General features: G+C 71.2%; 104 protein-coding genes and 3 pseudogenes (2 of these 107 cut by a window edge). 66 read left to right on the forward strand and 41 right to left on the reverse strand.

Annotated elements, in window-relative coordinates; all coding sequences use genetic code 11:
* The 20 genes and pseudogenes from ABZ321_RS21695 to ABZ321_RS21790 form a co-directional block, all read left to right on the forward strand.
* Positions 1-343, forward strand: the end of a protein-coding gene (locus ABZ321_RS21695; RefSeq protein ID WP_344513946.1) for an ABC transporter substrate-binding protein. It extends 875 nt beyond the left edge of the window; 343 of the gene's 1,218 nt are visible here — the last part of the coding sequence; its start codon lies beyond the left edge, outside the window; its stop codon occupies positions 341-343.
* Positions 340-1,095, forward strand: coding sequence for an SDR family oxidoreductase (locus ABZ321_RS21700; protein WP_354893803.1), 756 nt, complete (start codon positions 340-342; stop codon positions 1,093-1,095). The genes ABZ321_RS21695 and ABZ321_RS21700 overlap by 4 nt, the downstream gene beginning before the upstream one ends.
* Positions 1,096-1,127: 32 nt before the next feature.
* A complete protein-coding gene (locus ABZ321_RS21705) occupies positions 1,128-1,544 on the forward strand; it encodes a VOC family protein (RefSeq protein WP_344513942.1) in 417 nt (138 codons plus the stop codon).
* Between the two features lie 7 nt (positions 1,545-1,551).
* On the forward strand, positions 1,552-2,424 hold the full coding sequence (locus ABZ321_RS21710) for a branched-chain amino acid ABC transporter permease (RefSeq protein WP_344513940.1): 873 nt from the start codon (positions 1,552-1,554) through the stop codon (positions 2,422-2,424).
* Positions 2,421-3,398, forward strand: coding sequence for a branched-chain amino acid ABC transporter permease (locus ABZ321_RS21715; protein WP_190252746.1), 978 nt, complete (start codon positions 2,421-2,423; stop codon positions 3,396-3,398). The genes ABZ321_RS21710 and ABZ321_RS21715 overlap by 4 nt, the downstream gene beginning before the upstream one ends.
* Positions 3,388-4,167 carry an ATP-binding cassette domain-containing protein gene (locus ABZ321_RS21720; protein WP_354893808.1) on the forward strand — a complete coding sequence of 260 codons (780 nt, stop codon included), beginning with the start codon at positions 3,388-3,390 and terminating at the stop codon, positions 4,165-4,167. Before ABZ321_RS21715 ends, ABZ321_RS21720 begins: the two co-directional genes overlap by 11 nt.
* The gene (locus ABZ321_RS21725) at positions 4,164-4,880 is read left to right on the forward strand and encodes an ATP-binding cassette domain-containing protein (protein WP_354893811.1); all 717 of its coding nucleotides are present in this window, start codon (positions 4,164-4,166) and stop codon (positions 4,878-4,880) included. The genes ABZ321_RS21720 and ABZ321_RS21725 overlap by 4 nt, the downstream gene beginning before the upstream one ends.
* 33 nt (positions 4,881-4,913) lie before the next feature.
* A pseudogene (locus ABZ321_RS21730) lies at positions 4,914-5,648 on the forward strand (NAD(P)-dependent oxidoreductase); the annotation flags it as partial.
* The gene (locus ABZ321_RS21735) at positions 5,637-6,842 is read left to right on the forward strand and encodes a thiolase family protein (protein WP_344514004.1); all 1,206 of its coding nucleotides are present in this window, start codon (positions 5,637-5,639) and stop codon (positions 6,840-6,842) included. The pseudogene ABZ321_RS21730 and the gene ABZ321_RS21735, both read left to right, overlap by 12 nt.
* Positions 6,839-8,065, forward strand: a complete 1,227-nt coding sequence (locus ABZ321_RS21740; protein WP_344513932.1) for an acyl-CoA dehydrogenase family protein — start codon at positions 6,839-6,841, stop codon at positions 8,063-8,065. Before ABZ321_RS21735 ends, ABZ321_RS21740 begins: the two co-directional genes overlap by 4 nt.
* Positions 8,066-8,082: 17 nt before the next feature.
* Positions 8,083-8,913: an IclR family transcriptional regulator gene (locus tag ABZ321_RS21745; protein WP_354893815.1), complete on the forward strand. Its 831-nt coding sequence runs from the start codon at positions 8,083-8,085 to the stop codon at positions 8,911-8,913.
* Positions 8,910-9,680 (forward strand): 3-oxoacyl-ACP reductase FabG, encoded by a 771-nt coding sequence (gene fabG / locus ABZ321_RS21750; protein WP_344513930.1) that lies wholly within the window; start codon positions 8,910-8,912, stop codon positions 9,678-9,680. The genes ABZ321_RS21745 and fabG overlap by 4 nt, the downstream gene beginning before the upstream one ends.
* A 10-nt stretch (positions 9,681-9,690) precedes the next feature.
* Positions 9,691-10,830 carry an acyl-CoA dehydrogenase family protein gene (locus ABZ321_RS21755; protein ID WP_344513928.1) on the forward strand — a complete coding sequence of 380 codons (1,140 nt, stop codon included), beginning with the start codon at positions 9,691-9,693 and terminating at the stop codon, positions 10,828-10,830.
* 26 nt (positions 10,831-10,856) lie between these two features.
* The gene (locus ABZ321_RS21760) at positions 10,857-11,999 is read left to right on the forward strand and encodes a CaiB/BaiF CoA-transferase family protein (protein ID WP_344513926.1); all 1,143 of its coding nucleotides are present in this window, start codon (positions 10,857-10,859) and stop codon (positions 11,997-11,999) included.
* Between the two features lie 6 nt (positions 12,000-12,005).
* Complete coding sequence (locus ABZ321_RS21765; RefSeq protein WP_344513925.1) at positions 12,006-12,815, forward strand: enoyl-CoA hydratase/isomerase family protein; 810 nt, start codon at positions 12,006-12,008, stop codon at positions 12,813-12,815.
* Entirely contained in the window at positions 12,812-13,918 is a 1,107-nt protein-coding gene (locus tag ABZ321_RS21770; protein WP_344513923.1) for an acyl-CoA dehydrogenase family protein, read from the forward strand. Before ABZ321_RS21765 ends, ABZ321_RS21770 begins: the two co-directional genes overlap by 4 nt.
* Positions 13,915-15,432 (forward strand): class I adenylate-forming enzyme family protein, encoded by a 1,518-nt coding sequence (locus ABZ321_RS21775; protein ID WP_354893822.1) that lies wholly within the window; start codon positions 13,915-13,917, stop codon positions 15,430-15,432. Before ABZ321_RS21770 ends, ABZ321_RS21775 begins: the two co-directional genes overlap by 4 nt.
* Entirely contained in the window at positions 15,422-16,342 is a 921-nt protein-coding gene (locus ABZ321_RS21780) for an acyl-CoA dehydrogenase family protein (RefSeq protein WP_354893825.1), read from the forward strand. The genes ABZ321_RS21775 and ABZ321_RS21780 overlap by 11 nt, the downstream gene beginning before the upstream one ends.
* Positions 16,339-17,532, forward strand: a complete 1,194-nt coding sequence (locus ABZ321_RS21785; protein ID WP_354893828.1) for a thiolase family protein — start codon at positions 16,339-16,341, stop codon at positions 17,530-17,532. The genes ABZ321_RS21780 and ABZ321_RS21785 overlap by 4 nt, the downstream gene beginning before the upstream one ends.
* 97 nt (positions 17,533-17,629) lie before the next feature.
* The gene (locus ABZ321_RS21790) at positions 17,630-17,794 is read left to right on the forward strand and encodes a hypothetical protein (protein ID WP_354893831.1); all 165 of its coding nucleotides are present in this window, start codon (positions 17,630-17,632) and stop codon (positions 17,792-17,794) included.
* Between the two features lie 246 nt (positions 17,795-18,040).
* Here the strand turns inward: ABZ321_RS21790 and ABZ321_RS21795 are convergent, their stop codons facing one another.
* Complete coding sequence (locus ABZ321_RS21795; protein WP_354893834.1) at positions 18,041-19,465, reverse strand: NAD(P)/FAD-dependent oxidoreductase; 1,425 nt, start codon at positions 19,463-19,465, stop codon at positions 18,041-18,043.
* A gap of 524 nt (positions 19,466-19,989) precedes the next feature.
* On the opposite strand from ABZ321_RS21795, the gene ABZ321_RS21800 reads away from it, so the two are divergent.
* From ABZ321_RS21800 to ABZ321_RS21815, 4 genes are all read left to right on the forward strand, one after another.
* Positions 19,990-22,383, forward strand: coding sequence for a PQQ-dependent sugar dehydrogenase (locus ABZ321_RS21800; protein WP_354893837.1), 2,394 nt, complete (start codon positions 19,990-19,992; stop codon positions 22,381-22,383).
* A gap of 16 nt (positions 22,384-22,399) precedes the next feature.
* Positions 22,400-23,776 carry a CBM35 domain-containing protein gene (locus ABZ321_RS21805; protein WP_354893840.1) on the forward strand — a complete coding sequence of 459 codons (1,377 nt, stop codon included), beginning with the start codon at positions 22,400-22,402 and terminating at the stop codon, positions 23,774-23,776.
* Between the two features lie 11 nt (positions 23,777-23,787).
* Entirely contained in the window at positions 23,788-25,425 is a 1,638-nt protein-coding gene (locus ABZ321_RS21810; RefSeq protein WP_344513911.1) for a glycosyl hydrolase family 8, read from the forward strand.
* A 919-nt stretch (positions 25,426-26,344) separates the two neighbouring features.
* Positions 26,345-28,726: a discoidin domain-containing protein gene (locus ABZ321_RS21815; protein WP_354893843.1), complete on the forward strand. Its 2,382-nt coding sequence runs from the start codon at positions 26,345-26,347 to the stop codon at positions 28,724-28,726.
* Between the two features lie 366 nt (positions 28,727-29,092).
* Here the strand turns inward: ABZ321_RS21815 and ABZ321_RS21820 are convergent, their stop codons facing one another.
* Positions 29,093-30,658 carry a DUF2142 domain-containing protein gene (locus tag ABZ321_RS21820; RefSeq protein WP_354893846.1) on the reverse strand — a complete coding sequence of 522 codons (1,566 nt, stop codon included), beginning with the start codon at positions 30,656-30,658 and terminating at the stop codon, positions 29,093-29,095.
* Between the two features lie 416 nt (positions 30,659-31,074).
* On the opposite strand from ABZ321_RS21820, the gene ABZ321_RS21825 reads away from it, so the two are divergent.
* From ABZ321_RS21825 to ABZ321_RS21840, 4 genes are all read left to right on the forward strand, one after another.
* Entirely contained in the window at positions 31,075-32,178 is a 1,104-nt protein-coding gene (locus ABZ321_RS21825; protein ID WP_354893849.1) for an LCP family protein, read from the forward strand.
* A 240-nt stretch (positions 32,179-32,418) separates the two neighbouring features.
* A complete protein-coding gene (locus ABZ321_RS21830) occupies positions 32,419-33,705 on the forward strand; it encodes an extracellular solute-binding protein (protein ID WP_354893851.1) in 1,287 nt (428 codons plus the stop codon).
* Positions 33,705-34,616, forward strand: a complete 912-nt coding sequence (locus tag ABZ321_RS21835) for a sugar ABC transporter permease (RefSeq protein ID WP_354893853.1) — start codon at positions 33,705-33,707, stop codon at positions 34,614-34,616. Before ABZ321_RS21830 ends, ABZ321_RS21835 begins: the two co-directional genes overlap by 1 nt.
* Positions 34,613-35,485 (forward strand): carbohydrate ABC transporter permease, encoded by an 873-nt coding sequence (locus tag ABZ321_RS21840; RefSeq protein WP_344513897.1) that lies wholly within the window; start codon positions 34,613-34,615, stop codon positions 35,483-35,485. The genes ABZ321_RS21835 and ABZ321_RS21840 overlap by 4 nt, the downstream gene beginning before the upstream one ends.
* A gap of 50 nt (positions 35,486-35,535) precedes the next feature.
* Here ABZ321_RS21840 and ABZ321_RS21845 read toward each other — a convergent pair whose 3' ends face one another.
* From ABZ321_RS21845 to ABZ321_RS21855, 3 genes are read right to left on the reverse strand one after another with little or no spacing between them, the layout of a single operon-like run.
* A complete protein-coding gene (locus ABZ321_RS21845) occupies positions 35,536-35,880 on the reverse strand; it encodes a hypothetical protein (protein ID WP_344513895.1) in 345 nt (114 codons plus the stop codon).
* The gene (locus ABZ321_RS21850; RefSeq protein ID WP_344513893.1) at positions 35,877-36,455 is read right to left on the reverse strand and encodes a SigE family RNA polymerase sigma factor; all 579 of its coding nucleotides are present in this window, start codon (positions 36,453-36,455) and stop codon (positions 35,877-35,879) included. Before ABZ321_RS21850 ends, ABZ321_RS21845 begins: the two co-directional genes overlap by 4 nt.
* Entirely contained in the window at positions 36,452-37,972 is a 1,521-nt protein-coding gene (locus tag ABZ321_RS21855) for a sodium:solute symporter (RefSeq protein ID WP_354894125.1), read from the reverse strand. The genes ABZ321_RS21850 and ABZ321_RS21855 overlap by 4 nt, the downstream gene beginning before the upstream one ends.
* Positions 37,973-38,109: 137 nt before the next feature.
* Between ABZ321_RS21855 and ABZ321_RS21860 the strand changes: the two genes are divergently transcribed.
* The 14 genes from ABZ321_RS21860 to ABZ321_RS21925 all read left to right on the forward strand — a co-directional run bounded on the left by ABZ321_RS21860 (position 38,110) and on the right by ABZ321_RS21925 (position 50,445).
* Positions 38,110-38,376 (forward strand): DUF3311 domain-containing protein, encoded by a 267-nt coding sequence (locus ABZ321_RS21860; protein WP_354894128.1) that lies wholly within the window; start codon positions 38,110-38,112, stop codon positions 38,374-38,376.
* A complete protein-coding gene (locus tag ABZ321_RS21865) occupies positions 38,373-40,583 on the forward strand; it encodes a carbon starvation CstA family protein (RefSeq protein ID WP_354893857.1) in 2,211 nt (736 codons plus the stop codon). Before ABZ321_RS21860 ends, ABZ321_RS21865 begins: the two co-directional genes overlap by 4 nt.
* Positions 40,580-40,753: a YbdD/YjiX family protein gene (locus tag ABZ321_RS21870; protein ID WP_354893860.1), complete on the forward strand. Its 174-nt coding sequence runs from the start codon at positions 40,580-40,582 to the stop codon at positions 40,751-40,753. Before ABZ321_RS21865 ends, ABZ321_RS21870 begins: the two co-directional genes overlap by 4 nt.
* 646 nt (positions 40,754-41,399) lie before the next feature.
* A complete protein-coding gene (locus tag ABZ321_RS21875; protein WP_354893863.1) occupies positions 41,400-41,912 on the forward strand; it encodes a methylated-DNA--[protein]-cysteine S-methyltransferase in 513 nt (170 codons plus the stop codon).
* Between the two features lie 46 nt (positions 41,913-41,958).
* Complete coding sequence (locus tag ABZ321_RS21880; RefSeq protein WP_354893866.1) at positions 41,959-42,450, forward strand: sigma-70 family RNA polymerase sigma factor; 492 nt, start codon at positions 41,959-41,961, stop codon at positions 42,448-42,450.
* Complete coding sequence (locus tag ABZ321_RS21885; RefSeq protein ID WP_354893869.1) at positions 42,447-43,061, forward strand: methylated-DNA--[protein]-cysteine S-methyltransferase; 615 nt, start codon at positions 42,447-42,449, stop codon at positions 43,059-43,061. Before ABZ321_RS21880 ends, ABZ321_RS21885 begins: the two co-directional genes overlap by 4 nt.
* Positions 43,058-43,792 (forward strand): 2OG-Fe(II) oxygenase, encoded by a 735-nt coding sequence (locus ABZ321_RS21890; protein WP_354893872.1) that lies wholly within the window; start codon positions 43,058-43,060, stop codon positions 43,790-43,792. Before ABZ321_RS21885 ends, ABZ321_RS21890 begins: the two co-directional genes overlap by 4 nt.
* Positions 43,789-44,079, forward strand: coding sequence for an Ada metal-binding domain-containing protein (locus tag ABZ321_RS21895; protein WP_354893875.1), 291 nt, complete (start codon positions 43,789-43,791; stop codon positions 44,077-44,079). The genes ABZ321_RS21890 and ABZ321_RS21895 overlap by 4 nt, the downstream gene beginning before the upstream one ends.
* Entirely contained in the window at positions 44,064-44,585 is a 522-nt protein-coding gene (locus tag ABZ321_RS21900) for a hypothetical protein (RefSeq protein WP_354893878.1), read from the forward strand. The genes ABZ321_RS21895 and ABZ321_RS21900 overlap by 16 nt, the downstream gene beginning before the upstream one ends.
* Before the next feature lie 84 nt (positions 44,586-44,669).
* Positions 44,670-45,056 (forward strand): alpha-ketoglutarate-dependent dioxygenase AlkB, encoded by a 387-nt coding sequence (locus tag ABZ321_RS21905; RefSeq protein WP_354893881.1) that lies wholly within the window; start codon positions 44,670-44,672, stop codon positions 45,054-45,056.
* Between the two features lie 18 nt (positions 45,057-45,074).
* Positions 45,075-45,686, forward strand: coding sequence for a DNA-3-methyladenine glycosylase I (locus ABZ321_RS21910; protein ID WP_354893884.1), 612 nt, complete (start codon positions 45,075-45,077; stop codon positions 45,684-45,686).
* Between the two features lie 352 nt (positions 45,687-46,038).
* A complete protein-coding gene (locus ABZ321_RS21915) occupies positions 46,039-46,488 on the forward strand; it encodes an ester cyclase (protein ID WP_354893887.1) in 450 nt (149 codons plus the stop codon).
* A gap of 282 nt (positions 46,489-46,770) precedes the next feature.
* The gene (locus ABZ321_RS21920; protein WP_354893890.1) at positions 46,771-49,692 is read left to right on the forward strand and encodes a LuxR family transcriptional regulator; all 2,922 of its coding nucleotides are present in this window, start codon (positions 46,771-46,773) and stop codon (positions 49,690-49,692) included.
* A gap of 66 nt (positions 49,693-49,758) precedes the next feature.
* Positions 49,759-50,445, forward strand: a complete 687-nt coding sequence (locus ABZ321_RS21925; RefSeq protein WP_354893893.1) for an alpha/beta hydrolase — start codon at positions 49,759-49,761, stop codon at positions 50,443-50,445.
* A 489-nt stretch (positions 50,446-50,934) separates the two neighbouring features.
* On the opposite strand, the gene ABZ321_RS21930 is transcribed toward ABZ321_RS21925, so the two are convergent.
* Complete coding sequence (locus ABZ321_RS21930) at positions 50,935-52,623, reverse strand: hypothetical protein (RefSeq protein WP_354893896.1); 1,689 nt, start codon at positions 52,621-52,623, stop codon at positions 50,935-50,937.
* Between the two features lie 621 nt (positions 52,624-53,244).
* Between ABZ321_RS21930 and ABZ321_RS21935 the strand changes: the two genes are divergently transcribed.
* Positions 53,245-53,493 carry a hypothetical protein gene (locus tag ABZ321_RS21935; RefSeq protein WP_354893899.1) on the forward strand — a complete coding sequence of 83 codons (249 nt, stop codon included), beginning with the start codon at positions 53,245-53,247 and terminating at the stop codon, positions 53,491-53,493.
* On the opposite strand, the gene ABZ321_RS21940 is transcribed toward ABZ321_RS21935, so the two are convergent.
* The 4 genes from ABZ321_RS21940 to ABZ321_RS21955 all read right to left on the reverse strand — a co-directional run bounded on the left by ABZ321_RS21940 (position 53,474) and on the right by ABZ321_RS21955 (position 58,590).
* Positions 53,474-54,517 (reverse strand): hypothetical protein, encoded by a 1,044-nt coding sequence (locus tag ABZ321_RS21940; protein ID WP_354893902.1) that lies wholly within the window; start codon positions 54,515-54,517, stop codon positions 53,474-53,476. The genes ABZ321_RS21935 and ABZ321_RS21940 overlap by 20 nt on opposite strands.
* Positions 54,518-54,615: 98 nt before the next feature.
* Positions 54,616-55,473 carry a hypothetical protein gene (locus ABZ321_RS21945; protein WP_354893905.1) on the reverse strand — a complete coding sequence of 286 codons (858 nt, stop codon included), beginning with the start codon at positions 55,471-55,473 and terminating at the stop codon, positions 54,616-54,618.
* Between the two features lie 353 nt (positions 55,474-55,826).
* Positions 55,827-57,392 carry a tannase/feruloyl esterase family alpha/beta hydrolase gene (locus ABZ321_RS21950; RefSeq protein WP_354893908.1) on the reverse strand — a complete coding sequence of 522 codons (1,566 nt, stop codon included), beginning with the start codon at positions 57,390-57,392 and terminating at the stop codon, positions 55,827-55,829.
* A gap of 289 nt (positions 57,393-57,681) precedes the next feature.
* A complete protein-coding gene (locus ABZ321_RS21955; protein ID WP_354893911.1) occupies positions 57,682-58,590 on the reverse strand; it encodes a hypothetical protein in 909 nt (302 codons plus the stop codon).
* 204 nt (positions 58,591-58,794) lie between these two features.
* On the opposite strand from ABZ321_RS21955, the gene ABZ321_RS21960 reads away from it, so the two are divergent.
* From ABZ321_RS21960 to ABZ321_RS21980, 5 genes are all read left to right on the forward strand, one after another.
* The gene (locus tag ABZ321_RS21960) at positions 58,795-59,472 is read left to right on the forward strand and encodes a response regulator transcription factor (protein WP_354893914.1); all 678 of its coding nucleotides are present in this window, start codon (positions 58,795-58,797) and stop codon (positions 59,470-59,472) included.
* A gap of 64 nt (positions 59,473-59,536) precedes the next feature.
* On the forward strand, positions 59,537-60,094 hold the full coding sequence (locus tag ABZ321_RS21965; protein WP_354893917.1) for a hypothetical protein: 558 nt from the start codon (positions 59,537-59,539) through the stop codon (positions 60,092-60,094).
* Positions 60,091-60,843: an ABC transporter ATP-binding protein gene (locus tag ABZ321_RS21970; RefSeq protein ID WP_354893920.1), complete on the forward strand. Its 753-nt coding sequence runs from the start codon at positions 60,091-60,093 to the stop codon at positions 60,841-60,843. Before ABZ321_RS21965 ends, ABZ321_RS21970 begins: the two co-directional genes overlap by 4 nt.
* Positions 60,833-61,513 carry an ATP-binding cassette domain-containing protein gene (locus tag ABZ321_RS21975; RefSeq protein WP_354893922.1) on the forward strand — a complete coding sequence of 227 codons (681 nt, stop codon included), beginning with the start codon at positions 60,833-60,835 and terminating at the stop codon, positions 61,511-61,513. The genes ABZ321_RS21970 and ABZ321_RS21975 overlap by 11 nt, the downstream gene beginning before the upstream one ends.
* Complete coding sequence (locus tag ABZ321_RS21980; protein ID WP_354893924.1) at positions 61,507-64,143, forward strand: ABC transporter permease; 2,637 nt, start codon at positions 61,507-61,509, stop codon at positions 64,141-64,143. The genes ABZ321_RS21975 and ABZ321_RS21980 overlap by 7 nt, the downstream gene beginning before the upstream one ends.
* 112 nt (positions 64,144-64,255) lie before the next feature.
* Here the strand turns inward: ABZ321_RS21980 and ABZ321_RS21985 are convergent, their stop codons facing one another.
* From ABZ321_RS21985 to ABZ321_RS22005, 5 genes are read right to left on the reverse strand one after another with little or no spacing between them, the layout of a single operon-like run.
* Positions 64,256-65,419 carry a glycosyltransferase family 4 protein gene (locus ABZ321_RS21985; RefSeq protein ID WP_354893927.1) on the reverse strand — a complete coding sequence of 388 codons (1,164 nt, stop codon included), beginning with the start codon at positions 65,417-65,419 and terminating at the stop codon, positions 64,256-64,258.
* Positions 65,305-66,459, reverse strand: coding sequence for a lysylphosphatidylglycerol synthase domain-containing protein (locus tag ABZ321_RS21990; protein WP_354893930.1), 1,155 nt, complete (start codon positions 66,457-66,459; stop codon positions 65,305-65,307). The genes ABZ321_RS21985 and ABZ321_RS21990 overlap by 115 nt, the downstream gene beginning before the upstream one ends.
* Entirely contained in the window at positions 66,456-66,911 is a 456-nt protein-coding gene (locus tag ABZ321_RS21995) for an NAD-dependent epimerase/dehydratase family protein (RefSeq protein ID WP_354893933.1), read from the reverse strand. The genes ABZ321_RS21990 and ABZ321_RS21995 overlap by 4 nt, the downstream gene beginning before the upstream one ends.
* The gene (locus ABZ321_RS22000; RefSeq protein WP_354893936.1) at positions 66,908-67,693 is read right to left on the reverse strand and encodes a polysaccharide deacetylase family protein; all 786 of its coding nucleotides are present in this window, start codon (positions 67,691-67,693) and stop codon (positions 66,908-66,910) included. The genes ABZ321_RS21995 and ABZ321_RS22000 overlap by 4 nt, the downstream gene beginning before the upstream one ends.
* On the reverse strand, positions 67,690-68,844 hold the full coding sequence (locus ABZ321_RS22005) for a glycosyltransferase (RefSeq protein WP_354893939.1): 1,155 nt from the start codon (positions 68,842-68,844) through the stop codon (positions 67,690-67,692). The genes ABZ321_RS22000 and ABZ321_RS22005 overlap by 4 nt, the downstream gene beginning before the upstream one ends.
* A gap of 165 nt (positions 68,845-69,009) precedes the next feature.
* Here ABZ321_RS22005 and ABZ321_RS22010 point away from each other — a divergent pair, with 165 nt between their 5' ends.
* Positions 69,010-69,834, forward strand: coding sequence for an alkaline phosphatase family protein (locus tag ABZ321_RS22010; RefSeq protein WP_354893942.1), 825 nt, complete (start codon positions 69,010-69,012; stop codon positions 69,832-69,834).
* A 6-nt stretch (positions 69,835-69,840) separates the two neighbouring features.
* Here ABZ321_RS22010 and ABZ321_RS22015 read toward each other — a convergent pair whose 3' ends face one another.
* Positions 69,841-70,284: a hypothetical protein gene (locus ABZ321_RS22015; protein ID WP_354893945.1), complete on the reverse strand. Its 444-nt coding sequence runs from the start codon at positions 70,282-70,284 to the stop codon at positions 69,841-69,843.
* Position 70,285: 1 nt separating this feature from the next.
* Entirely contained in the window at positions 70,286-70,948 is a 663-nt protein-coding gene (locus tag ABZ321_RS22020; RefSeq protein ID WP_354893948.1) for a phosphatase PAP2 family protein, read from the reverse strand.
* A gap of 235 nt (positions 70,949-71,183) precedes the next feature.
* Here ABZ321_RS22020 and efeO point away from each other — a divergent pair, with 235 nt between their 5' ends.
* The 3 genes from efeO to ABZ321_RS22035 are packed head-to-tail and all read left to right on the forward strand — an operon-like array spanning position 71,184 to position 74,107.
* A complete protein-coding gene (efeO, locus tag ABZ321_RS22025) occupies positions 71,184-73,127 on the forward strand; it encodes an iron uptake system protein EfeO (protein WP_354893951.1) in 1,944 nt (647 codons plus the stop codon).
* A 48-nt stretch (positions 73,128-73,175) separates the two neighbouring features.
* A complete protein-coding gene (locus ABZ321_RS22030) occupies positions 73,176-73,466 on the forward strand; it encodes a phosphatase PAP2 family protein (RefSeq protein ID WP_354893954.1) in 291 nt (96 codons plus the stop codon).
* Positions 73,454-74,107, forward strand: coding sequence for a VTT domain-containing protein (locus ABZ321_RS22035; protein WP_354893957.1), 654 nt, complete (start codon positions 73,454-73,456; stop codon positions 74,105-74,107). Before ABZ321_RS22030 ends, ABZ321_RS22035 begins: the two co-directional genes overlap by 13 nt.
* A gap of 68 nt (positions 74,108-74,175) precedes the next feature.
* Here the strand turns inward: ABZ321_RS22035 and ABZ321_RS22040 are convergent, their stop codons facing one another.
* Entirely contained in the window at positions 74,176-74,661 is a 486-nt protein-coding gene (locus ABZ321_RS22040) for a hypothetical protein (protein WP_354893959.1), read from the reverse strand.
* Positions 74,662-74,780: 119 nt separating this feature from the next.
* Here ABZ321_RS22040 and ABZ321_RS22045 point away from each other — a divergent pair, with 119 nt between their 5' ends.
* On the forward strand, positions 74,781-75,086 hold the full coding sequence (locus ABZ321_RS22045) for a helix-turn-helix transcriptional regulator (protein WP_344513587.1): 306 nt from the start codon (positions 74,781-74,783) through the stop codon (positions 75,084-75,086).
* A gap of 680 nt (positions 75,087-75,766) precedes the next feature.
* On the opposite strand, the gene ABZ321_RS22050 is transcribed toward ABZ321_RS22045, so the two are convergent.
* Entirely contained in the window at positions 75,767-77,086 is a 1,320-nt protein-coding gene (locus tag ABZ321_RS22050; RefSeq protein ID WP_354893963.1) for a glycosyltransferase 87 family protein, read from the reverse strand.
* 91 nt (positions 77,087-77,177) lie between these two features.
* Here ABZ321_RS22050 and ABZ321_RS22055 point away from each other — a divergent pair, with 91 nt between their 5' ends.
* A complete protein-coding gene (locus tag ABZ321_RS22055) occupies positions 77,178-78,419 on the forward strand; it encodes a hypothetical protein (RefSeq protein WP_354893966.1) in 1,242 nt (413 codons plus the stop codon).
* A 606-nt stretch (positions 78,420-79,025) separates the two neighbouring features.
* Here the strand turns inward: ABZ321_RS22055 and ABZ321_RS22060 are convergent.
* The 6 genes from ABZ321_RS22060 to ABZ321_RS22085 form a co-directional block, all read right to left on the reverse strand.
* A complete protein-coding gene (locus tag ABZ321_RS22060; protein WP_354893969.1) occupies positions 79,026-79,877 on the reverse strand; it encodes an alpha/beta hydrolase in 852 nt (283 codons plus the stop codon).
* 19 nt (positions 79,878-79,896) lie between these two features.
* Positions 79,897-80,577 carry an alpha/beta hydrolase gene (locus ABZ321_RS22065; protein WP_344513580.1) on the reverse strand — a complete coding sequence of 227 codons (681 nt, stop codon included), beginning with the start codon at positions 80,575-80,577 and terminating at the stop codon, positions 79,897-79,899.
* A 99-nt stretch (positions 80,578-80,676) separates the two neighbouring features.
* The gene (locus tag ABZ321_RS22070) at positions 80,677-82,941 is read right to left on the reverse strand and encodes a helix-turn-helix domain-containing protein (RefSeq protein ID WP_354893972.1); all 2,265 of its coding nucleotides are present in this window, start codon (positions 82,939-82,941) and stop codon (positions 80,677-80,679) included.
* A 143-nt stretch (positions 82,942-83,084) separates the two neighbouring features.
* Entirely contained in the window at positions 83,085-85,868 is a 2,784-nt protein-coding gene (locus ABZ321_RS22075) for an AAA family ATPase (RefSeq protein WP_354893975.1), read from the reverse strand.
* Complete coding sequence (locus ABZ321_RS22080; protein ID WP_344513575.1) at positions 85,865-87,451, reverse strand: long-chain-fatty-acid--CoA ligase; 1,587 nt, start codon at positions 87,449-87,451, stop codon at positions 85,865-85,867. Before ABZ321_RS22080 ends, ABZ321_RS22075 begins: the two co-directional genes overlap by 4 nt.
* A gap of 388 nt (positions 87,452-87,839) precedes the next feature.
* Positions 87,840-88,529: a hypothetical protein gene (locus ABZ321_RS22085; protein ID WP_344513573.1), complete on the reverse strand. Its 690-nt coding sequence runs from the start codon at positions 88,527-88,529 to the stop codon at positions 87,840-87,842.
* Positions 88,530-88,758: 229 nt separating this feature from the next.
* Between ABZ321_RS22085 and ABZ321_RS22090 the strand changes: the two genes are divergently transcribed.
* Both ABZ321_RS22090 and ABZ321_RS22095 read left to right on the forward strand, forming a co-directional pair.
* On the forward strand, positions 88,759-89,928 hold the full coding sequence (locus ABZ321_RS22090) for a histidine kinase (protein WP_354893978.1): 1,170 nt from the start codon (positions 88,759-88,761) through the stop codon (positions 89,926-89,928).
* Positions 89,925-90,605 carry a response regulator transcription factor gene (locus ABZ321_RS22095; protein WP_354893981.1) on the forward strand — a complete coding sequence of 227 codons (681 nt, stop codon included), beginning with the start codon at positions 89,925-89,927 and terminating at the stop codon, positions 90,603-90,605. Before ABZ321_RS22090 ends, ABZ321_RS22095 begins: the two co-directional genes overlap by 4 nt.
* Before the next feature lie 26 nt (positions 90,606-90,631).
* On the opposite strand, the gene ABZ321_RS22100 is transcribed toward ABZ321_RS22095, so the two are convergent.
* Genes ABZ321_RS22100 through ABZ321_RS22110 form a run of 3 tightly spaced genes read right to left on the reverse strand, consistent with a single transcriptional unit; the run spans position 90,632 to position 92,832 of the window.
* A complete protein-coding gene (locus ABZ321_RS22100) occupies positions 90,632-91,516 on the reverse strand; it encodes an NADP-dependent oxidoreductase (protein WP_354893984.1) in 885 nt (294 codons plus the stop codon).
* Positions 91,517-91,570: 54 nt separating this feature from the next.
* Complete coding sequence (locus ABZ321_RS22105) at positions 91,571-92,323, reverse strand: SDR family oxidoreductase (RefSeq protein WP_354893987.1); 753 nt, start codon at positions 92,321-92,323, stop codon at positions 91,571-91,573.
* Positions 92,320-92,832, reverse strand: coding sequence for an LLM class flavin-dependent oxidoreductase (locus ABZ321_RS22110; protein WP_354893990.1), 513 nt, complete (start codon positions 92,830-92,832; stop codon positions 92,320-92,322). The genes ABZ321_RS22105 and ABZ321_RS22110 overlap by 4 nt, the downstream gene beginning before the upstream one ends.
* Before the next feature lie 192 nt (positions 92,833-93,024).
* On the opposite strand from ABZ321_RS22110, the gene ABZ321_RS22115 reads away from it, so the two are divergent.
* Positions 93,025-94,173, forward strand: a complete 1,149-nt coding sequence (locus ABZ321_RS22115) for an epoxide hydrolase family protein (protein WP_344513560.1) — start codon at positions 93,025-93,027, stop codon at positions 94,171-94,173.
* Between the two features lie 156 nt (positions 94,174-94,329).
* The gene (locus tag ABZ321_RS22120) at positions 94,330-94,590 is read left to right on the forward strand and encodes a hypothetical protein (RefSeq protein ID WP_354893993.1); all 261 of its coding nucleotides are present in this window, start codon (positions 94,330-94,332) and stop codon (positions 94,588-94,590) included.
* A 93-nt stretch (positions 94,591-94,683) separates the two neighbouring features.
* Here the strand turns inward: ABZ321_RS22120 and ABZ321_RS22125 are convergent, their stop codons facing one another.
* A complete protein-coding gene (locus ABZ321_RS22125) occupies positions 94,684-95,538 on the reverse strand; it encodes a helix-turn-helix transcriptional regulator (RefSeq protein WP_354893996.1) in 855 nt (284 codons plus the stop codon).
* A 35-nt stretch (positions 95,539-95,573) separates the two neighbouring features.
* Here ABZ321_RS22125 and ABZ321_RS22130 point away from each other — a divergent pair, with 35 nt between their 5' ends.
* A complete protein-coding gene (locus tag ABZ321_RS22130; protein WP_354893999.1) occupies positions 95,574-96,221 on the forward strand; it encodes a hypothetical protein in 648 nt (215 codons plus the stop codon).
* A 51-nt stretch (positions 96,222-96,272) separates the two neighbouring features.
* On the opposite strand, the gene ABZ321_RS22135 is transcribed toward ABZ321_RS22130, so the two are convergent.
* The gene (locus ABZ321_RS22135; RefSeq protein WP_354894002.1) at positions 96,273-97,121 is read right to left on the reverse strand and encodes an SDR family oxidoreductase; all 849 of its coding nucleotides are present in this window, start codon (positions 97,119-97,121) and stop codon (positions 96,273-96,275) included.
* A gap of 248 nt (positions 97,122-97,369) precedes the next feature.
* Entirely contained in the window at positions 97,370-99,163 is a 1,794-nt protein-coding gene (locus ABZ321_RS22140; protein WP_354894005.1) for a DUF4118 domain-containing protein, read from the reverse strand.
* Positions 99,164-99,560: 397 nt separating this feature from the next.
* On the opposite strand from ABZ321_RS22140, the pseudogene ABZ321_RS22145 reads away from it, so the two are divergent.
* Positions 99,561-99,707: pseudogene (locus ABZ321_RS22145) on the forward strand (hypothetical protein); the annotation flags it as partial.
* A 61-nt stretch (positions 99,708-99,768) separates the two neighbouring features.
* On the opposite strand, the gene ABZ321_RS22150 reads toward ABZ321_RS22145, so the two are convergent.
* From ABZ321_RS22150 to ABZ321_RS22160, 3 genes and pseudogenes are all read right to left on the reverse strand, one after another.
* Positions 99,769-100,308, reverse strand: a complete 540-nt coding sequence (locus ABZ321_RS22150; RefSeq protein ID WP_354894007.1) for a hypothetical protein — start codon at positions 100,306-100,308, stop codon at positions 99,769-99,771.
* Positions 100,309-100,345: 37 nt separating this feature from the next.
* A pseudogene (locus ABZ321_RS22155) lies at positions 100,346-100,738 on the reverse strand (enoyl-CoA hydratase-related protein); the annotation flags it as partial.
* Positions 100,739-100,844: 106 nt separating this feature from the next.
* Positions 100,845-102,074 (reverse strand): epoxide hydrolase family protein, encoded by a 1,230-nt coding sequence (locus ABZ321_RS22160; RefSeq protein ID WP_354894009.1) that lies wholly within the window; start codon positions 102,072-102,074, stop codon positions 100,845-100,847.
* Between the two features lie 355 nt (positions 102,075-102,429).
* On the opposite strand from ABZ321_RS22160, the gene ABZ321_RS22165 reads away from it, so the two are divergent.
* Positions 102,430-103,011 (forward strand): zinc-binding dehydrogenase, encoded by a 582-nt coding sequence (locus ABZ321_RS22165; RefSeq protein ID WP_354894011.1) that lies wholly within the window; start codon positions 102,430-102,432, stop codon positions 103,009-103,011.
* A 41-nt stretch (positions 103,012-103,052) separates the two neighbouring features.
* On the opposite strand, the gene ABZ321_RS22170 is transcribed toward ABZ321_RS22165, so the two are convergent.
* Positions 103,053-104,057, reverse strand: a complete 1,005-nt coding sequence (locus ABZ321_RS22170; RefSeq protein ID WP_354894013.1) for a TrmH family RNA methyltransferase — start codon at positions 104,055-104,057, stop codon at positions 103,053-103,055.
* Entirely contained in the window at positions 104,054-104,611 is a 558-nt protein-coding gene (locus tag ABZ321_RS22175) for a hypothetical protein (RefSeq protein ID WP_354894016.1), read from the reverse strand. Before ABZ321_RS22175 ends, ABZ321_RS22170 begins: the two co-directional genes overlap by 4 nt.
* Positions 104,612-104,666: 55 nt before the next feature.
* Between ABZ321_RS22175 and ABZ321_RS22180 the strand changes: the two genes are divergently transcribed.
* The 4 genes from ABZ321_RS22180 to ABZ321_RS22195 all read left to right on the forward strand — a co-directional run bounded on the left by ABZ321_RS22180 (position 104,667) and on the right by ABZ321_RS22195 (position 107,845).
* Entirely contained in the window at positions 104,667-104,876 is a 210-nt protein-coding gene (locus ABZ321_RS22180; protein WP_354894019.1) for a hypothetical protein, read from the forward strand.
* 154 nt (positions 104,877-105,030) lie between these two features.
* Positions 105,031-106,449, forward strand: coding sequence for a hypothetical protein (locus tag ABZ321_RS22185; protein ID WP_344513535.1), 1,419 nt, complete (start codon positions 105,031-105,033; stop codon positions 106,447-106,449).
* Positions 106,446-107,570: a hypothetical protein gene (locus tag ABZ321_RS22190; RefSeq protein ID WP_354894022.1), complete on the forward strand. Its 1,125-nt coding sequence runs from the start codon at positions 106,446-106,448 to the stop codon at positions 107,568-107,570. Before ABZ321_RS22185 ends, ABZ321_RS22190 begins: the two co-directional genes overlap by 4 nt.
* A complete protein-coding gene (locus ABZ321_RS22195; protein WP_344513531.1) occupies positions 107,567-107,845 on the forward strand; it encodes a hypothetical protein in 279 nt (92 codons plus the stop codon). Before ABZ321_RS22190 ends, ABZ321_RS22195 begins: the two co-directional genes overlap by 4 nt.
* A gap of 14 nt (positions 107,846-107,859) precedes the next feature.
* Here ABZ321_RS22195 and ABZ321_RS22200 read toward each other — a convergent pair whose 3' ends face one another.
* From ABZ321_RS22200 to ABZ321_RS22220, 5 genes are all read right to left on the reverse strand, one after another.
* Positions 107,860-108,843 (reverse strand): alpha/beta fold hydrolase, encoded by a 984-nt coding sequence (locus ABZ321_RS22200; protein WP_354894025.1) that lies wholly within the window; start codon positions 108,841-108,843, stop codon positions 107,860-107,862.
* Positions 108,844-108,937: 94 nt separating this feature from the next.
* Positions 108,938-110,848 carry a CHASE3 domain-containing protein gene (locus ABZ321_RS22205; protein WP_344513527.1) on the reverse strand — a complete coding sequence of 637 codons (1,911 nt, stop codon included), beginning with the start codon at positions 110,846-110,848 and terminating at the stop codon, positions 108,938-108,940.
* A 353-nt stretch (positions 110,849-111,201) separates the two neighbouring features.
* On the reverse strand, positions 111,202-111,582 hold the full coding sequence (locus ABZ321_RS22210; protein ID WP_354894028.1) for a hypothetical protein: 381 nt from the start codon (positions 111,580-111,582) through the stop codon (positions 111,202-111,204).
* Positions 111,583-111,790: 208 nt separating this feature from the next.
* A complete protein-coding gene (locus ABZ321_RS22215) occupies positions 111,791-113,674 on the reverse strand; it encodes a DUF4118 domain-containing protein (protein WP_354894031.1) in 1,884 nt (627 codons plus the stop codon).
* 145 nt (positions 113,675-113,819) lie between these two features.
* Positions 113,820-113,957: a hypothetical protein gene (locus tag ABZ321_RS22220; protein ID WP_354894034.1), complete on the reverse strand. Its 138-nt coding sequence runs from the start codon at positions 113,955-113,957 to the stop codon at positions 113,820-113,822.
* Positions 113,958-114,232: 275 nt separating this feature from the next.
* On the opposite strand from ABZ321_RS22220, the gene ABZ321_RS22225 reads away from it, so the two are divergent.
* Positions 114,233-114,322 carry the 5' end (the start) of a hypothetical protein gene (locus tag ABZ321_RS22225; protein ID WP_344513522.1) on the forward strand. Its footprint extends 264 nt past the window's final position, so 90 of the gene's 354 nt are visible here — the first part of the coding sequence; it begins with the start codon at positions 114,233-114,235; its stop codon lies beyond the right edge, outside the window.

Here is a 114,322-nt window from a genome sequence, read left to right on the forward strand (position 1 = left end):
CGACAACACCCGCTCGACCGAGCTGGGCGGCAAGCTCAAGGCCAAGCTGGGGGAGAAGTACCTCGGGCTCACCGCGTTCGCGGCGCAGGGCTACGACACCGTGTACCTGCTCAAGCAGGCGATCGAGAAGGCCGGCGTGGACAGCAGCCCGGCGCAGGTGCGAGACGGGCTCGAGCAGATCAGCAAGTTCCCGGCGAGCTGGGGACGGCAGGGCTTCACGATGAGTTTCACGTCCAGCAAGCACGTCGGCAGCGACGGGCTGTGCGGCATCGTGCTGCGCCGCTTCACCGAGCAGAACCAGCCCGGCGACAACTGGGCCGACTACCAGCCGCAGTGCTCATGACGGGCACGACAGGTCAATCGCGCACCGCGTTCATCACGGGCGGTGCCCGGGGCATCGGGCGGGTGTTCGCGCAGGCGCTCGTCGCCGACGGTACCCGGGTGGTCCTGGCAGACATCGACGGGGCGGCGGCGGAACAGGCCGCCGCCGATCTCGGGGCCGCCGTGGCGCTCGGGGTCGCCTGCGACACCGCCGACGAGGCGTCGGTGCAACGCGCCGTCGACGAGGCCGCGGCAAACTTCGGCGGTCTTGACATCCTGATCAACAACGCCGGCAAGCACCTGATGGCCTGGAGCCGGCCGGTCACCGAGATCTCGACCGCCGGCTGGCGGGAGATCCTCGACGTGAACGTGCTGGGCATCGTCAACTGCGCCCGGGCCTGCCGGCCGCACCTGCGCCGCAGCGGCGCGGGTGCGGTACTCAACATCTCCTCGGTGTCCGGGTTCGCAGCCACCGACGTGTACGGCATCACCAAGCTCGCCGTGCGTGGCCTGACCGGCGCGCTGGCGAAGGAGTTCGCGCCAGACGGGATCCGGGTGAACTGCCTGGCCCCTGGACCGATGGACTCCGAGTCGGCCATGGCCGACCTGCCCGAAGCGTTGCTCCGTGACTTCATCGCCAACAAGCAGCTCATCCAGCGCCAGGGCCGGATGGCCGACCTCGTGGGCGCCATGCGGTTCTTCTGCGGCGCGGACAGCGCCTTCATCACCGGCGAGACCCTGATCGTCGGTGGCGGTCACCCGCTTCGGGTCTGACTCGCATCACTACACCCCAAGGAGTGAGTTCCATGTCGTGGAGCCTGCATCACGTCAACCTGCCCGCCTCGGACGTCCGGGCGATGGCCGCCTTCTACTCGAAGGTGTTCGGCATGCAGGAGAAGACGTTCCCGTTCGTCGCCGACGGACGGGGCACCCTGGAGACGGGCAACGACTTCGTCGCCCTGTTCGAGGACCACAACCAACGGCAGATCCACATCTGCAAGCCGACCCCGTCGCTGCCGTGGGACAACCAGCTGCGGCTGCACCCGGTCATCAACGGGCACATCGCCATCGAGGTGGATGACATCGACGGCGCGATGCGGCGGCTCGACGAGCTGGGCATGCCCTACAACGACACCGGCACGTGGGCGCTCAAGGGGTACCGGCAGGTCTACTGCTACGACCCGTCGATGAACGTCGTCGAGATCAACCAGAAGCACCCCTGAGACAACGATGCCCCTTCAGGTCATCGTCTCGATCATCGAGACAGGATGCTTCTTCGGTCTGCTGGCCGCGGCGATGTTCGTGGTACGGGAGAGTTCCGGATTCTTCAACTTCGCGATCGGCGGATACGCGGTGTTCGCCGGGCTCGCCTCGGCGTACTTCACCAGCGTGCGGGGTCTGCCCGCCGCCGCCGGGGTCGTCATCGGGGTGATCGGCGCGGTCGCACTGGCGCTGCTGACCGAGGTGCTCGTGGTGCGTCCGATGTGGAAGCCGGGCGCCAACGAGGAGCTGCCGATGGTGATCGCGCTGGTGGCCACGCTGTTCGCCCTGGAACAGCTCGCCGGGGTGCTGTTCGGCCGTGCCGCGCTGCCCGGGCCACAACTGGTCGGGGACGGCTCGGTGCGGCTGGGCAGCGCCACGGTGACTTCCCAGGCCGCCCTGGAGGTCGGGCTGACCGCGCTGGCGTTCGGGTTGCTGCTGCTGTTCATCTACCGCACCCGGATGGGTCGAAGTCTGCGCGCGATCGGCGAGAACACGCCGGCCGCCATCGTCCTCGGGCTGCCGGTGCGGGCGGTACGCATCGCCTCGTTCACCCTCGCCGGGGTGCTGGCCGGCCTCGCGGGCAGCGTCTTCGCGGCACGTTCCGGGATCATCTTCGACAGCTCGATGGACTACACCCTCTTCGCGTTCCTGGCACTGGTGATCGGCGGCACCTCGTCGGTGTGGGGGCCGCTGGCCGGCGGGCTGATCCTGGCCACCATCCAGTCGGCCGCGATCTTCTACTTCGGCGCGGCCGCCCTGCAGTACGCGACCCTGGCCGCCGCCGTGCTCTTCTTCGCCTTCCGCCCCCAGGGCATCTTCATGAAACGGGTACGGGTATGAGCGCCACCCGCCTGCGGCCCCTCGCCGAACCGGTCATCACCGGCGCGCTGCTGATCCTCGCCATCACCTGGGTCGGCACCGACGGATACCGGCAGGACCTCGCCGTGCTCACCGTCACGTACGGGCTGATCGGGCTCGGCCTGTACAGCCACTTCATCATGGGCGATTCGCTGTCCATCGCCTACAACGCCTACGCGGCGATCGGCGGCTACGCGATGGGCCTGGTCGCCACCCGGACCGGCTGGCCGCTGCTGGTGTCGCTACCACTGGGCATCGTCGCGGCTGTGCTCATCTCCGTGGTGCTGGGCCTGGCCACCCGCCGGCTCAACGGCTTCTACCTGGCCGCCGTGACACTGCTGTTCGGTGAGGCGTTCCAGGCATGGCTCATCGACGCGCACGACGTCACCGGCGGCGCCGAGGGCGTGATCCTCACCCGGTCGATCAGTGTCTTCGGCGCGCAGCTCGGCCGGGACGAGATCGTGATCGTCGCGCTGGTACTGATGTGGCTGATCACATTGCTGCTGTCCCGGTTGCGTCGCTCGCCGTTCGGCGTCGCGCTGCGGGCCAAGGGGCAGGCCGCGGTCGCCGTCGAGGCGGCCGGGGTGCCGGTGACCGCGCTGACGCTCATCTCGCTGAGCATCGGCGCCGCGATCGGCTCGCTGGCCGGTGCCGTGTTCACCACCGCGAACCTGTCGATCCTGCCGGAGTCGATCCCGCTGTCGGTGGCGTTCCTCGCGGTGTTCATCCCGTTCCTGGGCGGGCGTTCCAGCCCGTGGGGAGTGGTCATCGGCGCGCTGCTGGTCACGCAGCTCACCTTCAACCTCAACTTCTTCCAGGGTTCCGGGACGCTCCTGTTCGCCGTCGCCGTGGTGGCCGTGCTCATCTTCGCCCCGGAGGGCCTGATCGGCGTGGCCCGGGACCTGACCGGTCGGCTCGTCGGCGCTGTCAACCGAGGCGGACGCGATGAACGCTGAAATCCTTTCCTGTCATGAGCTGACCAAGTCGTACGGCGGGGTCAAGGCGGTCACCGGCGCCTCGTTCGCGGTCGGCGCCGGCGAGATCGTCGGGCTGGTCGGTCCCAACGGCGCGGGCAAGAGCACGATCGTCGACCTGATCGGCGGCGAGCAGCGGCCCGACAGCGGCCAGGTCCTCGCCGGCGGGGTACCGCTGGCCGGCCCGCCGTCCCGCCGCGCCCGTCGCGCCGGGCTGGCCCGCACCTATCAGTACCCGCTGGTCGCCGGAGCGCTCACCGCCCGCGACAACATCATCGTCGGCGGCCTCGCCCGGGGCATGTCCTCCGGCCTTGCACTGCTGGGCACGGCGGTGCGAGGCGTGATCGCCCCAGGCGGTCGGGCGCTGCGCGAGGAGGCCGGCCACGTAGCCGCCCGTCTCGGGCTGCACCGCATCGACCGGCTGGCCGCCGACCTGACCCTCGGCGAGCTGCGGCTGCTGGAGGTGGCCCGTGCGCTGCTGCAGCACCCGCGCATCGCGCTGCTCGACGAGCCGTTCGCCGGACTGGCCGCCGACGGCATAGCCGGCCTGTCCGAATCCATCCGCACGGTGGCCGCCGGGGGCACGGCCGTGCTGCTGGTCGACCACAACGTCGACATCGTGGCCTCGATGGCCGACCGGATGGTGCTGATGGCCGGCGGCACGGTCGTCTTCAACGGCGCACCCCGCGACTGCCTCGCCAGCGCCGAGATGCAGGCAGTCTACTTCGGCACCGGGCAGGTGGATCGATGAGCGAGACGGGACTGCGGGCCTCCGGCCTGACCGTCCGGTACGGACGGGCCAGCGCGCTGAACCTCGCCGGCACCGAGCTGCGGGTGCCGGCGGGGCGGGTGACCCTGGTGGTCGGCCCCAACGGCGCCGGCAAGAGCAGTCTGGCCCTGGCCATGTACGGCTCCGTGCCGGCGGGCGGGCAGGTGTTCCTCGGCGGCTGGGACGTCTCCGCGCTGCCCACCCGGAACCGGGCCCGGGCCGGGCTCGCCCTGGTACCGCAGGGCCGGCAGCTCTTCGCGCGGATGAGCGTCCGGGAGAACCTGATGGTCAGCGCCGAACTGCTGCGACTGGACCCGGCGCGGGTGGAGCAGGCACTGGACCGCTTTCCGATCCTGCGGACCCGCGCCAACCGGCCGGCCGGCGTGCTCTCCGGCGGTGAGCAGCAGATGATGGTGGTGGCCCGGGCGTTGATGACCGACCCCAGCGTGCTGCTGCTCGACGAGATGGCCACCGGGCTGGCGCCGCTGATCGTGGAGGATCTGCTGCGCACCGTGCGGGATCTGGCCCGGTCGGGCACCGCCGTGCTGCTGGCCTCGCCGACCATCGGCGTGCTCGGCCAGGTCGCCGACGGTGGCGTCGTGCTGATGCGCGGCCGGGTCGTCGCCGAACACGATGACGTCGCCGAACTGGACGCCGCCTACCAGGCCGCCATGGGCGCCGTCGTGGAGGGCTGAGCCGTGATCGATGGCACTGCGGTGATCGGTTTCGTGGGGCTGGGCAACATCGGCCGGCCGATGGCCGGCACGCTCGCGGCTGCGTTCCCGGTGGTCGTGTACGACGTGGATCCGTCGGCCGCCGCCGGCGTACCCGGTGCCCGGGTCGCGGCATCGCTGGCCGACCTGGGCGCCGCCGCCACCGTGGTGGGCGTCGCCGTGTACGACGACAGCCAGGTTCGCGACGTGGTGACCGGACTGCTGGCCGGGATGCGCCCCGGCAGCACCATCCTGGTGCACAGCACCATCTCGCCGGGCACCGTGCGGGACGTCGCGGCCCAGGCGGGCGCGGCCGGGGTGGCGCTGCTGGACGTGGCGGTCGCCGGCGGCGACAGCGCGGCACGACGCGGCGAACTCACCCTGATGGTCGGCGGCGACCCGGACGAGTTGGCCCGCGTCCGCCCGGTCCTCGACGCCCTGGGCAGCCGGATCCACCACGTCGGGCCGGTCGGCGCTGGACTGGCCGCCAAGCTGGCCAACAACCTCGCGCTGCACGTCGGGTTCCAGGTGCTGGAAGAGGCCCTGGCCCTGGGCGGCGACGCGGGCGTCGGCGAGGCGGAGCTGCTGGAGGTGCTGGACTCCGGCACCGCGCGGTCCTGGTTGACCGGCAACTTCGCCTACTACCGCCGCCAGATCCGCGAGGTACTGCCGCCCGGCATGGTCGCCAAGGACCTGCGCGCCGCCGTCGCGCTGGCCGGCGACGGCGCGGACATCCCGCTGACCAGGCTCGCCGCCGGCACCCCGCGGGAGGCGGTGGTGGTGGCGGCACTGCGGACCCCGCTGGGCCGCCGCCGGGGCGCGCTGAGCACGGTGCGCCCGGACGAACTGCTGGCCTACACCCTGCTCCGGCTCGTCCAGCGGGCCGGCATCGCACCGGACGCTGTGGACGACGTGATTGCCGGATGCGTCAATGCGGTCGGTGAGCAGGGCCGCAACATCGCCCGGGTGGCCGCGCTGGCCGCCGGCCTGCCGGTCACGGTCCCCGGCGTGACGGTCAACCGGATGTGCGGATCCAGCCAGCAGGCGCTGCACTTCGCGGCGCATGCGGTGCTGAGCGGTCAGCAGCGGATGGTGATCGCCGCCGGTGTCGAGTCGATGTCCCGGGTACCGCTGGGCGCCGATGCGGCGGGCGTCCCGCCACCTGACTCGGTCACGGGCCGGTACGCGCTGGTGGACCAGGGCGTGGCGGCGGACCGGATCGCCGCGCGTTGGCGCCTGGACCGTGCCGAGCTGGACGCCTTCGCCTTGGCCAGCCACCGCAACGCCGAGGCCGCCTGGCGGGACGGCCGGTTCGACGACGAGTGCGTGCCGGTACCTGCCGACCTCACCGCTGTGCTGCTCGCCGGCGAGCTGTCCGACGCGGGCTGGCTCATCGAGCGCGACGCGGGCATCCGGCCGGACACCTCGCTGGCGACCCTGGCCGCGCTGGAGCCCGCCTTCGGCGCGGGCGGCGTGCACCACGCCGGCAACTCCAGCCAGCTCACCGACGGCGCGGCGGCCGTGCTGGTCTGCGATCGCGCTGAGGCGCAACGGCACGGCCTGGTGCCGCTGGCCCGGATCGTGGACACCGAGGTGGTCGGCGTGGAACCCGACCTGATGCTGCACGGCGTCATCCCGGTGACCCAGCGCATCCTGGCGCGCACCGGACTCACCCTCGCCGACATCGACCTGTATGAGGTCAACGAGGCGTTTGCCAGCGTCCCGCTGGCCTGGCTGCGGGAGACAGGCGCCGATCCCGACCGGCTCAACGTCAACGGCGGTGCCATCGCGCTGGGCCACCCGACCGGGTGCTCAGGCGTCCGGCTGGCCACCACCCTGCTGTACGAGCTGCGCCGCCGGGGCGGTCGCTACGGATTGCAGGTCATGTGCACCGGATACGGGATGGCCACCGCGACGCTCTACGAACGGATGGGTGAGGCATGAGCGAACTGCTGCCGGAGCAGACCCGGGAGATTCTGGACGGGCTGCGCGACTTCCTCGAAGCCGAGGTGCTCGCCCGCCACGGCGACGCCCATGCACTGCTGTCCGACCCGCGCCAGCGGTACGGGCCGGACGGCCGGCACGTCGCCGCGGTCGAGGAGCACCGCCGCGCCGTCCGGATGGCCTCGTCCCGCGCCGGGTACTACACGATGTGCGTTCCCGAGGAGCTCGGCGGCGGTGGGCAGGGCGCGGTCACCATGTACGCGGCGTGGGAGCTCATCAACCGGCTCTGCGGCAGCGCCGGCTGGCTGGGCAGCGAGGTGGTGGCGCACTGGGCAACCGGACCGAGCGTGGTGTTCGCCCGCGCCGGGCAACGGCTGCGCGACACGTTCCTCGGGCCCCTCCTGTCCGGCGAGCAGACCATGTGCTTCGCGATGTCCGAGCCGGGCGCCGGCTCGGACGTATGGCAGATGTCGACCCGGGCGGTACCCGAGGCGGGCGGCTGGCGGCTCACCGGCGTCAAGCAGTGGATCTCCAATGGGCCGCATGCCGACCTGGCCATCGTCTTCGCGGTCACCGACCCCGAGAGGGTACGGGCCCGGGCGGGCGGCATCTCGGCCTTCCTGGTGCCGACCGACGCGCCGGGATTCCGGGTGGACAGTGTCATCGGCCTGTACGGCCAGATGGGCGGCGAGCATGCCATCCTGTCGATGGACGACGTGCGCGTCGAGGACTGGCAGCTGTTCGGCGAGCCGGGCGGCGGGCTGTCGCTCGGGTTGGACGGCATCGCCACCGGCCGGCTGTACAACACGGCGAAGGGCGTCGGGTTGGCACGCTGGGCGCTGGGCCTCGCGGTCGAGTTCGCCACCGGGCGGGAGACATTCGGTACCCGGCTGTTCGACAACCAGGGCATCTCGTTCCCGCTGGCGGATGCCGCCACCCGGATTCACGCGGCGCACCTGATGGGGCTGCACGCCGCCGGACTGGTCGACGCCGGGCGGCCCGCCCTGACCGAGGTGGCGATGGCAAAGCTGTTCGCTACGGAGATGGCCACCGATGTCATCGACCAGGCTATGCAGACGCTCGGCGGGATGGGCATCACGACCGAGGTGGGGCTTGCGAAGGCGTGGCAGAGCATGCGAACGGTACGGATCGCGGACGGCTCGTCGGAGATACTCAAGCGGCTCATCTCACGGCGTCTGGCCAATGGCGAGGTGAGCGGATGAGTCGAGGTGAAGGTGCCATGGCCGAGGAGTACCGAGTCCCCGCTATCGAACGGGCCGTACGGGTGCTGAGGCTGCTCGCCGCGCGGGACTCGATGTCGCTGGCGCAGACGGTGGAAGCCACCGGGATGAACAAGAGCACCACCTACTACATCCTGCGCACCCTGTTGGCCGAGAACCTCGTGCAGTACGACGACGCCGGGCAGCGCTACCAGCTCGGCCCGGCCCTGGTCGAGCTCGGTGCCGCCGCGGCCAACCAGATGAACGACGTCAGCATCGCCAAGCGCAGCCTGGCCGAACTGCTGGAACAGATGAACGTCACGATCGTGCTGTACCGGCGGATCAGCCTGACCGAGATCATCTTGGTCGACAAGCTGGAACGCCCGCACCGGGTACGTATCACCCTGCAGGTCGGCACGCCGGTGCCGATCCAGGGCGGCTCGTTCGGCCGGGTCTTCCTCGCCTACGACCAGCCGTCGCAAGTCAACGCCGCGCTGGCCACCGGGCTGCAACTGTTCACCAGCAAGAGCGTCACTCGTAAGGAGATCTTCCTGCGAGATCTGGAACGGGTGCGCGAGCAGGGTTTCGCGGTCGACCACGAGGGTTACGCGCTGGGCGTCAGCACAGTCGCCGCGCCGGTCTTCGGGCCGGACGGGCGGATCCTGCTGGTCGCCGCCGCCGTGGGTTTCACCAATGAGATGGACGAACAACGATCCGCGCTGTACGGGCGACTGCTGCGCGAATGCTGCGAGCGGATCACGAAGATGCTCGCCGGTCGCACCGAACTCGTCGGTCAGGACGAGTCCTGGGCCGGCCACCAACCTCTGAAGGACAGGGAGTACCGCACATGACGGCTACGGCCTCGGTTTCAACACAGTCGCTCCGCGGTCAGGTGGCCGTGGTCACCGGTGGAGCGGGCGGACTGGGCCTGGCCATCGGCCGGGAGCTCGGGCTGGCCGGCGCCACCGTCATTGTCGCCGACATCGCCGCCGAACCCGCCGCCCGGGGTGCCGAACAGTTCGCCGCGGACGGCATCGACGCACATCCGCACGTGCTCGACGTGACGTCCCGGCAGAGCATCGACGCGATGGCCGCCGAGGTGAACGACCGCCACGGCCGCATCGACATCCTGGTCAACAACGCCGGCTTCCCGGTGGACCGGCCGTTGGTGTCCATGAGCGACGACGACTGGCACCAGGTGCTCAACGTGTGCCTGTACGGCACCTTCGCGTGCAGCCGTGCCGTGGCGCCGGGCATGATCGAGCGCAGCTATGGACGGATCATCAACATCAGCTCCCGCGCCTACCTGGGCAACCCGGGGCAGGCGAACTACGCCGCGGCCAAGGCCGGCATCGTCGGCCTGACCCGTACCCTGGCCAAGGAACTCGGCCGGTACAACATCACGGTCAACGCGATCGCCCCCGGCCTGATCGCCACCGAGACCGTCCGCCGGCACCCGAAGTTCGACGCCATCGCGGAACGGGCGCAGCGCGCCAACTCGATCCGCCGCCTCGGCACCCCCGAAGACATCTCCGCCGCCGCGCTGTACCTCGCCTCGCCGGCCGCCTCGTTCGTCACCGGGGACGTGCTGCACGTCACCGGCGGCCGGTTCAGCTGAGGCGGCGGCCATGGACGTCCTGCTGAACGAGGACGAGCGGCTGCTGCGCGACAGTGTGCGCTCGTACCTCGACGCGAAGATCGCGCCGATCGTGACTGAGCACGAACGGGCACGCACCTTCCCCTGGCATCGGCTGGTCGAGCTGTACGAGTTCGGGTACGTGCGCGGCGTGGTACCGGAAGCAGACGGCGGCGACGGTGCCAGCCACATGGTGCTGGCGCTGCTGATGCAGGAGGCGGGCCGCTGCTGGGGTTCGCTGCGCACCACGCTCAACGTGCAGAGCATGCTGGCCCGGGTACTGAGCACGGCCGGCACGCCGGAGCAGAAGGAGCGGTTCCTGCGGCCGCTGCTGGCCGGGCAACGGTTCGGCTGGTTCGCGCTCACCGAACCCGACGCGGGTTCCGACGCCGGGGCGCTGCGCACGACAGCCCGGCGTGACGGGGATGACTACGTCATCAACGGGCGGAAGCTGTACATCACCAACGCCTTGGCCGGCGACTTCGGGGTCGTGCTGGCCCGCGTGCCGGACACCGGCGAGGTCAGCGCGTTCCTGGTCGACCGGGCGGAGTCGCAGTACCAGGCCTACGACATCCCGCACATGCCGCTGCGGGCCACGACCAGCTGCGAACTGGTCTTCGACCAGACCCGGGTACCGGCGGCGAACGTGCTCGGCGAGTTGGGCCGTGGGCTGGCCCTGGCGATGGCCGGCGTCAACCTGGGCCGGTTGAACATGGCCATGGGTGCGGTCGGGCTGGCCCAGGCCTGCCTGGAGTCCTGTGTGAGCTTCGCCCGCACCCGGGAACAGTTCGGCCGCCCGATCGCCGGATTCCAACTGGTGCAGGAGATGGTGGTGCAGGTCGCCACACTCACCGAGACGGCCCGGCTGCTGGGCTATCAGGCAGCCCGCACGCTCGACGCCGGGCTGCCGGGCCGGTACGAGTGCTCGATGGCCAAGTACTACTGCGGCGAGGCTGCCGGTCAGGCGGCCACGCTGGCGTTGCAGGTGCACGGCGGGGCCGGGCTGATGGAGGAGTCCCCGGTGGAGCGCTACTTCCGCGACGCGCGGGAGGCGACCATCCCCGAGGGCACCAGCCAGATCCAGATCCTGCACCTGGGCAAGCACCTGCTCGGGGTGTCAGCACTGCGATGAACACAGCACACGAAGAGGGAGACGTCATGTCCGGGCCGCTGCACGGGGTACGGGTCATCGAGGTGGCGGCGCTCGGCCCGGTGCCGTTCGCCGGGATGCTGCTGGCTGACATGGGTGCCGAGGTGATCCGGGTCGACCGGGTGGGCGCCCCCGCACCGGGCGCGGGAGCGAGCGCCGGGACGGATCCGCGGCACCGGCACCGGCGCACCGTGGCACTGGACCTCAAGCGGTCCGAGGGCGTGGACCTGTTGCTGCGCCTCGTGGAGGGCGCCGACGTGTTGATGGAGGGGATGCGGCCCGGCGTGATGGAGCGGCTGGGTGCCGGCCCGCAACCCTGCCTGGAGCGCAATCCGGGGCTGATCTACGCACGGATGACCGGTTGGGGGCAGGACGGGCCGCTGGCCCAGCGCGCCGGGCACGACATCAACTACATCGGGATCGCCGGCGCGCTGTATCCGATGGGGCCGGCCGAGCTGCCACCGCCGGTGCCGTTGAACCTGGTCGGCGACTTCGGCGGGGGAGCGCTGTACCTGGCCTTCGGTATCGCATGCGCACTGCGGGAACGGGAGCGCTCCGGGGCCGGGCAGGTCATCGACGCGGCGATGGTGGACGGGGTGGTCTCGCTGACCGCGATGTTCCACGGGATGCTGGCCGCCGGCACCTGGTCGGACCGGCGGGAGAGCAACGTGCTCGACGGCGGTGCGCCGTTCTACCGCACGTACCGCACCAGCGACGGCGGCTTCATGGCGGTCGGCGCGATCGAGCCGCAGTTCTACGCCCAGCTGCTGTCCGGGCTCGAGTTGGCCGCCGATGACTTTCCGCAGCACGACCGGGAGCGCTGGCCGGCGCAGGCCGCCGCGTTCGCCCGGATCTTCGCCACCCGCACCCGGGACGAGTGGACGGCGGCCTTCGACGGTACCGACGCCTGCGTCACGCCGGTGCTGTCGATGGCCGAGGCCGCCACGCACCCGCACCTGGCCGCCCGGCGCACCCTGGTCCCGGTCGCGGGTGCGCCCCAGCCGGCGCCCGCGCCGCGGTTCTCCCGGACCGCACCGGTGCCGCCGGGCCCGCCGGTCGGGTACAGCCGGCACACCGACGAACTGCTCGGCGGGCTCGGGATGTCCACAGTGGACATCGAACGGCTGCGTGCCGACCGGATCGTGGGATAGGCCGGCATGACGAACGACTTGACGAACGAGGGCATCGAGTACGACGAGCGTGACGGCATCGCCACCATCCGGCTCAACCGGCCGGACGTGGGCAACGCACTGTCCCGGCGGATGCGGCCCAGGCTGCGCGAGCTGTGGGCGAAGGTGCGCGACGATCCGTCGGTACGGGTGGTCATCGTCACCGGCACCGGGGACCGGCACTTCTGCACCGGCGCCGATGTCCGCGAGGTGGCCGACACCGGCACGACCACGTCCGGCCAGGGCACGGTGGCCGAGGACATCGTCTGGTCACCGTTGCAGAACCAGGTGTGGAAGCCCGTCATCTGCGCCGTGAACGGGCTGGTCGCCGGGGGTGGGCTGCACTTCGTCGCGGACGCGGACGTCGTCGTGGCCGCCGACCACGCCCAATTCATGGACACCCATGTCAGCGTCGGGCAGGTCGGTGCGGTGGAGAACATCGGCCTGGCCCGCCGGTTGCCGCTGGGCACCGTGCTGCGGATGACGTTGACGGGCAAGGGTTTCCGGCTCGATGCGGCACGCGCGTACCAGCTGGGTCTGGTCGACGAGTTGGTGCCGGCGGCTCAACTGATGGACACCGCATGGGGCCTGGCCGTGGCCATCGCAGCCAACTCCCCGAGTGCGGTGTCGCGCTCGAAGCAGGCGATCTGGGGGGCCGCCGAACGGCCGCACCAGGAGGCCCTGGAGTACGGCTGGGAACTGGCCCGCCGGCAGTGGACCCACCCCGACTTCCTGGAGGGCGCGCGTGCCTTCGTACAGCGACGTCCTCCACAATGGAACGTCGAGGCACCGGCATGAGATGGACCTTCACCGCCGAGCAGGAGCGACTGCGCGACGAGGTGCGGGCGTTCCTGGCCGAACACGTGCACAGCCGCGACCCGATGCAGTACTTCCATGGCCGCGGCGGTGCCAGCCGCGAGCTGTACCGCGAACTCGGCCGGCGCGGCTGGCTACGGCTGGCCTGGCCGCGTGAGTGGGACGGGCAGGCCGCGCCGCCCTCGACCGAGTTCATCGTCTGGGATGAGCTGGCCTACGCCCGCGCAGTACGCCCGGACCTGGCCGCCGGGATCATAGCGAAGACCATCATCGGGCACGGCACGGACGAGCAACGGGCCCGCTTCCTGCCCGGTATCGGCCTGGGCGAGATCAGCTTCGCGTTGGGATACTCGGAGCCGGAAGCCGGCTCCGACCTGGCCGGGGTGCGCACCCGGGCGGTACGCGACGGCGACGGATACCGGGTCACCGGCGAGAAGCGGTGGACCTCCGACGCGCACAACTCCGACTACCTGTGGCTGCTGTGCCGTACCCCGGACGACGGTCACACGCTGCTGATGCTCGACCTCACGGCACCCGGGGTGCAGATCCGGCCTATCCACACCATCGACGGGCACCGGCTCAACGAGGTGAGCCTCGACGGCGTGTACGTGCCGCAGGAGAACCGGATCGGTGCCGAAGGCGAGGCGTGGCGGCTGATCCGGGCCGCACTGGCCGTCGAGCGGCACCTGATGGTGCTGCCCGGCCGGGTCCGCCGCGACTACGAGGATCTGCTGCGCTGGTCGGTCGAGCGCGGCTGGTCGGCCGATGCCCGGGTCCGCGCCGACATCGCCGACGTTGCGCTGGACGTGGCCGAGGTGGAGGCGGCCGCCATGAGTACCCTCGCGGCCCTGGAGGCCGGCCATGACGGTGCCGCGCAGGCTGCGCGGGCGAAGCTGCTGGGCAGCAGGACCCTGCAACGCATCGCGCGGCTGCCGTTCGACGTCGGCGATGCCGGGGCCGCCAGCACCGGCACACCGAGCTTCCTGTGGCACGAAACCTTCATGGAGACCATCGCCGGAGGCACCTCGGAAATCATGCTGGGCGTGCTGGCCCGCGAGGCGCTCGGGCTGGGAGGACGTCGATGACCCTGTACCTGGACGTGCTGGCCGACCACGCGCGGCACGCACCGGACGCGCCGGCGCTGATCGACCCGGCCGGCGAGTACACCTACGCGGAACTGTGGACCGCGATCGAGGGACACGCCGCCGCGCTGCGCGCCCTCGGCGTCGCCCCGGGCGACCGGGTGGTCACCGCGCTGGCACCCGGCGCCCCGCATCTGGCCGCGCTGTTCGGGATCATCGCCGCCGGGGCGGTCGCGGTGCCGCTGAACACCCGGCTCGCCCCGCTCGAGGCATACGCCTTCCTGGCCCCGCTCTGCCCGGCCCAGCTGCTGGCCGCCGAGTCCCATGCCGAGCCGGCGGCCGAGCTGGCGGCCAGGCTGGGCTGCGGCTTGGCCACGCTGCCCTCGGCCGGCGCTCCCGGGCCGCTGACCGACCGGATGGCGCTGACTGTCGCGACGCCCGCCTCCTCGTCGTCCTCGTTCCGGGACGAGGCGGCCGCGATGATCATCGGTACCGGCGGCACCACCGGCGAGCCGAAGGGCGCCACCTGGACCCATTCGGCGCTGTATCAGTACGCCGCGTCCTGCCAGGCGCAGATGGAGATCCGGCGCACCGACGTGGAGCTGTACTTCTCCCCGTTCTTCCACATCGCGATCGCCACGGTCGTGTTCGCGACCCTGTACGCGGGCGGCACCGCCTGGCTGCTTCCGCGCTTCGACGAGGCCACCGTCCTCGACGCGCTCGCCACCGGCCGGCCCACCCGGCTGTTCGGCGCACCCACCGCACTGCTGCGGCTGCTGGACCATCCCGGCTTCGGCGCGGAACACGGCGCCCCGATCCGCCGGGTGCTGTTCGGCTCCACCTCCAGCGCACCCGACTTCCCTGGCCGGCTGCGCACCGCGTTCCCCCGGGCCCACCTGATCACCGGGTACGGCGCCACCGAGTTCGGCGCGGCGGCCCGGGTGCGCTCCTGGGAACACGAGGACGGCGACGACCGGGGGGTGGGGCGGCCGGTGCCGGGCGCGTCGATCCGCATCGTCGACGACACCGGCCACGACGTGCCACGGGGCAGCGTCGGGGAGGTCGTGGTCCGCACGCCGTGGCAGATGTCCGGGTACTGGGCGCGACCGGAACAGACCCGCACCACTGTGGTCGACGGCGCGATCCGCTCCGGCGACCTCGGCTGGCTCGACGCGGACGGCTTCCTCCACCTGGCTGGCCGGGCCAAAGACATGATCATCTCGGGTGGCGAGAACGTCTTCCCGATCGAGGTCGAGAACGTGATCGCCCGGCACCCGCAGGTCCACCAAGTGGCGGTGTTCGGCGCGGACGACCCGCTGTGGGGCGAACGGGTGGAGGCCGCCGTCGTACCGCATCCCGGCGGCGGCGTGGATCCCGACGCGCTGCGCGAACACTGCCGGGCCGCACTGGCCGGGTACAAGGTGCCCCGCCGGTTCCACGTGCTTGACGAGCTGCCGGTGACCCCGGCGATGAAGGTGGACAAACGTGCCCTGCGGGAGGTCACCCGTGACGCTTGAGGTGGACTACGGCCAGCAGCCGCGGGAGTTCGCGGAGGCAGTGCGTGCGCTGTGCCGGCGCCACGAGGAAGGTTGGCGCCACCTGCCGGGCGACGGGTTTCCCGAGCAGACCTGGCAGGACCTCGCCGACATCGGGTTCCTTGGCCTTGCGGCCGAGGGCACCGAGGTGGCCCGCGAGATCGCCGCCGTCATGGAGGAGCTGGGCGGGCTCGGTTGCCCCGGCCCGCTCTGGGAAACCGTCCTGGCGACCCGCGCCGCTGGCGGACCACCGGCGAACGGCATCGCCACCGTGGGTACCGGCGGTCCGTTGCCCTGGGGGCACCGCGCCACCGCGTTCTTCGCGCTCACCGACGACGGCCTCTGGGAATGTGAGCCGTCCGGTGAGGCGGTGCCGGTACGGATGCTCACCGGTGACGGGTGGGCCGAGATGCCGCTGGCGCCCCGCCGTCGTATCTCCGACGAGTGCGGCGCGCTCGCCCTCGGTGACCTGGCGCTCGCCGCGCAACTCGTCGGAGCCGGTACCCGGCTGGTTCGGGACGCCGCCGGGTACGTGGCCACCCGCCACCAGTTCCGTCGGCCGCTGGGCGACTTCCAGGGCGTGGCGTTCCCCCTCGCCGAGGCCGACGTCGGCCTGGCGGCCGCGCATGCCTTGACCAGCCGTGCCGCGTCCCGGCTGGCGGACGGTGCGCCGGACGCCGCGCGGGCCGCCCGTGCCGCCGTCCTGTCCGCCGCCCGCGCGGCGCGTACCGCCACCTACCACACCTTCCAGGCGTACGGCGCGATGGCGTTCACCGAAGAGGGTGGCGTGGCCTGGTACGGGCGGCGCATCGCCCAACTGCGCACCCAGGCGCTGGCCCCGTACCGCAGGTCGGCGTGGACCGCCGACGTCTTCGAAAGGAAGTCCCCATGACCGGCGACGTCGTCGTCCTCGCCACGGGTCGCACCCCGTTCGGCCGCTTCGGCGGCGCCCTGCGCGACCTGCCCTTGCCCGAGCTCGGGGCGATCCCGGTGGGCGCCGTGCTGCAGCGCGCCGGGCTGACCGGCGCGGACGTCGACGAGTTGGCGTTCGGGGTGAACTTCCCCGGCTCCGAGCGGTCGGTGGCCCGGCAGGTGCTGCTGCGTGCCGGCATCCCCGAGGAGAAGGTCGCGTACACCGTCGACCGGGCCTGCTGCTCGTCGCTCGCGGCGATCACGCTGGCCAGCCGGGGACTGCGGCTGAACGACACCGCGCTGAGCGTCGCCGGTGCCGTGGAGAACCTGAGCCGGGTGCCGTACTTCGTGCACGAGGCCCGCTTCGGCAACCGGATCGGCGACATCGTGCTCACCGACCAACTCGTCGTCTCCTGCCCGCACACTGGGGTACCCAGGGCCGTACAGGCCGGCGCCGAGGCCACCGAGTACGGCGTGGACCGCGCCGCACAGGACGACTGGGCGCTGCGCAGCCAGCAACGCTACGCCGACGCGCTGGCCCGCGGCTGCTTCGACGACGAGATCGTGCCCGTGGACGTGCCGGACCGCAACGGCCGCGCCGTCCGGTTGGCCGCCGACGAGGTACCGCGGCCCGCCACCACGGCACAGCAGCTGGCCGCGCTGCCGACGGTCTACGGCAGTGCCACAGTGACGGCGGGCAACGCGCCCAACATGAGCACCGGCGCGGTGGCCCTGGTGCTGGCCAGCGAGGAGGAGGCGACGCGGCGCGGCACCACCGGCCTGGCCACCGTCGGCGCCTGCACGCAGGTCTCCGGCGACCCGCAACGCCTGGCGTCGATGCCCGCGCGGGCGGCCCAGCGGGCGCTGGCCCGGGCCGACCTGACGCTCGCGGACATCGACCTGATCGAGGTCAACGAGGCTTTCGCCGCCGTACCCCTGGTGACGACGCTCGTACTGGCGGACGGCGACCGGGACAAGGCGCAGCGGCTGCGCGAACGGACGAACGTCAACGGCGGCGCCGTCGCGATCGGCCATCCCACCGGCGCGACGGGCGGTCGACTGGTAGCGACAGTGATCAATGAGCTGCGCCGCCGGGGTGGCGGGCGGGGCCTGGTCGCCATCTGCGGCGGCGTCGGCGAAGCCGAGGCGGTCATCGTCACCGTCCGGTGATGCGCGCTGAGGCCACCAGCTCCTACCGCAGCTGACCTGTGGTGGTCACGTCCGGGGTGTCCCAGCTGGCCGGGTCACCGAAGATGAACTCCCCGCCGTGGCGGCGAAGCTGGCCGGCCCAGCTCTCCACCTGATCTCGTTGCAGCCGAACATGTTCCACCACCCCGACGGAGTGATCCTGGTCGTGGACAAGGGCTACCGAGACCGGACCACCGAAACCTGGCTCAACGACAACAACATCGATGTCGTCCGACCCGCATAACGCACCGACCCGCCACGCCCGGACGGCCACTGCTGCGCGCGGTCCGGCAGAACATCGAGTCCGTCAACCAAACCCTCAAAGGCCAACTCGACCTCGAACGCCACGGCGGACGAACCCCAGCCGGCGTCGCCGTCGGGGTACTGCAACGCATCCTGGCCACATGACCGCCGCGATCTGGCACAACTGGCAACACCGGCCAGCCGATCATGCGATCCCTGACCGCCTACGACCACTGAACCGCAAGCGTCACAGGCCGTACTGCTCCAGCAGGCGCAGCCAGATTTCGCTGACGGTCGGGAACGGCGGCACGGCGTGCCACAGTTGGTCGAGGGGAACCTCAGCGTTCACCGCGATGGTGGCCGAGTGCAGCATGTCTGCCATGTCGGAGGCGACGAAGGTGGCGCCGAGCAGGACCCGGCGGTCTTCGTCGACGACCAGCTTCGCCCGGCCGGTGTAGCCGATGCCGCGGACGATGGCGCCGGCGACCTCGCCGATGTCGTACTCCACGGTGCGGACGTTGAAGCCGTCGGCGCGGGCCTGGGACTCGGTGCGCCCGACCATGCACACCTGCGGCTCGGTGAACACGACCTGGGGCGCGCCCCGGTCGTCGGCGGTGTCGCGCAGCCCTGGCGCGTCCTCGGGCCGGCCGGTGGCGCGGGCGGCGATGACGTCGCCGCAGACGCGAGCCTGGTACTTGCCCATGTGGGTGAGCAGGTTGCGGCCGTTGACGTCGCCGACGGCGTACAGCCAGCCGTCCGCGACGGCGGTGGCCCGCATGCTCGCGTCCACCCGGATCGGGCCGTCGGGGCGCAGGCCGACCGTGTCCAGGCCGATGTCGTATGTCGAGAAGCGGCGGCCGGTGCCGACGAGGAGCTCGTCAGCATCGATCTGCCCGCCGTCGTCGGTGTGCACGCTCACCGGACCGCCCGCGACCGGCCGCTCCACACGGGTGGCCGAGCGGCCGAAGCGCACGTCGATGCCCGATTCCCGGAACGACTGCGCTACCAGGTCGCCGGCGAAGGGCTCGGCCCGGGTGAGCAGCCGGTCGCCGCGCACGAGCACGGTCGTCTCCTCGGCGCCGAGGGAGTGCAGCGCCTGGGCCATCTCGCAGGCCACCGGCCCGGCGCCTATCACGACCAGCCGCTTGGGTACCTGCTGGACGCTGGTCGCTTCCCGGTTGGTCCATGGGCGGGCCTCCCGCAGCCCGGGCACGTCGGGGACGGCGGGGGCGCTGCCGGTGGCGACGACGACGGCGTGCCGGGCACGCAGCGCCCGCGTGCCACCCTCCGGCGTCATGACCTCGGCGCGCAGCGGCCCGGCCAGCCGTCCATAGCCTCGCACGAACGTCGCCGGGAACTTCTCGATCAAGTTCACCTCGTGGCCGTCGTCGCGGTGCGACACCGTCTCGTCGCGGCGGGCCAGCACCGCGGCGGCGTCGATCGGGCCGCGCAGCTGCAGTCCCGGCATCCGGTTCACCTCGGCCGCCAACTCCATCGGCCACAGCAGCGCCTTGCTCGGAACACACGCGTAGTACTCGCACTCGCCGCCGGCCAGGCGCTCCTCGACCACGGCCGCGGTCAGGCCACCCCGTACAGCGCGCGCGGCGACGGTTATCCCGACCGGTCCCGCACCGATCACGATCACGTCGAAAACGTCATTCTTGTTCGCCATGGCGCCCCTCCGATGCTCGAGGTCATGCCTTGTGTGACTTCCCCAGCAGGCTGACTCGAACCCGTGGTATCTCGAGCCGCGATGGCTTCACCGCAGATCAGATGCCCAGCCCTGCACGCCTGGCGTCTGCGCGGCGGGCAGCAGAGCAACTGCCCCGAGATCTTCACCCCGTGATTCGGGCGGACAGGAGCGTGATCACCGACACGTCTCACTCCTTAGAGTGACCGGCAATAGGTGTTACTTGAGTCGGCGGGTCGTCGGTCGGGTGTCCCAGCGGTAGAGCGTGCGTGCGCGTGCTTCCACAGCTCCAGTGGCAGCGCCCGGACCAGCGAGGACAACACCGCCCGTTCCGGTCTGCCGACGCGTGAGATTGATGCTCGTAAACGCTTGACAGCTCCGTCGATGCGGTGGTCCCATCTCTAGCAACTGTCAGGCAACTTGCCTAACAATTCAGGCTTCTCAGGCTTGGAGGCTCGATGAGTTCCGGAGGACCACGAAAGGCAAGACGCTGGATCACCTTCCTGATGGCGGCAGCAGTGGTGGCCGCGATCCTCCCGCTGGCGAAACCCGCGCAGGCCGCCGCGATCCGGTATGAGGCCGAGAGCGCCACGATCTCCGGCGGCGCCGTGGAATCGAACCACACCGGCTTCACCGGGACCGGGTTCGTCAACTACGACAACGCGACCGGCAGCGCCGTCGAATGGACCGTCAACGCCGCCACGGCGGGCACCGCGTCGATCGGGCTGCGGTTCGCCAACGGCACCACCACCGACCGGCCGATGGACATCAGCGTCAACGGCACGGTGGTCACCGCCTCGCTGTCGTTCCCGGGCACCGGCAACTGGGATACGTGGCAGACCAAGACGATCACCGCCGCGGTGAACGCCGGCACGAACCGGATCCGCGCCGTCGCGACGACCGCGAACGGCGGGCCCAACGTCGACCGGATCGACGTCGACGTCGCGCCGCCGACCTCGGACTACCAGGCGGAGAACGCGACCGTCTCGCAGGGCGCGGTCGAGGCGAACCACACCGGGTTCACCGGCACCGGCTTCGTGAACTACGACAACGTCATCGGCAGCTACGTCGAGTGGTCGATCCCGGCCGCCACCGCCGGCAACGTCAGCGTCGCCATCCGGTACGCCAACGGTGTCGCTAACGGCGCCAGCGTCGACCGGCCGATGGACGTGACGGTCAACGGCACCCTTGTGCGCAGTGCCCTGTCGTTCCCCAGCACCGGCAACTGGGACACCTGGCAGACGGTGACGCTCACGGTCGGCCTCTCCGCCGGTACCAATCGCATCCGGGCCATCGCGACGACCGCCAACGGCGGACCCAACGTCGACCGGCTCAGCACCGGCGTCCCCGGCGACACCGCGCCGCCGACCGCGCCCGGACAGCCCGTCTGCGGCACCATCACCGAGAACAGCATCAACCTGTCGTGGGGTGCCTCGACGGACAACGTCGGCGTCGTCGCGTACGACATCTACCACGACGGCAACAAGATCAGCGAGGCCGCCGGGAACGTCACCGCGAAGGCCCTGACCGGGCTGCAGCCCAACTTCGAGTACCGTCTGTCGGTCTTCGGCCGCGACGCCGCGGGCAACGTGTCGACGAGCAGCGCCCAGGCGATCTGCCGGACCCTCGCCAGCACCGACACACAGGCGCCGACCGCGCCGTCCGGCTTCGCCACCGCGAATGTCGCCGGCAGCACCGTCGACACGTCATGGACGGCGTCGACGGACAACGTCGGCGTGACCGGATACGACGTGATGGGCGGCGGCTCGGTCCTCAAGTCGGCCGGCAACGTGACCTCGACAACAGTCACCGGGCTGGCCTGCAGCACCACCTACACGCTGACGGTCGTCGCGCGGGACGCGGCCGGCAACGTCTCCGCTCCGAGCAACGCCCGGACGATCACCACCACCGCGTGCAGCGGTGGCGTGCCGTCCGGCATCACCACCGTCTCCACCGGCTGGACGATCCCGTGGGGCATCGCCTGGATGCCCGACGGCCAGACCGCCATCGCCACCGAGCGCGACTCGTTCAAGGTCTTCAAGGTCACCCTGGGTGGGGCGCGGACGCAGGTCGGCACCGTGCCGAATACGGTCACCACCGACGGCGAGGGCGGCCTGCTCGGTGTCGCGGTCGACCCGGCCTGGACCACTAACCATTTCGTGTACTTCATGCACACCGCCGCGGAAGGCAACCGCATCGCCCGGATGACCTACAACGGCACGACGCTCACGGCGTACACGTCGCTGGTCACCGGCATCATGAAGAACCGCTACCACAACGGCGGCCGCCTGGCGTTCGGCCCCGACGGCTACCTGTACGCGACCACCGGCGAGGCGCAGACGCCCAACCTCGCCCAGGACAAGAGCTCGCTCAACGGCAAGATCCTGCGGATGAAGACCGACGGCACCGCGGCGCCCGGCAACCCGTTCGGCACCCTCGTGTACAGCTACGGCCACCGCAACCCGCAGGGCCTCGCCTGGGACTCCCAGGGCCGGCTGTGGGAGGCCGAGTTCGGCAACAGCCAGTTCGACGAGCTCAACCTCATCAAGGCGGGCCGTAACTACGGCTGGCCGACGTGTGAGGGCACCTGCAGCGTCTCGGGCATGGAGAACCCGAAGCGGCAGTGGTCGGTGAGCACCGCCTCGCCGAGCGCGATCGCGATCGTCCGCGACGTCGTGTACATGGCGGCGCTGCGCGGCGAGCGGCTGTGGCGCATCCCGTTGCTCGACGCCGAGAACACCGGCACGCCGACGTCGTACTACGTCGGCACGTACGGGCGGCTGCGCACGGTCGTCAAGGTGCCAGGCGCCGACCAGCTGTGGCTGTCGACGACCAACTGCGACAACAACGGCGGTGCCGCCGCCGGTTCCGACCAGATCTTCCGCATCACGATCACCTAGCCATCCCGGAGGAACGATGCGACTCAACAGACGGCGCGCCGCGCTGGCGGCGGGCGTGGTGGCGGCACTGGCGGCGATCGGCCTGCCGACCGGTGTCGCCCAGGCCGCCACGACCACCGCCTACCAGGCGGAGAACGCGACGATCACGAATGGCGCGGTGGAGTCCAACCACGCCGGCTACACCGGCACCGGATTCGTCAACTACGACAACGCCACCGGCTCGTCCGTGCAGTGGTCGGTGACCGCCGCGGCGACCGGCAGTGCGACGCTCAGCATCAGATTCGCCAACGGTACGGTCACCAACCGCCCGATGGACATCGCGGTGAACGGCACGACCGTCGCGTCCGGCGTCGCGTTCAACGGCACCGGCGCCTGGACCACGTGGCAGGAGACGTCGCTCACCGCGACGCTGAACGCCGGCGCCAACACGGTGCGGGCCACCGCGACCACGGCCGGCGGCGGCCCGAACGTCGACAAGCTCACCGTCGTCGAGGGCGGCACCACCGGCCCGAGCATGGCGGTCGCGCCGTACGAGTACTTCGGCTGGGGCAACCCACAGAGCCCGACGTCGGTGATGTCGGCGACCGGCATCAAGTTCTTCACGCTCGCCTTCATGCTCTCCGACGGCGGATGCAACCCGCTGTGGGACGGCTCGCGGCCGCTGACCGGCGGCGACGATCAGGCGAAGATCAACGCCATCCGCGGCGCCGGCGGGGACGTCATCGTCTCCTTCGGCGGCTGGAGCGGCAACAAGCTCGGCGAGAAGTGCTCGTCGGCATCCGCGCTCGCCGGCGCGTACCAGAAGGTCATCAACGCCTACGGGCTCAAGGCGATCGACATCGACATCGAGGCGACCGAGTTCTCCAACGCCACCGTCCGGCAGCGGGTCATCTCCGCCCTGAAGACCATCAAGACGAACAACCCAGGCATCAAGACGTTCGTCACGTTCGGCACGACCCCGACCGGGCCGGACTCCGACGGCGTCGATCTCATCAACAAGGGCGCGGCGGCCGGCCTGAGCAACGACGGCTGGACCATCATGCCGTTCGACTTCGGCGGGCACAGCGGCACGATGGGCGCCGCGTCGGTCAGCGCCGCCAACGGCCTGAAGAACGCCGTCAAGAACGCCTACGGCTACAGCGACGCGGTGGCCTACACGAGGATCGGCATCTCGTCGATGAACGGCGTGACCGACGAGTCCGACGAGACGGTCACGCTCGCCGACTTCCAGACGATCCTGGCGTACGCACAACAGCACCACCTGGCGCGCCTGACGTTCTGGTCGGTCAACCGCGACCGGGCCTGTGGCAGCGGCTCCGACGCCGATTCGTGCAGCGGCGTCCCGCAGGCGGCATACGCGTACACCAAGATCTTCGTCCAGTACACCGGCTGAGAAGGAAGCCCATGAGACGCAAGCAGCTCGGTCTGCCGATAGTGGTGCTCGGGGTCGTGGCGGCGCTGACGTCGCCGGCGACGCCGGCGGCAGCGGCCGCGACCCGCTACGAGGCGGAATCGGCCACGATCTCGCAAGGCGTGGTCGAGTCGAACCACACCGGATTCAGCGGAACCGGATTCGTCAACTACGACAACGTCGTCGGCTCGTCGGTGCAGTGGTCGGTGACCGCCGCCACGGCCGGTGCCGCCACGATCGTCCTGCGCTACGCCAACGGCACCACCACCAACCGGCCGATGGACATCGCCGTCAACGGCACGGTCGTCGCGGCGGCCACGGCGTTCGGCAGCACCACGAACTGGGACACCTGGCAGAGCAAGACGATCACGGCGACCCTGAACGCCGGGACCAACACGATCCGGGCGACGGCCACGACGGCGAACGGCGGTCCCAACGTCGACTGGCTCAGCGTCGACGCGGGCACCACCCCGCCGACCGGACCGGCGGTGCCCTTCGGCAGCCACCTCTTCCCGTACCAGGCCGGCACGCTGAAGCCGACCGGCTCACAGTCGACCCTGGACCAGGCCGTCGTCACCTACTACAACAAGTGGAAGGCCGCGTTCGTCAAGCAGAACTGCGGCAACGGCTGGTACGAGATCATCTCACCGGACGCCGATCACCCGTACGTCGCCGAGGCGCAGGGCTACGGCATGGTGATCGTGGCCACCATGGCCGGCGCCGACGCGAACGCGAAGACCGTGTTCGACGGGATGGTCAAGTACATGCTGGCGCATCCCTCCGTACACAATCCGGATCTGCTGGCGGCAGAGCAGGACACGGCCTGCAAGAGCGTCAACGGTTCCGACTCGGCCACCGACGGTGACCTCGACGTCGCGTATGGGCTGCTGCTCGCCGACAAGCAGTGGGGCAGCGCCGGAACGTACAACTACAAGCAACTGGCCATCAGGCACATCAACGCGATCAAGGCCAACGAGGTCAACCCCACGACGCACCTGCTGCTCCTCGGCGACTGGAGCACCCCGGGCGACAGCCTCTACTGGACCACCCGGCCGTCCGACTTCATGATCGACCACTTCCGCGCGTTCAGGGCTGCCACGGGCGACACGGCGTGGGACACGATCCGCACCGCGCACCAGAACCTCATCACCAACCTGCAGGCCCAGTACGCGTCGGGCACCGGGCTGTTGCCGGACTTCGTGGTGAACACCAACACCACACCGAAGCCCGCGCCCGGCGAGGTGCTCGAGGACCCGAACGACGGCAAGTACTTCTGGAACTCGTGCCGCACCCCATGGCGGATCGGCGCGGACGCGGTGACCAGCGGCGACGCCGCGTCGCTCGCCTCCGCCCGCAAGCTCAACACCTGGGTGCGCGGCAAGACCGGCGGCAACCCGAACAGCATCGCGGTCGGTTACTCGCTGAGTGGATCGGCGATCTCGTCGGGCAGCGAGCCGGCGTTCTTCGCACCCTTCGCGGTGGCGGCGCTCACCGACCCCGGCGGCCAGGCCTGGCTGGACGCGCTGTGGACCAAGATGGTCAACACCTCGTTCACCAGCAACGACTACTACTCGACGAGCATCCAGTTGCAGGTGATGATCGTCGCCAGCGGCAACTTCTGGGCGCCCTGACCGCACACGGCCGGGCCCGGTGTCCCCAGCGGGCACCGGGCCCGTCCGCTCGTCAACGAGGCCGTGGCCGAGTTCACGGCCGTGCACAAAGGCGTCACCGTCGACGTCAGCTACCTCGCCACCGACGCGGCGGCCCGCGCAGCCAAGTTCAAGGGCGCCTCAACGACCCCGCCAGCGCCCCCGACGTCACCGAGTTCGGCAGCACCGACCTCGCCGGCTACGTCGCCGCCGGCGGGATGGCCGACGTCACCAAAGACCTCGACGCCTGGGAGGCCAAGGGTGAGCTGCCGGCCGACCTCATCAAGACGGTGACCGTCGGCGACAAGGCGCAGCAGTGAGTCGACCTGACCGGCGGCAAGACCGTCTCCACCTTCGCCGCCGGCACCGCGGGCATGGGCATCATCGGCAACTTCAAGGTCGATGCCGTCGACGGCGCGGAACTCGGCGGTGGAGCCGCGTGGGGATGGACCTTGGTGAGGCCCTTCGCCTCAACCAGGGGTGTCGGTCAGGCCGGTGGCCTACGAACGACGACCGCATGGTGTCATGTCCACGCGCGGTGAGTGCAAATTCTTGCAGGCGAGCCTGTCGATGCAATTTCGAGCTACGCGAGTGGGTCAGGCGGGTGCCCGGCCAGATTTGTGACGGCGGGATGCACACCGCATGCTGTTGTCCGCCGCAACGGTACGCCTTGAGAGCTGCCTCGGGCATCACTACGCGTGACATCCAGGCGTGCGCCGGCAGTGTAACCGCACCGGCTCACTCGGCACGGCGTGACCGATCCTCGCAGCTACCCTCCATCCTTCACGTGCAGGTTTGCGCCATATCATCAAGTTATTACGGTCATTTAATAGAACTATTGCAGAGATGTGTCGGCGGGTGCAAGTATGACCGGCCAGGTAGATGAGAGGGGAGTGTCCATATGTCAATCTCACGTCGGAAGTTCGTCGCCTCGGTCGCGTCCGGCACCGCCCTCGCCGCGGTCTCCACCGGCGAGCTGGTCTCCGCGTGGACGACGGCGGCGTTCGCGGCGAGCCCACCCGGTGACGTGGTCGGCAAGATCACCGTCGGTTACCAGGGCTGGTTCGCCTGCATCGGCGACGGCTCGCCGATCAACGCGTGGTGGCACTGGAGCCAGAACAACAGCACGCCGCCGTCGCCGTCCAACACGACGATCTTGTCGTGGCCCGACATGCGAGAGTTCACCAAGGGCTACACCACCGCCTACGCCAACCTCGGCAACGGACAGCCCGCCCAGCTGTTCTCCTCCTACGACCAGCAGACGGTCGACACGCACTTCAAGTGGATGCGCGACTACGGCTGCGACACCGCCGCGTTGCAGCGCTTCAACCCCAACGGCGGCGAGGGCCCGATCCGTGACGCGATGACGGCCAAGGTGCGCAGTGCGGCCGAGACGTACGGTCGCAAGTTCTACATCATGTACGACGTCACCGACTGGACCAACATGCAGTCGGAGATCAAGACCGACTGGACCAACAAGATGTCGGCGTACACGTCCTCACCCGCGTACGCGCGCCAGAACGGCAAGCCAGTCGTGTGCATCTGGGGCTTCGGGTTCAGCGAACCCTCCCGCCCGTTCACGCCCGCCCCCTGCCTGGACGTGGTGAACTGGTTCAAGGCACAGGGCTGCTATGTCATCGGCGGCGTGCCGACCTGGTGGCGCACCGGCGTCAACGACTCCCGGCCGGGGTTCCTCGACGTGTACCACGCCTTCAACATGATCTCGCCGTGGATGGTCTTCCGGGCCCGCACCATCGCCGAGCTGGACTCGTATTACGCCAACGTCAACGTCGGTGACCAGGCCGACTGTAACGCCCGCGGCATCGACTACCAGCCCTGCGTCATGCCCGGCGACCTGTCCTCCGGCGCCCGCGCACACGGCGACTTCTACTGGCACCACATCTACAACATGACCCGCCTCGGCGCGCAGGCCCTGTATGTGTCGATGTTCGACGAGTTCAACGAGGGCAACCAGATCGCCAAGACCGCCGAGAACGCCTCGATGCAGCCGACGAACTTCGGCCACCCGGCGCTGGACGCCGACGGCGTGGCCTGCTCCTCGGACTACTACCTGCGCATCACCAACGACGGCGGGCGCATGTTCAAGGGCCTGGCCCCGCTGACCGCCACCCGCCCGACGCAACCCAACGGCGGCACGACACCACCCCCGACCGGGAACCTCGCGCTGTTCAAGCCGACGCAGGCAAGCAGCCAGTCCCAGACGTTCGCGTCGGCCAACGCCACCGATGGCTCTCAGGACAGTTACTGGGAGTCGGCGAACAACGCCTTCCCGCAATGGGTGCAGGTCGATCTCGGGTCTGTGGTCGCGGTGAACAAGGCAGTGCTGAAGCTGCCGGCCTCATGGGGCTCGCGCACGCAGACGCTGTCGGTGCAGACGAGCGTCGACGGCGGCGGGTTCACCACCGTGGTGAACTCCGGTGGCGTCGGCTTCAACTCAGGCAGTGCCAACACGGCCACCCTCAACTTCACCCAGGCCAACGCCCGCTACGTCCGGGTCAACTTCACCGCCAACACCGGCTGGCCCGCCGGGCAGCTGTCGGAGCTGGAAGTCTATGGCCCGGCGACCGGCGGCGACACCCAGCCGCCAACAACGCCCGCCAACCTCACCACGACCGGGAAGACCTCCAGCAGCGTCTCGCTGTCCTGGACGGCCTCCACCGACAATGCCGGCGTCACCGGCTACCAGGTACGCCAGGGCAGTGCCGTCGTCGGGACGACCGCCGCCACGTCGTTCACCGTCACCGGTCTGAACCCGTCGACGTCGTACACCTTCACCGTCACCGCCCAGGACGCGGCAGGCAACACCTCTGCCGCCTCGAACGGCGTCACCGTCACGACCGACCCGGCACCCAACACCAACCTGGCCCGCGGGAAGTCCACATCGGAGAGCAGCCACACGCAGGTCTACGGCTCCGGCAACGCCGTCGACGGCAACCAGGACACCTACTGGGAGTCTGCGAACAACGCCTTCCCGCAGTGGTTGCAGGTCGACCTCGGCTCGGCGACCTCGATCGGGCGGATCGTGCTGAAGTTGCCGGCGTCGTGGGGTGCGCGTACCCAGACACTCTCGGTGACGGGCAGCACGGACGGCGCGAACTTCACCACGCTCAAAGCGTCCGCCGGCTACACCTTCAGCCCGAGCGCCAACACCACCACCATCACATTCACCGCCACCGCCACCCGCTACGTCCGGCTCAACTTCACCGCCAACACCGGCTGGCCCGCCAGCCAGGTCTCCGAGTTCGAGGTGTACGCCTCCTGACGCCGGCGAGCGGCCATCGACCAAACGCACGGACTGCGCACCGGCAGGTCCAGGCCAGTCGTCCTGGATGACTGACCCCTAACTCGGCTGGTGTGGCGAGTCGGGTTGATCAGGACATACAGGAAGGGTATCGATGGTCGGTTCGTGACGACTGACCTCGATACCCTTCCCGTGCCGGGCTCGGCCGATCACCGGTCGATGTGCGACCTGCCCCGCTCGGGAAGGTATAAGCGCTTGAGGCAGAGGTGACGGCCGCAGCTGCGGCCCGCCGCGTCGTCGCCGGTCGGTTCGGCGACCAGGCCGAGGCGGCGTAGCCGTAGGGCTCGGCGGTCCCGGCGTGACGCCGCGCCTGACGGAGGCGGCGTGTCACTGGACGTTCGGCATGGAAGGCAACGCGTGCTGTTCTGACGGTGTGTGGACGGGACCACGCGTGCTGTCGCCGGTCGTCGCTGCGGCCAGCACCGCGAGGATCGTGCCGCCGGCCAGCACCGCCAGCAGTGGCGGCAGTGCGCCGACCGGTGGCTGCCAGGCGCCTGTGAACGGGTCGAGGCGCGCGGCCGGGCCGGACCGGAAACGCGTCATCACGAACGCCAGCAGGTACACGTGCAGGGCCGCGGCTGTGAAGGTCAGGACGGTGCAGTAGGGGCGTAGCCGGTGCTGCGAGGCGAGGCGGCGTTCGAATTGCGGGGCGCAGGCGGCGCACAGCACCACTGCGGTGGCTGCCGGCATCGCGTACCGGCCTTGCGCGAACCAGCCGATGATCGGTAGATAGTGCAGTTCCAGGGTCAGGAGCAGGCCGAGGCAGGCGGCGCCGAGTGCGGTGGCGATGAGGGTGAGCCGGCGGCCGCCGTGGATCAGGCTCGGCACCACCACGGCGACCAGCAGCAGGTACCACGCCGCGGTGACCACCAGTGGTGGCTTGGTCTCGCCGTAGTCGAACTGGCCGACGGCCTGCCTGAGATAGAACGGGATGCGCCGGGTGGCCAGGGCCTGCGCGAGCTCCGGCGGGGCGAGGTGCTGGGCGTCGCGGACGACCGCGGCGACGCCGGCCACGTCGGAGTACGCCATCCAGCCGAGCGAGCCGGCCAGACCGAGCGACCACGAGCCGGCGACGATCCAGCGCGTCTCGCGGCGCCGCCACAGCTGGGCGATGCGGCCGGGGCGGGCCAGTGCCACGCATGCCGTCACGATGAGCGTCAGCAGCGCGGGCCCGAGTTGGCGGACGGTGAGCAGCGCCAGCGAACCGACCCCGACCAGCACGAGCAGGCGGCGCACGGCGCGGTCGCCGAGCAGTGCGTCGGGTGCGCGTAGCAGGGCGAGCAGCCCGCAGCAGACGGCAACGCCCGCGGCGATCTCGAGGCCGTTCGGGTTGACCGAGCCGGCCAGGTTCGCCGCCATCGGCGTTGCGGTGAGCACGACACCGAGCGCGAGCAGCCGGCTGCCGAGCCGCAGCGCGGCACCGGCTGCTCCGGCCAGGAGCGCGGCTGCGGCCAGCGCCGAGATGAGCCGGGCGAGCAGGATGCCGGTCCGGTCGGGCGCGATCACCAGCGGCGCGCCGACGAGCAGGTAGTAGACCGGGCTGTACCTGGCCGCCCCGCTCGGGGTGAGGACGCGGGCCCGGTCGGTGGTCCAGCGCTGGCAGTCGGCCGGGCGCGCCGGGCGGGGCGCCCAGGCGCAGTCGACGTTGCTGTTGCTGGGCATCAGGCTCGCCGGCACCAGGAACGCGGGCTTGCGGTCGTCGCGCCGGTCGACGACCGTGCGGTGGGTGGTGAGCTGTCCGGTGGTCACGGCGTACGCACGGGCGATGTGGTCCTTCTCGTCGTACGTGCCGTTGACCGGCAGCGCGAGCGCCCACCCCGCTGCGATCAGGAAGAACGCCGGCAGGTGGAGCCACCACCGCGGCGCGGCCCCCGCGACGCTACTGCGCCGCATGGAGGGCAGGAAGTACCGACATGGGATCCCCGTGAGTGACGGACGCGTGTTGCGATCGGCCCATTCGTACCCGGGCACCGGGTTCGTAGGGGGTGAAAGACGGGGTTGATCTCGCAGGACGCCACGGCCGCCGGTCCACCTGGTCCATAGGTTTCTCCTGTCCGACGTACTCGTGAACAGGAGCCGGCCCGGTGACCTTTCCGGATGAACCGCACCGGTCCGGTGATCCGGTGAACGACCGGCCCGGCCGCGCGCGCGGCCGGGCAACCGTGCCGACCGACCGGAACCAACGCGCGTGCGGCCGGGCGACCGCGCCGACCGACCGGAACCAGCGCGCGTGCGGCCGGGCAACCGTGCCGAGCGACCGGAACCAGCGCGCACGGCCCAAGGCTCCGTCGTGGGCGCGGTGGTGCATCGTGCTCGGCACGACCCTGGTCGTGCTGGCCGGCGCGGTGCTCGTGGCGAAGGAGGCCCTGCTGTCGTACGCGACGCGCGGCGTCGTCGAGCAGAACCTGCTCGGCGACACCGGCAGCTGGGCCCAGCAGCCCGGCCACGCGTCGGTCACAGGGGCGAAGAACATCCTGCTCATCGGTGTCGACGCCCGCCCCGGCCAGGACCCTCGCGAACCCGTACGCTCCGACTCGATCATCATCCTGCACATCCCGGCGACGTATGACGCCGCGTTCATGGTCTCGATTCCTCGGGACACCTGGGTCGAGATCCCGCCGTACGACAATGGGGCCAGGCGGTACCCGGGCGGCGACGACAAGGTCAACGCCGCGTTCGCCTACGGTGGCAACGGCCTCACCGGGCCGGCCGCCCGCAGCCATGCCGTCGAGCTGCTCGCCCTGACGATCAGGAAGCTGTGCGGGGTGACGTTCGACGGTGCGGGGATCGTCGACTTCACCGGCTTCCAACAGGTCGTCAACGTGCTCGGTGGGGTCGACATGTACGTGGACCAGGAGACCACGTCCGTGAGTATCGGTCACAACAGCACGGGCGGGACCGAGGTCCCGTTCCGGCAGTACACCAGAGACGACGGCGGTCAGGGCCTGGACCCGGTTCCGGGCGTGACCCCGGTGGTCTACCACGTCGGCTACCAGCACCTCGAACCGTGGCAGGCCCTCGACTACGTCCGGCAACGCGAGACCCTGCCCAACGGCGACTACGACCGGCAACGCCACCAGCAACAGTTCATCAAGGCCGTCTTCAAGAAGATGCTCAGCAAGGACGTGCTCACCAACCCGGTGCGGTTCAACAAGGTCATCGAGGGCGCAGGCAAGGCGATCACCATCGACAGCGGTGGCATCGACCTGGCCGACTGGGCGTACGCCATGCGCGGCGTGAGCGGCGACGACGTGGTCACCATCAAGTCGAACGAGGGCACGTTCAACCAGTCGCCCGGCAACGGCACCGCCGAAGAGCTCGACCAGACCACCATCAACCTGCTCACCGCCGTCCGCACCGACCGGGTCAAGGGCTTCCTCGCCGCCCACCCCAAACTGGTCGCCGGCGGCTGACCGGCCGGCGTCGTGAAGGTCAGCGGGACAGCCGGATTGCGGCGTGCATTCGTGAGGACGAAACCTGAGTGGCCCGGCTGGTAAACGATTCGGCCGCTGCGGCAACCGTAGTGTGTGCTCTCATCCAACCTGCTGTCCGCGCGGCTGAGTCGGCGCCGGTTCGTCGGCGGCGCGGCGGTCGCCGGCGTGGCGCTGGCCGCTGGCTGTGCTCATGAAGATGACGATGCCTTTGGCGCTGGTGTGCTCGCGGGCGGGCCGGCGGAGCAGTTCACGTCGCCGACGGCCAAGCTTTCCGGGGCGCTGCGGATCCTCGCCTGGAGCCATTTCGTGCCGACGTACGACCGCTGGTTCGACGGTTTCGTCCGTCGGTGGGCCAGCCAGGTCGGCGTCGACGTCACCGTCGACCACATCGACCTGGGCCAGATCACGACCCGGGTGGCGGCCGAGATCTACGCCGGTCGGGGGCACGACCTCATCCAGTACGTGGCGCCGCTGCCGCAGTTCGAACCGGCGGTGCTGGACCTCACCGACCTCGTCCGGGAGGCCAACCGGCGGTGGGGTCCGCAGCTGGAACTGTGCCGGCGGTCGAGCTTCAACCCGGCGACGAACCGGTACTTCGCCTACGCGCCGGGCTGGGTGCCGGATCCCGGGAACTACCGGCGTTCGATGTGGTCGAAGATCGGCCTGCCCGACGGCCCCTCGAGCTGGGACGAACTGCTGCGCGGCGGGGCCGAGATCCGCCGCGCCACCGGCGTTCAGCTCGGGCTCGGCATGTCACAGGAGCTCGATTCGAACATGGTCGGCCGCTCCCTGCTGTGGTCGTTCGGATCGTCCATTCAGGACGCCGAGGGGCGGGTCACGCTCGAGGCGCCCGAGGCCGTGGCGGCAGTGGAGTTCATGACCAGGCTGTACCGCGAGGCCATGACCGACGAGGTCTTCTCGTGGATCCCCAGCTCCAACAACCAGGGGCTGGTCGCCGGCAAGTTGTCCTACATCTGCAACTCGATCTCTGCCTGGCGGACCGCGCAGCGCTCCACTCCGGCCGTCGCGGCTGACATCGACTTCGTGCCGGCGTTGGCCGGCCCGGCGGGCGCCACGGCCGCGCACCACCTCGTGCACAACTGGGTCATCCCGAAGTACGCCACCGGGGCCGCCGCCGGACAGGAGTTCCTGTTGCACTACACCGCGAACTTTGCCGCCGCCACCTACTCGTCGATGCTGTACGACCTGTGCGCCTGGCCCGGCCGTACCCCGGAGCTCGCGACCTGGCTGCGGCGCGACCCGTTCCGCGCCGACCCGCCCGGCAAGCTCGAGCTGCTCGTCGACGCCGCCCGGTGGAGCGCCGACCTGGGCCATCCCGGCACGGCCAACGCCGCCGTCGGGGAGGTCGCCAGCAGCTTCGTCATCCCAGACATGTTCGCCCGCGCGGCGCGCGGCGAGGTCAGCGCCGCGGTCGCGGTCGCCGACGCCGCGGCGCAGGTCCGGTCCGTCTACGCCAAATGGCAGGCCAGGGGACTGGTGGCCTGATGGGAAACCACGCCGTCCCGACGCGCGGGCGCAGCGCCCGCGATCGCGCGCTGGCATCGCTGTTCGTCGTGCCGACCGTCGCCTACGTCGCCGCCCTGATCCTCGGGCCGGTGGTGCTGGCCGTCGCGTTCGCCGTGTCGGACGTGACCGTCGCCGATCCGACCTTCGACTGGGCCGGCCTGGCCGGCATCGAACGTGTGCTGGGCGACCCGGTGTTCTGGCGAGCGTTGCTCAACACGTGCATCATCACCGCGGCGACCACGTCGCTGGCGGTGGTCGGCGGGAACGTGGTGGCCCGGCTGATGTTGGCCCGGGTGTACGGACGTTGGCTGGTGCGGCTGTGCGTGCTGCTGCCCTGGGTCACCCCGGTCACCGTGTCATCGGTCGCGTGGCTGTGGATGCTCGATTCGGTCTACTCGCCGCTGGACTGGACCGGTCGGCAGCTCGGTCTGCTCGGCGCGGGGGAGAGCGTCAACTGGCTCGGCCGGCCTTCGACGGCCATGGCATCGGTCGTGGCGGTGCAGGCGTGGCGGCTCACCCCGCTCACTGCCGTCATCATCATGGCCGGGCTCGTGGCGATCCCCCGCAACATCTACGAGGCCGCTCGCGTCGACGGTGCTGGCCGCTGGCTGCAGACCCGGTTCATGACGGTGCCGTTGACGGCCCCGATCGTCGCGGTCGCGGGCCTGTTCTGCGCGGTCCTCACGTTCAGCGACATGGCGGTGGTGCGGGTGCTGACCAACGGTGGGCCGACCCATGCCACGGAGGTGCTTGCCACGCTGGCGTTCCGCCGGGGCATCGACGGCGGTGATGTCGGCCAGGGCGCTGCGGTGGCCCTGTTCCTGCTGCCGGTGCTGCTGGCCGCGACGCTGACGATCCTCGGCCTGGTGCGCCGGATGGTGGCCCGGTGATCCCCGTGCGGCGCGCCGAGCGGGCGCGGCGGCGGCAACGGCTGGGTGGCGTGGCTGTGCACGCGGCGGCATACGCGGCTGCGTTGCTGGGCGCGGGGCCGTTCCTGTGGAGCATGATCACCGCTGTGAAGCTCAACCGGGACCTGTACGACCCGGCGCACAGTCCCTTGTGGTTCAACGCCCCGCCGACCGCCGACCACCTTGCGTACCTGTGGCGGCACACGGCCTTCCCGACGTTCGCCTGGAACACGCTGTGGATCGGCGCGGCGGTGGTCGTGGCCACCCTCCTGCTCGCCACGCCGGCCGGCTACGCGCTGGCGCGGCTGCGGCGGCCATGGGCCGGCCGGCTCGGCATGGCGATCTTCCTGTGCTATCTCGTCCCGCCGAGTGTGCTGTTCCTGCCGCTGTCGCGGCTTGTCGCCGCCGTCGGCCTGCAGGACTCGGACTGGGCCCTGGTGCTGGTCTACCCGACACTGACCGTCCCGGTGTCGGTCTGGCTGATGATGGGCTTCTTCAGCGCCATCCCGCTGCAGGTCGAGGAGCAGGCGCTGGTCGACGGCTGTACCCGGTTCGCCGCCTTTCGCCGGGTCGCGCTGCCGCTGGCGGTGCCCGGGGTGGTCGCGGTCGTCGTACTCAGCTTCGTCCTGTGCGCGAGCGAGTACCTGTACGCGATCGCGTTCGTCTCTCCCACCGCCGGGAAGGTCGTCTCGACCGGGATCCCCACCGAGCTGATCCGCGGCGACCTGTTCTACTGGCAGTCCCTGCAGGGCGCCGTCGTGCTCGTCGCGGTGCCCGTCGCGGTGGTCTTCAACCTGTTGCTCAAGCGGTTCGTCGCGGGGTTCACCGCGGGCGCGGTGACCGTGGGCTGACCACGGCGGAACGCCGCCAGTGGCGGCTACGGTGGCGGCTACGGTGGCGGCTACGGCGGCGGCCCGATGCCGCTCCTCGGCGCCTCGGTGCTGCTGCCCGGCCGGTCATCGAAGATGATGTGGATGTTGACGTCAGCGCGGCTGAGCGCCCACAGGCCGATGATGTCGGCCACCGCGAAGATCACCGCGGCGAGGATCGCCAGCACGATCCGCCGCCGCCGTTCCCGGCGCCTCCAGCCGGCCAGAGCGGCCGGGTAGCGGTTCGACGCGCCGTGGACCGAGGTGGCCAGCGCGTCGAACACGTCGCGGAGCTGTTCCTCGGCGACCCCCGAGCCCGCGGCCGAACCGGTTGCGGGTGCCTGGCCTGGTACCTGGCCGGATGGAACGCCACTCATCTCCGCTCCTCCAGTAACCGCGTGAGCGTGGCCATACCTCGCGACGTGTGTGACTTGACCGCGCCGGCCGAGATGCCCATCGCCGCGGCTATCTCCGATTCTCGCAGATCCAGCCAGTACCGCAGGACCAGCGCTTCCCGCTGCCGGGCCGGCAATTGCTTGATCGCCTCCACCAGGGCGCGCTGGTCGTCGCGCAGCAGCACCTCGGCCTCGGCCGACCCGACCGACTCGATCACCTGCTCCGCGTGCCGGCGCGCCACCTGCAGCCGGCGCACCCGCATCCGCACGAGGTTGCACACGACGGCGCGCACGTAGCTCAGCGCGGCGTCGTGACTGCGTAACCGGTGCCAGCGGCGGTACAACTCGTAGAACGCCTCCGAGACGATGTCCTCGGCCTCGCCCTCCGCACCGAGCAGCACCGCCAAGCGCAGCAGCGGGGTGTGGTTGGCGTCGAAGAGCCTGGCCAGTGCGGCCTCGCGGTCCAGGTCGGCGAGGTTCACCCCGGTGGGGCCGAGGGTGGCCGGCGCCGGGTCGGCGGCCGGTGCGAGCGGCCGTGACGAGACCTGCTGCGTCATGGGACCACCACCCCGGTGGCGGTACCGTCGCCGAGCTCGCGGGCCACGCCGAGCCGGTCCAGCGCCGGGGTCAGCGCGGCAGCGACCGCGAGGTTGAGCACCAGCGCGGCGAGCGCGACGTACACGTGCACACCGGCGAACGAGACGACGGAGGAGAAGCCGCCGGAGGCGACCAGCGCGGTCCCCGCGACCATGCCGACGAGCCAGCCGACGAGCAGCGCGCCGCGGTGCGGCCAACTGGTGAACAGCCCGAGTGCCACCGTGGGAAACGTCTGCAGGATCCACACCCCGCCGAGCAGCTGCAGGTTGATCGCGTCCTGGTCCGGTAGGCCGAAGATGAACGCCAGCGCCCCGAACTTCGCCACAAGCGACACCGCGCGGGCGACCTGGGCCTGGTGCTTCGGTGTCGCGGTCGGGTGGAAGTACTCGACGTAGACGTTGCGGACGAACAGTGTGGCCGCGCCGATCGACATCACCGCGGCGGGCACCAGCACCGCCACCGCGAGCGCGCCGAACACGAGCCCAGCGGCGACCGGTGAGGTCAGCTCCCGCACCATCAGCGGCACGGCCGCCTCGGCGTTGCCGGGCCGGGCCTCTACGCCCGCGGCAAGCGCGGCGACGCCGAGCAGCGCGAAGAGCCCCAGCACCGCGGTCCATGCCGGTAACCCGATGATCGCCTTGCGGAGCCGGTCGCCGCTGGACGCGGCGAAGGACGCGGTCAGTACGTGCGGATACATGAGCAGCGCGAGCGCGGAGCCGAGCGCCAGCGTGGCGTAGGCGGTGTAGAGCGAGGGGGTGAGCGTCAAGGAGGTCTCCGGTACGCCGCGTGCGGTGATGGCGTCCTCGGCGGCTCGGAACGTCGCCTGCGGCCCGCCGAGCCGGTTGAGCACGAGTACGACGATGCCGACGACCGTGGTGCCGATCAGGACCCCCTTGGCCAGGGAAATGACGGTCGGTGCGCGCAGCCCGTTGCGGTACGTGGCGCCGGCCAGCACCGCGAACACCGCGACCAGCGTGAGGTCGCCCGCGATCCCGTCGGTGGGGTAGAGGCCGCCGGCGGCCAGGATCGCCCGGATGCCGAGGAGTTGCAGGGCGATGTACGGCATGGTGGCGAGGATTCCGGTGAGCGCCACGGCGAGCGCGAGCAGCGGTGAGTCGTACCGGGCTCGCACGTAGTCGGCCACCGTCGTATGGCCGTTGTCCTTCGCGACCTGCCACAGCCTCGGCAGGAGTACGAAGGCCAGCGGGTAGACGATCACCGTGTACGCGAGTGCGAAGAACCCCAGCGCCCCGATGCCGTACACCAGACCTGGCACCGCGGCGTACGTATAGGCCGTGTAGATCGTGCCGCCGAGCAGGAACCAGGTGAGCACGGCCCCGAACTGCCGTCCCGCCAGCGCCCAGTCGTCGAGTGTGGGCAGTTCGTCGCGTACCCGGAAGCGCCGCGCGGCGATCGCGAGCAGCGACGTACCGGCGACGACCAGCGTGAAGGCGGTGGTGCTGGCGGGATCGACCATGGGCACCCTCTCAGTCCTCTGTGTGTTGCGCAGGCTCCCGGATCGGTTGACACGAAACAAGAGGCAATCGGTCGGTAAACCGTGCGACATGGGTGCGCAACATTCAGGCATCGTCGACGACTGTTCGGGAGGCCGGGATGGCGAGATTCCGCAAGGCAATCAGAGTCGCTGCCTACACCGGCCTGACACTGCCGCTCGTGGCAATCCTCTGGGTCCCGCTGTACGCGCGGACCACGCCTCGGCTGGCAGGGCTGCCTTTCTTCTACTGGTTCCAGTTCGCTTGGATCTTCCTGAGCATGGCGCTGATGACAGCCAGTCATCTGCTGCTGAAGCGCACGGACCCTGGGGTCCGTGCGCCAGGGACGCGTCCAGGCGGACACCCCCACCCTGGAGAGCATGCATGAGCATCTTCACTCCGCAGACCCGGGCCCGCCCGGGTCTGCGGTCCATCGTGATCTGGACAGCCGTGTCGATCGTCGGCGCGATCGCCTGGGGGGTCATCGCCCTGGCCCGCGGCGAGAGCATTTCGGCGATCTGGCTGGTGGCCGCGGCGCTGTGCTCGTACGCGATCGCCTACCGGTTCTACGCGCGCTTCATCGCCCGGCGCGTGCTCAAGGCCGACGACCGGCGCGCCACGCCCGCGGAGCGGCTGGACAACGGCATCGACTACCACGTCACCGACCGTCGCGTGCTGCTGGGCCACCACTTCGCCGCGATCGCGGGCGCCGGGCCGCTGGTCGGGCCGGTCCTCGCGGCGCAGATGGGCTACCTGCCCGGCACCATCTGGATCATCGTCGGTGTCGTCTTCGCCGGGGCCGTGCAGGACATGGTGGTCATGTTCCTGTCCATGCGCCGCGACGGGAAGAGCATCGGCCAGATGGCCCGGGACGAGATCGGCCGCGTCGGCGGCGTCGCAGCCCTGGTGGCCGTCTTCTCGATCATGATCATCCTGCTCGGTGTCCTCGCGCTCGTCGTCGTCAACGCGCTCGCGAAGTCGCCCTGGGGCACCTTCTCCATCGCCATGACCATCCCGATCGCCCTGTTCATGGGCTTCTACCTGCGGGTACTCCGACCGGGCCGCGTGGTCGAAACCAGCGTGATCGGCGTCGGGCTGCTGGTCTTCGCCATCGTCGCGGGCGGCTGGGTCCAGGACTCCAGCTGGGCCGGCGCGTTCACGCTCAAGCCCGAGACCCTGGTCTTCTGCCTGGTCGGGTACGGCTTCGTCGCGTCCGTCCTGCCGGTGTGGATGCTTCTGGCGCCGCGCGACTACTTGTCCACCTTCATGAAGATCGGAACGATCGCGCTGCTCGCGGTCGGCGTGCTGGTGACCGCTCCGGTACTGCAGAACGAGGCCGTCACCAAGTTCGCCTTCAGCGGCAACGGCCCGGTCTTCGCCGGCACACTGTTCCCCTTCGTCTTCATCACCATCACCTGCGGGGCGCTGTCCGGCTTCCACGCGCTGATCTCCTCGGGCACCACACCGAAGATGATCCAGAAGGAGTCGCAGGTCCGGCTCGTCGGCTACGGCGGCATGCTGATGGAGTCGTTCGTCGCGGTCATGGCCATCATCGCCGCATCGCTGCTGGACCCGGGGCTGTACTACGCGATGAACTCGCCCGGCGGCGTGGTCGGCACGACCTTCCAGAGCGCCGCGACGGCGGTGACCAATATGGGATTCATCGTCACCCCCGATACCCTGCAGGCCGCGGCCGCCGCCGTCGGCGAACCGACACTGGTGTCGCGTACTGGTGGCGCGCCGACGCTCGCCGTCGGCATCTCCGAGATCTTCTCCGGCTTCCTCGGCGGGGAGGGGCTCAGGGCGTTCTGGTACCACTTCGCGATCATGTTCGAGGCGCTGTTCATCCTGACCACAGTCGACGCCGGGACCCGGGTCGGCCGGTTCATGCTTCAGGACATGCTGGGCAACATCTGGAAGCCGATCGGCCGGGTCAGCTGGCTGCCTGGTGTGTGGCTGACCAGCGCGGCGGTCGTGGGCGCCTGGGGCTACTTCCTGTACACCGGTGTCACCAACCCGCTCGGCGGCATCAACCAGCTCTTCCCCCTGTTCGCCGTCTCCAACCAGCTGCTCGCCGCCCTGGCACTGACCGTCGTCACGGTCATCCTGGTCAAGAGCGGCCGGCTCAAATGGGCCTGGGTCACCGCCATACCGTTGGCCTGGGTCACGGCCGTGACGATGACCGCCAGCTACCAGAAGATCTTCTCCACCGATCCGAAGATGGGCTTCTTCGCCCAGCGCCAGCGCTTCGCCGACGCACTCGAACAGGGCAAGGTGCTCGCACCCGCCAAGAACCTCGACCAGATGCAACAGGTCGTCACCAACTCGACCGTGCAGCTTGTACTGTCGGTGTTCTTCGCAGTCCTGATCATCATCGTGATCGTCGACGGAGCTCGGACCTGCCTCCAGGCGATCATCAGCGGTCGCGAGCTCCCGACGACGGAGACACCGTTCGTCGAATCGACGATCGTCGCGCCGGCCGGCCTCTTCGCCACTGCGGATGAGCGCCAGGAACTGGTCGGTGCCGGAGCTGGCGCCTTCGCGGCCGGGACCGATCAGCAGCGCGGCGGCAGGCGCAGGGACGGCGACGGATGAGAGCGCGTCACCTGCTGTCGCGACTCTGGTGGTACCTCCGGGAACTGGTTGGCGAGACCAGCTACGACCACTACGTCGCACATCAGCAACAACACTGTCGGGACGGATCGCCGCTGACCCGACGTGAGTTCGAGCACCTGAGGACCGCGTCTCCTGTGCGCTGCTGTTGACCGACGCATGACAACGCGTCCGGCCGGTCGGATTCACGGACCGGCCGGCCGGACGTGCCCACCACCCACCCGGCCCCGTGCTGTGGGGCCTCCTGCGTCGCGGTGCGGGGTTCGAGGCTGACGTGCCGGAGTCCGACGCCGGTCAGTTGGAGCCGAACATCCCCGGGCTCCCTGAACCGGAGGTAGGGACCACACCAACCGTGGACGCTGGCGGCCGGGAGCGCCCCCACTCCTCGGCCGCCAGCTGTGAACAACGCGACGGATCGTTCCGTCAGCGACGTGCCACGCCGCTTCCATTGCCGGAACCCTGCTACCCGCCATCACGGACTCAAACGTCGGCACACCACCTGCTGGCCGGCCGTTCACCTCGATGGCCGACGCCGTCGTGGCCGCACTCGCCGACACGGCAACCGGCTTCTGCCCGACGGTGGTCTCCGGTACCGCGCCGCGGCTCGACTCCTACAGCTACATCCTCCGCCGTGACCCACCCAGAACCACTGCGGAATCAGACAATAGGGCTAAAACCGACTTAATATTACTTTATCGTCCTATACGTTGCATTAAGGGTTGGGTGATCTGTCGAAACTGCCGTCTCACGTTTGGCTCCGATCTGACGTCTACAGGGCGCAGAGAGAAAGGAGCCGCGATGAGCACGCGACACATACTGATGGAGACGTCCCTCGGATCGGTCACGATCGTGGCGAGCGGTGAGGCGATCATCGGCCTGTACTTCCGCCATCACATCCGCCGGCCCGCGCAGGAGACGTTCGGGCAGGAAGTGGCGCCGGCAGCGGATGCGCTGCTTGCCGAGGCCGGCGAGCAGCTGATCGACTACCTGGCCGGCGGCCGACGTGAGTTCGACCTTCCGTTCGACGCCTCGGGTGATGCGTTTCAGCGCGCCGTGTGGAGCATCGTCGCCGAAATCCCGTTCGGTGCGACCGCCACCTACGGGCAGATCGCGGAACGGCTCGGCGACAAGTCCCTGGCCTACCGTCTCGGCCAGGCGGTCGGCGCGAACCCGCTGTGCATCTTCGTGCCGTGTCACCGCGTCGTCGGTGCGAATGGGAACCTCACTGGCTACGCCGGCGGGCTCAAGCGGAAGCAGGCGCTTCTGGAGCTTGAGGAACCCGCTCAGGTGCGCGCCGGACGGTTGTTCTAGCGAATCTCGCGAAAGACTCGCCTTCGCCGACTTCAATGGGATGAACATGAAACAGCCGTTCGAATCAGTGGTCGCGCAGCACAGCGTCACCGTGCTGCGCGTCTGCCGAGCGCTGCTTGGAGTACAAGATGCGGACGACGCCTGGTCGGAGACCTTCCTTGCCGCGTTGCGCGCCTACCCGGACCTTCCGGAGACCGCGAACGTCGAAGCCTGGCTCGTGACCATCGCCCGCCGCAAGGCGATCGATGTCCAGCGGGCCGCGAAGCGGGACCCGCTGCCGGTGGAGACACTGCCGGAAGCGCCGGCCTCGATCGGAATCCCGGGCACCGACGACACCGAGCTCTGGGAACTCGTCGGCCGCCTCCCCGACAAGCAACGGCAGGCGATCACCTTCCGATACCTCGTCGGCATGTCACATGCGGAGATCGCGGCGATCCTCGGCGGAACCGTCGACGCGGCACGGAGAGCCGCCGCCGACGGGCTCAAGACCCTCAGGAAGCAGTTTCCGGGCGCAAACGCGAAAGGAGCAGTCCAATGAGCGACATCCGCAACGATGACGCCCTCACCGCCCTGTCGGCGCCCATCGACCCCGAGACCCTGGCAAGGCTGCACGCCCGGCTCGAGCGCGAGGCGCAGGCCGAGGGTCTCGTCGACGTCGCGTACACGACCGTCGACAGTCCGGTCGGGAAGCTGCTGCTCGCGGCGACCGCGAAGGGCCTGATCCGCGTCGCCTACGCCCGCGAGGACCACGACCGTGTGCTGGAGAACCTGGCCGAGAAGGTCAGCCTCCGCATCCTGCGCGCACCGAAGCGACTCGACGACGCGGCGCGCGAGCTCGACGAGTACTTCGACCGCCGCCGGAAGGTCTTCGGCCTGGCGCTCGACCTGTCCCTCTCGCGCGGGTTCCGGCAGCTCGTCCAGAAGCACCTCCCGGAGATCGGATACGGCCAGACCCGTAGCTACCGGGAGGTCGCCGAGCTCGTCGGCAACCCCAAGGCCGTGCGCGCCGTCGGCACCGCGTGCGCCACCAATCCGCTGCCCGTCGTCGTTCCCTGTCACCGTGTACTGCGTACCGACGGCACTCTCGGCGGGTACATCGGCGGGCTCGACGCCAAGACCACCCTGCTCGAGCTGGAGGCCGCAGCATGACCACCAAGCCGAAGCCCCCGGCGAACCCCTGGCGGGAACGCGTCGAATCCGCGGACTGGGCCGCCGTCGCAGTCGAGATGGACGGGTACGGCGGCGCCTTGCTCCCGCAGCTCCTCGCCCCCGCAGAGGCGAAAGAGATCCGCGAACTGTACGACAGCGATGAGCTGTTCCGCAGCACGATCAACATGGGCCGGCATCGCTTCGGCGAAGGGCAGTACCGGTACTTCGCGGCACCGTACCCCGAGCCGATCGAGGCGCTGAAGCAGGCGCTCTACCCGAGGTTGCTGCCGATCGCCCGTGACTGGTGGACCAGGCTCGGCAGGCCCGCCCCTTGGCCGGACATCCTCGACGAGTGGCTGCAGATGTGCCACGACGCCGGGCAGACCAAGCCGACGGCGATTCTGCTCCGCTACGGCGAGAAGGACTGGAACGCGCTGCACCGCGACCTCTACGGTGACCTCGTCTTCCCCCTCCAGGTCGTGATCAACCTCAACGAGCCCGGAGTCGATCACACCGGCGGCGAGTTCCTCCTGCTGGAACAGCGGCCACGGGCGCAGTCCCGCGGCACGGCCACACTCCTGCCGCACGGTCACGGGTATGTCTTCACCACTCGCGACCGCCCCGTCCGCTCCGCCCGCGGCTGGTCGGCGGCACCGGTGCGGCACGGGGTCTCCGCGATCCGCTCCGGCGAGCGGCACACGCTCGCCCTCGTCTTCCACGACGCGGCATGAGCACCACGAAGACCTACACGCTCATCGGCGCGGACGAGCGCCCCCACTCGTCTCCCGCCAAGGGCGAGTGGGGCGGCCACCGCGGCAACAAGATCTACGGCCGGTTCGACTGCCCCTCCGCGCTCCGAGCGATCGCGCGAGGCGGCTACGTGACGCACCGCGTCTTCTTCGCAGACGAGGCGACCGCGATCGCCGCCGGCTACCGGCCGTGCGGGGCCTGCTGCACAGACCGCTACCAGGCGTGGATGGTCGCACAGGAGAAAGGCGAACCGTGGACGCCCTGGTGAGCCCGCTCCTGCGCAGTTCGCAAGGAATCCGCCTCCCGCATGCTCCGGCGGCGACGGAGGCGGAGGTCGAGGCGATCACGGCACTCGCCCGGACCCGCGGCGCAACACGGCTCGCCATCGGATCGGGCCGAGCGGACGACGACCTCACGACAGCACGCGCTGTCGCGACACGGTGGGAAGCACTCGGCGGCGAGATCGTCACGACCCTCACGTGGCCGGAGACCGCCGCGTCGTGGTTGCGGCAGGCCACCCGGTTCACCGCCGCTGATCCAGATCTGTGGATCATGGCCGGTTCCCCAGCCGGATGGGCACAGATGACCCGCAGGCTCCTGTGGTCGACGAGTTGGCGGCCGGCTCGAACCATCCTGGCGGCGGCGCTGTCCGGGCGGGCGGCGCTCGATCTGGTCGGCCTCGCCAACCTCGACGGAATCACCGGCGTCACCGAATCAGGCCGCGCCTGGCGGATCGAGCACGAGGTCGTCACAGCACACCATGTAAGGACCTGACGATGACGCTCTTCACTCCGGACCTCGACCCAGGGGAACGCCGCGAACCCGGTCCCGGTGCGATCCTGATCCCAAGTTGGCTCAGTGCGGCTCGGCCGGCGCGCGCTTCGCGACGCCGGCTACCCCGACGACGAGGTGAACGCCTACACGCCGGACACGGCGCTCGTGAACCACTACGACGACTCCGCACGTCTGGGCATGCACCAGGACAAGGACGAGCGCTCCCTCGCCCCAGTTGTGTCGCTGTCGATCGGTGACGCCTGTACGTTCCGCTTCGGCAACACGGAGAACCGCGGAAAGCCCTACACCGACCTCCGCCTCCGCTCCGGGGACCTCTTCATCTTCGGCGGAGCATCCAGGTTCGCCTACCACGGCGTCACGCGCGTGCATCCCTTCACCGCCCCGGACGGATGCGGCCTGGAAACCGGCAGGATCAACATCACCATGCGCGCCACCGGACTCACCGACTGACGGAGAAGCAACACAGCGATGAACGAGGCACCCGACGACCCCGGCGTCGTGATCGGCGAAGACGGCCTGGCCCGACCCGCGTGGGCGTCGATCGATCCGATGCTGCGCGACTACTACGACACCGAATGGGGCATGCCCGTCACCGACGAACGCGGCGTCTACGAGCGGGTCACGCTCGAAGGGTTCCAAGCTGGCCTGTCCTGGGCCACGATCCTCCGAAAACGACCCGCATTCCGCGCCGCGTTCGACGATTTCGATCCCGACGCGGTCGCCGCCTACACCGAGGGCGATGTCGAACGCCTCCTCGCAGACACCGGGATCGTCCGAAACCGGCAGAAGATCGAGGCCGCGATCCGAAACGCCCAGGCGACGCAGAGGCTCCGCGACGACATCGGACTATCCGCGCTCATCTGGTCGTCCAAGCCGGCAACGACCCCCCGGCCGCGAACCTTCGCCGACATCCCCACCACCTCGCCCGAATCCGTCGCCCTCTCGAAAGAGCTCCGCAAGCGCGGATTCGCGTTCGTCGGCCCGACGACGATGTTCGCGCTCATGGAGGCGATCGGCATCGTCGACACGCACCTGATCGGCTCGCACCGACGCGGCACCTCCGGCGTCTGGCCCGAATGAGCACAATCCGTGCATCGCGCCCGGCGACCGCGGGTGTCCAAACTGTGCGAGCCGGGGCCGGACACCAGAGTCCCGATCCTGCACGACCTCACGCGATACGAGCCCAAGCGCGAACCGGACCCGGCAGGCGCGGGCATCGCCATGCACCGCTCGCCGCGAAGCAAACCGGCTACACCGCCCTGTGGATGCCGAGCGACGTCCGTTCCGAGTATTTCAATCTGTCGCTCGGGCTGCGATCCGAATTGAGAAACCCCGGCGGCAAGTCTCACGAAACACCCATCCGACGCGTCTTCCCGGTGTCGGCGGCCAGCAACCGGCCGGCGATCACCCACACGAGCAAAGGGACGACATCATGTCGCTGGAAGAGAACAAGGCCGTCGTCGGACGCTGGTTCACCGAGTTCTGGGGCAACCCCTGGAACCCTGCGGTCATCGACGAGCTCGCGCATCCCGACATCCGCTTCGAATACTCGCTGCACAAGCCCATGCGCGGTCGCGACGAAGTGCGGGCCTTCGCCACCAACTTCCGCACCGCGTTCCCGGACCTCAACTTCTGGGGCACCGCCGACCTGATCGCAGAGGGCGACTACGTGGTCGGACAGTGGGAAGGCGGCGGCACCCACACCGGGCCGATCGTCTTCGACGACCTGCCCATCGGCTCGGTGCCGGCGGCGTCCGGCAAGACACTCCGCTTCACCGGCACGACCGTCCTCAAGGTCGTCGACGGACTCATCGTCGAAGAGGTCGGACTCGACGACGGCGTGAAGGTCCTCCAGCAGCTCGGCATCATCCCCACCGAGTAGGTCGACGAGTACGCCGTTTGAAGGCAGGGAGGGGTCGAGCGACGCGCACGGCCCCTCCCTGCAGTGACGGTGCAGTAGCGGTTGCTGGTCGGGTGCTGGTCCTGTGAACGGCCGGTTCCGGTCGCATCTACAGGCGCCGTATGGTGATGCCGTGGGCGGGTATCCGGTGGCGAGCGAAGCTGCCGTGCCTCCACTGCGCGCTGTCGCAGGTGGTGGCGCGATCGTTCGTCCGTGCGGCATGCCCGGCGTTGGGCCGGCGTCGGCCGAGCTGCGGCAGCGTCGGTGCTCAGCCCCGCGGCCTTCGCTGGTCCGCTGGTCGGCCCGTCGCGCGTCAGCACGGTCAGCACGGTCAGCACGGTCAGCACGGTCAGCACGGTCAGCACGGTCAGCACGGTCAGCACGGTCAGCACGGTCAGCACGGTCAGCACGGTCAACGACGATCACGGCGCACCGTTCATGACCGGTGCGGCTTTGGAGCTCGTCGGCCGGGACGCCGAGCTTGCGATGCTGCGCGGGTTCCGGGCGGAGATGGCCCGGTCTGCAGGTGCGTTGCTGCTGGCCGGCGATCCGGGTGTCGGGAAGACTGCGCTGTTGCGAGCGGCCGCCGCAGACGCGGCGGCTGCTGGGATGCGGGTGCTTTCGGCGTCGGGTACGCCGTTCGAGGCCAAGCACAGTTTCTCCTGCCTGCACCAGTTGCTGCATCCCGTGGGCGAACAGATCGGCTGGCTGGGCCCTGCCCACCGGCAGGCGTTGCAGGTCGCGCTGGGCATACAGGACTGTGAACCGCCGAGCCTGCTGATGATCGCCAACGCGGTCCTGGACCTGCTGCGCCAACTGGCGACAGAGGACTCGGTGCTGCTGATCGTGGACGACCTGCAGTGGATCGATCGCGCCAGCGCGATGGTTCTGGCGGTCACGGCACGCCGCCTGACCCGCGGCGTCGGGCTGCTGGCCGCCTACCGGTCCGGGCACGAGACCTTCTTCGACCGGGCCGGTCTGCCCGAGTACGAGATCCGTCCGTTGGACGAGACAGCTGCCGCGGCGTTGGTGGCGCAGCGTTTCCCCGCCCTGGTGCCCCGTGTGCGCGGGCGGCTGCTGGCCGAGGCGCAGGGCAATCCGCTGGCGTTGCTGGAGCTGCCGTTGGCACTCACCGACCGGCAGCAGACGGGCGTCGGATCATTGCCGGATGTGCTCGCGCTCAACCGTCGACTGCAGGCGGCGTTCGCCGCGCGGATCGACGGACTGCCTCCGCAGACCCGGCGCATCCTCCTGCTCGCCGCTCTCGACGGCAGCGGCCTGCTCAGTAACCTCATTGCTGGCGAACCGGACCTGGTGGCGCTTGCGGCGGCCGAGCGGGCAGGCCTGATCCACGTCGACAACCGCGTCGGCCGGCTGACTTTCCATCACCCGCTGACCCGCTCCGCCGTGGTCGAAGGGTCCATGTTCGACGAGCGCATTCGGGCCCACGCTCAGCTGGCCGCCGCCATGGCCGACCGCCCCGAGCGGGCCGCGTGGCACCTGGCCCAGGCGAGCACCGGGCCGGACGAGACTGTCGCCCGGCTCCTCGAGGACGCCGCGTACACGGTCCGCAGCCGCGGTGACGCCGCCGGCGCGGTCACCACCCTGCTGCGCGCCGCCGACCTGAGCCCGACCGACACCGACCGCAGCCGACGCCTCGCCGAAGCGGCGTATCTCGGTGCGCTGGTCACCGGCGACCTGCGTGACGTGCCGCGGCTGCTGGCCGGCGACGGGCACCCCTCGGGCGAGCAGTCGCTGGTCACGGCCGTCGCCGCCGCGCATCACCTGTTGCTGAGCGGGGAAGGCGACATCGGCACCGCCCACCGGCTGCTGGCCGGAGCCATCCAGATGCAGGCGGTCCCGTACGACGGTGACAACCCCACCATGGTCGAGGCCCTCTACACCCTCGGCTGGGTCTGCTACTTCAGCGGACAGGCCGACCTGTGGGAACCGTTCCACGCCGCGTTGTCCCGCCTGTCGCCGCCGACACCCGAGTTGCTCGCCCTGCTGGCCGGCACCTTCGACGACCCGGCCCGCACCGCAGCGCCGCTGCTCGACCGGCTCGACGCCGCGATCGTCGGGCTGAGCGTGCAGACCGACGCCGTGTGGACCATCCGCGTCACGCTGGCGGCGATGTTCCTGGACCGGTTGACGTCGTGCCGCACACCGCTGTCGGCGATCCTCGGCAGAGAACCGGGCCCAGGGCTCACCCTGACCCTGCACGCCCGGTCGCTGCTCGGCCTCGACCAGTTCATGACCGGCGAGTGGGACGCTGTGCGGCGTATCGCCGAGGAGCACGTCGAGCTGTGCCAGGCCCACGACTACCGGCTCCTGGAGTGCATCGGCCTGTATCTGCTGGCGATGCTGGCCGCGGCGCACGGCGACCACGAACAGGTGCGACAGCTGACCGACCGGATGACGATCTGGGCCACGCCCCGCGGAGCCGGGCTCGTGCTGCGCATCGCGGAACAGGCGAAGCTGCTCGACGCGCTCGGCCGCGCCGACTTCGGGCAGGCATACCAGCACGCCACCACGATCGCGACCGTCGGGCAGATGCCTGCGCACATCCCGCACGGCCTGTGGCTGATCATGGACGTCGTCGAGGCCGCAGCGCGCACCGGACGCATCGCCGAAGCCCGGGCGCACGTCGCGGCAGCCCGGGATTGCCGGGTCGCCGCGATCTCCCCGCGGCTGGCCATGACCATCGAGGCGGCGGCCGCGCTCGCCGCACCCGATGACCAGGCACCTGCCCTGTTCGACGCCGCCCTCGCTGTCAGCGGCGGCCAACGCTGGCCGTTCGAGCGAGCCCGGATCCAGCTCGCCTACGGCGAACGGCTGCGCCGGTCCAAGGCCAACGCCGCCGCCCGGCGGCATCTGGCGACCGCCCTGGAAACCTTCGACCGGCTCGGCGCCCTGCCATGGTCCGCGCGGGCATCGGCGGAACTGCGAGCGACCGGTCACACCGTCGGCGGCCTCCCGTCAACCGGGCCGGCCGCGCTGACGCCGCAGCAACGGCAGATCGCCGAACTCGCCGCCGCCGGGCTGAGCAACAAACAGATCGGCGAGAAGCTGTTCCTGTCGCCCCGCACGGTCGGCACCCACCTGTACCAGATCTTCCCGAAGCTCGGCATCACTTCCCGGGCGGCACTGCGCGACGCGATCGCCGACACCAGTCATTTGACGTAATCGAACCTCACGCTGCGGCGCCTACCGTCACCGCATCCACACCCACTCATCCAAGGAGTGCAAGTCGTGAGTGCTGTGACCAACGTCGTGCTCGTGCACGGCGGCTTCGTCGACGGATCCGGCTGGCAGCCGGTCTACGACCTGCTCACCCAGGACGGCTACCGGGTCAGCGTCGTGCAGAACCCCACCCTGTCGCTGCACGGCGACGCCGAGGCGACCCGGCTGATCCTCGACCAGCAGGATGGCCCGACGGTGCTCGTCGGCCACTCCTACGGCGGCGCCGTGATCAGCGAGGCCGGCACCCACCCCAACGTTGCCGCCCTCGTCTACATCGCCGCGTTCGCTCCCGACAAGGGCGAGTCGGTGAACACGCTGATCGCCGACCCGCCGCCCGGGGCGCCGGTCCCGCCGATCCTGCCACCGGTCAACGGGTACCTCTTCCTCGACCGGGACAAGTTCCACGCCTCGTTCGCCGGTGACCTCCCAGCCGCCCAGGCGGCGTTCCTGGCCGACGCACAGGTCCCCTGGGGTGTCGACGCCCTCGCCGGCGCCGTGTCCGAACCCGCCTGGCGCGCCAAGCCGAGCTGGTACCTGGTCGCGACCGACGACCGCATGATCCCGCCGCCCGCCCAGCGCGCCATGTCGGCACGGGCCGGATCCACGGTCGTGGAGGCCGCCGGCAGCCACGCCATCTACGTGTCGCAGCCCGCCGCGGTCGCCGACCTGATCAAGCAGGCCGCCGCCAACCGCTGAAACACCCGCACGTGCCGGCCGCCATCCTGGCGGCCGGCGCACCACCGCACCAACGTCAACCACCACGCCCAGCCGCGGGCACGGGATCGCACGGTGCTCGCTGCCACCCAGCGCACCGTCGACGAGTTCGCGGTGGACCGCGCTGCCGTCGGCGACGACCTGAGCCGGGGACGGGGTCGCAGTGGTGCGTTGGCGGCACCGGCCGACGTTTCTTCGGGCCCGGGCGGACCTATCGGTGTAGACGTGGGTCAGGCGGCCGGCTTCTGACGATGTCGCGGCGGACGCGGTCATCGTGACCGTAGGCAGTGCCGCGATCCTGCTGCAGGAGGTCCGGTACCGGCCTGCCGACGTCGACGAGCGCGCCGGCGACGCCTTCGACGTAAGTGAAACCGGCGGCGTCGGAGCAGCCGGTGGCGTTGGCGAAGCAGGTTCCGCTCGGGCTGCGGAAGCCGACGGGGCGGGTGCTGGGTGCCAGAAACCAATTCGCGTTCACGTCAGCCACGCGAGTGCGACGGACACCGCTGAGATGGCCGCCCAGATCACGTACAGCGGCCACGGGCGCCGTGCCGTGGGAGGCGCGGGCGGTAGGCCGGCCGGGTCCGTGTCGAGCGCGACGCGCCGCGCGTGCCGGAGCGCGGCGACCAGTTGCTGGGGCGAGCGGGTGACGCCGCTTGCCGGCCACCCAGCCGTCGCCAGGAGCGCGAACGTGGCGTCGCCGTCGGTCAGCAGTATGTCGCCGGCATCGGTGAGCTCGACGGCGCTCTGCTGGGTCCAGGCCATGCGGTGGTGTTCCCACGGTGTCAGGACTGAGACGCCGCCGGTGCTCCAGCAGACGCCGGGCCGCAGACGGTACCGCCACCCTAGCTCGCATGCCGCGGCCGCGCTCGCGATGCCGGTCGCCGTGAGCGCCCCGGGCGGCACGGCCTCGTTGGCGGACACCATCGCGACCGTGACGACGGCCGCTGCCTGTATCACCGTGCCCGCCCAGGGGCGAAGGCCTCCGTCGCGGTGCTCCCGGACCGTGGACGGATCCCGGTCGCCCGGCAGCAGATCGGCCGGGTGGACGGCAGGCTCGCCGTCGTCCTCGATGCCGGCCGGCAGCCCCCGCTCGCTGTCGTACGGTACGGTCTCCACCTTGGCGACCGGCCTGATGGGCACGCGGACGCGGCCCTGGACCTCCAGCGCGCACCAACCCCCGGCCCGGGGATCGCCGTACAACGTCGCGGGCACCGTGCGCACCCGTGCGCAGGCATCGGATTCCTCGTCTTGCCCGCCCTGCGGCGGGCGTTCATCGACGACGAAGATGCTGAGCTGCCGGGCGGTTCCCCACGGGCCAGGGAGCAGCACGGTGACCTCATCACCGTGGTCGAGCGCCCGCACGGCATAGACCGCCTGCGGCTGGGCGAACAACCGGTGCAGCATCCGCCGTCGTGTGCAGGACCGGGCGAGCAGTGCCCCGCCGCCGCCCACGACCAGCACCGACGGCAGGTACAGCACCGTGATGTCGTACGGCTCGGTGCTCAGCTGTCGCAGCCCGGCGGCGTCCACCAGCACCTGGACCCGGCCGTCGACCGGATAGGCGGAGGCGGCGACCACCTCGGCGTCGAACTCCGTGCCGTCCGGCAGCCTCAGCCGGACGGCGCCGCCGTCGTCCAGGTGCTCCAGGACCTCGGCGGTCACGCGGTCCGCGGCGGCCTGCTGCGCGTCGACCCGATCCTGCCGCCACATCGTCAGCCCCATGCCCGCGAAGCCGGCGGTCACCAGCAATGCTCCGACGGTACCGCTCATCGCGCCCACCAACGGTAGCCGCCGCGGCGCCGGCGGCTGCCGCCGGACGACGCTCGCGGGCGGCACCTCCCACCGCAACCGGGCGACACCGACCGAGACGGCGACCAGCGCCAGTGGCAGCATCGCCCGCCAGCCGAGCTGGGAGTCGTCGGCCCGGTCGGCGACCGGCCACAGCACAGCGCACAGCACGGCCGCGCAGACGGCTGCCCACCGGTGCAGGTAGGACATCACCGCGGTCGCAGCGGCCATGCCCACCGCGACGGACGTGACCGGCTCCGGACCGCACCCGCCGGCCGTGCAGGGAACGTCGGGCACGGTGTAGACGGTCAGCAGCAGCATTGCTGCCGCGGTACCCGCGACGAAGTGATCGGCCTTGGGATACGGATGCATCCGGTGATCATGCCCGATCACCGATACGGCTCCGCGGCGTCCGCCGGCCGGGTTTCAGCGAGGCTACCCAGTGACGATGCCTGTCGCGTGCCCCTTGCCCAGCGCGATCTGGCTGAACTTGTGGCCTCCGGTGACAAGCTGCGGCAACGTCACCTCCGCCGACCCGCCCGCCGCGTGCGGGCCACCTGATCCGAGATTGCCGTCATGGTCGATGCCGACTTGTCGCAGAAGAACCGGCGCACCGACAACACGATCCGGATCGGCCGGCCAGCGACCGGAGCATCCGCCAATGTACGGCGATACCGCGATGCACCCGAGACGACGGCACCGCACACGCCTGACAACCGGCCTGACGGCTGTGGACCCGAGCCGCAGCGACCAGCTCGGCCCCGACGTCTACCGCCTCATCGATCTCGACGCCGTCCAGATGGGGAAGTAACTGTCCGACGGCATCGCGCACCTGCGCAACGTTCATCGTCCATCACACGGTTCGCGCCAGAGCCCCGTTTTACGTACGTTGTTGGTTCGCATCGGTTCCGATCCGGTGCTGGTTCGGGAGCAGCTCCGGATCACCTTGGTCGAGAGAGCTTCGGCGGGCGCAGTCTCAACGATTCTGATCCTTTGTGCCGGCTGGCAGAAACCGGACAATGGTTAACCTCGGCGGTCGAAGCGCTCCGCGAGATTGTGCGCAGGGCCGCCCTTGCCGCCGCGGGCACCGTGGCGACGCTCGACGAGACAGAACCCACAAAGGACCACGAAACAGCGATCAAAGTCTTCTTCTGCCCCGACCCGGGCACCGACTTCGACCACGGCCGCGGCCTGCTGCTGACCAGCATCCAGGCGCGCCTGGCTACGGCCACCGCCCAGTAACCTCGCCCACGACGTCGAGCAGCCGCCCCGCCGCGCCCGGCCCGCCCACCTCGACGACCGCGGGCACCAGCGGCGCGAGCGCGGCGAGCACCTCGCCCCGCCCGCCGGCGTCCAACGCGGCCCGGATGCGCGCCACCGGCGGCCGCGTGTCCCCGGCCGGCGGGTCGATGAACTGCCGGGCGAGGGCCACCTCCTCCGCGCCGATCCGGGCCGCGTCGGCGAGCGTCCCGGCGGCGATCCGCTCGCCCTCCGCGGCCGGCAGGTGCGGCCGGACGGCGGCCAGCGCATACGCGCGGCTGTACGGCTGCCCGATCGTCGCGATGAGCTCGACCGCCGTCGCGAGCGCGGCGGCGCGCTCGGCCGGCGACAGGTGCGGGGCGAGGTCGCCGAGGAGCCGCGCCCGGCCGATCGGGTTGGTCTCGGCGTCGACGGCGGCCGTGAGCCGCCCCAGCGCCGCGTTGCGCGTCCCGGCCGGCAGATGCGGCAGTAGGGCGATCACGCCTGCGACCCGGTCCGGCAGGAACCCGACGCCCTCGGCGTGCGCGAGCGCCGCGACGAGCTGCTCGCCGCTCAGCAGCGGCGCCAGTCGGGCGACTAGGTCTAGGTCGGTGCGGGTCGGATACGCGGTCGCGCGGGCGAGCGCGCTGGCCACGACCGCGTCCCGCGTGGGCGGGTCCAGGTGCGGGGCGACGAGGGGCAGCGCGTAGGAGCCGACCGAGGGGACGAGTGCGGCCGAGGCCGCGCGCCCGCGCCGCCGGGCTTCCCCGGTCAGGTACGGCATCAGCGCGGCGACCACGGCGGCCCGCTCGTCGTGGTCATCGATACCCGGCGCGTCGGCGAGCGCGCGGGTCAGGGCGGCCCGCCGGTCGCCCGGCGGGAGGTACGGCGCCAGGCCGATCGTCGTTGCCATGCGCTCGAGCCGGCCGCGGAACCCGGCGGCGGCCGAGACCATCCGCCGGACGCGCTCCGGCGGCAGGAAGGGGGCCAGCACGACGTACCCGCGACCGCGGAACTCGTCGATCACGTACCGGTCCAGGTGGTCGGCCGCCCGCTCGAGCTGCGCGGGCGACAGGCGGGGCGCCAGCCGGCGCAGCGCGGTGAATAGACGCGGCAGCCAGAGGTTCAGGACCGCGGCCAGGGCAGCCTCGACGAGGTCGTCCGGCAGCAGCGGGCCAGCGCGACGAGCCGCCCGGTTCCGCGCGCCTCGTCGGACTCCTCGTCGGGCACCGTGTCGGGAATTTGCGCCGCCGCGGCGAACGCGGCCCTGACGACCCCGGCGCGGTCGGGCGCGGGCACGTAGGGGGCGAGGCCGGCCAGGGCCTCGGCCCGGCCGGCCGGCCCCGGCAGAGCCTCGGCTGCGCGCCGCGCGGCGGCGAGTTCGGCCGGGGTCAGGTGCGGGGCCAGCCGGGTCAGCGCTGCGGCGCGGGTCTCGGCGAGGCGCAGCGCCTCGGCCCGCGCCGCGCCGGACAAGTGCGCTGCCAGACCGGTGAGCGCCAGGCAGCGGTGCAGGTCGGTGGGCAGCGCGCGAGCCGCGGCGACGACCGCAGCCAGGTCACCGGGGGCGAGGTGGTCGCCGAGCGCGGCGTACAGGCCGGCGGCGGTGTGCCCGTGCATGCCCCGCGCGGCGTCGAGCACCTCGGCGGCGAGCGCGGGGCGGCGGTCCTCGGGCAGGCGCGGCAGCAGCCGGGTGAGCAGGTCCGCGCGGGCATACGCGTCGGGGTACAGCGCTGCGTGCGCGACGGCTCGCTCGAGCGGCCACAGGCCGGCGTCGACCAGCAGCTCGGCGAGCCGGGGCGGGACGGCGTTGATGACGGTGCGCACGCTCGCGGCCAGCAGCCCGTGGCGGATCTCCTCGACGACGGTCAACGCCGGTCCGCCGGCGTCAAGAGCCTCGTCGGTGCGGGCGGCAGCCGCGGCCCGGGCGGCGGCGAGGTCGCGTAGTTCCGCGCCGGGGTCGTCGAGCAGTGCCGCCGGGGCCATGCCCGACAGCCTAGTCTTGTTTCAACGCGACCTCGGCTACCGCAGCCCAGACGAATACGAGACCGCCTGGCACACCCAGACCGAGCCAGACAACCTCACCCCTGCCCCGACCGGAGGCAGGTAACCACAGCTCCATCAAAGCGGGGGAAGCTCAGACCCGAACCCTAAACGCTCGAAAGGTCGGCTGCCACCCGCATCCATCGTCGCCCATCGACGAGCGGCGTGGTACTCCACAGATCGACCGACGCCCAGTGGCCAAGATCCGTTGACAGTGGCCAACCATCGCTGACAGCAGCAACGTTCGGTCTCCGGCCGGATGAGCATTCGTATGTGCTCGGCGACCGGCGGGTCCGTCAGTGACAGGGACGGCCGGCGGTTGCCTGCTGCGGGTAGCGGCACAGGACGCCGCTGAGGTGCGGATGCGCTCCGGTGGTGGCAGCGGGCAGTGTGTCGGGCGCGCGGTCGTGTTCGACCCAGTCCACGAGCGCGGCGTGCGGGTCGGTGGGGACAGGTCCGGCCCCGCCGGAGCAGTGCCCCACGCCTGGGGCGAGGAAGACGCGGTAGAACCGGTCGGTGGCCTCGCCGCCGCCCATGGCGGATTCGACGCGGCGGCGGTAGTCGACCGTGCCCTGCGGGAAGACGGCTGGGTCGGCCAGGCCATGCCAGGTGATCATTTTGCCGCCGGCGGCGCGGAAGGCGGACAGGTCGGGATCGTCGGAGCCGATGACGGCGCCGTAGCGTGCCTGGGACTCCTCGAACAGGCGCTCGAACTCGGCGTAGCCGATGGTGGAGACGTCGAGGTGGGGTTGCCGCAGCAGGAAGTAGTGGATCCAGTCCGCGGCGACGGGGAACGGCGCGCCGTGCCTTGGCCCGAACAGGGGCTTGGTTGTGCCGGCCAGCCAGCTGAACGACGCGCCGCGCGGCAGGCCGTACCACTGCCGTTCCCCGGTGCGGGTCGTCGGGCCGTCCCAGATCCTGCCGACGATGTCGGCGTCCACCCGGCTGATCCGGATCGTCCGGCCGTGACAGCGCACGCTCGTGCCGACGAGCCGGCCGGGGTCGAACCGGCAGGTGTCGGGCCGCCCGATGATCCCGTCGAGGCGGCCGTCGTCGGTATCGCACGCTGCGATCGCGGCGCGGTTGAAGGCGGCGAACTCGCATGCGGTCGGGTACGTACCCGCCTCGTTCATGACGACCTGCGGCCAGAACTGGGCCAGGGTAAGGCGGTTCCAGGCGATGGCGGGCGCGTCGGCGAGGATGCCGTCGAAGTCGCCGGGGTAGCGCTGCGCCTCGGTCAGGCCCTGCCGGCCGCCGGTCGAGCAGCCGGTGAAGTATGAGTAGGCGGGCGGCCGGCCGTAGAACCCGGCGATCACCTGTTTCCCGATTCGGCTCATCTCGTGCACTGAGCGGTAGGCGAAGTTGGCCAACAGCCCGTCGTTGATCGGCCGGTCATGGCGCTGCGCCCAGACCGGCGGGCTCTTGGCAGTGCTCGGCACACCGGCGTCGGTGGAGGCCGCCGCGTAGCCCCGCCGGACCGCTGGGACGAGGGCGCGCTCGAACTCGCCGGCGGCGAACGCTCCGCCGCCGGTGGCCTGGAAACGGCCGTTCCACGTCGATTGTGGCAGCCACACCTGGACACGGACCCGGTCACGAAGCGGCGGGTGCGTCAGGATGATCGTAACGTCGCAGAACGCCGGAACCCCGCTGGCAACGGGCCGACCGGGGCGGGAGGCCCGGGCATCCATGCCGTCCGGGTGGGCGACCGCGGACATCGCGAGGATCCGCGTGCCGGGCAGGGACGGCCGGGACAGGCGTTGGCAATGGCCGTCACCGGTGAGCAACACGGCGGCGGCGACGGCGGACAACGTGAGCGCCACCGGCAGCAGGAGCGCACCGATGACAACCAGAGGTGTTCGCATCGCTGCTCCCGTGGGGACGGCCGCGCGGGCGGACGTGCACCGACACCTCGCTGGCTACCCGCCGCGGCCTGCGTCACACCCCGGCGGAGCGGACGGCGCCGGGCCGAGCGTCCGGCATCTGGTCGATGCATCATCGCCATTGGGACTGGCGACATGGCGGGGATGGCGCGCCGCGGGTCGGCGATCCGGATCTCGGCTCAGCCGTGCGAGTCCAAACGACCGGTACCCGGATGTACGGGCTAGCGCCTCGAGCGGGGTGTGAGGCAGCTGCCTGGCATGCTTCCCACCGTCATCCCTCCACGTGTAGGTGGTCGCGGCCGGCGGCGGCTCCGGCACTGCGCTCGTGGAGACGGGGGCCGTGTTTGCGGTCTTTGACGTGGGCGTGGGCCATGAGCCCGAACAGCACCGTGAGCAGGACTGCGGACGAGCCGAGTGTGCCCAAGTCCAGGCCGCCCTTGGTGGTGGGTTTGGTGAGCAGGTCACCGGCCGTGGCGCCCAGCGGCCGGGTGAGGACGAACGCGGCCCAGAACAAGGCCACGTTCGGGACGGCCGGCACGTACTTGAGCATGAGCAGGGCCGCGAGCGCGGCGGTGATGAGGAGCGCGCCACCTCCGTAGCCGAGGCCGGAGCTGTCGGACAGGAAGTCGCCCATCGAGGTGCCCAGGGTGTTGGACACCAGGATCGCGGCCCAGAACAGCGCCTCGCCTCGGAACGTGTCGATGTCGCGGATCGCGAACGTGAGCCCGGCGTACCGCCATGCCACGAAGATGGTGATCAGCAGTGTGACGAGGATTGCCGCACCGGTGGGGTAGCCAAGCCCCAGTCCTTGCGGCCCCCAGCCGAGGGTGGCGGCGCCGGTGGGGAGGTACTTGGCGGTGGCGTCGCGATTCATGAAGTCCGAGATGGTGGTGCCGGCCATGCTCGTAGACAGGATGACGGCCCAGTAGCAGAACGGGTTGTACCGGCGGGAGCGCAGCTGCGCGAGCAGCGTGACGACGAAGATGCAGAACAGGGCGATCGTGGTGAGGAAGTAGCCCAGCTTGAGGGTCTGGGCGAACAGGTCTCCGGCGGTCTCACCGAGCGTTGTGGCGGCGATTTTCATGATCCAGAAGGCGAGGGTGACGTCGGGCAGCTTTCGCATGGCGTAGCGGCTGCCCCGAGCCAGCGCTGCTTGGGTGGTGTCCTCGGCATGCTGCATAGGGATCTCCTTGCGCCGTCGGTCGCCGAGGGCCGGCGACAGTAGGGCAAATCTGGGCAAACCTATGACAAGCCGCATAAGAAAGGCCTGAAAGTGGTTGCGACCCGCGGATCACGCTGACGCCGGTCAGCCGTGGGGCAGCGCTCTCAGCGGTTCCTTATCGGTGCGCAGCAGGCTTGATAGGTCGGTTCAGGGGGTGATCGCATGCGGGTGCTGCTCGTGGAGGACGAGGAGGGGCTGGCCAAGACGATTCGGCAGGGGCTCAACGTCGACGGGTTCGCGGTGGACCTTGCCCTGTCCGGCACCGACGGGTTGTGGGCGGCGAAGGGGACCGTGTACGACGCGGTGGTGCTGGACATCATGCTGCCCGGGCTCAGCGGCTACGAGGTGTGCCGGCAACTGCGGGCAGCCGGCGTGTGGACGCCGGTGCTGATGCTGACCGCGAAGGACGGCGAGTTCGACGAGGCGGACGCCTTCGACCTCGGCGCGGACGACTATCTGACCAAGCCGTTCAGCTTCGTGGTGCTCGAGGCCAGGCTGCGGGCGCTCATCCGCCGGGGTGCGCCCGAGCGGCCGGCCGTGCTCACCGTCGGGGACCTCAGCTTGGACCCGGCCCGGCTGACCGTGGCGCGCGGCGACGAGCCGATTGCGTTGACGCCGCGCGAGTTCAATCTGCTGCACTTCCTGATGCGGCACCGGGGCGAGGTCGTGTCCCGCACCCAGATCCTCGAGGGCGTCTGGGACACGTACTACGACGGCGACTCCAACGTGGTCGACGTCTACATCGGCTACCTGCGCCGCAAGATCGACCAGCCGTTCGGGCGCACGGCGATCACGACGGTCCGCGGGGCCGGTTACCGTCTGGCGGCTGACGGCGGATAGCCTGCCCGGCCGCATGGACCCGCGTTCAGCGGGCTTTCAGGCACTCGCGCCTACGGTGCCGGTCATGCGGAATCGTTCGGTTGTGACACTGGTCATCGCGGCCGTCGTCGTCATGCTCGCGGGGTGCGGCCGGGGCGGGTCGGGTGGGGACACCGGCGGTGCCGGGGACATCCCTGACAACCAGGCGTTCGTCGAGTACCGGCCGGCGGACGGCCGGTTCAGCATCAAGGTGCCGGAGGGCTGGGCCCGTGCCGAGTCCGGCGGCACAGCGACCTTCACCGACAAGCTCAACACGATCACGGTCGTCGTCGCGCCGCGGGCCACGCCGCCGGACGCCGCCAGCGGCGCCGCCGACCTCGCGGCGCTGAAGGACACCACGGCCGGGTTCACGCCCGGCACGGTGAGCACAGTCGACCGCAAGACGGGCACGGCGGTGCTGATCACGTACCGGGCCGACTCCGCCGCGGATCCGGTGACCGGCAAGGTGGTCAGCGACGACGTCGAGCGGTACCAGTTCTGGCGGGACGCGACGCTGCTGACCGTGACCCTCGCCGGGCCGCACGGCGCCGACAACGTCGACCCGTGGCGGACCGTCACCGACTCCGTGCGGTGGCTGCCGTGACCGCACCATCGGCGGCGGCGCTACGGGCGCAGCGGCTGTACCGGTTCTTCCACGCCGGCGACGAGGAGGTGGTCGCGCTGTGCGGGGTGTCGGTGCAGCTGGCCGCCGGTGAGTGGGTCGCGGTGACCGGGCCCTCGGGGTCGGGCAAGTCGACGCTGCTGCAGTGTCTCGCCGGGCTCGACGAACCCGACGGCGGTGATGTGTGGGTCGCCGGGCAGCGCATCACCCGCCGGCCCGACACGGATCGGGCCCGGCTGCGAGCAAGGTACATCGGCGTGCTGCACCAGTCGGGGAACCTCCTGGAGCACCTCACGATCGGGCAGCAGATCCGCTTCGCCCGACGGCTCGCCGGGCAGCGGCACGATGCTGGTGTCGTCGACCGGCTCCTCGGCGCCGTCGGCCTCGACGGGCGCGGCCGGGTGCTGCCGGGGCAGCTGTCCGGAGGTGAGGCGGCCCGGGCGTCGCTCGCGGTCGCGCTGGCCAACGACCCGCCGGTGCTCATCGCCGACGAGCCGACCGGTGAGCTGGACGCGTTCACCGAGCGGGCGGTGCTGTCGCTGCTCGCCGCGCGCGCCGTCGCCGGGACCGCGGTCCTCGTCGCCAGCCACAGCCGGGCCGTCACCCGCGCCGCGCACCGGGTCGTCGAGCTCCACGACGGTCGTGTCCACCAAGCCGACACCCGAACCGCAGACCGAACCGCAGGCCGAGCCGCAGACCGGGGCACAGACCGGACCGGCCATGACGGGTGACGGCACCGTGCTGTTCGTCGGCACCGGGCTGGGCCGCACGTTCGGTGAGGTGACCGCCGTCGACGATGTCAGCTGTCTCGTGGTCGCCGGGGACCGGATCGCGGTGACCGGGCCGTCCGGGTCCGGCAAGTCGACGCTCCTGCACCTCGTCGCCGGCATCGACCGGCCCACCAGCGGCACCGCCACCTGGCCACGGCTGCCCGGCGGGCCGCTGCAGCACCCCGGCAGCGTCGGGATCGTGTTCCAGCAGCCGAACCTGCTGCCCGATCTCACCGCCCTCGAGAACGTGCAGCTGCCGCTGCTACTCGCCGGGCACACCGCTGAAGCGGCCGCCGAGTCCGCCGCCGAGGCACTGCGCACCCTGGAGCTCGGCCATCTTGCCGACCGGCTGCCCCACGAGCTGTCCGGCGGACAGGCGCACCGCGTCGCCGTCGCCCGTGCCGTCGCGGGCCGGCCCGAGCTGGTCGTCGCCGACGAGCCGACCGCGGCCCTCGACGGGCCGACCGCCGCCCACCTCGCCGCGGCGCTGCTGGCGACCGTCGAGCGCGTCGGCGCCGCCCTGCTGATCGCCACCCACGACGAGACCGTGGCCGCCCGGATGCGGACCCGCTGGTCGATGACGCACGGGACGCTCACCCGCACCACACCCATCGGAGCAGACACATGCTGATCTGGCTCGACGGGCTGCTGCGCCACCGCGGTGCCCGCCTGCTCGCCACCGCGGCCGGGATCGGCACCGCCGTCGCGCTGCTCGCCACCCTCGGCGCGTTCCTCAGCAGGGCACAGCAGAGCATGACCGCGCGCGCCGTCGCGACCGTCGGCGTCGACTGGCAGGTACACCTGGACGTCAACGCAGACCCGAAGACCGTCCTGGACCTGGTGCGGGCCGAACCCGGTGTCCGCACTGCGCTGCCCGTCGCCTACGTGCGCGTGCCGGCGCTGGCCGCGACAATCCGCGGGTCGGTGAGCACGACCGGGGCGGCCGTCGTCGTGGGCCTGCCGGACGGCTACCGCGACCGGTTCCCGGGACAGATCCGTGACCTCGGAGGCGGTCCTGGTGACGGCAAGGGCGTGCTGCTGGCGCAGCAGACGGCGGCGAACCTGCGGGCCGTGCCCGGCACGGTCATCACGGTCCAGCGGCCCGGCTTGACGCCGGCGGAGGTGACCGTCACCGGGGTGGTGGACCTGCCGCACGCCGACACCATGTTCGCCGGGACCACGCCGGGAACCGCCGTGGCACCACCGGACAACGTGCTGCTGCTGCCGGACACCACGTTCGCGGAGATGTTCACGCCGCTGCGGGCTGTGCGGGCCGACCTGTTCACCGACGAGGTGCACGCCCGGACCGACCGGAGGCTGCCCGCCGACCCAGGCCGGGCCTACACGGCGACCGGCGGTGCCGCACGGCACCTCGACGCGGACCTCGCCGGAGCGGGCCACACCACCGACAACCTCGGCGCCGCGCTGGACGCCGCAAGGGCCGACGCCGCGTACGCCACTGCCCTGTTCCTGTTCCTGGCCACCCCAGGCGCCGTCCTCGCCGGGTTGCTCACCGCTGTCATCGTCGCCACCGCGAGCCGGCGGCGGCAGCGCGAGCAGGCGCTGCTGCGGACCCGTGGCGCCACCACCCGGCAGGTGCTGACCTTCGCCGCGGTCGAGTCCGCCGTCTGCGGAGTCCTCGGCGCCGGTTTCGGGGTGGCGGTTGCGGCTGCGCTCGGCGCGGCCGTGTTCGGCAACCCGGGCACGCCCCTGTGGTCGGCCGCCGCGGCCGTCGCCGGGGTCGTCGTGGCGGCCGCCACGGTGCTGCTGCCCGCCTGGCGGTCCCTGCGCGCCGACAGTGTCGCCGCGGTGCGGGCCGGGGCCGACCACGATCGGCTGCCGTTGGTCCTGCGCCTCGGTGGTGACGTCGCCGCGCTGGCGGCCGCGTTCCTGGTGCTGCGGGCCACGTCGGCGGCCGGCTACCAGCTGGTGCTGGCGCCGGAGGGGGCGCCGCGGATCGCGGTGGACTATTGGGCGTTCGCCGGTCCGGCGCTGCTGTGGGTCGGGGCCGCGTTGCTGCTGTGGCGGCTCGTCGAGCTCGCATTGCGGTTCGGGCGTGTGCCGCTGACCAGGCTGCTGCGCGGACCCGCGGGTCCGCTGGCCGGCACGGCCGCCGCCGGGCTACGGCGGCGCCGACGGGCGGTCGCGACAGCGGTGACGTTGATCGCGCTCGCGGTCGGGTTCGCCGTGGCCGCGGCCGGGTTCACCGCCACATACCGGCAGCAGGCGGAGGTCGACGCCCGCCTCACCAACGGCGCCGACGTGACCGTGACCGCCGCCGATGCCGGCAGCGACTCCAGCGGCGATCTGGCCGGCGCGATCGCCGGCACGCCGGGGGTGCGGCACGTGGAGACGATCCAGCACCGCTTCGCCTATGTCGGCGCGGACCTGCAGGACCTGTACGCGGTGCGGCCCGCCACGGTCACCGCCGGCGCGCACCTCGCCGACGGCTGGTTCACCGGCGGTACCGCCGCGGCGCTCATGCAACGCCTCGACCGGCAGCCCGACGGGGTCCTCGTCTCCGCCGAGACCGTCGTGGACTTCCAGTTGCAGCCCGGCGACCGGATCACTCTGCGGGTTACCGACGCCCGGACGGGCGCGGCGACTCCCGTCGACTTTCACTTCCTCGGTGTTGTCAACGAGTTCCCGACCGCGCCGACCGACAGCTTCCTGGTCGTCAACGAGACGTATCTGACCGCGAAGGCCGGGGCGGGGCCCGGGACGCACCTCGTCGACACGGCGGGCGGGGACCCGGCCGCCGTCGCCGCCGCGCTGCGCACCCGGCTCGGGCCCGGCCCGGCCGTCACCGACATCACCACGAGCCGGGCCCTGGTCGGCTCCAGCCTCACCGCCGTCGACCTCGGCGGGCTCACCCGCATCGAGCTCGGCTTCGCGCTGGCGATCGCGGCCGCCGCGGCGGGCCTGGTCCTGGCGGTGGACATGGCGGAGCGGCGGCGGACGTTCAGTGTCGCCGCGGCGCTCGGCGCCCGGCGCCGGCATCTCGCCGGATTCGTCGCCGGTGAGGCCGCCGTGATCGTCGGGCCGGCCGTGCTCGCGGGGGTGGCGCTCGGGGTCGGGCAGGCCCTGGTCCTGGTCGCGACGCTCAACGGCGTGTTCGACCCGCCACCGGACCGGCTCGCGGTGCCGTGGGGCTATCTCGCCGTCGTGATCGGGTCGGGCGTCGCCGCCGCGGCAGCCACCGTCGCCGCGGTGGTGGCCCGGACCCGCCGTCCCGACCTGACCCTGCTCCGCGAACCGTAACTGCGACCACAGGCCGGTCAGGTGCGGGCGACGTAGACGGCGTAGGAGGCCCCGCGCCGCGACGGCGTCCACGGCTCGGGCGGCGGCGCGCAGGCAGTTCCCCCGCTACCTCCTACGACGTGTAGGAGGTGCTGGGGTTGCGCGGCGACACGAACTGGCCACGACCGTGGACCGGCCGGCGGCATTGACGGTGTGCGGCAGTGTCGTAGAGGGCGTCTGCGGCGGCGAGGACCGTTCCCCAGCTCACGCCGGGCGCGACTGCGCGGTTGTGCCGGGCGACGGCGGTGAGTCTCGCGGGATCGTCCAGGAGCGATTCGACCGTCCCACGCAGGTCGTCGTCGGAGTGCACGAGCCAGCCCTCCGTCCCGTCCCGGATGAAGTCGGCGATCCCACTGCCGGCGCGGGCCACGACCGGGAGGCCGGCGCTGCGGGCCTCGAGGGCGGCGATGCCGAACGACTCGTGCCGGGCCGGCGCGACGTACAGGTCGGCGGCGGCGAGCAGAGCCCGGATCGCGGGCCGGTCCAGGGCCCCGGCGAGCACGATGTCAGCCTCGGCGCCGGCGGCGGCGACCCGGCGGCGCAGCCCAGGCAGCAGCGGGCCGTCGCCGACGAGCACGGCCCGGAACCCGCCGGGCCGCACCGTGCGCATCACCAGGAGCAGGTCCAGCAGCGCCGCGGGCCGTTTGCGGCGGACCATCCGCAGCACGCTGATCAGGGTCGGCGCCGCACCGGTGCGCGGGGCGGGCGGGGTCAGCCAGGCGGCCGGGTCGATGCCGTTGGGCAGCACAGCGACGGGTGCGCCGTCCAGGGCGTCCTGGACCGCGGCCGCGGCGGCCGTGCTGACCGCGGTCCACGTCACCGGCCAGGCCGCGGCACCGTATCGGCGGGCGTAGCGGCGCACCAGGGGAACGATGTCGTGCCACATCGAGTGCACGGTCACGACGGTGGGGATGCCGTCGGCGGCGGCGAGGCGGGTCAGGGTCCACGCGAGGGGCGAGAACGCCGAGATGTGCGCGTGCACCACGTCCGGGCGATCTGCCCGGAGCGCCCGCAGCAGCAGCGGCTCCCGTACGACGCGGTAGGGCCCGATTCCGGCCGTGCCGTGCCCGAGTCGCCGCACCGGGACCGCATCGGCAGTATCCGCGCCGGGCGCGGTGGTGGTCAGGACGGTCGGCTGGTGTCCGCTGTGCAGCTGGCGGGAGCTGAGGTCGTCGACCTGGAGCTCGATACCGCCGAGGCGGGGCAGGAAGACGTCGGTGACGTGGGTGATCCGCATGGGGGCTCCGGTCGGGACGGTCCGGTTCGGGGAGTGGTGCGCCGGGTCAGCAGCCACAGCGCGGCGGCGAGGCCACCGACGGGGATCTCGGCGACGAAGATGAACGCGCGGAACAGCAGTACCCCGGCGAGGGCGCCGATAGCGTCGGCGCCGAGGCCGATCAGCACCCCGACGGTGCCGGCTTCGATGAGTCCTGCGCCGCCCGGGGTGATCCCGGCGAGGGTCAGGAGTCGTTCGGTGACGAGGCCGGCGACGACCAGCGGCCATGGCATGGCTGCGCCGATTGCGAGCAGGCACAGCCACCACAGGGCGCCCTGCATCAGCCAGTAGGAGATCATGCCCCAGGTCAATGCGGCCCACCGGCTCCGGACGAGCTGGTCGGTGCCGTCCAGCAGTGCCGCGGCCGTGGCCGTCCAGCCCGGCACGGCACTGGGTGCGCCGGCGCCGTAGCCGGGCCGTCGGTGCCGCAGCCGCTCGGCGAACGCGACGACGCGCAGGAGTGGTCCCGCCCGGCCGAAGAGCGCGGTGACCAGGAGCAGACCTGTCCCGGCGGCGAAGACCGCCGTCGCGAGCCACAGCATGCCGTTGGGGCCGGCGTCCAGGGAGCCGGTGGCGAGCAGCGTGCCGACGGCGACGAGTGGCATGAAGAGCTTTGCCGCCGTGTCCCAGGCCTTTGACAGCATGACGAACCGGGCGAAGTCGAGGTTGCCGTGGCCCCAGCCGCGGACCATGGCGAGGTTGAGCGCGGTGCCGGCGACGCCACCGAGCGGCAGCACATTGGACAGGGCGCTGCCGGCCAGGTTGAGGGTGAGGGCCCGGCGGTGGGTGAGGCCGGGCATGGCGGCGCTGAGCACGATGGTGTGCACGCAGAGCCCGGCGAGCCAGACGACGCCGAGCGCGGCGAGCCACTGCCAGGTGACGGTGCCGAGCTGCCGCCAGGCACCCGACCACGATGCGCCGACGGACGACAGGTGCAGCGCCGCCCACACCACCACGGCGATCCCGCCCGCCAGCAGGATCAGCCGCGCCCTGGTCGTCATGGCCGTCCGGCCGTCGCGACCGTGTCGTGCCGCCGGGCCGTCCACGCGGCGGCAACCGTGTCGGCGAGCGTGTGCCGGGCCTGCCAGGAGAGCTCGTCGCGGATCCGGCCGACGGCCGCGACGACGGCGGGCGCGTCCCCGGCCCGCCGCGCCCCCGCGTGACGCGGCACCGGCAGCCCGGTGACGGACTCGACGGTGCGCACGACGTCGAGGACCGATGCCCCGCGACCACTGCCGACGTTGTAGATCCGCCCGACGGCCCGCCGGGTCTCGAGGTGTACGGCCGCGGCGTGGTGCGCGTCGGCGACGGTCAGCGGCACGTCGGCGGGCACCCGGTGCGGCATCCCGGTGGACAGGTCGTCCAGCACGACGACGGGCTGCCCCGCGGTGCGCAGCCGCCGTACGACGTGGGCGCCGATGTATCCGGCGCCGCCGGTGACGAGCCACGTCATGCCGACACCACGCGGCGTTCGGCCAGACGTTCGCCAGCTCGTTCGCCCGCGTGTTCGCGTGCTTGTTCGCCCAGGTGCTCGGCGAGCGTGCCGACGGTGAGGCCGCGGTCGCGGGCCAGGGTGATGATCCTGGGCAGCGCGGCCAGGGTCCGCTGCCACGAGCCGGGGGCCGAGGTGCAGTCGGAGTCGTGCAGCAGCACCGTGCCGCCACCGGCGAGCCGCCCGGCGACGGTGTCCACAATGGACGTCGGGGTGGCGCGGGCCCGCCAGTCGCGGCCCCAGCTGGTCCACAGCACCGGTCGCAGGCCGATCCGCCGGCAGGTGCGCAGGGCACTGGCGGTGAGCACACCGTAGGGCGGGCGGTAGTACCGCGCGGTCACGCCGGTCGTCGCGGCGATGAGGTCGCGGGCGGCGGTGATGTCGTCGGCGGTGGCACCGGGGGTGCGCCACAGCAGGCACCGGTGTGCCCAGCCGTGCACGGCGACCTCGTGGCCGGCGGCGACAATCTCACGGCCGAGGTCGGGGTCGTGCTGCAGCATCGAGGCGAGCAGGAAGAAGGTGGCCTGCACGTCGTGCTCGGCGAGCACCCGCAGGAACTGCGGGGTGGAGCGGCGGTCGGGGCCGTCGTCGAAGGTCAGCGCGACGTGCCCGGCGGCCCCGGCCCCGGCGAGACCGGGCAGCACCGCGCGGCGCAGCGGCGTGCAGGCGGTGACGGCGGGAGCGGCGTGCACGGCCCACGCGGCACCGGCGACACCGGCCGCCCACGCCAGTCCCCGCCTCATGCCGCCACCACCCGCGGACCGCCGTCCGCCACCGGCGAAGGCGGCCGGACCGCGGACGGGACCGGGCTCGGCATGCCGGCCGCTGCGGCGATGACGGTCTCCGGGCGGATCGCCGCCGGGCGGAACGCGTTCGGGGTGACCATCGCCTGGCGCAGCGCGGCGGCCAGGTCGGCCGGGTCGCGGATCCAGGGGACCCAGCCGGCCACGTCGAGGGCCTCGGCGTTGCTGCGGCCGTGGCCGGGCACGCACCGGTAGGTCACGACCGGGACGCCGGCGGTGAGCGCCTCCAGGGACGACAGCCCGCCCGCGTTCTGCACCACCACCTGGCAGGTGCGCATGAGGGCGGCCATGTCGTCGATCCAGCCGAGCGCGACCACCCGTCCGGTCCGGGCGAGCCGGTGCCGCAGCGGGTCGTTGCGTCCGCACGCCACGACGGGGACGGCGAGGCCTGTGGCGGCGATGTCGGCGGCGGCCCGCTCGACGGCGCCGACGCCCCAGGCACCCGCGACGATGAGCGCCAGCGGCGCCACGGCCGGCAGACCGAACCGCAGCCGCTGCCGCACCTGAGAGGTGACCGGGGGCGTACGGCCGAACGCCGGCGACACGGCGGGTGCGACGACCCGCACGTCGCGGGCGCCGTGCCGGCGCGCCTGCCGGGCCGCTTCGTCGTGCAGGGCGAGGTGGGTGTCGACGCCGCCGGCGATCCACAGCGGGTGCACCGACAGGTCCGTCAGGTAGGTCAGCGCCGGAGCCTTCAGCCGGCCGTCCCGACGCAGCCGGCCGAGGACCTGACCAGCAAGCGGGTAGGTGGAGACCACGGCGGCGGCATCAGGGCCGACCGCGGCGAGGGTCGCCTCGTCGGCGAGCGCGGTGAGCCGGGACGCGGCCGCCGCAACGCCCGCGGTGCCGACCGCGGACAGCAGCCAGCCCCAGGTGGCGGGAAGCGTGGTGAGCTGCCGGCGGTACATGCCGCGCAGCAGCCGGCCGGCGCGGCGGGGCAGCAGGTCGACGAAGTCGTGCCGCTGGACCGCGAACCCGTCCAGCCGCAGCCGACGGTTCAGCTCGGCGGCCGCGCCGTCGTGGCCCGCGCCGAAGCTGGCGGAGACGACCACCACGCGGGCCGACCGGCCGTGGATCAGCGGTGCCGTCATCGGTCCGATCCTTTCGGGTCCGGGATGCCGGTCCGGATGGGCCAGGCTGCGGTGGATGTTCGGCCTGCCAACCTGAAAGGACGCTGAACAGCCGCCGGTCCACGAAGCGGTGACACGACCGTGGCGCTCGACCCGCGCACCCACGATCTCCTACAAATTGTAGGAATGCGTATTATTCCGGCAATCCTGGCGGGCGCCTCGCTGCTCGGCGCGGGTGCGGTCCTCGCCGCACCGCCATCGAGCACCCCGCGCCCCGACCACATCGTGATCGTGGTGATGGAGAACAAGCGGTACGACGCCGTCATCGGACATCGAAAGACCCCGTACATCAGCGACCTGGCCCGCCGCGGGGCCAACTTCACCGCAGCGTACGGCGAGACCCATCCCAGCCAGCCCAACTACCTCGCCCTGTTCTCCGGCAGCACCCAGGGCGTGACCGACAACCACTGCGGGCACATGTTCCACGACGAGCCGAACCTCGCCCGGCAGCTGCTGGACGCCGGGCACACGTTCGCCGGCTACGCCGAGGACCTGCCGGCCGCCGGCTCGGCGGTCTGCGCCGCCGGCAGCTACGTGCGACGGCACAACCCGTGGGTCAACTTCGACAACGTGCCCGCGGAGGTCAACCGGCCGCTGACGGACCTGCCCGCCGACTACGACCGGCTACCGACCGTGGCGTTCGTCATCCCCGGCCTGTGCCACGACATGCACGACTGCCCGAAGGCCGACGCCGACGCGTGGCTGCGCGACACCCTCGGCGGCTACATCGACTGGGCCGAGACCCACAACAGCCTGCTCATCCTCACCTTCGACGAGGACAACCGCACCGACGGCAATCACATCCCGACGGTCGTCCTCGGCGCCGGCGTCACCCCCGGCGACCGGACCGCGCGCATCGATCACTACACGATCCTGCGGACGATCGAGGACGCCTACGGCCTGCCGCCGCTCGGCGCGGCCGCGGACGCCGGGACGCTCACCCTCCAGTAGCGCGCTTCAGCGTGGGTTCAGGAGCACCGGGTTGCCTTGCCAGGTATGGCGGGCAGGACGAAGCTCAGGGACCGGGTGCGGCGGCGGCTCGGCGTGCGGATGCGCTCCGCGCTCGCCGCCGCGCTCGTCGTCGCCGTCGCGTCGATCCTCAGCGGTATCGCGCTCGTCGTCGCGGCGCGGCTGATCCTGCTCGACAACGTCAACCAGACCACCAATCAGCGGGCCGTCCAGGTGGCGGCCGCGGTCGGCCAGTCCGGCGGGGCGAGCCTCACCGCCGCGATCCGGCCGTCGCTCCGGGACCGCACCTTCGTGCAGGTCGTCGACGCCGACGGCCGGGTGATCGCCGCGTCCGCGGCTGTCGGCGGCGCCGGCCCGATCTCGCCGCTGCGGCCGGCCGCCGGGCAGACCGTCCGCGAGCAGCGGCGCCTCGACCTGGCGAACAACGAACACCTCAGGAAGCCGGCTGCTGGGGCTGCTTGGCGGCGCCGGTGCGGCCCGCTGCGAACGCCGTCGTCACCGCGGTCGCGAGGAACCAGCCGGCGAGGACATCGGTCGGCCAGTGCGCGAGGAGGGCGACACGGCTCACGCCGACCAGCACGGCCCATCCGGCGGCGGTGACGATCAGGGCGGTCCGCAGCGGCTCGCGCCGCACGTAGGCGAGCACGAGCAGGATCGCGACACCCGCCGCGACCCCGCTGGACGTGGTGTGACCCGATGGGAACGACCATCCAGAGATCGCCGTGAGCCGGTCGACGGGCCGCTCCCGGGCCACCAGGTGCAGGACCGTGACCCGGATGGCGACCGACGCCGCGGGGGCGGCGACCGCCAGCAGCGCCGCCTGCCACTGCTGGCGCCACGCGAGGACGATGAAGGTCAGCAGGGCCAGGGACACCAGCACGCCCGAGTCACCGGTATGGGTGACGAACGACATCAGCGTGCGCCAGCGGACGTGCCCGGCCGCGAACTGCCGGGCCGTGCTGCTCACGCCGTTGTCGAACCGCTCGACCACCGCGACGTGGGCCACCACGACGGCGGTGAGGGCCAGGAAGCCGGCCGTGGCCGCCGCCGCCACCGCTAGCAGCCAGGTCCGCAGATGCCGAGGTGTTCGATCCATGTGCGCCGCCTCCGGATGGACGTGCCGGGAAATGCCGGGCAGTGTGCCGAGGGCGGCCTGAGAGTCCGCTGAACGTGCCGGTGTCAGGCCGCCGACCACCACGCGTGGGCGACCAGCGCGAACTCCACGACGGCGATGCTCGAGGCGCTCCAGCGGTGGCGCGAGGCCGACTTGCGCACTCCTACAAGATGTAGGAGTCTAGCGAAGTTAGCCTAACCTTGCTTGGAGTGAGTGCGTGGGAACGGTGTTCTTCGCGAGCTTCCTGATCGGTCTGCGCGACGGTCTCGAGGCTGCGCTCGTGGTCAGCATTCTGGTCGCGTTCCTCGTCCAGGCGGGGCGGCGGGACCGGCTGCCGCACGTGTGGGCCGGGGTGGCGGTGGCGATCCTGCTGTCGGCGGGGCTCGGTGTCCTGTTGACCACGGTCGCGGGGTGGCTCGGCAGCGGCGTGCGGATGGAGCTGTTCGAGGCCGTCACCTCCCTCGCCGCCGTCGTCCTGGTCACCGCGATGATCTTCTGGATGCGCCGGACCGCCCGCACGCTCAAGGGCGAGCTCACCGACCGGCTGGCCACCGCGCTGAGCGTCGGCGGGTGGGCGGTCGCCGCGACCGCGTTCTTCGCCGTCGTGCGTGAGGGCGTGGAGATGGTGCTGCTGGTCTTCGCCGCCGCGGAGGGGGCGAGCGAGTCCGCGGCGCCGCTGGCCGGGATGCTGAGCGGGGTCGTCGTGGCGGTCGGGCTCGGCTGGCTGATCAGCACCGCGACCGCCCGGATCAACCTCGGCCGGTTCTTCACCTGGACCGCGGTCCTGCTGATCCTGGTCGCGGCCGGGATCCTCAAGTACGCCGTGCACGGCCTGCAGAGCGCGGCCGTGCTGCCCGGCGGCACCACCCTCGCCTTCGATGTGAGCGCCGGCGTGGACCCGACCTCGTGGTATGCCACGCTCCTGGCCGGCACCGTCAACGTCACCACCCGCGCGACCGTCCTGGAGGTGCTCGCCTGGGCCGGGTTCGCCGCCGTCATGCTGCTGCTGTACTTCCGTCCGGTCGCCGCACCGGCCAAGGTGCGGGTCGGTGCGGTCGCGGTAGTCGCGGTCGTCCTCACCCCGAGCAGCAGCTGCGGCGGGCCGGCCGCCGCGCCCGCGACCGACCGGATCACGGTCACCGCCACCGACACCACCTGCACCGTCAGCACCGAGCACACCACCGCGGGCGGCCGCGAGTTCACGGTCACGAACAAGGGCTCCAAGCTGACGGAGTTCTACGTGTACGGGGCCGGTGACCGGATCATCGGCGAGGTCGAGAACATCGCGCCCGGCGTCACCCGCACCCTGCACGTCGAACTGGCGGCAGGCTCGTACACCACCTCCTGCAGACCCGGCATGACCGGCACCGGCCTGCGCGGGCCGCTCACCGTCACCGGCGGCGCCCCGTCCGGCGCCACCAGCGCCGACCCGGCCCTCGCCACGGCCGCCGCCGCGTACCACCGCTACCTGCTGGCGCAAGGCGACCTGATGACCGCGCAGACCGCCGGGTTCGTCGCCGCGGTCAAGGCCGGCGACCGTGGCCGTGCCCAGGCGCTGTACGCGGCGGCCCGCACCCCGTACGAGCGGATCGAACCCGTCGCGGAGTCCTTCGGCGACCTCGACCCGCGCATCGACGCCCGCGACGGCGACCTCGACCCCGGCCAGCCCTGGACCGGGTGGCATCGCATCGAGCAGCAACTGTGGAACGGCACACCGATGACCGAGGTCACGCCCGTCGCTGTGCAGCTGGAGTCCGACGTCACCGAACTGCGGCACCGCCTCGACGGCGTGGAGGCGACCGCGCTGGAGGTCGCCAACGGCGCCAAGAGCCTCCTCGACGAGGTCGCCGCGAAGAAGGTCACCGGCGAGGAGGACCGCTACTCCCACACCGACCTGTGGGACTTCGCCGCGAACGTCGACGGCTGCCGCGCCGCCCTCGACACGCTGCGGCCGGTCCTGGACGCCCGCCGGCCCGACCTCGGCACGGCCCTGGACCAACGATTCGCCGCAGTCACCGCCGAGCTCGGCAAGCACCGCCACGGCGACGGGTTCGCGTCCTACGACACGCTCACCCGGGAACAGGTGCAGCTGCTCGCCGCCGTGGTCAACGCCCTCGCCGAGCAGGTCAGCGCCGTCCCGGTGGTGATCACCCACCCGTGAACGGTCCTTCATCGGATTCTCAGGATGCCCGGCCTACCGTCACCGGCGATGAACTACGAACTGATCCCGCACGACGCGGGCGGCTCCCTGCCCAGCGACCACGCCACCGCGGCGTTCACGATCGCCGTCGCCATCGGCTGGTTCCTGTACCGCCGCTGGGGGATCACCCTCCTGGTGACCGCAACCGTCGTCGGCGTCGCCCGGATCTGGGTCGGCGTGCACTACCCCGGTGACATCCTCGCCGGTCTCGGCATCGCCCTCGCCTCGGTCCTCGTCATCGAAGCAGCCACCAGACTCGTCCACCCCCTCAATGGGAGTTCCGCATCGTGTACGCCCTGAGCACGACCCTCGCTGTCGGCCCCAAGTTCCTGGACCCGGAGTGGCTCATCTCCACCTTCGGCCTCATCGGCATCCTCGCGATCGTGTTCGCCGAGTCTGGGCTGTTCATCGGGTTCTTCCTACCCGGCGACTCACTGCTGTTCACCACCGGACTGCTCGTCGCCGGCGGCCGCTACCTGCACCAGCCACTGTGGCTGGTCTGCCTGCTGGTATCGGTCGCGGCCATCGCCGGTGACCAGGTCGGCTACCTGTTCGGCCGGCGGGTCGGGCCGGCCCTGTTCCGCCGCCCCGACTCCCGGCTGTTCAAACAGGAGTACCTGACGAAGGCGCAGGAGTTCTTCGAACGCCACGGCGCCCGCTCGATCGTCCTGGCCCGGTTCGTGCCGATCGTGCGCACCTTCACCCCGATCGTCGCCGGCGCCAGCCGCATGCACTACCGCACCTTCATCGTCTACAACGTCCTCGGCGGCATCCTATGGAGCTGCGGCGTCACGGTCCTGGGGTACTTCCTCGGCCAGGTCACGTTCGTCAAGGACAACATCGAGCTCATCCTGATCGGCATCGTGGTCGTGTCGGTGGCACCGATCGCCGTCGAGCTGCTGCGCGCCCGGTCCCGCGCCCGGCGATCCTCCACCACCTGACCCGGCCGGCTGTAAGGACCCGGTTCAATGGCGGTGATCTGTGGGTCCGGCGAAGCGGGCAGGTCAGTTCAGGGTTCGATGACGTCGCGCCGTGACGTCGTCAGGTACGTCACCAGCCCGATCACGATCACGAGGAAGGCGACGCTGGGTCCGACGGTACCGAGGCCGAGTCCGCCGTCGGCGCGCGCCTGGGACAGCCAGTCGCCGAGTGACGCGCCGAGCGGCCGGGTGAGCACGTACGCCGCCCAGAACGCGAACACGCCGCCGAGCACGCCGGACCGGTAGCCGATCGCGATCACCGCGATGACCGCGGCGAAGATTCCGGCCGACGGCAGGTAACCGAGGCTGAGCCGCTCCGCGAGCAGGTCGCCGGCGGCGGTGCCGAGCGCGAACGTGAACAGGATCGCCGCCCAGTAGAACCATTCGCGGCGGCGCGTGGTGATGGAGTGGATCGAGAGGGTGCGTTCGCTGCGGTACCAGAGGACGAACGTCGCGGCGAGCAGGACGCTGAACACGATGGTGGTGACGATGAGGGACACGCCGAAATACGGCACAGGCTCACACCTCGGACCTGAACGGTCGCTGAACGTCGTGGCCGGCGTTCCCCCGGACGTGCCGCCACGGCCGGCGTACTGGTACACGGCGCGTACTACGCGGCGGGTAGCATCGGGTGATGCAGACGGCGGACGCTCAGACGCTGGTGTTGTGTGCGCTCGCCGACGGGCCCAAGCACGGTTACGCGATCAACACCGCGATCGCCGAGCTCACCGGCGAGCGGCTCGGCGTCGGCAGCCTGTATGGGGCCCTGGCCCGGCTGGAGGCGAAGCGGTTCGTCGAGCCGGAGCCGTCGGACGCGGAGGGGCGCAAGCGGCCGGTCCGGATCACCGCGGAGGGCCGCGCCGTCTTGGAGCGGGAGCTGCGTTCGATGGCCCAGGTCGCCGCGACGGGGCTGCGGCGGCTCGCCACCGGTGCGGCGTGAGTGCCGTGTCCGGCGGCGGGCGGACACGGCTCGTGCGGGCGCTCGTCGGCATGTATCCGGCGGCGTTCCGGGCGCGGTGGGGCGAGGACGTCGAGGCGGAGGTGCACGCCGCCGGCCCACGGGCCTGGCTGGGACTCACCTGCTCGGCCGTGGGCATGTGGCTGCATCCGGCGGTGTGGCCGGCCGACAGCGGGAGCCAGCGACGGCACCGGGCGTCGGTGCTGGCCGTCGTGGTCGCCGCCGTCGGCTGGTATGTGCTGCATCTGGCCGCCGAGCTCGACGACGCGCAGCTGGCATCCGCGGGCCGGGCTCACCTGCTCAGCGGTTGCCTCATTGCCATGCTCGCCGGGCTCGTTCTGGTCGCGCCCCGGCCGAGGTGGCCGCTGGCGGGCAGCAGGGTGGTGTGCCGAGCCGGGGTCCGCGGGCTGCTGCCGCCGGCGCTGGTGGGCGCTCTCGTCGTCGGCGTGGTCCGCGTCGCGCCGGCCCTGACCGCAGGGTCGAAGGCCGCGTTGCTGCTCGGCTGGTACATGGCACTCGCCTGGGCCGCGGCGCAGACCTGCCGGCTGGTGGCCCGGCACGGACCGGTGCTCGGCCGGCCGGCGTCGCCCCGGGCGATCATGGCCGGGCTGGGCACGCTCGCGGCTGCGGCAACGGCGGCCGGGCTGGTGATCGGGACCGCGTCACTGCCCGGCGGCCCGCAGTTGCTGCCGGTCGGTGCCGGCGGGGCCCTGCTGACGCTCGCCTGGGTGTGTGCCGGCGCCGCCGTCGATCTCGGCCCGCTGCTGCGCATCGACGCCCGGTAGGGCCTCCAGCCGCAGGGCGTCGGTCAACGCGGCCCGCAGGCGGTCGGCGTGAGCGTGGAGGGTCGGGGGCAGCCACCGTACACCGGCCGCGGCGGCACGATCGGTCCAGCCGCGGGGCGCGAGGACGAGGCCGCAGCAAGCGGCGAAATAGGCGACGGTCAGCCACCCGTGCGCCCGGTCGGGCATCGGCACGAAACGGCTGGTGAACAGCCCGACGCCGGCGCCGATCGTCCACCACGGCAGCACCGCGCGGGAGCCGGCGACGTCCCACAGTGCGGCACCGACGACGATGCCCGCCACGTAGTAGCGGTTGGTGCCGGGGTCGAGCACGACGCGGGCCATCACGGCCAGCAGCGGCACTGCGGCCCACCTGCCGCGGCGGACCGCCACGACGCCGAGCGCGAGGCCCAGCAGCAGCTGTGCCGGGCGGGCCCACGACGGGGTCCGCGGGTCGTGCACGCCGAACACCCGCAGTGCGGACAGTTGCGTGTTGGGGATCGTGTAGTGCACGGCGCGCATCGTGCCGGGGTCGGCGAGCAGGAACGGCAGCCAGGCCACCGTGACGGTCGCCGCCAGCGTGAGCAGCCCGAGCAGCCGACCGCGCCGGTCGCCGGCGATCAGCAGCAGAGCCGCGAAGGCGAGCGCCCATGGTTTCGCGTCGACGGCGAGGCCCAGCAGCAGGCCCGTCAGGACCGGCCGGCGGGCGCAGGCGGCCTGTGCGGCGGCGATCGTGCCGAGCAGGGCGAGGACGTCGTCGAGATGGGCGGAGCTGACCGCCAGGTACATCCAGACCGGCAGCAGGTACAGCGCGGCCAGGGCCACCCGCAGGTTGATGTCGTGCCGGTCGAGGTTCGGCCGGATCCGGCCGGCGACCTGCCGGATCTGCCGGACGATGACGAGGCCGGCGGCCGCGCCGAGGACCTGCACGGCGAACAGTGCCCCGGGCGGTCCGGCGGCGAGCAGCGGTAGGGCAGCCAGCAAGGCGACGGGGCCGATCTGCAGCACGGGCGCGGCCGCGTAGAGGTGCAGGCCGCCGGCGGCCGTGTCGTCGAGGTCGGCGAGGGCGGTCGCGCCGTCGACGAAGAAGTGCCACGACCCGCCGCCGTGGACCGCCATCACGACGAACCACATCACGGCCCAGCCAACCAGCACGCCCGCGACCAGGCGTTCCCGTCGTAGTGTCGCCAGCTGCCACATGCCGGGCACGCTATGGACCGGGACCTGAAGGCTCGCTGAACCTCCAACCTTAGTACACGCTACGTACTACGCGCCGTGTACTATCACGGTCATGGCGACCCGTTCGACCTTCGCGCGCCGGCTGCTGCGATATGTGCTGGTTTCGTTGCTCGCCATCACCGGCGTCGGCGTCGGTTACGTCGGCTACGCGGCGGTCCGGCACGCCCGGCCGGTGACGTTGCCCGCACCGGACGGCGCCTACCCGGTCGGCCGGGCGATGTTCGACTGGACCGACGAGTCCCGCACCGACCCGCTGGCACCGCAGCCGGACATCCATCGCACGTTGGCGGTGTGGCTCTGGTATCCGGCCGCCCCGCCGGCGGGAGCCCGGCCCGCGGCCTACGCACCGGGCGCCTGGGCGCGGCTGCACCTCGGCGGGCTGCCCGGCCTCGGCGAGACCCGCTTCGACAGGATCCGTGGCCACGCCGTCCAGGACTCGCCGGTCGCCGCCGGCCGGTTCCCGGTCGTGGTCCTGGCACCCGGTCTCGGGTTCGCCGCACCGCAGTACAGCAGCCTCGCCGAGGAACTGGCCTCGCACGGCTTCCTCGTCGCCGGCGTCACCCCCACCTACAGCGCCAACCTCACCGTGCTGGACGGGCGGCCGGTGACCGCCACCGCTGCCGGCAACCCGGATGCGTTCAACGCCGAGGATCTGCACGCCGGGCCGGCCCAGGCCGCCGGCGACCAGCTCGTCGCCGTGTGGGCCGCGGACGCCCGCTTCGCGGCGGCCCGGACCGCCGCCCTCGGCACCCTCGACGCCGGTGGACCGTTCGCCGGGCACGTCGACACCGCGAGGACCGCCTACATCGGCCACTCGTTCGGCGGCGCGGCGGCGCTGGAAGCGTGCCATCTCGACGACCGCTGCGCCGGTGCCGCCGACCTCGACGGCACCCAGTTCGGCTCCGTCGTGCACGACGGACTCGACCGGCCGATGATGATCGTCGGCAGCGACGGCTCCTGCGTGACCGGCGCCTGCGACCAGGCCGGGCCGGTGGACACCGCCGACCGGGACACGGCCCGCGCACTCTTCGCCGCCGGGACCGGCGACGTGTGGTGTTACGAGATCCGTGGTGCCCAGCACTTCAACTTCAGCGACGCCGGCGTCTACTACCTTGCCGCGCCGCTGCGGGCACTGTTCGCCCTGGGCCCCGTCGACGGCGGCACCGCGCTGCGGGTCACGGGCACGTACCTGGCCGCGTTCCTCGGCCGGGTACTGCTGGACGCTGCCGCGCCGCTGCTCGCCGCGGGCGCCACCGCGACACCACCCGTCGTGGCCCGCCGCACGCCGCGGTGAGCCGGGTCTACTCGAACCGCCAACGCTGTTGCACTGCGACACCGACATCGAGCTTGTTCTGACGGTTGACGATGGTGCTGCCACTGGCGTGGTGTCGCGGTTGGCGGTCGCACTGGTGGAGCAGGGCTCGGAAGCACCACCGGCCGCGAGCGCAGGCCTGGGCACTTCCTCGTACAACTCCGGGTCAGCCGGGCGAACGCGCAGCCCGGCTGACCCGGACCCCGAGGACATGCAGCTGGTTCCGCTTCTACGGCCACACGAACTTCGCGCGTTTCCGAGGATGCCGTGTTCCGGCAGTGACGCTTCGGCGTAGCGCCCTGCGTCGAAGCGGCACCTGGTGACTGCGGGGCGGCCCTGGACGTAGAAGTCGGCCTTCTTGAACATCTCCGCCGCCTGCGAAGAAGCCACGAGGGCCTCGTCGAGCCGGGAGGCCCGCGCGATGGTGTCCGGCTGTGCCAGCAGCGCGCTGACCGCCGCGGCGTACTGCCTGATCAGGACCGCCGAGCGCACGACGGCACGGCGCCGTTCGCCGGGCGTGACAGTGCCCCGGCTCGCGACGGCGAGCCGGGGCACTGACGGCGGAGGGTACCGCAGCGAACGACGGGCTCAGCAGGTGGCCGTGGCGGCGTCGTGGATCAGGTCCGCGACGGTCCTGGGGTGGCTGATCATGACGACGTGGGACGCTGTCGGCGCCTCGACGACCTTGCGGGCCTTCGCACGGCTGTACATGAAGCGTTCGCACGCGGGCGGGATGGCCTTGTCCCGGCCGGCGACCAGGCCCCACGTCGGGATGGTCCGCCACGCGGCGGCCGTGGTGGGGTAGATGAATGAGTCCGCGTCGAACGGCCGCTGGGTGGCCTGCAGGAGCCGGAACGCCGCCGGGGAGATGTCGGCGGCGAAGGCCGCCTGGCCGTCCTCGCTCAGGTACAGCTCGGTGCCGGTGCTGCCGTCGGGCTTGGTGTACGGGACTGGGACGCTCACGGGCAGGACCTCGCTGCCGGGGTACCTGTTGATGAGATCCGCCTGAGTCTCGCCCACGTCCGGCACGAACGCCGCGACGTAGACCAGGGCCTTGACGTTGCTCTTGCCGGCGGCGGCGTTGGTGATGACGGTGCCGCCCATGGAGTGGGCTACCAGCACGACGGGCCCGTCGATGGAGTCGAGGAGGCTGGCGATGTAGGGGGCGTCGGTCGGGATGCCGCGCAGCGGGTTCGAGCCCGCGATCGTGGGGTAGCCCCTGCGCTGCAGGTCCGCGATGACCGCGTTCCAGCACGACGAGTCGGCGTAGCCGCCGTGCACCAGCACGACGGTCGGCTTGGTCCTCGACCCGGGCCGGTCCGTGCGGGGCGCCGCAGCGGCTGCGGCCTCCGCGCCGAGCGGGGTGGCTACCAGCGCCGCCGACCCGGCCAGTGCCGCGCCGGCCGCCAGCACCTGCCGGCGTGAGACATTCGGTGTCATGGTGATCTCCTGGTGATGGTCAGCGGTCGGCGGCGGCCTGGCGGATGAGGTCGGCGACCGCGCCAGGCTGGGAGGCGTAGATGGCGTGGCTGCCGATGGCCTCGGCGGTGACTGTGCCGGCGCGGGTGGCCATTGCCCGCTGGGCCGGCGGTGGGATCATCCGGTCTTCGGTCGCGACCAGGTACCAGGCGGGCTTGTGCCGCCAGGCCGGTTCGGTGACCGTGCCGGCGAGCGCGTCGACGCCCCACGGCACCTGCGCGTCGGCCAGGAACACGGCCTCGTCCTCGGGCAGGTCGGCGGCGAACGAGGCGTGGAACTTGTCCCGGTCGAGGAACAGGAACCCGTCGCGGGGCGGCAGGATCGGCGGGACCGGTGCGCCGGGCGGCGGGTCGGCGATCAGCGTGTTGACGGACTCGCCCTTGTCCGGGGCGAACGCCGCGATATAGACGAGCGCGGCGACGGCGTCGTGGGTGCCAGCCTCGCTGATGACCGCCCCGCCGTAGGAGTGACCGACCAGCACGGCCGGCCCGTCGAGCCCGTCGAGGATGAACCGCGTCGCGGCGACGTCGCCTTCCAGCGACAGCGTCGGGTTCTGCACGATCTTGACGGTGAACCCGTCGGCGGTCAGCAGCCGGTGTACGCCCAGCCAGCCCGATCCGTCGACGAACCCACCGTGCACCAGCACGACGTTGCGAATCATGGGATGCTCCTCGGGTCCGGCGGCGGGCGAGACGCCCGCCGCTCGTCCTCCATGCAAGTCCCGCCGGGCGCGCCAGCCCAGGCAGAACAGGACGCAGAACTACGGTTCCGCGCCAGCCGTGGAGATGGCGTTGGCCCTGTCCCGGCAGTACGCGGCGCGTTCATGCTGGCCGACCGTCTCGTAGAGCTCGCCCGCCCGTGACAGGCTCGCCCGCGCCTCCGCCGCGTGGTCGTTGCCGTAGAGCTCCTCACCGAGGATCCGCAGCCACGCCGCCTGGCCCATGACGACCTGCAGGCGTTCGAAGAGGTGCACCGCGCGCAGCATCATCGGGATGGCCTCGTCGCGGCGGCCGAGTCGGCCCAGTGCCTGGGCGGTGTGGCCGAGGATGTGCGGGAGGACCGCTTCGACGGCGAATGGTGTCAGCCTGGAGCCGGGGTCCTCGGTGATGGCCAGCGCCCGCTGGTAGTCGGCCAGCGCCGCTGCGGTGTTGCCGAGGTCGAAGGCGATGACGCCGCAGCCCAGGACGCTTTCCATGTGGGCGCCGACGTCGCCGACCCGTGCAAAGAGATCGGTGGCCTGCCGGATGGCGCCGAGCGCCGCCTGGGGGTCGCGCGGCGGCCGAACCCGCAGGGCTGCGGCCGTGTACAGCAGAGCGAACGCCTCCTGCCGAAGGTCGCCGGCCTGCCGGGCCAGGGCCCGCGCCCGTTGCGCGCAGTCCAGCGCGGCCGTGCCGTCCATCCGCCACGGCAGCGTGTGGGTGTAGGCGAGATGGTTCAGGAACTCGGCCTGCAAAGCAGCGTCGTCGAGTTGCACCGCCGAGTCCAGCGCGAGGGTGAACACGTCGGCCCAGTGGGGCCAGTGCACCCAGCGCTCGTAGAACGCGTAGACCGCGTTGACCGCGCGGACGACGGCCCGGTGGTCTCCGGCGACGGCCGCGGCGCCGAGCGCCTGGAACCAGTGCTCGGACTCCGCACGGATCCACGCCTCCGCGTCGTCGGCGCAGCCGAACACCGCGGTGTCGACCCCTCCCGGCTGGACCGACCGGCCCGCCGTCGTCAGCGTGTCGAGCAGCCAGGCGACCATCCGTCGCCGCGCGTCGGTCACGACATTGACCGGGTCCTCGGCCTGCAGACAGCGGCTCGCGTACAGGCGGACCAGGTCGTGGAAGCGGTATCGGCCGCCCTCTGCGGCGTCCAGCAGCCCCAGGTCGACGAGATCGTCGAGCCGGTCCTCGGCCACGGCGACCGGGACCTCGCCGATGACCGACAGCAGCGCCGCGCTGAAGTCCGCCCCGGGCACCAGCGACGCTCGGCGGAACAAGGGCCGCACCAGATCGGGGAGCTGTTCGTACGACATCTCGAACGCGGCCGCCATCTTCAGGTCGCCGGCGTTGAGCTGATCGAGCCGGCGCTCCGCTGCCGACAACCGCGCCACCAGGTCCGCCGTGCTCCAGCCCGGCCGCGAGGTCAGCCGGTTGCCCACGATGCGCACCGCCAGCGGCAGTCCGCCCAGCAGGTCGACCAGCTGCTGCAGGTCGTCGGCGCGCGGCGGGCCGGCCCGCTCGGCCAGGATCCGGCCCAGCAGGTCTTTGGCGTCGACGGCCGGCATCGGATCCAGGTGGAGCCGTTGGACGCCTTCCAGCCCGGCCAGCAGCCGCCGGCTGGTGACGATCAGCTGGCTGGGTCCTGCGCCGGGCAGCAGTGGCCGCACCTGGGACTCCGCCGCCGCGTCGTCCACGATCACCAGGACGCGCCGCTGCCGCAGCAACTGCCGGTATCGCCCGGCGCGTTCGGCCGGTGCCTGCGGCAGCTGCTGGTCGCGGACACCGATCGCCCGCAGCGCCAGTCCGAGCAGATCGGTGCTGGCCGCTGGCCGGCGGCTCATGCCCAGGGCGTTGAGGAAGTACACGCCGTCGGGGAACCGGTCGCGTAGCCGGTGCGCGGCGCGGACGACGAGGGTCGTCTTGCCCACGCCGGCGCCGCCGGAGATCACCGCCGCGCCCAGCCGGTCGGTCGGCTCGTCCGACGCGTCGAGCAGCCCGGCGATCCACGTGAGCTCCGCGGTCCGGCCGGTGAAGTCTCCGATGGACCCCGGCAACTCACACAACCCTGGCGCGACCGTCAACCGCTCCGGGCGGGCGCGGCCGGCCTTCGCCAGTGCAACGAACTCGGCGCGGCGTACCCCCTCGAGCTTGAGCGCGTCGGCGATCAGCTCGACGGTCCGTCGCTGCGGGCCCAGCGCCTTTCCACGTTCCATGTCGCTGAGTGCGCGTACGCTGACGCCCGAGACCTCCGACAGTTCCTCCAGGGTCAGGCCGCATTCGTGCCGCGCGGTCCGAAGCAGCAGCGCGAATGTGGTGGTCATCGCGGGCCGGCTGCCGCCCGGCTGGCGTCGCCGGCCATGCGCATCGTCATCTCCAGTAGCTCGTCCGGGGAAGGACCGAGCTTTCCGTCCGGTCAGGGATCTGGAGTTGGACGCTACGGCCGGATCGCCGCGGACCGCGTCTGTCAAATGACCGGTCCGGGTGGCGGCCGGTCCTGCAGCGCGTCGCGCAGCCCCGCCCGGGCCGCGACGCCCAGTTTCGGAAAGATCTGGTGGAGGTGGTATCCGACGGTGCGGGCGGACAGGAAGAGCCGTTCCCCGATCTGCTTGTTGGTCAGCCCGGTGGCCGCCAGCCGCGCGATCTGGTCCTGCTGCGGGGTCAGCACCGCCGACGGCACCGTCGCGGCGGCAGCGTCACGGTGGCCGCCAGCGGCACGAAGCTCGCCCCCGGCGCGCAGCGCCCACGGGCGGGCCCGGAGGTGATCGAACGCGTCGGCAGCGGCCCGCAGATGATCGCGGGCAGCGGCCGCGGCCCGGGTTCGCCGCAGCCGCTCGCCGTACGCCAGCCGGATGCGGGCCAAGTCGAACGGCCACCGGTCGACATCAGGAAGCGACAGTGCCCGATCGAACAGCGCCGGGAACGCCGCGTCGTCAGCGGCCATCGCGCGCGCTCCCGCGACGGTCAGCGCCAAACGGCCGGACAGGTCGCCGATCAGCGCCGCGTCGGCCGCGGCCACGTGCGCGCGAGCCTCAGCGAGTCGACCGGTGCGGGCGGCGGCCTCGACCAGCTCCATGATCAGCCAGAGGGCGTTCGGGGTGTGCGGCGCCAGCCGGCCGGCCGGGCTGATCATCGCCGCGCACCGGTACGCCTCGTCGAACTCACCTCGCGGCAGCGCGGTCAGGGTGCGGACGTGCCACGCGTACCAGGTGACGACGCCTACCCGACGGGGCGCGGCCCAGCGGGTCATTTCCTGGACGGCCGCACGGGCGGCGAATTCCTCGCCGCGGGCGGCGGCCACGAGAGCCTGCAGGAAGAGCCCGGGCCAGCGCAGCAGCCGGTAGTTGTGGGTCCGGCACAGGTCGAGGCTCTCGGCGGTCAGGGTCTGCACCTCGTCCCAGCGGCCTGCGAAGTAGGCGTCGTTGGCCAGCAACGCGAGCGCCTCGATGGCGGAGGTGACGGCGCCGCCTTCGCGCCCGTGCCGCACCGCGCGCCACAGTGGCTCACGACAGTCGCCGATCCGGTCCAGGAAGCTCCCGGCGATGGCGGTGCGTACGATCCGGGCCGGGCTGTTCTCCTTGTGCAGCTGCGCGACCGCCTCGACGAGCAGGTCCAGCACTGGCGGCGCGGCCCGGGCCGGATCGCTGAACGTGCCGGCCAGGACCGACAACAGCCGCGGCGGGCGGGGCTTCAGGCGCTCGACGGCGGTGTGGAAGTCCGGCCAGAACTCGGCCCGGCCGGCGAAGAAGCAGACCATCAGCAGCGTGTACAGGGCCTCGACGAGGGTCTTGTTGCCGGCGTCGCCGGGGTCCGGCAGCGCGTTGACGGCGCCGCTCAGCAGCCGGTGGGCGGTGTCCACGTCGCCGGTCTCGTTGAGCAGGTGATAGGCCCCGGCCACCGCCCCGGCCAGCGATCCGTGGTGCTCTGGGTCGGCCCGGCGGGCCGCGTCGAGCAGGGCCGGTACGTCACGGAGGTCACCGGTCACGATCGCACCCAGGTACGCCGCCTCGGCCAGCCGGGGGCTGCGGTCGGTGCCGGCTGGGCTCAGGTCGGCCGCGCGTAGCAGTTCGCTGATCGCGCGGACGGCGTCGCCGCGGAAGAGGTTGACATGGGCGGCCTGCTGCAGCAACGCAGCGGTGGTCTCGTCCGGGCCGGTGCTCGCCTCAGCAAGATGCCAGGCACGCCGCAACAGATCCTGGGTGTGATGCCTGGCGAGCAGTTGATGGGCCTGCCGACGTTCGGCTTCCGTCGCACCGCCGACGATCGCGGACCGGATCAAGGGGTGCCGGAAACGCAGCACCGCTGCGGCAACGTCGATGGTGACCAGCCGTTCGCGCACGGCAGGGGCCAGCGTTTCGGCGGCCCTCAACGGCTCACCCAGGACCCCGACGTCACCGGAGCCGTCGAGAACGGCCAGCAGCAGCGCGTCCCGGGTGCCCTGCGGCATCGCATCGATCCGGGCGGCGAACACCTGCTGCAGCCGACCGGTCAGCGGCAGCACCGGCGCCAGCACCTCCGTCGGCCGTGCGCCGCGTGACGCGAGCGCGATCGGCAGTTCCAGCAGTGCAAGCGGATTGCCCTGGGCCTCGGCCAGCAGCCGCTGCCGGGATCGTGGCGCCAGTGCCGGGTGGCGGTTGTCGAGCAGGGCACGGGCCGCATCGTCGGTGAGCGGCCCGAGTTCGTGCGTGCGCAGCTGGCTCGTGTCGAACTCGGTCGGCTCGCCGGTCCGGGCGGTGGCGAGCACGCCGAACCGGTGGCCGACGGCGCGCCTGGCAAGAAACGCCAGGATCTGGGCGCTGATCGTGTCCAGCCACGGCATGTCGTCGACGACCAGCAGGAGCGGGCGGGCCTGTGCGGCCCGGACAAGCAGGTCCAGCGCCGCATTGCAGATCGCCAGCCGGCCGGGCGCGGTGCTCGGGGTCTGCAGGCCGAGCGCGCTGCGCAACGCGGCGCGGTGCCCCGCGTCGAGCCCGTCCAGCTCGTCGAGCAACGGCGACAGGACCTGGGACAGGCCGGAGAAGCTGACGCCGGCGTCGTGTTCTATGCCGACGGCCCAGATCACCTGGGCGCCGACCGTCGCCGCGTAACCTGCCGCATCGACGACCAGCACCGATTTGCCCACGCCGGCGTCGCCGGTGACGACCAGGGCCCCTCCGCGGACCGCGGCGTCGTCGACGAACGACCGGACCAGGGCAACGTCATGGTCACGGCCGACCAGCGTGTGTGCACGCCACCCGGGGTCGTCGCTCACCGTACGCGTTCCTGCCGGAGCCGGCTCTTGAGAACCTTGCCCGCCGGCGAGACCGGCAGCGACGCCACGAGCTCCACGGTGCGCGGAATCTTGTATCCGGCCAGCCGCCCGCGACAGAACGCCCGCAGCTGCTCACCATCCGCGCCGTCACCGGCCGGTACCACAAGCGCGTGCACCCGCTCGCCCCACCGCGCATCAGGCAGGCCGATGACGGCGCACGCGGCCACCGTCGGGTGCTGCAACAGCACATGCTCGACCTCGACCGAGTACACGTTCTCGCCGCCGACGATGATCATGTCTTTGATCCGGTCGACGACGAACAGGTAGCCGTCGTCGTCGAAGTACCCGGCGTCGCCGGTATGCATCCAGCCGTCCCGCAGGGCCGCCGCGGTCTCCTCCGGCCGCTGCCAGTAACCGGCCATCACGTGGTCGCCGCGCACCACGACCTCACCGACGACCCCAGCCGCGACCTCGTCACCGGCGGCGTCCACGACACGGACCTCGGCGTGCGGCGCCGCCCGTCCCGCCGACGCGGCGAGCCGCGGCACGTCATGCTCCGCCGGGCCGAGCAGCGTCGCGACCGGCGCCAGCTCTGTCATGCCGTACGCCTGAACCAGACCCGCCCCGGGGAACATCCTGCGCGCCGCAGCCAGCGTTGCCGCTGGCATCGGCGAACCGCCGTAAATCAACCGGACCAGGCTGGACACGTCAAACCGCTCCGCCTCCGGGCAGTCGGCCAACACCTGGATCATCGTGGGAACCAGCAGCACGTCGGTCACCGCGTACCGTTCGATCGCCGCCAACACGCCGCCGGGCGTGAACCCGTCCACCATCACATGGGTGCCGCCCGTCAGCAGGCCGGCGATCCAGATCGCGAAGTCGGCCAGGTGGAACATCGGCGCCGCGTGCAACAACCGCCCCCCGGGCGTGGTGAACTGCCCCGTGGCCAGACACCCCCACGCCGACGCGAACACGTTGTCGTGGCTGAGCACCGCACCCTTGGCACGGCCGGTCGTGCCACCCGTGTAGAAGACGCCCAACGTCTCGGCACCGCCGCGGCCCACGTCGGGCATCGGAGCGTGGCCACCGATCAGCTCCTCGAACGACACCATTCCAGCCGGCGGACGGCCATCCGACATCACCACCACAGTGCGGACCGGGGCGCTCTGCCGGACCGCAGCCACGACCGGCAGCAACCGCTCGTCAGTGATCACCACCGTCGCCGAACAGTCGGACAACGCGAACCGGACCTCATCGGCCACCCACCGGGTGTTGAGCGGCACCACGATCCCGCCGGCCCAGGCCACAGCGAGCAGCGACTCGTGGTACCGGTCGGAATTGGCGGCCAGCAGCGCCACCCGATCGCCCTCACCAACGCCCAGCACCCGCAGACCGGCGGCGAGCCGCCCCACCCGGTCGACGCATTCGGCCACCGACCGCACCCGACCGTCGAACATCGTCAACGGGTAGGCGGCCCGGTGCCGGACAGCGTTGTGCAAAACCTGGGTTAGATACATGCAACCACCCCAAACCGGCACCTCAACGTCACGATCAACCACCGAATCGTAGGCCGCCGGGCACATGCAAATGACGCCGCCGGAATGCGGAACCAGCCGTACAGAGCACCACCGGAGGTGTAGCCCGCAACGAAGAACGGCCTGCCGTCCTGCATGATTCCCCACTCGTCGTGGACCGGGCGAGTGGCGCGCTCGACGGTACGGCAGGGGGTCGCTGGTGGGCGCTGCGCCCACTGCCGCGCCGAGTCAGGCAACGCGAACCCGAGCGTGGTCAGGCATCGTAGGCCGTGTACTTGCGCTTGGCGTAGTGCTTCACTGTGACCTCGGGCCACCCCGTAGAGCCGATTGGGGTCGAGTAGGTGACGGCCTACGACCGGCGTGCCTGTCGCCATCTGCACGCCCGAGTGGGCGACAGGCATGCCGACGGGTTTTCCCGGCACAGCGCCGGCGTGGCTCAGCGGGCGGATGCCGGCACACGCTCGGCAGCGACGACCGAGGCACGGGCCCTGTCGAACGCCCGGACGCCCAGCACGACGAGCGGCGCGAACATGACGGCGAGGACCGCCGTCGGGATCCAGCCGACCGGTGGCGTGGCGAAGAAGCCGACCGTGGCGACGCCGTACAGCGCGGGGGCCCACCAGCCGAGGACGCCGGCCCGCACGTACCCGACGAGCATCACCAGCAGCGCCGGGAACATGAGGAACCCGGTCACCGTCCAAGCGGTGGTCCCGCTGAGAGCTTCGGCGCTCTCGTACACCCGGACCGCGTCACCGACAGGCAGCCCGCGGTGCAGGGCGATCTTGTAGAAGTCCGAGTAGACCTGGCCCGACACGGAGATCATCCCGAAGGCGGCGGGGACCGCGCCGAGCATTGTCAGCACGGCACCCCTGGGCCCGCGGACCAGCGTCACCGCGCCGACGAGCCCGAGTGCCAGCATCGCCCAGCCGAAGCTCAGCAGGACCGCCGACAGCTGAGCCAGGCCGGGCCGGCTCCCGAGCGCCGCAAGGTAGGTCGCACTCTTCAGGTCTTCCTGCGGCGGGACCGTCGCCCAACCGGCCACCTCGATCACCACGCCGAGGATCAGCGCCGTACCGGTCAGGACACGGCGCTTGGTCAGACTGGCGTCGATATGTTGTTCAGTCATCACGTCACTCCAGGTAGTTGTCGCCGCGAAGTAGCGGCGATCGGTGACCACCGTAGGAACCGATGCGTTCGTCGGGCCTCTGCCGCGGTGCCGAATGCGACCTCCGCCGTGCGGCGGAGGTCGCAACGATCGGCACTCCGCCCGACGACGGAGGCATCCACACAGCCCAGTGCCGTATCGTCGAGCGCCGGTGGCGTCGAGCCGAACGCCGGAACCGGAGGGGCAACCGATGCGCGGGAACGGGTCGCACATCGCCGGCCGTTGGGCGCCGCTACCGCTCGGGCTGCTGCTGGCCGCCGCTGGCAGTTACGAAGCGTATGCGGACGCCCTCTGGCGGGGGCGGCAGGCCACAGCGGCCGGCGTAGCAGTCGCATACGGCCTCGCGGTGATCCTGGCGGGAATCCGGCCGCTGACATCGCTGGTCATCGTCGCCGCCCTCTACCCGTCCTCGAAGCTGCTCGGGCTCACCGACCTCGGCGGGGCGGGACTGGTCGCGATGCTCGTCGTGGTGGGCTGGGCCGCTGCCCGGGCCGCATCGGTCACGCGGGCGGCATGGGCGACGGCCGCCCTCGTCGCGGTGTTCGGGATGACGACGCTCAGCGAGGGCGCACCAGCGTGGGACCCGGTGTTCTTCGCCCTCGTCGCCGGCGCGGCCTGGGGCGCGGGCAGCCTCGTGCGGCGAGAGGGAACCCGCTCGGCCGAACTGGCCGAACTCGCCGCGCAGTTGGCCGAAGAGCGTGAGCTGCGGACCCAGCGTGCGGTGGCGGCGGAGCGGACCCGGATCGCCCGCGAGCTGCACGACGCCGTCGCGCATTCCGTGAGTGTGATGGTGCTGCAGGTCGGTGTCGCCCGCCGCCTGTACGGACGGCCCGAGGCCGAGCGACTGCTCGCCGACGTCGAGCGGCTGGGCCGGGAGTCGGTCGCCGAACTGCACCGGACCGTCGGCATCCTGCGCGACAACGACGAGGCCGACGAGGCCGACGAGCATGCCCCGCAGCCGTCACTGCGCTCACTCAACGCCCTGGTCGCGCAGGTCCGCGGGGCCGGCTGCCCGCTGACGCTACACGTCGAAGGCGACCCGGTGCCGCTCGCTGCTGGGCTGGAGCTGTCCGCGTACCGGATCGTGCAGGAGGCGCTCACCAACCTCCTGCGCCACGCACCGGGCGCCCCGGCCGACGTCCGGCTGCGGTACCAGCGCGACACTCTCACGGTCGAAGTCGTCAACGCGCCGGGTGGGCCGGTCCCCGTCCCCGCCACGCGGGTACCCGGCGGCGGGAACGGGCACGTCGGCATGCGGGAGCGGGTCACGCTGTACGAAGGCGTCCTCCACGTCGGTCCCGAACCCACCGGTGGTTACCGCGTCACCGCAACGTTCCCGATCCGGAAGAGGCAACTGTGACCGTCACGACCATCCGCGTGCTGCTCGCTGACGACGAGGCGATGGTCCGGGCCGGCCTGCGGCTGCTCATCGACAACGAGCCCGACCTGACGGTGGTCGGCGAGGCCGTCGACGGTGCCGAGGCCGTCGCGGTCGCCGGGCGGACCGCGCCGGACGTCGTCCTCATGGACGTCCGCATGCCGAACGTCGACGGGATCGAAGCCGCCCGGCAGATCATCGCCGCCCGCCCGGAGGCCCGGATCGTCATGCTGACCACGTTCCGCGAGGACCGGTACCTGCAAGACGCGCTGCGGGCGGGGGTAAGCGGGTTCCTGCTCAAGGTCTCCCCGCCGCAGCAGATGCTCGACGCCATCAGGGTCGTCGCCGACGGCGGCGGATTACTCGACCCGTCGGTGACCCTGCGGGTGATCGAGACGTTCTCCGGTCAGGCCGGACGGACGAGCCGTGCCGACGACCTGGCCAGGCTCTCGCCACGGGAGCTTGACGTGCTCGCGTTCGTCGCCCGGGGCATGTCCAACGCCGAGGTGGCCGCAAGGCTCTACATCGGTGAGGCGACCGTCAAGACGCACGTCGCGAACTTCCTCATGAAGCTGGGACTGCGCGACCGGGTCCAGGCCGTCGCGTTCGCATACGAAAGCGGCCTGCTCCGCCCAGGCGAACCGGACACCACCGGCTGAACCACGCACGCCAGTCGAGCAGGGTGTCACGGCCGACCCGTAGGCCCAACGCCGATGCCAGCCGGGCGTTCGAGTGGATACGTGCCGGCTACCGCGGTGGTCAAGTCGCCGCGCGCGACCAGCTCCGCCAATCTGGCCAGATCGCCCGTGGACCAGTCCTTCGGCGTGCCGGCACTGAACGTTACGCCCAGCTCTCTGGCGGTCGGGTCGGCAATGGTGACGATCCGGTCGGTTCCTCCACGCAGCGTGATGGAGTCGGGGAGCGCACCCTTGCCGGCCACGTCAAATACGGCGTCGACCTGCCGGGACGTTGCACGAACGCGGTCGACGAGGCCTTCACCGTAGGGCATCGGGATGGCGCCCAACGATCGGACGTAGTCCTGATTGTCTTCGCTCGCGGTGCCGATGACCGTTGCGCCGCGGGCAACAGCCAGCTGGACGGCGATGGTCCCCACCGACGCGCTGGCCCCGTGGATGAGCACGGTCTCTCCGGCTCGTAGTCCCAGCAGGTCCAAGGCGCGTTCGGCGGTCTCACCAGCGGTGGGCAACGTGGCGGCATCGGCGAACGACAGCCCGGTAGGTATGGGGGCAATCTGGCTGGCCAGGGCATACTCGGCGTACGAACCGGCCGGGGAGTCGGCCCAGCCGACGACCGGATCGCCTACCGCAACATCCGTTACATCCGCTCCGACCGCGTCGACGACGCCGGCGACGTCGACGCCGGGGATTGCCGGCAAAGTGGTCGGGATGATGGCCTGCATTGCACCGGAGCGGATCGTGGAGTCCACCGGGTTGACCCCGCTCGCACGTACCCTGATGCGCACCTGCCGCGGTCCTGGATCGGGCACAGGAACGTCGGCCACGTGCAGCACCTCGGGGCCGCCGAACGTGTCAAACAATATCGCCTTCATTTCGCGAATCCCTTCCCGTCGTACAGTTTGGCGGCGGGAGTTGGCGATCGGGGTTCAGGTCTGGGACAGCCCGCCGTCGACGAAGAGTTCGGCCCCAGTGGTGAAAGAACTCTGGTCCGAGGCGAGGAATACGGCTGCGGCGGCGACTTCGTCAGCGCGTCCCAGCCGGCCGAACGGAACCATGTCTCCGATGGCGTCCGCCAATTGCTGGTCGCTCTGCGCCGCGGCCCCCAGGCCGCGGATGCCAGGGGTCTCGATCGGGCCCGGGCTGATGGCGTTGACCCGGATGCCGCGGCCCGCGAGTTCGACGGCCCAGGTGCGGGCGAAGTTGCGATCGGCGGCCTTCGTGGCGCTGTAGACGCTCATCGCCTCCACGCCCATCGACGCATTGGTGGAAGCGAGCACGATCACCGAAGCGTTACGCGGCATCAGGGGGAGTGCCTTCTGCACAGTGAAGAGGGTCCCCTTGACGTTGACGTCGAAAGTCCTGTCGTACTGCTCCTCGGTGATCTCTCCCAGCCGGGCCAACTCACCGACTCCGGCATTGGCCACCACCACATCCAGCCGTCCACTGCGCGCCTCAATGGTCGTGAAGAGCCGGTCGAGATCGTCGAGCTTCGACACATCGCCCTGCACGCCTACGGCCCGTTCGCCGACGGATTCCACGGCCGCGTCCAACTCCTCCGTGCGTCGACCGGTGAGGTACACGATGGCGCCTTCGGCGGCGAACCGGCGAGCGATAGCCAGACCGATCCCGGCCGAACCACCGGTCACCAGCGTGATCTTCCCATCCATCTGTCCCGTCATGCCCACCTCATCGCAGTAACGAGTTCGGCCACCTCTGCGGCGTCAAAGCGCCGTCGCGGCTTGGCGCCGGCCCCTCCCCACATCCGGCATCCATGCCGTACCCGCCAGCGAAAGGAAAATGCACCTACACTGCGGCGCGCGGTAGCCCGTGTCCAAGCATCGAGGTCCAGAGCCGATGGTCTCTCGTTGAGGGCTTCGCCGGTGCCCACGCCCAGGGTGAACTCCCCACTTGTGAGCACCGCGCTGGTCGCCGCGGCCTGGGCGACGACCGCCGGGTGGATGCGAACCGTAGGGCAGGTCACCGCGGTCGTGATCGGCAGTGAGCAGACCTGGCTGAGCGCGCCGATCATCGACCAGACGAACGGGCACTGGCCCTGATCGTCCGGCCAGGGATGGTAGTGGTCGGAGATCCACAGTCCCTCGAAGCCGGCTCGCTCGGCGGCCGTGGCCCGTTCGATCAGGTCGGCCGGCCCGTTCTCGTTGCACGACAAGACGTACCCGAGCCTCATGCGGCTGGGCTACCGCGCGGCTACCAGGCCGCCTGTCGTCCGTGGCGTCGCTCGCCGTCGCCCAGGCCCAAGCCGTCGCCCACAACCCGGCCGAATGGTCCTCTGGTACGGCGAGCCCGGCCGAAGGGGCCGGCGGGTGAGCGGGTCTGCAACGGCCCCGGCGGCGGCACCCGCCCGGCCTACGGTGGCGGCATGGAGGAGTTCACCGTGAACGTCCCCGACGACGCGCTCGACGATCTGCGGCGGCGGCTGTCCCGGGCCCGCTGGCCGGAACCGGCGACGGTGCCGGACTGGAGCCAGGGCGTGCCCGCCGGCTGGCTGCGGGAGTTGTGCGACTACTGGGCCGACGGCTACGACTGGCGCCGATTTGAGCACCGGATCAATGCCGTGCCACAGTTTGTCACCGATGTGGATGGGCTCGGCATCCATCTGCTCCACGTTCGGTCGCCGCAGCCGGACGCGTTGCCGCTCGTGCTGACCCACGGCTGGCCCGGCTCCGTCGTGGAGTTCCTCGACGTCCTCGGCCCGCTCACCGACCCGGTCGCGCATGGCGGCGACGCCGTCGACGCCTTCCACGTAGTGTGCCCGTCGCTGCCGGGGTTCGCGTTCAGCGGGAAGCCGGTCGAGTCGGGCTGGGGACCGCAGCGCATCGCCGCGGCGTGGGCGGTGGTGATGAGCCGGGCCGGGTACGAACGCTTCGGCGCGCAGGGCGGCGACTGGGGTGCGACGGTGACGACGCACCTGGCGGCGCAGCATCCCGACCGGGTCGTCGGCATCCACCTCAACTTCGCGCCGTCGGCCGTCCCGCCGCCCGCAGCGGACACCGCCGAGGAGTTGACCGACTTCGAGCGGCACAGCATCGCCGATCTGGCGAACCACAGAGAATGGGGGAGCGGCTACGCCGTTGAGCAGGCGACTCGCCCACAGACGATCGGCTACGCGCTGGTCGACTCGCCGGTCGGCCAATGCGCCTGGATCGCCGAGAAGTTCTGGGCGTGGACCGACCACGCCGGCGACCCGCTCACCGCCCTGACCCGCGACCAGATCCTTGACAACATCAGCGTCTACTGGCACACCCGGACTGGCGCCTCGTCAGCGCGCATCTACTGGGAGGATGGGTTCGCGCGCGGCGGCGAGTGGCATGTCCCGCCGGTGAGTGTGCCGGTCGGCGTCTCGGTGTTCCCGAAGGAGATCACCCGGCCGTCGCGGCGCTGGTGTGAGCGGCAGTACGCCGACCTGCGCTTCTACGAACAGGTCGACCGGGGCGGCCACTTCGCCGCGTTCGAACAGCCGGACCTGTTTGTCGACCAGCTGCGCCGTGCGTTCCGTGGGATGCGTTAGAGATCCTTTGATGCGATCGTTGATTTTGACACGCGGGCCGTCGTGGGGCTTGAGGCGCTCGCGCGGGCCTGCCCGGGAGCGGTGTTGGAGTTTCCTGACCGTTTGTTCGCGGCGGCGCACGCTGCCGGCCCGCTCGAGCGTCTCGCGTAAGCGGGTGTGCACGTCAACGTGTTCGCCAGTGGGTTTCGTGGTCTGATCGGCGTAGGTCAGGGCGTCGGCGACCGGAATGTGCTCCTGGGGATAGTGGGCCAGGGCGGTGTGCAGGCCGTGGGCGCGGGCCAGGAAGTGAGCTCCGGAGTGATGCGCGACGAGGGCGCTGATGCGTGGCGGCCAGCCATGGGTGTCGAGGTAGCGGGCGCCGTCGAGCGGGTGGAATCCGGTCTGTTGTACAGCGGCGCCATGGCCGATGTCACGTAGCCATGCGGCGATCAGGTCCAGTGCTTTGAAGGTACGGCCGGCACGGCACCGTGAGCGTCTTCTTGTCCCGGCTGAGCGCCGATCGTTGACGGGCTACGCGGGCCGGGTCGGGCTCTGCATCGCCTGGGTGCCGATCGTGGCGAGCAGCGCGAGCGCACCGGCGTCCGACGAGCCTGATTCGGCGGTGTAGACGACCAGCCGCAGGTCCGTTCCCGCGACGGTGAGGACATCGCAGTCCAGCGTCAGCCGGCCCACCTCCGGGTGCTCGATGGTCTTGCGGGAGGTGGCGCGCTCGCTGACGTCCGCACGATTCCACAGCTCTCGGAATCGTTCGCTAGTACGCCGCAGGTCGCGCAGCAAGGCACGCAGGTCGCGATCGTGCGGGTAGCGGCCGAACGCCACGCGGAGGTCTGCCACAGCCTCGGCCTCCAGCGCCCGCCGTTGCGCGGCCGTCATGACGAAGCGGTCCGGTAGTCCGGTGAAGTGGCGCCAGATCATGTTGCGTTCACGCGTCGGCGCGGACGACAGGTCGCCGAGCAGCGCAGCGCCTAGCCGGTTGACGACCACGAGATGCCATGACGCGCTGAGCACCATCACCGGTACGTCGGTGAGGCGGTCGAGGAGACGTTGCACGCCGGGTGTCACGTGTGTGTTCATGCGGACTGCTCGGGAACTGGCCTGCCCGGCGACCCGGAACAGGTGGTCGTGCTCCGCATCGCTGAGCCGCAGGGTGCGGGACAACGCCTCCAGCACCGACGGCGACGGGTTGCTCGCCCGTCCCTGCTCCAGGCGGGCCAGATAGTCAACGGTGAGACCGGCGAGGGTGGCGACCTCCTGCCGGCGTAGCCCAGGCGCACGGCGCCGGCCGCCTGCCGGCAGACCCACCGCGGTCGGCTCCAGCCGGTCGCGCCAGGATCGCAGTGCGGTGGCGAGTTCCTCGGCGTCCACTCGGCCATCATCGCACCGCGCCACTGGCTGGGCCCGTGATCAGGGTGGACCTGTCAGTGCTAGGCAACGCAGGGCTCTGGTATCACGTGACCGGCCGCAGCATCGTCGAGGGCATCAGCACCCTCGAGACGAACAGGATTACAATCATGACCACCATCGGTTCCACGGTGACGGCCCGGGTGGCAGCTCCCCGCGCTGCGTTGTTCGACTGGTTCATCTCGATCCCGCTGCCGCGCATCCTGCTGAAGTACGGCCCGATCCCGTCGGTCGCCTCGACCACCGGGCAGACCGGCCCCTGGGACGTCGTCGGCAACAGTCGCATCGTGCACCTTGCCGACGGCCACACAGCTCGCGAGTCGGTGACGGGCTACCAGCGGTCGAGCTATTTCGCCTACCGGGTCAGCGACTTCGACAACTTCCTCGGCCGGCTCGCTGCCGACGCGGTCGGCCGATGGTGGTTCGCCGACGGGCCGAACGGGTCGACGGACATCACGTGGACCTACACGTTCAACGCCCGCAACCGGCTCGCCGCGATAGCGTTGCTGCCCATCGTCAAGATCTTCTGGCGCGGATACATGCGGCAGGCGGTCGCCACGCTCAGCGAACTCGCGGTGGCCGAGGCACGGGCCTTTCGGGCGCCGACCGAAGACTCGATGAAACCGGCCCGGAGATCAACGCAGTGACCTGAAGCGGGTCAGGACAGGTGATACGCGGTCATGCCGTCTGTCTCTTTCCTACGCAGCGATCGGGGTTTCGGGCTCCATGTCGTAGGAGGCTTGCAGTTGCTTGGGTCGCGTGCCAAGGCCGTCCTTCGTCTTCCGATCCCACGGTGCCCGCTGCAGGCGCTTGGTCTCGTCGATCATCGACTTCGGTACCAGGTTGCGATAGGTGTCGACCTCACCGGCGGCGACTGCCGTCAGCGTGGCGTACACCGGCTCGGGGTCGAACTGCGCGCGGGGGAACGCGAGTCTCGAGTAGTCGAAGAGTCGCTCGGACTGGTCGTCCTCCCAGCTCTGCCAGGTCTGGAACATCCGGTCGTTGAACCCGGTCAGGAACGGCCCGGGGTTGACGGTGGCGACCTCGATCCCGAACTCTTGCAGCTCCTGCGCCATGGTCTCGGCGATGGCCTCCAGCGCGTGCTTGGACGCCGAATAGATGCCGGTGAAGGGATTGACGTTGAGCCCTTCCCGAGAAGAGACCCACACGATACGTCCCTTTCCGCGCTTGACCATCTGTTTGGCGATGCCCTGTGTCAGCAGCAGCGGCCCGACGACGTTCACCTCGAATTCCCGGCGGACGTTCGCGGCCGGGATGTCGAGCGTCGAACCTCCCTCGCCGACGCCGGCGTTGTTCACCAGAATCTCGACGTCCCAGGTCAAGGCCTTCCGGCGATCTCCGTCGTCGGTGACGTCGAGCTTTTCCACCTGCAAGTTGACTCCGCGTTGTGCGGCTTGCTGCTTCAAGGTCTGAACCTGAGCCCAGATCTCCACGGAGGCGATGACGTCAAAGCCTTTCTTGGCCAGCCGCATCGCCACCTCATGGCCGAAACCGGTGCCGCATCCGGTGATGAGTACCTTGGTCACGTCAGTCTCCAGCCGGGAGTAGCTGTTCACCTGACCCGCTCACCTACCCTGCCACTATCCCGATATGCAGCGATCTCATGGACGGCTGGGGACGGCGTATGCCCGGTCGTCGCCATCCGGTGGCAGGTATGACGTTTCCTCAGGTTCGGCGTGTCGTACAAGATGTGCCGCTGGCCCGGCGCGGGACGACAAGCAGCTCTCGTACATCAAGCTCCCATCGACGTTCGTGACACACGTGGGCCACTTGGCTATGGTCGGTGTCTCTGCGAAGGCCGGTCGGCGTCGGGGTGGGGTTCGGGAAGCTCGATCGGGATGTCGGCCTGCAGTAATGTGCCGCTGCCGGTGGGGCTGGTGATGGTCAGGTGTCCACCGAGGGCTTCGACCCGGTCCCGCAGGGCGGTCAGGCCAGAGCCGCGATCGGGGTCGGCGCCTCCGACACCGTCGTCGTGGATGGACAGGCGCAGCGTGCCGTCTCGCATTGCCGCCTCCACCTGGACGACGGAGGCGTGGGCGTATTCGGCCGTGTTGGTCAGCGCTTCGGACACGACGTGGTAGGCGGCGACCTCAATGACCGGGGGCATGCGCTGTTCGGCATGGATGTCGAGTTCGACCGGGACCGGTGATTTGCGGGCGAGTGACTTGATCGCGGGGTGCAGCCCGCCATCGGCGAGCAGTGTCGGATGGATGCCCCGCGAGATCTCTCGCATGTTGTCCACGACGTTGTTCAGGCCGTACACGGCGTTCGACAGCTCTGCCTTGGTCCGGTCCAGTTCGGGCGACAGGCTGGCTTGCGCGAGACCGAGCTGCAGCCCGATGCCGATGAGTTGCTGCAGCGCGTTGTCGTGCAGCTCGCGCTCGATCCGCTGACGGGCCTTGTCGGTGGCGGCGACGAGCCGGGCGCGGGATGCGGCGAGTTCGGCTCGGCTGTCGGCGTTGGCGACTGCGGTGGCGGCGAGGTCAACGAAGTTCGCGAAACGCGCCTCGGTATCGGGTGGCAGCGGACCGGGCTGATCCGATGCCAGGGTCGCCGCGCCCCATAGCTGCCCTTCGATGGTGATCGGGACCACGACCGCGGAGCGGATGCCGAGCTGGTGTGCGAGCGCGGCGGCGGGACCGGTGGCGCCTTCCAGGCTGTCCATCCGGGCGGGCCGGCCCGTGTCCCGCACCAGCGCCAGGAGGTTCTCGCCCTCCGCCGACCAGTGCAGCTGTTCCGGGGTGGGACCGGAGAGGCTGGTCGACAGGACGGTGACCATGTTGTCGGGCTCGTAGCGCAGCAGCGATGTGGAGTACTGACCCTGCAGAGTGCCGTCAGCTAGAAGCCCGTGCAGCTCCGTGGTGATTGCGTCGAAGACCTCGGGTGGAGGGCCACCTCTCGCCATGAGCGTCGCCACTCGCCTCAGGGCTGCTTGTTCGGTGGCGAGCCGACCCAGTGAGTCCATCATTGCCGCGCGTTCGTACCCTGCCTCCAGCAGTGAGGTCAGCGACGGCACGACGCGCTCCCGCAGGCGCTGCACCGTCGGCTCGGGCGCCCCGCTCGGCACAAGCAGGGTGCCCAGCGAGGTGGCGCCGGCACGCAACGGAAAGGCCCACTGCCGGTCTACGTCGGAAGCGGCGGCGTGATCGATCGCGACATTCGGTACTTCGAGCGCGTCTGCGATGCGCTGCGCGACTGCGGGCAGTACCTGGGCAGGATCGTCCGCGTGTAGCAGCAGCCTGGCCATGTCGGCGGTGAGGTCGGATTCCTCCGCCTGCACGATGCGCCGCCGAAACACGTTCGCCGCGACGCTCGTGGCCACCGCGACGACGAGGAAGACCGCCACTTCGAACAGTTCCCGCACGTCCGAGACGGCAAGCTTGCCGGAGGGCGCGACGTGGAAGATGGCGAACGCCAGGGTGCTCGCCACTGATGTGGCGATGCCTAACCGCGTCCCCCACACCACTGAGACGACCAGCACGCCGATGATGTAGATCATGCCCGGGGACAACGGCTGCACGATCGATCGCAGCGGGTAGAGCACAACGGTCTCCACCACGATCATCAAGACCGCGACCGTGATTCCGGCCCTGCGGGAAGGAGGGTTCAGTCGCACCAGTCGCGGCCGCGAACCGACATGCACCGAGCAACTGTAGTCCGATTTTCCCGGTTTCGGCTCCGCGTCTGTCGAGGGCTGCCGCTGGAGCCAATGGTGCGCGATGGGCGCCCGAGCCATCCGTCCTCGAAGCCCAGGGGCGAGGTCGCACCGGAATCGTCACGCCTCCGCCGCATGGCGCGGCGTCGGCGGTGCATGTGCCGCTGTAGTAGCACGCCGCCGAGCCCGCTCGGCGGCTTGGGAGTCGGGCGGGTGATCGACGCCGGCGGGGGCGCGGGCAGGCAGCTGGTCGGGCGCCGGGTGGTCATCCCGCCCAACTGCGCCACGCCCACGCACCGAGAGCGGGCAGACCTACCACGCGCTCAACGACCTCGTCGCTGACGGCGAACTGGTCGTCCCGGTCGACGCGACCTACCGCCTGGACGACTACCACGAGGCGATCGAACACGCGATGACACCGGGACGCAGCGGAAAGATCCTGCTCACGTTCGCCTGACGTCCGTTTCAAACCGATGACGGCCTGCGCGACGTCGTATCATATTCGGGTCCCATCGGTTCTATGCGGTGGTCGTCGATGCCGGCACGCCGGTCGCTTTCCGCAGGAGCGTGAGCACCTCGGCGTCGAGATGCTCGGCGACCGTGGACGCGGCGGCGTTGTGGTAGGGAGCGATCGCGCTCGCGACCGAGTCGTAGGCGACCCGGGTTCCGCCATCGGGCAGTTCCTCGATCAGGACGGTGATCGGTGCGTACGAGCCGGCGTCGGCGACATGCCTCGTCATTTCACCCATGGTGACCGGATTGCCGGCGATCAGCCGGACCAGGCGGCGGCTGGTCTGCCGGTGTACCAGCGGGTCGAGGGTCAGCGCGACGTCGAGATTCAGCTGCCAGAACCGGAAGAGTCCGGCAGTGCCCTGCGCCTGCCGGACGAGAGCGCTGAACTGCTCGTACGAGGTGCTCGCCTCGAGGTCGGCGAGCAGCGACGTGACGTCAGGCTGGCCGATGCCGTCGAGGATACCGCCCAGCACGGTTGGGAACGACCGTTCGCTTTCGATGACGTAGCGGCGAACGGGGATGTCGAGGACGTGTTCGTTTGCCATCGATCTCGCTTTCTTCGAGTGCTGCTCCGGCCCCGGGTCAGAGGGCTCCGAGGCGTTCGCCGAGGTGGTGTTCGAGCGGGCCACGGGTTTGCAGCCCTTGCGCCAACAGGGCGGCGGTCCGCTGCTGCGCCGCGTCCGAGCGGACCAGCTGCTGGAATCGCCGGGCGTCGGCGCGGATAGCGTCCGCGCCGGGCAGGGTCAGCTCGTTGATGGCGCGCTTGGCGGATCGCACCGCCTCGGCCGGGAACGACGCGATCCGCCGCGCGAGCCGTGCGACGAACGCGTCTAGCTCAGTGTCGGGTAGCGCGCGGTTGACCCAGCCGTAGCGTTCGGCCTGGTCACCGTCGAAGTCGGCCGCGCCGAGGATCGCTTCCATGGCCCGGCCCCGCCCGAGCAGCCGGGCCAGGTGCTGCACGCCTCCCGCGCCCGGGGTCGCGCCGGCGCCGGTACGGCTGTGTCATCACCGGCTCCTCTCAGGACTTGGCCCCGGCGCGGTGTCCGGGATGCCCGTTCGTGCCGTGACCAGCTCTGGCAGGTCAGCGCCGCGGCTCGGAGCGCTGCGGTTCCCGCAGCGGACGGAACGCGGCCCGCAGCTCCGCCGCGAACAGTTCCGGCTCCTCCCAGGCGGCGAAATGGCCGCCCCGTTCGGCCTCGCCGAAGTAGGTGAGCGTGGGGTAGGAGGTCTCGGCCCAGCTGCGCGGTGTCCGCCAGATCTCGCCGGGGAACGTGCTGAAGCCGACGGGGACTCGGGGTGGTGGGAGTGGCTGGCTGCCCGCGGACGGCGCGTCCGGCCCGTAGGCTTCCCAGTACGATCTGGCGGCGGACGCCCCGGTGCCGGTCAGCCAGTAGGCCGTGATGTTGTCGAGGATGTGGTCGCGGGTGAGGTTGCCCGAGGGTTGACCGTCGACGAACGCGCGGGTGATCTTGTTGTAGGCGTCGGTGTCGTGGTCGAGCATCCAGGCGGCCAGCGCGGCCGGTGAGTCCATCAGCGCGTACCCGATGGTCTGCGGCCGGGTGGCCATCTCCACGAAGTAGCCGTTCCCGCTCGTCTGGAAGGTCGTGATCGCGGCCAGGGCGGCGTGTTCCGCGTCGCCGTCGGCGGGCAGCGACGCCGGATCGTTGAGCGCCGGCACGAGCAGGTTGGTGTGGATGCCGGCCAGCCCGTCGGGGCCGAGACGACCCATTGCGTCGGTGACGCCGGCGCCGACGTCGCCGCCCTGGGCGACGTAGCGGTCGTAGCCCAGCCGGGCCATGAGCTCTGACCAGGCGCGCGCGGTCCGGACGAGATCCCACCCGACCTCGGCCGGCTCGCCGGAGAAGCCGTACCCGGGCAGCGACGGCAGCACCAGGTGGAACGCGTCCTCGGCGGTGCCGCCGTGGGCGGTGGGGTCGGTGAGCGGGTCGACGGCGTCGAGCATCTCGATGACCGAGCCGGGCCAGCCGTGGGTCATGATCAATGGCAGCGCGTCCTCGTGCCGGGACCGGACGTGTACGAAGTGGATGGCCACGCCGTCGATCTCGGTGGTGAACTGCGGCAGCACGTTCAGCCGGGATTCGACCCGCCGTCGGTCATAGTCGGTGCTCCAGTACCGGCACAGCGCCCGCATCGTGGCCAGCTGCACCCCCTGCGAGCGGTCGTCGACCAGCTCCGGACTCGGCCAGCGCGTCGCCGCCACGCGCCGCCGCAGGTCTTCCAGCACTTCGTCGGCGATCTGCGCGGTGAACGGTCGGACGACGTGGCTGGCCTGTTGCTTCATCGTGGTCATGCTGGGCGTACCTCTCGAGGGTCGCTGCCTTCGCCGCTCAGCCCGGCGGGCATGGCGCAGGCTCCTCGGCGTCTTCTCGTCGTTTCGTTGCAGCTTCCTGCCGGACCGGGTGAGCCTGCCTCGGCCGATCCGAATGACCTCCAGGAGGCGGGCAGAGCCGACAACTGTTCACCGCACTCGCGCCGACGATCTGCTGTGAACAGGGCCGGCCGGCGTCGCCGTGCACAGCGTTCGTGAGGGGGTCCGGTGTCTGGGTTCGTCTGGTTCCGCTGATCCGGCGCTCGCCGTCGGGCCGGCCGATGCTTGTAGGCCAAAGCCGGATGCCCGACCGCGCCCTGCTCGGCACGGCACCGCGGTGGCTGGACCGCACGCCGGCGCCGGCGAGCTGGCGCACCTGCTCGTCCCCGTGCGCGGCTCGATCCCGTATGGCTGCGGCCAGCTGGACCACCTCGAGGCAGCGGTCTCGGGCCCTGCCATTGCCGCGGTGTACGGGCGGCACCGGGCCACTGGCACACCGCCGCTGACCGAGGTCGTGGCGCGGCTGCGGGCGGGCGACCGGTCGCGGCCACGGTGGTCCGCGGCGCGGGGCACCTGCTCGGCCGCGCCCTGGCCGGCCGGGTCGCCGCCGTGGACGTCGACGCGGCCGCTACTACCTCGAGCACGACACCTACCCACCGCCGAAACCTGGCCCAGCGGGCCGGCATGCCGGCATCCATCCGATCTTCGCGACGACGTGACGGAGCGTCGCCTGGTTTGGCCCTCGCCGGACCGGGCACAGCTGCAGACGATCGCGCAGCTCGTAGAGGCGGGACGGCTCATCCCGATGGTGGACCGCACCGTCCCACTGGCCGGCACACGCGCCGCCTACACCTCGCTGGAGACAGAGCACCGTCGCGGCAAGGTCGTCATCGACGTCGCGGCGGCCGCGAGCCGGTAGCCGGCGTGACGGTCAGACACCGTCCTTCACGCGGGTAGCACTCAGTACAGGGTGAGCTCCCACGGCTGCACCAGGTCGGCGTCCGGCGGCACGGTCAGGTCGACGCCGCTGCCGAACGACAGGCCGCGCCGTGGCGGGCGGGGCACCCCGCCGGTGCGGGCGCCGAGCTGCCGGGCCGCCTCGGCGAGCACGATGCCGGTGAGGAGTCGGTACCGGCCGATGGTGCCGGGCGTGGTGACGCGGGCGAACTCGGCGCCGGGCACGGGTTCCCAGCCGTCGCCGTCCGGGATGACCAGCGTGGTGCCCGGGCCGGTCAGCTCGGTGCGGTGCAGGGGCGGCCCGTCGACGTCAGGTCCGCACACGACGACCCGGCCGCCGGGTGGCGGGGACCAGGCGTCGCCGGCCGGCACGACCCGCAGCGGGTTGCGGTGGCTGCGCGCGGCTGCGCGGGCCTCGTTGCGAACCGGGCGCGGCGTGCCGAACCACACTTTCTCGCGGTCGTCGAGCGTCACGCTCTGCCATCCGAACGCCGCCGCGGAACGCAGCGTGCTGCCGGCCTCCACGTGGTCCCGCGGGGCGGCCAGCAGCAGCGCCGGACGGTGCGACTCGGGCCGCGGGGCGCGGGGGCGACGACGGCCGTCCGCATCGAGAAGGTAGTACAGCGCCACGGCCGCGGCGGTGGCGACGTTGAGCGTGTTCACGCCCCGGCCCGGCATCGGGATGTGCACCGTCTTCGCGGCGGCGCGCAGGACGTCCGGGCGGATGCCACGGCGTTCGTTGCCGACCACGATGGACGCTCCACCGTGGACTGTTCCGGCGCGGTACACCGACTCCGCTCCCGGTGCGTTGTCCACGGCCACGACCGGGTCCGCGCCGCCGAGCAGCGCCTCAGTGTCGACAGTGGACAGGTCCGGGACGTGCCCGGCGAGGCCGCGGCTGTCGCGGAACACGCACGGCACCGCGAACATCCGCGCGGCCTCGGCGAGCGCCAGCGCGTTGGCGGGGTTCTCCACGCCGTCGCCGACCAGCCGGGCGCGTGGGCTCACCACCGCGCCGCCCAGGCGGCCCGCGCCCGCGCGGCGAACGCGTCCGCGCGGCGTTCATGGTCGGCGGTACGCATCGCGCGGGTGTGCCGCCGGCGCGCCGCGTGCTGGATCCGGTGGTGGCCGATCTCGTGCATGAGCCCGTCGAAGAGCACGAAGTCGCGCAGCGCCTCCTCCGAAGGCCAGTCCACCAGCGTGCCGGCCGGACCAGCCATCACCCGGGCACCGGCACGCTCCAGCCGCGCTGCGGCGGCATCGGTGAGCCGGCCCGGCAGTACCCACGGCGGCGCGGGCTGCTCGAACAGCAGCACCACCCCGGGCACCCGCAGCACCGCGACGGCCGGCCCGGCAGGTGCTGCCGGGCGCTGTCGCAACTCGACGCCGCGCAGCCCGTACGCGGCCGCCGGCCCGAAGAAGGTCAGGACCCGAACGACGTCGTCGGCGCCGGCCGGGTGAACGAACCCCGGTCGCGGCCGGCACACCCGCACGGGCACGGAAGCGCCGGCGCGCCGGGCGGCGCGGATCGGGTACGGGTCGGTGCGCAGGCTACGGCTCAAGGGCGATCACGGGGACCTTGATAGCAGCCGGCCCCGCCGCACACCACCGGTTTCCGTGCCGTCCAGGCCACCGGTCCGCGCACAGCCGCTGTACAACCACGTCGCCTCCAAGGACGAGACCCTCGACGGTGCCATCGACACCGTCGCACTCGCCGACCCCGACTGGCGCCACAGCAGCGCCGCACCGCCCCGCCCGCGCCGTGACCCCGCGGATCCCCGCCGGCTGACCCCGACGAAGCGCGCCGGCCGGCCCGGCCGGCGATGAAACTGGCGCGCGGGCCGGGCGAACGTGACGTTATCCTGGCCAGGGCCGGTCGCGGGACTGTCTGTGCGACTTCCGGAACCCGCCTCTGAAGCGATGCTTCGCAGTTCGCGCGGCGAACTCCCCGACCGGCCCTCGACAACGTGGGGGAGGGGCCGTGGACCTGGCCGAGCGGGTCGCGTGCGAGGACGTCGTCATGTTCGTCAACGCCGCGGTCACGTCCACCGGGCAACGGGAGTTCCACGCCGGCGCCGCGCAGCAGCGGCTGTCACTGGCGTTCCTGCACGAGTACGTGCTCGTCAACTACCGTGAGCTGTACGCCGCCACGCTCGCCCTGGATGTCAACGACTTCAACGCCGGGCTCGTCGTGCTCAACCTGTTGCGCACGGCGCAGGAGGTACCGCTGCCACGACGGAAGCTGGAAGGCGCCCTGATCGCCGCGCGGCTGCGGACGCTGCCGCCGCAGCGCGTGTACCGCATCCTGCGCACCCTGCGGGCGGAAGGCATCAACAACCGGCGGACCCGAGCGATCGTGCGGGACTGGGTCGCGGGCCGGCCCGACATCGCCTTCGACGCCGTCAAGTACCGGCGCCACCTGGCCGGCGCCGTCCGGCACACGCACGTGCGGCTGCCCGACGAGGTCGGCACGATGCTGTTCGACTGGCGGCGGCCCAAGCGCTACGCCACCCCGATCCTGGAGACGTGGCGGCGGGCGCACTACGAGCAGCGTGCCGTGTTCGACCTGCCGTACACGGTCGCGGAGGGCTTCGCCGCCATGCACCGCATCGACCGGGCCCGGCTGCTGCGGCAGGTGGGCCCGCAGCTGACCGGGCTGGAGCGGCTACGGCTGCAGGACACCGCCACCCGGGCCGGTCGCAAGGCCCCCGTACGGGTCGAGGTCGACCTCCACCGGACCCCGCTGACCCGCCTCGCCGTCTACGTGCTGTCCCTGCCGCGGCCGGAGCGTGCCCGCCGCCGCGACGAGCTGACCGCGGCGCTGCGCTCGGCCGCCCGGCGCGCGGCCGGACGCCGGGCCGGCACCTGGGGCACCGTCGTCGGTGTGCTGGACGACAGCTACTCCGCCGCCGGCTCCGGCGTGAAGCGGCGCCGGCCCCTCGCGGTCGCCCTGGCCATGCACTACCTGCTGGAGGCGCTCGCCACGCGGCACCACACGGTCTGGCTCGCGCACACCGGCGACCCGCTGCTGGTGCACCCGATCGGGGCGACACCGCTGGGCCAGCGGCTCCTCGACGGGCTGCGGCTGCGCCCCGACCGGCTCGTCGTGGTCTCCGACGGCTGGGACAACGCGCCGCCCGGGCAGGCCGCGGAGGTGCTGCGGGTGTGGCGGGAGCGCCTCGACCCGGCCGGCCACACGTCGATCGTGCACCTCAACCCGGTGTACGACGGCGAGGCGTTCGACGTGCGCCGCCTCGCGCCGACGGTCGCGACGGTCGGGGTCCGCGACGCGGAGGACGCCGCGGCCCTGGTCGAGCTGGCCCGGTTCTCCACCGGGACGGCGACCTTCGCGCAGCTGCGCGCGTACCTGGACGATCTGGTGGAAGGATTCCTGCGATGATCGCCGGTCTGCGGGCCGGCCCCGCCCAGACGTGGGGCGCGGTCCGGCTCGTACCGCTGCTGCGCGACGAGCCGGTCACCGACCTGCGGCTGCACGCCCGGCTGCACGACGAGGACGAACTGTCCGTGGTGGAGCTGTCGCCGCGGGAGGCCTACGTCGCGTACGTGCCGCACGCGTTCGTCGCGACGTGGACGTCCGACGGCTCACCCGCCGCCGCGTACGGCACTCAGCTGATCGACCCGCGGGAGCCGGGCCTGCCGCGGGCGATCGGGCTGCGGTTCCGCCGCCGGCTCGCCCGCCGCGAGGACCGCCGCCGCCTGCGCTTCCTGCCGCTGCACCTGGCGCTGGAAGGCTTCCTGGATCTGCAGTTCGGCGGGCCGCCGATCGCCTGGCAGGAGTGGACCCACCGGGCCGTCACGCACGGCCTGTCGCCGCGGGTCGAGGAGGCCTACTGCGGCGCCTCGATCACCGGCCTCGACGACGCCCTGCGCATCTTCGAGATCCACCCCACGCAGTGCGGCGTGGTGCTGTACCTCGCCGACGCGCTCGCCGCGGTCTTCGCCGTGCCGCACCCGGCCGACTACCGCGCCCTGCACCCGACGCTCCTGCGCGACTTCTACGGTGAGCTGCTGTACCAGTACGCGCACCTCTTCCCGGCCGTGCCGGACTTCCACCAGCCGCTCGACGCCGCCGCGGTGTCCACCGTGGACGATCTGCAGGCCGAGTTGTCCCGGGTCGCGGCGCAGTGGTCGGCGTTCCACGACGACACCATGTTCACGGTGACGGCCGGGACGACGCGGCCGGTGTACCGCATGGGCCGCTTCACGCTGTCGCGGTTCCTGCCACCGTTCGACCCGGCACTGGACAACCACATCGGCGAGGTCATCACCGACGAGCACGGCACCGTCGCGTACCTCAAGACGTTCCGGCTGTCCGCGGCACAGACCCGCCGCGGGCACCTGCTGTCCCGGCTCGCCGCCACCGGATGGGACCTGGACGCGACCGCCGCCGCGTTGGGCACCGACCGGCCGGGCCTGGTGCAGCGGCTGGACCGGGCCGGCTTCGGCCACCTGCTGCGCCCGGACATCCTCGACGCCTGCCGCGCCGGGCAGGCGTCGTGAGCCGTGTCGAGCTGGTGCGGGTGCTCGAGGCGGCGCGGGCGCTGCTGGCCCGGCCCGGCAACGACTTCACCTGGTCGTCCTTTGTGGACTCGGCGGCCGCCGTCGAGGAGTTCGACAATGCGATGGCCGCGGTCCTGGCCGGCGGTACACCCGTGGGGCTGTCGATCCTCTTCGCGCCGACCGGTCCCATCCAGGAGGTCGCGATCTCCAGCGGCTGGGGGGACGCGTTTCTTGAGCTGGCCGGCCGCTTCGACACCGCCGTCGCGGGGGAGTAGGCGCCAGCGGCGCGTCAGGCCAGGAAGTCCTCGATGAAGGGCAGTGTGCGGCGCAGCGGGCCCGGGTCGCTCGCCGCGGCCAGCTCGCCCAGGTAGTCGCCGTGGTTGCCGGGGACGACCAGCAGGCGGGCGCCGGGGATCAGGGCGGCCAGGCGCGCGGCGTGCTCGACCCGCACCACGTCCCGGTCGGCGACGACGACCAGGGTCGGCGCGGCGATCGCGGCGGGCAGGGCGTCGGGCCAGTCGGTGAATCCGGTGAGCATCAGCTCGTGGTCCAGATCGAACATCCGCTCGGCGTGGGCCGGGTCGCCGCTGACCGCGAGGTCGGCGTCGCGGTACACCTGCGGCAGGTGCTCGAACGTCGCACCGGCCATGCCCTCCCAGAAGCCGTCGATCATGCCGTCGCGGCGGAACGGCGCCGACGCCACGACGAGGCGGCCGGCCGCCGCCGGGTGGCGCGCGGCGAGCTGCATGGCGACCTGGCCGCCGTTGCTGAAGCCGAGCACGTCGACCGGCCCCACGCCCAGCTCCGCCAGCAGCGCGGCGACGCCGTCGGCGGAACGCTCGAACGACGCAGGCCCCTCGCCCGCGCCGGTCCGGCCGTGCCCCTGCAGCTCGACGGCGAGCAGGCGGCGGGAGTCGCGCAGCAGCGGGATGAGCCGGCCCCAGTTCGACTCGATCGTGGACCCGCCGCCGTGGATGAGCAGCAGCGGCCGGCGGTCCGCGCGGGCCTCGCCGTGCCATTCGTAGTACAGCGGCAGGTCCGCGTTGGAGAACATGGTGCCAGCATAGGTAGGGTGCGGACCTGCGCAGCGGGTGCGCTGCCTGGGCAGCGTGGCGGCCTCGCGGGCGCACGACTGCAGCCGGTCGGCGCGCTGCCGGGTCGCCTCGATGCGGGTGGTGAGCTCGTGCAACTGGGCGCGGTGGCGCTGGTCGTGGCGGCGGACGGCGGCGAGGTCGGCGGACAGGAGCCGGTTGATGTGGTTGACCCAGTGCACCAGGTGCAGGCCGACCTGGTTGAGCTGGTGGTAGGCGTGCTGGCTCAGCTGCGGCTCGGGCGTGGTTTCAGCAGGTACCCAGATCGATGTCCGGTCACTCGCCGTTCGCGCCGGGTGCGGTCCCGGGAGGCGGTCGGCGAGTCTGGGTGGGGTTGTCGACGGTTGTCAGTTCGAGCGGGATGGTGAACCGCAGCGTCGTGCCCTGGCCGGGTGGACTGGTGAGCCGGCTGCTGCCACCGAGGGCGGTCACCCGGTCGTCGAGGCCGCGGATGCCGGAGCCGGCGCTCGGGTCCGCTCCGCCGACGCCGTCGTCTTCGATGCGCAGCCGCAGGGTGTGTGCGTCGGCCGTGACGGTGACGCACACGTATGAGGCGCTCGCGTGTTTGGCGGTGTTGGTGAACGCTTCGGCGATGATGTAATACGCACCGGTCTCAATGTTGGGCGGGAGCCGGGACGGTAGGTGGATGTGCAGTTCGGCAGGCACCGGTGAGCGGCGCGTCAGGGTCTTGAGGGCGGATTCGAGGCCACGTTCGGTCAGGATCGCCGGGTGGATGCCGTGGGAGAGTTCCCGGAGCTCGTCGAGGGTGCCGGCCAGGTCGGCGTTGATCGTCGCGAGCTCGTCGGCCAGCCCCGGTGGCTCGGCGGTTGTCCGCGCCTGGAGCTGGCGCAAACCCAGGAGAAGCGCGAGGAGCCGTTGCTGGGTGCCGTCATGCAGGTCGCGCTCGACCTTGCGGCGGGCCTGGTCGCTGGCTTCGACGATGCGGACGCTCGCGGCAGCCAGGTCGGCGCGGGCCTGGAGGTTCGCGACGGCCAGGCCGGCGAGGTCGGTGAACGCGGCGGTCCGCGGGGCGTCGTCCGGACTCAGCTGTTCGTCGCTTGAGGCCATGACGATCAGCACCCCCCACAGGTTGCCCTGGACCACGATGGGCGCGCCCACGGAAACCTTGATCCCGTACTGGGACAGGAACGGGTCGGCGACGCAGGTTCCCTCGCCGACGCGGGTCCAGCATGGCCGCTGTTCGGTGTAGACATGCACGGCTGCTCCGTGCGGTGGCAGGATCGTGCGGGTGCCGACCGCCACGGGAATGTCATGCGGGCTGCACGCCGCGACGACGGTCGCCGCACCGTCCAGCTCGTACCGCAACAGCATCGTCAGGTCGGCTCCCAGGAGTTCTCTGACCTCGTCGGTGACCGCGCTGAACACGGTCTGCGGCGGCGATGCGCGGGCCACCAGGGTCGCGATCCGCCGCAGGGCGCGCTGCTCGGCCACAAACCGGTTGAGGTCGTCACGGTGGCTTTCCAACGACGTGGCCATGGTGTTGAACGAACGTTGCAGGCTGCCGATCTCGTGCGGACCGTCTTCAGGCATCCGGGTGGACAGGGCGCCGCCGGCCAATTGATCGGCCATCCCGGCCGCCGCGCGCACCGGTCGAACGATCCCGCGGTTCACGAGCGTTGCGAACATCAGCATGACAAGCACGGAGCCGGCCAGGCCGGCGCCGGCCACGGCCCGTGCCCACACGGTGGCAACGTCGGCGCCGGCCGCCTGTCGGGCCGCGGCCCGCAACTCGATGGCGTGGAACTGCGCGAATCCGGTATGGATCTCATCGAGACGCTGCTGGCTGTCGACCAGATGGACCGGGTCAGACGCTGGGCCGCCGGGGTGGACCCCGACCACCACCGGTGCGGACTCCTCACTCATGTACGCGGTGATCTCCTGGTTGAGGAGCTGGACGCGGGCCTGCTGCCGCGGATCTCCCAGGACGGAGCCGGCGAGTTGGGTGGTCTGTTGCGGGATCGCCGTGCGAGCCTGTTCCCACGACTGCATGAACCGTGGATCGTGGGTGATGATGTAGCCGCGTTCAGCGCTCGCCACCGCGAGCACGGAGGACTGCAGCTGCCCAGCGCTGATGAGCGCGGCCTGCGAGCTGCGTGCCGATCGAACCTCCTGATCCAGCTTCGCCACCGCGGTCAGCATCACGGCCAGGATCGCGCTCAACGCCACCGCGAACACCGTGCACAGCCCGACCACCTGGCGGGTGAGCCCGGCGCCGAGGAACCCCGACCAGGACGGCCGATGCCCGAAACCCCACCTGTGTACCTTCACCGCAGATCTCCATCCAGCACACCGCCGCCGGGACGGGAAATGCGCCAGCTGGGAGGCGATGACATCGCACTGTCGAGCTAAGACAGTCCTGCTCGGATCAAGCGTACTGCCGCAAATGCTGCTATTTAGCGCCGTACCGAGGCGATTGACGTCGCTACGGGCCTGGTGGCGGGATGCCGGGAACTGGTATTGCTGCCTGGCCGTATCGGCCAACGTGCAGGTCCGCTGCCAGCGGACACGGCATGCTGCAGCTATCGAGGATGCGGGTCTGAGCTGTGGAGCGTCATTGTGCGGGTGACGCTGGCTCCTTGGAATCGCACGTCCACCCGGACTTGGGTGATGGATTCGCGTGACGGGCGTTGAAACGTCGCGTACCGAATCATTGCTGTGTCGGCGGTGCCGCCGCCGTTGGCGGTGCTTCGACATTCCGTCCAGCGTTCCCCCGGCCGCCGGGCGGCCAATGCGACGGTCGGCCTGGCTGCCGGGGTTGTCAGGGTGAGCGGGTCGGCACCTTCGACCATCAGGGACACGAGCAGCGTCTCTCCCAGGGCGATGACCGGACAGATCCACACCCGCATCTCGTCATCAGCGATGAGAAGATCGGCTTCGCCGTATGCGCCAGTGTCTGCCATGACCTCGCGTCCCTGAGCCGTTGCGGGTTGGCCGATGTCGCAGTTTACGGTCATTGTGGCGCTGAACTCTACGAACCGGTAGCGCCCAGGAGGCCGATCAGCAGTCCGTGGTCCTGCGTACCGTCACCGCCGTGCAGGGTGGGCGTCGCCGCGGCCGGGTTCAAGGCCACCAGCAGCTTCGGCGGCCATGTCGCTGCGCCCTGCTCCGTCACGTTCCACCGCTTGACTGGTCGGCCTCCACACCCTGCCGGCCTTGGCCGCCCATGGGCAGCTTCACGTTGACGGACGTGCCGGAGCCGGTCGGGCTGGTCAGTGTCAATGTGCCGCCGAGCGCCTCGACGCGGTCGCGCAGGCCGGCCAGGCCGGAGTCCTGGTTCGGGTCCGCGCGGGCGGTGCCGTCGTCGTGGACGGTCACGGTGAGGATCTCGCCGGGCGCTGACTCGTCCATCGCCGACTCGTCGGCGATGACGTCGATCTTCACGGAGACCTCCGAGACGTCGGCGTGCTTGGCCGAGTTGGCGAGCGCCTCCGAGATCACGTGGTAGGCGGCGACCTCGACGTTGCCGGGCAGGCGATGGTTCAGCCCGTCGTGCACCGCCACCGGGACCGCGCTGCGGCGGGCGAGCGCCTTGACCGCGGGGACCAGTCCGCCCTGGGAGAGCAGCGCCGGATGGATGCCGCGGACGATCCGCTGAAGGTTGTCGAAGGCGGCGGACAGCCCTGCGGAGGTGTCCGCCAACCGGGACCGTACCTCGCCGAACTCCTTGGGGATCATGGCCTCGGCGAAGCGCAGCTCCAGCCCGAGTGAGATGAGCCGCTGCTGGACTGTGTCGTGCAGTTCGCGTTCGATGCCGCGGCGTGCCTCGTCCGCGGCGTGGACGAGCCGGGCCCGCGACGCGGTGAGCTCCGCCCGGCTCTCTGTGTTGGCGATCGCGGTCGCGACGAGCTCGGTGAACTTCGCAAGCTCATGCTCGATGCCGAGCGGCGGCGGGCCGGCCCGCCGCCACAGGGCGATGACGACGCCCCAGACCCGGCCCTCGACGACGATCGGCGCGCCGACCGAGGCGTGCATGCCCTCCGCGTGGGCGAGATCGGCCAGCGGGCCGCTGCGGCCCTCATACGAGTCGATGCGGGTCGGACGGGAGCCGTGCAGCACCAGCCCCGCGACGCCACCGGCGAAGTCGACCTGTTTGCCCAGCATCGACTGGGATCCTGGCTCTCTGTTGTACTCGGCGACGCCGGTCACCGTCCTGGGACCGTCCCAGCGCCAGACCCGCGTGGCGTCCGCGTTGAACAGGTCGGCCGCCTCGGTGGCGACCGCTGCGACGATCTCGGCGAAGGCGACGCCGTTGGCCACCAGCACTGCCACCCGGCGTAACGCCGCCTGCTGGGTGAGGAGCGCCTGCTGCCCGGCCCGGCTCGCCTGCAAGGATCGACCGGCCCGCAGCACGGTCGCCAGCCCGGGCACCACCCCGTCCCGCAGACGCCGCAGGACACGGTCCGGGACGTCTCCGGGGACGACGAGCGCGCCCGGGTCCAACGGCAGCTGGATCTGGTCCTCGCGCCGCGGTACCGGGTCAGGCTCGATCGCCGCATACGGCAGCCGCATGGCGTACGCGATCCGATCGGAGGCTTCCGGCAGTACGGCGCGCACATCGTCGGCGCCGAGGATGAGCCGGGTCATCTCGGCGACCGCGTCGGCGTCCCGTTTCCGTTCGATGGACTCGAGCGCCCGCGCGCGGGCCAGCTGCGCCAGCGAACCGGAGACCGTGGCGACCATGAGGTACACCGAAAGCCCGAGCCAGTCCCGCCAGTCCCCGGTCTGGAAACGCCCGATCGGCGGGGTGTGGAAGTAGTCGAACGCGAGCGCGCTGACGACCGACGTCGCCACACCCGCCCACAGGCCCCACACCGTGGAGACGACGAGGACACCAGGCAGGTAGACGAGAGCCAGGGCCTCCATCGGAGCAACCTGCCGCAACGGGACGACCAGCAGGGTCTCCACGACGGTGAACCCCGCGCCGACTACGATCCCTACGGCGGCTGACGGCTGGCTGACCCGCACCAGCCATGACGCTAGGCGTCCGTGCATCAATCGGCCCTCTTGTCGAACACATCGGTTCCGGCATGGCTGGGCAGGCGGAGCCGGTCGAGCAGAGGCAACCAGTCGATGCTAGGGCGGCAGGCATCGAACGCCGGACTCTTGGCGGCCCGGGCGCAGCGAATCACCCCATAATTCACCTCGGATGCGGCGCATCACCGGGCCTGCGGGTCGCGATCCTGGCCTTCTTCGCGGTCGTCGGAACGCTCCACACCATGTTGGAGTAGCCGGTGGTGGGCCTGAAGTCGTACGGCGCCAGGCCCACCCGCTTCAACGGCACCATCTTCGCCGTTCACCCGCAGATGTCCGCCGAGGACATGGCCACGTCCCCCTTCCGAGGCCCACAGGGCATGGAGGTCCGCACCGACGGATGGATCCGACATCGAGCGCCTCGGCGGGTCCGCACGTCAGGGCCGCTTCAGGGCCGATCCCCCCGGCGGAATCAACCGGTCCTGTGATCGCTCACGGCGAGCCTTCACGGTTTCGCGAGTCGCAACACCGACACGCCGGAATCGACCGCCGGGAAACGGTGATCAATACAGTGCAGGCATGTTCGACAACCGCAAGGTCCGCAAGAACGGGCTCGCCGCGCAGGCGCTGGTGCTGTCCGCCAAGGAACACTCCAGGTTCAGCTCGAAC

It is taken from the genome of Dactylosporangium sp. NPDC006015 (genome assembly GCF_040614215.1).
GTDB lineage: Bacteria > Actinomycetota > Actinomycetes > Mycobacteriales > Micromonosporaceae > Dactylosporangium > Dactylosporangium maewongense.

Excerpts from the sequence above, each read along its gene's own strand:
- ABZ321_RS21700 (WP_354893803.1), top strand. The coding sequence starts at position 340 with ATGACGGGCACGACAGGTCAATCGCGCACCGCGTTCATCACGGGCGGT.
- ABZ321_RS21705 (WP_344513942.1), top strand. The coding sequence starts at position 1,128 with ATGTCGTGGAGCCTGCATCACGTCAACCTGCCCGCCTCGGACGTCCGG.
- ABZ321_RS21710 (WP_344513940.1), top strand. The coding sequence starts at position 1,552 with ATGCCCCTTCAGGTCATCGTCTCGATCATCGAGACAGGATGCTTCTTC.
- ABZ321_RS21715 (WP_190252746.1), top strand. The coding sequence starts at position 2,421 with ATGAGCGCCACCCGCCTGCGGCCCCTCGCCGAACCGGTCATCACCGGC.
- ABZ321_RS21720 (WP_354893808.1), top strand. The coding sequence starts at position 3,388 with ATGAACGCTGAAATCCTTTCCTGTCATGAGCTGACCAAGTCGTACGGC.
- ABZ321_RS21725 (WP_354893811.1), top strand. The coding sequence starts at position 4,164 with ATGAGCGAGACGGGACTGCGGGCCTCCGGCCTGACCGTCCGGTACGGA.
- ABZ321_RS21740 (WP_344513932.1), top strand. The coding sequence starts at position 6,839 with ATGAGCGAACTGCTGCCGGAGCAGACCCGGGAGATTCTGGACGGGCTG.
- ABZ321_RS21745 (WP_354893815.1), top strand. The coding sequence starts at position 8,083 with ATGGCCGAGGAGTACCGAGTCCCCGCTATCGAACGGGCCGTACGGGTG.
- fabG (WP_344513930.1), top strand. The coding sequence starts at position 8,910 with ATGACGGCTACGGCCTCGGTTTCAACACAGTCGCTCCGCGGTCAGGTG.
- ABZ321_RS21755 (WP_344513928.1), top strand. The coding sequence starts at position 9,691 with ATGGACGTCCTGCTGAACGAGGACGAGCGGCTGCTGCGCGACAGTGTG.
- ABZ321_RS21760 (WP_344513926.1), top strand. The coding sequence starts at position 10,857 with ATGTCCGGGCCGCTGCACGGGGTACGGGTCATCGAGGTGGCGGCGCTC.
- ABZ321_RS21765 (WP_344513925.1), top strand. The coding sequence starts at position 12,006 with ATGACGAACGACTTGACGAACGAGGGCATCGAGTACGACGAGCGTGAC.
- ABZ321_RS21770 (WP_344513923.1), top strand. The coding sequence starts at position 12,812 with ATGAGATGGACCTTCACCGCCGAGCAGGAGCGACTGCGCGACGAGGTG.
- ABZ321_RS21775 (WP_354893822.1), top strand. The coding sequence starts at position 13,915 with ATGACCCTGTACCTGGACGTGCTGGCCGACCACGCGCGGCACGCACCG.
- ABZ321_RS21785 (WP_354893828.1), top strand. The coding sequence starts at position 16,339 with ATGACCGGCGACGTCGTCGTCCTCGCCACGGGTCGCACCCCGTTCGGC.
- ABZ321_RS21795 (WP_354893834.1), bottom strand. The coding sequence starts at position 19,465 with ATGGCGAACAAGAATGACGTTTTCGACGTGATCGTGATCGGTGCGGGA.
- ABZ321_RS21800 (WP_354893837.1), top strand. The coding sequence starts at position 19,990 with ATGGCGGCAGCAGTGGTGGCCGCGATCCTCCCGCTGGCGAAACCCGCG.
- ABZ321_RS21805 (WP_354893840.1), top strand. The coding sequence starts at position 22,400 with ATGCGACTCAACAGACGGCGCGCCGCGCTGGCGGCGGGCGTGGTGGCG.
- ABZ321_RS21810 (WP_344513911.1), top strand. The coding sequence starts at position 23,788 with ATGAGACGCAAGCAGCTCGGTCTGCCGATAGTGGTGCTCGGGGTCGTG.
- ABZ321_RS21815 (WP_354893843.1), top strand. The coding sequence starts at position 26,345 with ATGTCAATCTCACGTCGGAAGTTCGTCGCCTCGGTCGCGTCCGGCACC.
- ABZ321_RS21820 (WP_354893846.1), bottom strand. The coding sequence starts at position 30,658 with ATGCGGCGCAGTAGCGTCGCGGGGGCCGCGCCGCGGTGGTGGCTCCAC.
- ABZ321_RS21835 (WP_354893853.1), top strand. The coding sequence starts at position 33,705 with ATGGGAAACCACGCCGTCCCGACGCGCGGGCGCAGCGCCCGCGATCGC.
- ABZ321_RS21845 (WP_344513895.1), bottom strand. The coding sequence starts at position 35,880 with ATGAGTGGCGTTCCATCCGGCCAGGTACCAGGCCAGGCACCCGCAACC.
- ABZ321_RS21850 (WP_344513893.1), bottom strand. The coding sequence starts at position 36,455 with ATGACGCAGCAGGTCTCGTCACGGCCGCTCGCACCGGCCGCCGACCCG.
- ABZ321_RS21855 (WP_354894125.1), bottom strand. The coding sequence starts at position 37,972 with ATGGTCGATCCCGCCAGCACCACCGCCTTCACGCTGGTCGTCGCCGGT.
- ABZ321_RS21860 (WP_354894128.1), top strand. The coding sequence starts at position 38,110 with ATGGCGAGATTCCGCAAGGCAATCAGAGTCGCTGCCTACACCGGCCTG.
- ABZ321_RS21865 (WP_354893857.1), top strand. The coding sequence starts at position 38,373 with ATGAGCATCTTCACTCCGCAGACCCGGGCCCGCCCGGGTCTGCGGTCC.
- ABZ321_RS21870 (WP_354893860.1), top strand. The coding sequence starts at position 40,580 with ATGAGAGCGCGTCACCTGCTGTCGCGACTCTGGTGGTACCTCCGGGAA.
- ABZ321_RS21875 (WP_354893863.1), top strand. The coding sequence starts at position 41,400 with ATGAGCACGCGACACATACTGATGGAGACGTCCCTCGGATCGGTCACG.
- ABZ321_RS21880 (WP_354893866.1), top strand. The coding sequence starts at position 41,959 with ATGAAACAGCCGTTCGAATCAGTGGTCGCGCAGCACAGCGTCACCGTG.
- ABZ321_RS21885 (WP_354893869.1), top strand. The coding sequence starts at position 42,447 with ATGAGCGACATCCGCAACGATGACGCCCTCACCGCCCTGTCGGCGCCC.
- ABZ321_RS21890 (WP_354893872.1), top strand. The coding sequence starts at position 43,058 with ATGACCACCAAGCCGAAGCCCCCGGCGAACCCCTGGCGGGAACGCGTC.
- ABZ321_RS21895 (WP_354893875.1), top strand. The coding sequence starts at position 43,789 with ATGAGCACCACGAAGACCTACACGCTCATCGGCGCGGACGAGCGCCCC.
- ABZ321_RS21910 (WP_354893884.1), top strand. The coding sequence starts at position 45,075 with ATGAACGAGGCACCCGACGACCCCGGCGTCGTGATCGGCGAAGACGGC.
- ABZ321_RS21915 (WP_354893887.1), top strand. The coding sequence starts at position 46,039 with ATGTCGCTGGAAGAGAACAAGGCCGTCGTCGGACGCTGGTTCACCGAG.
- ABZ321_RS21930 (WP_354893896.1), bottom strand. The coding sequence starts at position 52,623 with ATGCATCCGTATCCCAAGGCCGATCACTTCGTCGCGGGTACCGCGGCA.
- ABZ321_RS21945 (WP_354893905.1), bottom strand. The coding sequence starts at position 55,473 with ATGGCCCCGGCGGCACTGCTCGACGACCCCGGCGCGGAACTACGCGAC.
- ABZ321_RS21950 (WP_354893908.1), bottom strand. The coding sequence starts at position 57,392 with ATGCGAACACCTCTGGTTGTCATCGGTGCGCTCCTGCTGCCGGTGGCG.
- ABZ321_RS21955 (WP_354893911.1), bottom strand. The coding sequence starts at position 58,590 with ATGCAGCATGCCGAGGACACCACCCAAGCAGCGCTGGCTCGGGGCAGC.
- ABZ321_RS21960 (WP_354893914.1), top strand. The coding sequence starts at position 58,795 with ATGCGGGTGCTGCTCGTGGAGGACGAGGAGGGGCTGGCCAAGACGATT.
- ABZ321_RS21965 (WP_354893917.1), top strand. The coding sequence starts at position 59,537 with ATGCGGAATCGTTCGGTTGTGACACTGGTCATCGCGGCCGTCGTCGTC.
- ABZ321_RS21975 (WP_354893922.1), top strand. The coding sequence starts at position 60,833 with ATGACGGGTGACGGCACCGTGCTGTTCGTCGGCACCGGGCTGGGCCGC.
- ABZ321_RS21980 (WP_354893924.1), top strand. The coding sequence starts at position 61,507 with ATGCTGATCTGGCTCGACGGGCTGCTGCGCCACCGCGGTGCCCGCCTG.
- ABZ321_RS21985 (WP_354893927.1), bottom strand. The coding sequence starts at position 65,419 with ATGCGGATCACCCACGTCACCGACGTCTTCCTGCCCCGCCTCGGCGGT.
- ABZ321_RS21990 (WP_354893930.1), bottom strand. The coding sequence starts at position 66,459 with ATGACGACCAGGGCGCGGCTGATCCTGCTGGCGGGCGGGATCGCCGTG.
- ABZ321_RS21995 (WP_354893933.1), bottom strand. The coding sequence starts at position 66,911 with ATGACGTGGCTCGTCACCGGCGGCGCCGGATACATCGGCGCCCACGTC.
- ABZ321_RS22000 (WP_354893936.1), bottom strand. The coding sequence starts at position 67,693 with ATGAGGCGGGGACTGGCGTGGGCGGCCGGTGTCGCCGGTGCCGCGTGG.
- ABZ321_RS22005 (WP_354893939.1), bottom strand. The coding sequence starts at position 68,844 with ATGACGGCACCGCTGATCCACGGCCGGTCGGCCCGCGTGGTGGTCGTC.
- ABZ321_RS22010 (WP_354893942.1), top strand. The coding sequence starts at position 69,010 with ATGCGTATTATTCCGGCAATCCTGGCGGGCGCCTCGCTGCTCGGCGCG.
- ABZ321_RS22020 (WP_354893948.1), bottom strand. The coding sequence starts at position 70,948 with ATGGATCGAACACCTCGGCATCTGCGGACCTGGCTGCTAGCGGTGGCG.
- ABZ321_RS22030 (WP_354893954.1), top strand. The coding sequence starts at position 73,176 with ATGAACTACGAACTGATCCCGCACGACGCGGGCGGCTCCCTGCCCAGC.
- ABZ321_RS22045 (WP_344513587.1), top strand. The coding sequence starts at position 74,781 with ATGCAGACGGCGGACGCTCAGACGCTGGTGTTGTGTGCGCTCGCCGAC.
- ABZ321_RS22050 (WP_354893963.1), bottom strand. The coding sequence starts at position 77,086 with ATGTGGCAGCTGGCGACACTACGACGGGAACGCCTGGTCGCGGGCGTG.
- ABZ321_RS22055 (WP_354893966.1), top strand. The coding sequence starts at position 77,178 with ATGGCGACCCGTTCGACCTTCGCGCGCCGGCTGCTGCGATATGTGCTG.
- ABZ321_RS22060 (WP_354893969.1), bottom strand. The coding sequence starts at position 79,877 with ATGACACCGAATGTCTCACGCCGGCAGGTGCTGGCGGCCGGCGCGGCA.
- ABZ321_RS22065 (WP_344513580.1), bottom strand. The coding sequence starts at position 80,577 with ATGATTCGCAACGTCGTGCTGGTGCACGGTGGGTTCGTCGACGGATCG.
- ABZ321_RS22070 (WP_354893972.1), bottom strand. The coding sequence starts at position 82,941 with ATGACCACCACATTCGCGCTGCTGCTTCGGACCGCGCGGCACGAATGC.
- ABZ321_RS22080 (WP_344513575.1), bottom strand. The coding sequence starts at position 87,451 with ATGTGCCCGGCGGCCTACGATTCGGTGGTTGATCGTGACGTTGAGGTG.
- ABZ321_RS22085 (WP_344513573.1), bottom strand. The coding sequence starts at position 88,529 with ATGACTGAACAACATATCGACGCCAGTCTGACCAAGCGCCGTGTCCTG.
- ABZ321_RS22090 (WP_354893978.1), top strand. The coding sequence starts at position 88,759 with ATGCGCGGGAACGGGTCGCACATCGCCGGCCGTTGGGCGCCGCTACCG.
- ABZ321_RS22100 (WP_354893984.1), bottom strand. The coding sequence starts at position 91,516 with ATGAAGGCGATATTGTTTGACACGTTCGGCGGCCCCGAGGTGCTGCAC.
- ABZ321_RS22105 (WP_354893987.1), bottom strand. The coding sequence starts at position 92,323 with ATGACGGGACAGATGGATGGGAAGATCACGCTGGTGACCGGTGGTTCG.
- ABZ321_RS22110 (WP_354893990.1), bottom strand. The coding sequence starts at position 92,832 with ATGAGGCTCGGGTACGTCTTGTCGTGCAACGAGAACGGGCCGGCCGAC.
- ABZ321_RS22115 (WP_344513560.1), top strand. The coding sequence starts at position 93,025 with ATGGAGGAGTTCACCGTGAACGTCCCCGACGACGCGCTCGACGATCTG.
- ABZ321_RS22150 (WP_354894007.1), bottom strand. The coding sequence starts at position 100,308 with ATGGCAAACGAACACGTCCTCGACATCCCCGTTCGCCGCTACGTCATC.
- ABZ321_RS22160 (WP_354894009.1), bottom strand. The coding sequence starts at position 102,074 with ATGACCACGATGAAGCAACAGGCCAGCCACGTCGTCCGACCGTTCACC.
- ABZ321_RS22190 (WP_354894022.1), top strand. The coding sequence starts at position 106,446 with ATGATCGCCGGTCTGCGGGCCGGCCCCGCCCAGACGTGGGGCGCGGTC.
- ABZ321_RS22210 (WP_354894028.1), bottom strand. The coding sequence starts at position 111,582 with ATGGCAGACACTGGCGCATACGGCGAAGCCGATCTTCTCATCGCTGAT.
- ABZ321_RS22215 (WP_354894031.1), bottom strand. The coding sequence starts at position 113,674 with ATGCACGGACGCCTAGCGTCATGGCTGGTGCGGGTCAGCCAGCCGTCA.